The sequence below is a fragment of the Kocuria sp. BT304 genome (genome assembly GCF_003290245.1).
Classification (GTDB): Bacteria; Actinomycetota; Actinomycetes; order Actinomycetales; family Micrococcaceae; genus Kocuria; species Kocuria rhizophila_A.
The window spans coordinates 57,672-173,014 of record NZ_CP030039.1 but is presented as its reverse complement, the minus strand read 5'-3'; the positions used below and the strand labels follow the sequence as shown (position 1 = coordinate 173,014).

Annotated in this window: 96 protein-coding genes, 2 tRNA genes and 1 pseudogene (2 of these 99 cut by a window edge); 53 read left to right on the top strand and 46 right to left on the bottom strand. The window is 69.2% G+C overall.

Features of this window, described 5'->3' with window-relative positions:
- From DNL27_RS00765 to DNL27_RS00755, 3 genes are all read left to right on the top strand, one after another.
- Positions 1-446 carry the final stretch of a peptide MFS transporter gene (locus DNL27_RS00765; protein ID WP_239494399.1) on the top strand. It extends 1,066 nt beyond the left edge of the window, so 446 of the gene's 1,512 nt are visible here — the last part of the coding sequence; its start codon lies off the left edge, out of view; it ends in the stop codon at positions 444-446.
- Between the two features lie 273 nt (positions 447-719).
- A complete protein-coding gene (locus DNL27_RS00760; RefSeq protein WP_012397098.1) occupies positions 720-2,222 on the top strand; it encodes an APC family permease in 1,503 nt (500 codons plus the stop codon).
- Positions 2,223-2,271: 49 nt separating this feature from the next.
- A complete protein-coding gene (locus DNL27_RS00755; RefSeq protein WP_012397097.1) occupies positions 2,272-2,682 on the top strand; it encodes a universal stress protein in 411 nt (136 codons plus the stop codon).
- Between the two features lie 346 nt (positions 2,683-3,028).
- Here the strand turns inward: DNL27_RS00755 and DNL27_RS00750 are convergent, their stop codons facing one another.
- Positions 3,029-3,925 (bottom strand): phosphatase PAP2 family protein, encoded by an 897-nt coding sequence (locus DNL27_RS00750; RefSeq protein WP_239494398.1) that lies wholly within the window; start codon positions 3,923-3,925, stop codon positions 3,029-3,031.
- Between the two features lie 290 nt (positions 3,926-4,215).
- Between DNL27_RS00750 and DNL27_RS00745 the strand changes: the two genes are divergently transcribed.
- The 3 genes from DNL27_RS00745 to DNL27_RS00735 all read left to right on the top strand — a co-directional run bounded on the left by DNL27_RS00745 (position 4,216) and on the right by DNL27_RS00735 (position 9,062).
- Positions 4,216-5,481, top strand: a complete 1,266-nt coding sequence (locus DNL27_RS00745; RefSeq protein ID WP_112234406.1) for an ROK family transcriptional regulator — start codon at positions 4,216-4,218, stop codon at positions 5,479-5,481.
- 283 nt (positions 5,482-5,764) lie between these two features.
- Positions 5,765-7,195, top strand: coding sequence for a sugar porter family MFS transporter (locus DNL27_RS00740; protein ID WP_112234405.1), 1,431 nt, complete (start codon positions 5,765-5,767; stop codon positions 7,193-7,195).
- Positions 7,196-7,400: 205 nt separating this feature from the next.
- The gene (locus DNL27_RS00735) at positions 7,401-9,062 is read left to right on the top strand and encodes a thiamine pyrophosphate-dependent enzyme (RefSeq protein ID WP_012397093.1); all 1,662 of its coding nucleotides are present in this window, start codon (positions 7,401-7,403) and stop codon (positions 9,060-9,062) included.
- Positions 9,063-9,209: 147 nt separating this feature from the next.
- Here DNL27_RS00735 and DNL27_RS00730 read toward each other — a convergent pair whose 3' ends face one another.
- Complete coding sequence (locus DNL27_RS00730) at positions 9,210-10,619, bottom strand: MFS transporter (protein WP_112234404.1); 1,410 nt, start codon at positions 10,617-10,619, stop codon at positions 9,210-9,212.
- A 115-nt stretch (positions 10,620-10,734) separates the two neighbouring features.
- Between DNL27_RS00730 and DNL27_RS00725 the strand changes: the two genes are divergently transcribed.
- Complete coding sequence (locus DNL27_RS00725; protein WP_112234403.1) at positions 10,735-11,736, top strand: zinc-binding dehydrogenase; 1,002 nt, start codon at positions 10,735-10,737, stop codon at positions 11,734-11,736.
- A 27-nt stretch (positions 11,737-11,763) separates the two neighbouring features.
- Here the strand turns inward: DNL27_RS00725 and DNL27_RS00720 are convergent, their stop codons facing one another.
- The gene (locus DNL27_RS00720; RefSeq protein ID WP_105590558.1) at positions 11,764-12,441 is read right to left on the bottom strand and encodes a DedA family protein; all 678 of its coding nucleotides are present in this window, start codon (positions 12,439-12,441) and stop codon (positions 11,764-11,766) included.
- 270 nt (positions 12,442-12,711) lie between these two features.
- Here DNL27_RS00720 and DNL27_RS00715 point away from each other — a divergent pair, with 270 nt between their 5' ends.
- Entirely contained in the window at positions 12,712-13,866 is a 1,155-nt protein-coding gene (locus DNL27_RS00715) for an esterase family protein (RefSeq protein ID WP_112234402.1), read from the top strand.
- A gap of 18 nt (positions 13,867-13,884) precedes the next feature.
- Positions 13,885-14,577 (top strand): hypothetical protein, encoded by a 693-nt coding sequence (locus tag DNL27_RS00710; protein ID WP_112234401.1) that lies wholly within the window; start codon positions 13,885-13,887, stop codon positions 14,575-14,577.
- Positions 14,578-14,586: 9 nt separating this feature from the next.
- On the opposite strand, the gene DNL27_RS00705 is transcribed toward DNL27_RS00710, so the two are convergent.
- From DNL27_RS00705 to DNL27_RS00695, 3 genes are all read right to left on the bottom strand, one after another.
- Positions 14,587-15,837, bottom strand: coding sequence for an MFS transporter (locus tag DNL27_RS00705; protein WP_229578128.1), 1,251 nt, complete (start codon positions 15,835-15,837; stop codon positions 14,587-14,589).
- 415 nt (positions 15,838-16,252) lie between these two features.
- Positions 16,253-16,894 (bottom strand): rhomboid family intramembrane serine protease, encoded by a 642-nt coding sequence (locus DNL27_RS00700; protein ID WP_226905797.1) that lies wholly within the window; start codon positions 16,892-16,894, stop codon positions 16,253-16,255.
- 103 nt (positions 16,895-16,997) lie between these two features.
- Positions 16,998-17,552, bottom strand: a complete 555-nt coding sequence (locus DNL27_RS00695; protein WP_112234399.1) for a peptidylprolyl isomerase — start codon at positions 17,550-17,552, stop codon at positions 16,998-17,000.
- A 158-nt stretch (positions 17,553-17,710) separates the two neighbouring features.
- Here DNL27_RS00695 and DNL27_RS00690 point away from each other — a divergent pair, with 158 nt between their 5' ends.
- A complete protein-coding gene (locus DNL27_RS00690; RefSeq protein ID WP_041297240.1) occupies positions 17,711-18,622 on the top strand; it encodes a hypothetical protein in 912 nt (303 codons plus the stop codon).
- A 101-nt stretch (positions 18,623-18,723) separates the two neighbouring features.
- Here DNL27_RS00690 and DNL27_RS00685 read toward each other — a convergent pair whose 3' ends face one another.
- The 11 genes from DNL27_RS00685 to dnaA form a co-directional block, all read right to left on the bottom strand.
- Positions 18,724-20,019, bottom strand: coding sequence for an Nramp family divalent metal transporter (locus DNL27_RS00685; RefSeq protein WP_012397083.1), 1,296 nt, complete (start codon positions 20,017-20,019; stop codon positions 18,724-18,726).
- A 263-nt stretch (positions 20,020-20,282) separates the two neighbouring features.
- A tRNA-Ala gene (locus DNL27_RS00680) sits at positions 20,283-20,355 on the bottom strand.
- Between the two features lie 52 nt (positions 20,356-20,407).
- Positions 20,408-20,530 carry a DLW-39 family protein gene (locus DNL27_RS12300; protein WP_229566674.1) on the bottom strand — a complete coding sequence of 41 codons (123 nt, stop codon included), beginning with the start codon at positions 20,528-20,530 and terminating at the stop codon, positions 20,408-20,410.
- Between the two features lie 45 nt (positions 20,531-20,575).
- Positions 20,576-20,649: transfer RNA gene (locus DNL27_RS00675), tRNA-Ile, on the bottom strand.
- A 91-nt stretch (positions 20,650-20,740) separates the two neighbouring features.
- On the bottom strand, positions 20,741-21,226 hold the full coding sequence (locus tag DNL27_RS00670; protein WP_041297239.1) for a DUF3566 domain-containing protein: 486 nt from the start codon (positions 21,224-21,226) through the stop codon (positions 20,741-20,743).
- Positions 21,223-23,928 (bottom strand): DNA gyrase subunit A, encoded by a 2,706-nt coding sequence (gene gyrA, locus DNL27_RS00665; RefSeq protein ID WP_041297238.1) that lies wholly within the window; start codon positions 23,926-23,928, stop codon positions 21,223-21,225. Before gyrA ends, DNL27_RS00670 begins: the two co-directional genes overlap by 4 nt.
- A gap of 77 nt (positions 23,929-24,005) precedes the next feature.
- Complete coding sequence (gene gyrB, locus DNL27_RS00660) at positions 24,006-26,066, bottom strand: DNA topoisomerase (ATP-hydrolyzing) subunit B (protein WP_112234398.1); 2,061 nt, start codon at positions 26,064-26,066, stop codon at positions 24,006-24,008.
- A gap of 252 nt (positions 26,067-26,318) precedes the next feature.
- On the bottom strand, positions 26,319-26,912 hold the full coding sequence (locus DNL27_RS00655) for a DUF721 domain-containing protein (RefSeq protein WP_012397078.1): 594 nt from the start codon (positions 26,910-26,912) through the stop codon (positions 26,319-26,321).
- Entirely contained in the window at positions 26,905-28,329 is a 1,425-nt protein-coding gene (gene recF / locus DNL27_RS00650) for a DNA replication/repair protein RecF (protein WP_112234397.1), read from the bottom strand. The genes DNL27_RS00655 and recF overlap by 8 nt, the downstream gene beginning before the upstream one ends.
- A gap of 4 nt (positions 28,330-28,333) precedes the next feature.
- Positions 28,334-29,458: a DNA polymerase III subunit beta gene (gene dnaN / locus DNL27_RS00645; RefSeq protein WP_012397076.1), complete on the bottom strand. Its 1,125-nt coding sequence runs from the start codon at positions 29,456-29,458 to the stop codon at positions 28,334-28,336.
- A 607-nt stretch (positions 29,459-30,065) separates the two neighbouring features.
- Positions 30,066-31,760, bottom strand: a complete 1,695-nt coding sequence (dnaA, locus tag DNL27_RS00640; RefSeq protein ID WP_112234396.1) for a chromosomal replication initiator protein DnaA — start codon at positions 31,758-31,760, stop codon at positions 30,066-30,068.
- A 459-nt stretch (positions 31,761-32,219) separates the two neighbouring features.
- Between dnaA and rpmH the strand changes: the two genes are divergently transcribed.
- From rpmH to DNL27_RS00595, 8 genes are all read left to right on the top strand, one after another.
- The gene (gene rpmH / locus DNL27_RS00635; RefSeq protein ID WP_012399425.1) at positions 32,220-32,357 is read left to right on the top strand and encodes a 50S ribosomal protein L34; all 138 of its coding nucleotides are present in this window, start codon (positions 32,220-32,222) and stop codon (positions 32,355-32,357) included.
- A 28-nt stretch (positions 32,358-32,385) separates the two neighbouring features.
- Positions 32,386-32,727, top strand: coding sequence for a ribonuclease P protein component (gene rnpA / locus DNL27_RS00630; RefSeq protein ID WP_012399424.1), 342 nt, complete (start codon positions 32,386-32,388; stop codon positions 32,725-32,727).
- A 78-nt stretch (positions 32,728-32,805) separates the two neighbouring features.
- Positions 32,806-33,228 (top strand): membrane protein insertion efficiency factor YidD, encoded by a 423-nt coding sequence (yidD, locus tag DNL27_RS00625; protein ID WP_012399423.1) that lies wholly within the window; start codon positions 32,806-32,808, stop codon positions 33,226-33,228.
- Entirely contained in the window at positions 33,225-34,208 is a 984-nt protein-coding gene (gene yidC, locus DNL27_RS00620; protein ID WP_112234395.1) for a membrane protein insertase YidC, read from the top strand. Before yidD ends, yidC begins: the two co-directional genes overlap by 4 nt.
- Positions 34,209-34,221: 13 nt before the next feature.
- On the top strand, positions 34,222-34,776 hold the full coding sequence (locus DNL27_RS00615; protein WP_112234394.1) for a R3H domain-containing nucleic acid-binding protein: 555 nt from the start codon (positions 34,222-34,224) through the stop codon (positions 34,774-34,776).
- A 137-nt stretch (positions 34,777-34,913) separates the two neighbouring features.
- Positions 34,914-35,534 carry a 16S rRNA (guanine(527)-N(7))-methyltransferase RsmG gene (rsmG, locus tag DNL27_RS00610; protein ID WP_112235707.1) on the top strand — a complete coding sequence of 207 codons (621 nt, stop codon included), beginning with the start codon at positions 34,914-34,916 and terminating at the stop codon, positions 35,532-35,534.
- A gap of 262 nt (positions 35,535-35,796) precedes the next feature.
- Entirely contained in the window at positions 35,797-36,651 is an 855-nt protein-coding gene (locus DNL27_RS00605) for a ParA family protein (protein WP_112234393.1), read from the top strand.
- A gap of 1,154 nt (positions 36,652-37,805) precedes the next feature.
- Positions 37,806-39,083 carry a ParB/RepB/Spo0J family partition protein gene (locus tag DNL27_RS00595; protein ID WP_370447116.1) on the top strand — a complete coding sequence of 426 codons (1,278 nt, stop codon included), beginning with the start codon at positions 37,806-37,808 and terminating at the stop codon, positions 39,081-39,083.
- A gap of 201 nt (positions 39,084-39,284) precedes the next feature.
- On the opposite strand, the gene DNL27_RS00590 is transcribed toward DNL27_RS00595, so the two are convergent.
- The 6 genes from DNL27_RS00590 to DNL27_RS00565 form a co-directional block, all read right to left on the bottom strand.
- On the bottom strand, positions 39,285-40,481 hold the full coding sequence (locus DNL27_RS00590; RefSeq protein WP_204360309.1) for a peptidoglycan-binding protein: 1,197 nt from the start codon (positions 40,479-40,481) through the stop codon (positions 39,285-39,287).
- A gap of 157 nt (positions 40,482-40,638) precedes the next feature.
- Positions 40,639-40,974, bottom strand: a complete 336-nt coding sequence (gene trxA, locus DNL27_RS00585) for a thioredoxin (protein ID WP_012399416.1) — start codon at positions 40,972-40,974, stop codon at positions 40,639-40,641.
- 79 nt (positions 40,975-41,053) lie between these two features.
- The gene (trxB, locus tag DNL27_RS00580; protein WP_112234389.1) at positions 41,054-42,082 is read right to left on the bottom strand and encodes a thioredoxin-disulfide reductase; all 1,029 of its coding nucleotides are present in this window, start codon (positions 42,080-42,082) and stop codon (positions 41,054-41,056) included.
- A 337-nt stretch (positions 42,083-42,419) separates the two neighbouring features.
- Positions 42,420-44,228, bottom strand: a complete 1,809-nt coding sequence (locus tag DNL27_RS00575; protein WP_112234388.1) for a hypothetical protein — start codon at positions 44,226-44,228, stop codon at positions 42,420-42,422.
- Between the two features lie 65 nt (positions 44,229-44,293).
- On the bottom strand, positions 44,294-45,949 hold the full coding sequence (murJ, locus tag DNL27_RS00570) for a murein biosynthesis integral membrane protein MurJ (RefSeq protein ID WP_112234387.1): 1,656 nt from the start codon (positions 45,947-45,949) through the stop codon (positions 44,294-44,296).
- Between the two features lie 65 nt (positions 45,950-46,014).
- Complete coding sequence (locus tag DNL27_RS00565) at positions 46,015-46,515, bottom strand: NUDIX hydrolase (protein WP_041297452.1); 501 nt, start codon at positions 46,513-46,515, stop codon at positions 46,015-46,017.
- Between the two features lie 256 nt (positions 46,516-46,771).
- On the opposite strand from DNL27_RS00565, the gene DNL27_RS00560 reads away from it, so the two are divergent.
- The 11 genes from DNL27_RS00560 (at position 46,772) to DNL27_RS00510 (ending at position 56,972) form a co-directional block, all read left to right on the top strand.
- A complete protein-coding gene (locus DNL27_RS00560) occupies positions 46,772-48,196 on the top strand; it encodes a CCA tRNA nucleotidyltransferase (protein WP_172599349.1) in 1,425 nt (474 codons plus the stop codon).
- A 277-nt stretch (positions 48,197-48,473) separates the two neighbouring features.
- On the top strand, positions 48,474-49,733 hold the full coding sequence (locus DNL27_RS00555; RefSeq protein WP_112234386.1) for a glycosyltransferase 87 family protein: 1,260 nt from the start codon (positions 48,474-48,476) through the stop codon (positions 49,731-49,733).
- Between the two features lie 15 nt (positions 49,734-49,748).
- The gene (locus DNL27_RS00550; protein ID WP_112234385.1) at positions 49,749-50,924 is read left to right on the top strand and encodes a hypothetical protein; all 1,176 of its coding nucleotides are present in this window, start codon (positions 49,749-49,751) and stop codon (positions 50,922-50,924) included.
- Positions 50,925-50,973: 49 nt separating this feature from the next.
- Positions 50,974-51,393 carry a TM2 domain-containing protein gene (locus tag DNL27_RS00545; protein WP_204360308.1) on the top strand — a complete coding sequence of 140 codons (420 nt, stop codon included), beginning with the start codon at positions 50,974-50,976 and terminating at the stop codon, positions 51,391-51,393.
- 130 nt (positions 51,394-51,523) lie between these two features.
- A complete protein-coding gene (gene rpsF / locus DNL27_RS00540) occupies positions 51,524-51,829 on the top strand; it encodes a 30S ribosomal protein S6 (RefSeq protein ID WP_012399407.1) in 306 nt (101 codons plus the stop codon).
- Positions 51,830-51,950: 121 nt separating this feature from the next.
- A complete protein-coding gene (locus DNL27_RS00535) occupies positions 51,951-52,562 on the top strand; it encodes a single-stranded DNA-binding protein (protein ID WP_112234383.1) in 612 nt (203 codons plus the stop codon).
- Between the two features lie 66 nt (positions 52,563-52,628).
- Positions 52,629-52,865, top strand: coding sequence for a 30S ribosomal protein S18 (rpsR, locus tag DNL27_RS00530; RefSeq protein ID WP_012399405.1), 237 nt, complete (start codon positions 52,629-52,631; stop codon positions 52,863-52,865).
- 20 nt (positions 52,866-52,885) lie between these two features.
- Positions 52,886-53,335: a 50S ribosomal protein L9 gene (gene rplI / locus DNL27_RS00525; protein WP_112234382.1), complete on the top strand. Its 450-nt coding sequence runs from the start codon at positions 52,886-52,888 to the stop codon at positions 53,333-53,335.
- Between the two features lie 248 nt (positions 53,336-53,583).
- On the top strand, positions 53,584-53,928 hold the full coding sequence (locus tag DNL27_RS00520; protein WP_112234381.1) for a hypothetical protein: 345 nt from the start codon (positions 53,584-53,586) through the stop codon (positions 53,926-53,928).
- A 261-nt stretch (positions 53,929-54,189) separates the two neighbouring features.
- Positions 54,190-55,497 carry a replicative DNA helicase gene (gene dnaB / locus DNL27_RS00515; protein WP_050738142.1) on the top strand — a complete coding sequence of 436 codons (1,308 nt, stop codon included), beginning with the start codon at positions 54,190-54,192 and terminating at the stop codon, positions 55,495-55,497.
- A 125-nt stretch (positions 55,498-55,622) separates the two neighbouring features.
- Complete coding sequence (locus DNL27_RS00510) at positions 55,623-56,972, top strand: threonine/serine exporter ThrE family protein (RefSeq protein ID WP_204360307.1); 1,350 nt, start codon at positions 55,623-55,625, stop codon at positions 56,970-56,972.
- Between the two features lie 88 nt (positions 56,973-57,060).
- Here the strand turns inward: DNL27_RS00510 and DNL27_RS00505 are convergent, their stop codons facing one another.
- Complete coding sequence (locus DNL27_RS00505) at positions 57,061-57,564, bottom strand: FBP domain-containing protein (RefSeq protein WP_064845473.1); 504 nt, start codon at positions 57,562-57,564, stop codon at positions 57,061-57,063.
- A 505-nt stretch (positions 57,565-58,069) separates the two neighbouring features.
- Here DNL27_RS00505 and recQ point away from each other — a divergent pair.
- On the top strand, positions 58,070-59,917 hold the full coding sequence (gene recQ / locus DNL27_RS00500) for a DNA helicase RecQ (protein ID WP_112234379.1): 1,848 nt from the start codon (positions 58,070-58,072) through the stop codon (positions 59,915-59,917).
- A gap of 9 nt (positions 59,918-59,926) precedes the next feature.
- On the opposite strand, the gene DNL27_RS00495 is transcribed toward recQ, so the two are convergent.
- The 3 genes from DNL27_RS00495 to DNL27_RS00485 all read right to left on the bottom strand — a co-directional run bounded on the left by DNL27_RS00495 (position 59,927) and on the right by DNL27_RS00485 (position 63,862).
- Positions 59,927-60,781: an alpha/beta fold hydrolase gene (locus DNL27_RS00495; protein WP_019310398.1), complete on the bottom strand. Its 855-nt coding sequence runs from the start codon at positions 60,779-60,781 to the stop codon at positions 59,927-59,929.
- A 108-nt stretch (positions 60,782-60,889) separates the two neighbouring features.
- Positions 60,890-62,305 carry an aspartate aminotransferase family protein gene (locus DNL27_RS00490; protein WP_112234378.1) on the bottom strand — a complete coding sequence of 472 codons (1,416 nt, stop codon included), beginning with the start codon at positions 62,303-62,305 and terminating at the stop codon, positions 60,890-60,892.
- 60 nt (positions 62,306-62,365) lie between these two features.
- Positions 62,366-63,862 carry a CoA-acylating methylmalonate-semialdehyde dehydrogenase gene (locus DNL27_RS00485; RefSeq protein ID WP_112234377.1) on the bottom strand — a complete coding sequence of 499 codons (1,497 nt, stop codon included), beginning with the start codon at positions 63,860-63,862 and terminating at the stop codon, positions 62,366-62,368.
- Positions 63,863-64,038: 176 nt separating this feature from the next.
- On the opposite strand from DNL27_RS00485, the gene DNL27_RS00480 reads away from it, so the two are divergent.
- Positions 64,039-65,958, top strand: coding sequence for a PucR family transcriptional regulator (locus DNL27_RS00480; RefSeq protein WP_112235706.1), 1,920 nt, complete (start codon positions 64,039-64,041; stop codon positions 65,956-65,958).
- Between the two features lie 24 nt (positions 65,959-65,982).
- Here the strand turns inward: DNL27_RS00480 and DNL27_RS00475 are convergent, their stop codons facing one another.
- The gene (locus DNL27_RS00475; RefSeq protein ID WP_012399394.1) at positions 65,983-66,456 is read right to left on the bottom strand and encodes a MarR family winged helix-turn-helix transcriptional regulator; all 474 of its coding nucleotides are present in this window, start codon (positions 66,454-66,456) and stop codon (positions 65,983-65,985) included.
- Between the two features lie 205 nt (positions 66,457-66,661).
- Between DNL27_RS00475 and DNL27_RS00470 the strand changes: the two genes are divergently transcribed.
- The 3 genes from DNL27_RS00470 (at position 66,662) to DNL27_RS00460 (ending at position 68,769) form a co-directional block, all read left to right on the top strand.
- The gene (locus DNL27_RS00470; RefSeq protein ID WP_039100646.1) at positions 66,662-67,936 is read left to right on the top strand and encodes an MFS transporter; all 1,275 of its coding nucleotides are present in this window, start codon (positions 66,662-66,664) and stop codon (positions 67,934-67,936) included.
- 366 nt (positions 67,937-68,302) lie between these two features.
- Positions 68,303-68,572 (top strand): hypothetical protein, encoded by a 270-nt coding sequence (locus DNL27_RS12095; RefSeq protein WP_162627077.1) that lies wholly within the window; start codon positions 68,303-68,305, stop codon positions 68,570-68,572.
- Positions 68,569-68,769: a helix-turn-helix transcriptional regulator gene (locus DNL27_RS00460; protein ID WP_112234375.1), complete on the top strand. Its 201-nt coding sequence runs from the start codon at positions 68,569-68,571 to the stop codon at positions 68,767-68,769. The genes DNL27_RS12095 and DNL27_RS00460 overlap by 4 nt, the downstream gene beginning before the upstream one ends.
- 26 nt (positions 68,770-68,795) lie before the next feature.
- Here the strand turns inward: DNL27_RS00460 and brxL are convergent, their stop codons facing one another.
- From brxL to DNL27_RS00425, 7 genes are all read right to left on the bottom strand, one after another.
- Positions 68,796-70,853 (bottom strand): protease Lon-related BREX system protein BrxL, encoded by a 2,058-nt coding sequence (gene brxL, locus DNL27_RS00455; RefSeq protein WP_204360306.1) that lies wholly within the window; start codon positions 70,851-70,853, stop codon positions 68,796-68,798.
- Positions 70,850-73,183, bottom strand: coding sequence for a BREX-1 system phosphatase PglZ type B (gene pglZ, locus DNL27_RS00450; RefSeq protein ID WP_112234374.1), 2,334 nt, complete (start codon positions 73,181-73,183; stop codon positions 70,850-70,852). Before pglZ ends, brxL begins: the two co-directional genes overlap by 4 nt.
- The gene (locus DNL27_RS00445) at positions 73,180-76,431 is read right to left on the bottom strand and encodes a hypothetical protein (protein ID WP_112234373.1); all 3,252 of its coding nucleotides are present in this window, start codon (positions 76,429-76,431) and stop codon (positions 73,180-73,182) included. The genes pglZ and DNL27_RS00445 overlap by 4 nt, the downstream gene beginning before the upstream one ends.
- Positions 76,432-76,433: 2 nt before the next feature.
- Positions 76,434-79,892, bottom strand: coding sequence for a BREX system P-loop protein BrxC (gene brxC, locus DNL27_RS00440; protein ID WP_112234372.1), 3,459 nt, complete (start codon positions 79,890-79,892; stop codon positions 76,434-76,436).
- A complete protein-coding gene (locus DNL27_RS00435) occupies positions 79,889-80,446 on the bottom strand; it encodes a BREX protein BrxB domain-containing protein (RefSeq protein ID WP_112234371.1) in 558 nt (185 codons plus the stop codon). The genes brxC and DNL27_RS00435 overlap by 4 nt, the downstream gene beginning before the upstream one ends.
- Positions 80,443-81,198 (bottom strand): hypothetical protein, encoded by a 756-nt coding sequence (locus tag DNL27_RS00430; RefSeq protein WP_112234370.1) that lies wholly within the window; start codon positions 81,196-81,198, stop codon positions 80,443-80,445. The genes DNL27_RS00435 and DNL27_RS00430 overlap by 4 nt, the downstream gene beginning before the upstream one ends.
- Before the next feature lie 127 nt (positions 81,199-81,325).
- Positions 81,326-81,514, bottom strand: coding sequence for a helix-turn-helix domain-containing protein (locus tag DNL27_RS00425; protein ID WP_112234369.1), 189 nt, complete (start codon positions 81,512-81,514; stop codon positions 81,326-81,328).
- 318 nt (positions 81,515-81,832) lie between these two features.
- On the opposite strand from DNL27_RS00425, the gene DNL27_RS00420 reads away from it, so the two are divergent.
- The 7 genes from DNL27_RS00420 to ykgO all read left to right on the top strand — a co-directional run bounded on the left by DNL27_RS00420 (position 81,833) and on the right by ykgO (position 87,929).
- Entirely contained in the window at positions 81,833-82,423 is a 591-nt protein-coding gene (locus tag DNL27_RS00420; protein WP_239494397.1) for a DUF4396 domain-containing protein, read from the top strand.
- Between the two features lie 104 nt (positions 82,424-82,527).
- Positions 82,528-83,154, top strand: a complete 627-nt coding sequence (locus DNL27_RS00415) for a YdhK family protein (RefSeq protein ID WP_112234368.1) — start codon at positions 82,528-82,530, stop codon at positions 83,152-83,154.
- 120 nt (positions 83,155-83,274) lie between these two features.
- Positions 83,275-83,658: a response regulator transcription factor gene (locus tag DNL27_RS00410; protein ID WP_012399388.1), complete on the top strand. Its 384-nt coding sequence runs from the start codon at positions 83,275-83,277 to the stop codon at positions 83,656-83,658.
- A 10-nt stretch (positions 83,659-83,668) separates the two neighbouring features.
- A complete protein-coding gene (locus DNL27_RS00405) occupies positions 83,669-84,763 on the top strand; it encodes a HEAT repeat domain-containing protein (protein WP_239494396.1) in 1,095 nt (364 codons plus the stop codon).
- On the top strand, positions 84,750-86,195 hold the full coding sequence (locus DNL27_RS00400) for a glycosyltransferase (protein ID WP_112234366.1): 1,446 nt from the start codon (positions 84,750-84,752) through the stop codon (positions 86,193-86,195). Before DNL27_RS00405 ends, DNL27_RS00400 begins: the two co-directional genes overlap by 14 nt.
- Positions 86,192-87,781: an ATP-binding protein gene (locus DNL27_RS00395; protein WP_112234365.1), complete on the top strand. Its 1,590-nt coding sequence runs from the start codon at positions 86,192-86,194 to the stop codon at positions 87,779-87,781. Before DNL27_RS00400 ends, DNL27_RS00395 begins: the two co-directional genes overlap by 4 nt.
- A 25-nt stretch (positions 87,782-87,806) precedes the next feature.
- Positions 87,807-87,929, top strand: coding sequence for a type B 50S ribosomal protein L36 (gene ykgO, locus DNL27_RS00390; protein WP_055085155.1), 123 nt, complete (start codon positions 87,807-87,809; stop codon positions 87,927-87,929).
- 47 nt (positions 87,930-87,976) lie between these two features.
- Here the strand turns inward: ykgO and DNL27_RS00385 are convergent, their stop codons facing one another.
- The 6 genes from DNL27_RS00385 to DNL27_RS00360 all read right to left on the bottom strand — a co-directional run bounded on the left by DNL27_RS00385 (position 87,977) and on the right by DNL27_RS00360 (position 95,971).
- Positions 87,977-88,669, bottom strand: coding sequence for a response regulator (locus DNL27_RS00385; protein ID WP_094393273.1), 693 nt, complete (start codon positions 88,667-88,669; stop codon positions 87,977-87,979).
- Complete coding sequence (locus tag DNL27_RS00380) at positions 88,647-91,289, bottom strand: ATP-binding protein (protein WP_083482491.1); 2,643 nt, start codon at positions 91,287-91,289, stop codon at positions 88,647-88,649. The genes DNL27_RS00385 and DNL27_RS00380 overlap by 23 nt, the downstream gene beginning before the upstream one ends.
- A 1-nt stretch (position 91,290) precedes the next feature.
- A complete protein-coding gene (gene kdpC, locus DNL27_RS00375) occupies positions 91,291-91,908 on the bottom strand; it encodes a potassium-transporting ATPase subunit KdpC (RefSeq protein ID WP_055085159.1) in 618 nt (205 codons plus the stop codon).
- Positions 91,909-92,052: 144 nt separating this feature from the next.
- The gene (gene kdpB, locus DNL27_RS00370; RefSeq protein ID WP_112234364.1) at positions 92,053-94,209 is read right to left on the bottom strand and encodes a potassium-transporting ATPase subunit KdpB; all 2,157 of its coding nucleotides are present in this window, start codon (positions 94,207-94,209) and stop codon (positions 92,053-92,055) included.
- Complete coding sequence (kdpA, locus tag DNL27_RS00365) at positions 94,206-95,882, bottom strand: potassium-transporting ATPase subunit KdpA (protein ID WP_112234363.1); 1,677 nt, start codon at positions 95,880-95,882, stop codon at positions 94,206-94,208. The genes kdpB and kdpA overlap by 4 nt, the downstream gene beginning before the upstream one ends.
- On the bottom strand, positions 95,882-95,971 hold the full coding sequence (locus DNL27_RS00360; RefSeq protein WP_065118165.1) for a potassium-transporting ATPase subunit F: 90 nt from the start codon (positions 95,969-95,971) through the stop codon (positions 95,882-95,884). Before DNL27_RS00360 ends, kdpA begins: the two co-directional genes overlap by 1 nt.
- A 494-nt stretch (positions 95,972-96,465) precedes the next feature.
- On the opposite strand from DNL27_RS00360, the gene DNL27_RS00355 reads away from it, so the two are divergent.
- The 4 genes from DNL27_RS00355 (at position 96,466) to DNL27_RS12220 (ending at position 100,375) form a co-directional block, all read left to right on the top strand.
- The gene (locus DNL27_RS00355) at positions 96,466-97,485 is read left to right on the top strand and encodes an NADP-dependent oxidoreductase (RefSeq protein WP_112234362.1); all 1,020 of its coding nucleotides are present in this window, start codon (positions 96,466-96,468) and stop codon (positions 97,483-97,485) included.
- 30 nt (positions 97,486-97,515) lie between these two features.
- Positions 97,516-97,728, top strand: coding sequence for a DUF2945 domain-containing protein (locus DNL27_RS00350; protein WP_055085167.1), 213 nt, complete (start codon positions 97,516-97,518; stop codon positions 97,726-97,728).
- Between the two features lie 136 nt (positions 97,729-97,864).
- Positions 97,865-100,129: a bifunctional anthranilate synthase component I family protein/class IV aminotransferase gene (locus tag DNL27_RS00345; RefSeq protein ID WP_239494395.1), complete on the top strand. Its 2,265-nt coding sequence runs from the start codon at positions 97,865-97,867 to the stop codon at positions 100,127-100,129.
- An 84-nt stretch (positions 100,130-100,213) separates the two neighbouring features.
- The gene (locus tag DNL27_RS12220; RefSeq protein ID WP_204360304.1) at positions 100,214-100,375 is read left to right on the top strand and encodes a hypothetical protein; all 162 of its coding nucleotides are present in this window, start codon (positions 100,214-100,216) and stop codon (positions 100,373-100,375) included.
- Between the two features lie 93 nt (positions 100,376-100,468).
- Here DNL27_RS12220 and DNL27_RS00340 read toward each other — a convergent pair whose 3' ends face one another.
- Positions 100,469-100,705: a hypothetical protein gene (locus tag DNL27_RS00340; protein WP_055085169.1), complete on the bottom strand. Its 237-nt coding sequence runs from the start codon at positions 100,703-100,705 to the stop codon at positions 100,469-100,471.
- Positions 100,706-100,864: 159 nt separating this feature from the next.
- Here DNL27_RS00340 and DNL27_RS00335 point away from each other — a divergent pair, with 159 nt between their 5' ends.
- From DNL27_RS00335 to DNL27_RS12290, 4 genes and pseudogenes are all read left to right on the top strand, one after another.
- The gene (locus DNL27_RS00335; protein ID WP_112234361.1) at positions 100,865-101,854 is read left to right on the top strand and encodes an NAD-dependent dehydratase; all 990 of its coding nucleotides are present in this window, start codon (positions 100,865-100,867) and stop codon (positions 101,852-101,854) included.
- Positions 101,851-102,333, top strand: coding sequence for a hypothetical protein (locus tag DNL27_RS00330; RefSeq protein ID WP_112235701.1), 483 nt, complete (start codon positions 101,851-101,853; stop codon positions 102,331-102,333). Before DNL27_RS00335 ends, DNL27_RS00330 begins: the two co-directional genes overlap by 4 nt.
- Before the next feature lie 347 nt (positions 102,334-102,680).
- A pseudogene (locus DNL27_RS12295) lies at positions 102,681-103,589 on the top strand (YeeE/YedE family protein); the annotation flags it as partial.
- Between the two features lie 312 nt (positions 103,590-103,901).
- Complete coding sequence (locus DNL27_RS12290) at positions 103,902-104,135, top strand: sulfurtransferase TusA family protein (RefSeq protein ID WP_226905974.1); 234 nt, start codon at positions 103,902-103,904, stop codon at positions 104,133-104,135.
- A 178-nt stretch (positions 104,136-104,313) separates the two neighbouring features.
- On the opposite strand, the gene DNL27_RS00320 is transcribed toward DNL27_RS12290, so the two are convergent.
- Positions 104,314-105,879 carry an MFS transporter gene (locus tag DNL27_RS00320; RefSeq protein WP_112234359.1) on the bottom strand — a complete coding sequence of 522 codons (1,566 nt, stop codon included), beginning with the start codon at positions 105,877-105,879 and terminating at the stop codon, positions 104,314-104,316.
- A gap of 148 nt (positions 105,880-106,027) precedes the next feature.
- Between DNL27_RS00320 and DNL27_RS00315 the strand changes: the two genes are divergently transcribed.
- From DNL27_RS00315 to DNL27_RS00305, 3 genes are read left to right on the top strand one after another with little or no spacing between them, the layout of a single operon-like run.
- On the top strand, positions 106,028-107,251 hold the full coding sequence (locus DNL27_RS00315; RefSeq protein WP_112234358.1) for an inorganic phosphate transporter: 1,224 nt from the start codon (positions 106,028-106,030) through the stop codon (positions 107,249-107,251).
- 11 nt (positions 107,252-107,262) lie between these two features.
- Positions 107,263-107,523: a hypothetical protein gene (locus tag DNL27_RS00310; RefSeq protein ID WP_239494394.1), complete on the top strand. Its 261-nt coding sequence runs from the start codon at positions 107,263-107,265 to the stop codon at positions 107,521-107,523.
- Positions 107,520-108,083: a DUF3349 domain-containing protein gene (locus tag DNL27_RS00305; RefSeq protein ID WP_012399372.1), complete on the top strand. Its 564-nt coding sequence runs from the start codon at positions 107,520-107,522 to the stop codon at positions 108,081-108,083. Before DNL27_RS00310 ends, DNL27_RS00305 begins: the two co-directional genes overlap by 4 nt.
- Positions 108,084-108,265: 182 nt before the next feature.
- On the opposite strand, the gene DNL27_RS00300 is transcribed toward DNL27_RS00305, so the two are convergent.
- The gene (locus tag DNL27_RS00300; RefSeq protein WP_112234356.1) at positions 108,266-111,520 is read right to left on the bottom strand and encodes a DEAD/DEAH box helicase; all 3,255 of its coding nucleotides are present in this window, start codon (positions 111,518-111,520) and stop codon (positions 108,266-108,268) included.
- Positions 111,521-111,586: 66 nt separating this feature from the next.
- Positions 111,587-114,025, bottom strand: coding sequence for a DUF262 domain-containing protein (locus DNL27_RS00295; protein ID WP_112234355.1), 2,439 nt, complete (start codon positions 114,023-114,025; stop codon positions 111,587-111,589).
- A gap of 93 nt (positions 114,026-114,118) precedes the next feature.
- Here DNL27_RS00295 and DNL27_RS00290 point away from each other — a divergent pair, with 93 nt between their 5' ends.
- On the top strand, positions 114,119-114,997 hold the full coding sequence (locus DNL27_RS00290; RefSeq protein WP_112234354.1) for an alpha/beta fold hydrolase: 879 nt from the start codon (positions 114,119-114,121) through the stop codon (positions 114,995-114,997).
- A gap of 124 nt (positions 114,998-115,121) precedes the next feature.
- On the opposite strand, the gene fmdA is transcribed toward DNL27_RS00290, so the two are convergent.
- Positions 115,122-115,343 carry the 3' end of a formamidase gene (gene fmdA, locus DNL27_RS00285; protein ID WP_112234353.1) on the bottom strand. It continues 1,035 nt past the right edge of the window, so the window shows 222 of its 1,257 coding nt (coding positions 1,036-1,257); its start codon lies off the right edge, out of view; the stop codon is at positions 115,122-115,124.

The window sequence follows — 115,343 nt, the reverse complement described above, 5'->3', positions numbered from 1 at the left end:
TCATCCTGATGGGCATGGTCTTCGCCGCGGTGTGGACCAAGCTGGGCACCCGTCAGCCGAGCACCCCGGTGAAGTTCGGCATCGCCCTGCTGCTGATCGGTGTGGCGTTCCTGCTGTTCATCACCCAGGCCCACACGGAGTCCGTGTTCGTCGGCTGGATCGTCCTGGTGCTGTTCTTCGCCACCCTGGGCGAGCTGTTCCTCTCCCCCGTGGGCCTCTCCCTGGCCACCAAGCTGGCCCCGCGCCGGTACCCGGTGCAGATGGTCGCGCTGTACAACCTGTCCATCGCCCTGGGCACCGCGCTGTCCGGCTCGCTCGCGGAGTTCTACTCCCGCGAGAACGAGGTCGGGTACTTCGGCACCATGGGCGCGATCACCATCGCGCTCGGCGTCGTGATGCTTCTGGTGGCCAAGCCCATCCTGAAGCTCATGCGCGGCATCCGCTGAGCCCACCGCCGCTGCGCAGAGCGCCTCGCACCCCCGGGTGCGGGGCACTCTGCCCGTACCGCGGCACCGACCGGACCCGTGGGCAGCAGGCGCGCGGGCGGCGTCGTCCCCGGATCCCGTCCCACGGCGGACGACGACGCCGCGCGGCCCGCAGGTGCCGCACGCGCCCCGCTCATCGCCTATGGTGTCCTGTACGCATGAGCCGCGAGTCACAGTCCTGCGAGGGCTGCCTGTCCACGCGCGGCCGGACGAGGTCGAACCGCGGAGGACGACATGAGTGACGCAAACACACCGCACGGTGCCACACCGGTGGCGAAGGGCCGGGACACGTCCGCGGCCACCACCGGCGGGGGCACGGACCCCTCGGGAGGTGACCACGAGCTCAAGCGCGTGATGGGCCCGGGGCTGCTGCTGCTGTTCATCGTGGGGGACATCCTCGGCACCGGTGTGTACGCCCTGACCGGCAACATCGCCGGCGAGATCGGCGGCGCCGCGTGGGCGCCCATCCTCGTGGCGTTCGTGGTGGCCACCATCACCGCGTTCTCCTACCTGGAGCTCGTGACCAAGTACCCCGGCGCGTCCGGCGCGGCACTGTACACGCACAAGGCCTTCGGCATCCACTTCCTCACCTTCCTGGTGACCTTCGCGGTGCTGTGCTCCGGCCTGACCTCCGCCTCCACCGCCTCCACCACCGTGGCCGCGAACTTCGCCAAGGGCTTCCACCTGGACCTGAGCCCCTTCGGCGTGACCATGGTGGCCGTGGGCTTCATGGCGCTGCTGGCACTGATCAACCTGCGCGGGGTGTCCGAGTCCGTGAAGCTCAACGTGGTGCTCACGTGCATCGAGCTCACCGGCCTGCTGATCGTGATCCTGGTGGGCTTGTGGGCGGCGTTCCAGGGCAACGCGGACTTCAGCCGCACCATGATCTTCGAGACCTCCGAGGACAAGAACATGTTCCTCGCGCTCTCCTCCGTGACCTCCCTGGCGTTCTTCTCCTTCGTGGGCTTCGAGGACTCCGTCAACATGGTCGAGGAGACCAAGGACCCCACCCGCAACTTCCCCCGCGTGATGCTGTTCGGGCTGTGCATCACCGGCGTGATCTACGTGGTGGTCTCCCTCTTCACCGTGGCCATCGTGCCCATCGGCGAGCTCGGCGAGTCCACCACCCCGCTGCTGGACGTGGTGAAGATCGGTGCGCCCAACATCCCCATCGACACCATCTACCCGTTCCTCACCATCTTCGCCGTGGCCAACACCGCGCTGATCAACATGCTCATGGCCTCCCGTCTGCTCTACGGCATGGCCAAGCAGGGCGTGATCCCCGGCGTGCTGTCCAAGGTGCTGCCGGGCCGCCGCACCCCCTGGACGGCCATCCTCTTCACCACCGCCCTGGGCATGGTGCTGATCGTGATCGTCAACAACGCCATGGGCAAGAGCACCGCGTCCGCCCTGGGCGGCACCACCGCCCTGCTGCTGCTCGGCGTGTTCACGGTGGTCAACATCGCGGCCATCATCCTGCGGCGGGACCGCACCCAGGAGGGCCACGACTACTTCCACGCACCGCGCGTGCTGCCCTACCTGGGCGCCATCACGTGCGCGTTCCTGCTGGGCCCGTGGGCGCAGGACACCATCGAGTACCAGATCGCCCTGGTGCTGATCGCCCTCGGCGTGGTGCTGTGGGTGCTGAACTTCCTCTACGCACGACTGTTCACCGGCCGGCGCACGCGGTTCCAGCACCCGGAGGACATCGCCCACCTCGAGGACGTGGACCGCTGAGGTCCACCCCGCCGCCCCACCACCGCCCCTTCACGGACCTGGAGAAGTCATGAACATCGTCGTCGGTTACCTGCCCACGCCCGCTGGCCGCGCCGCGCTGCGCGCCGCCATGGACGAGGCGGCACTGCGCTCCGCCGGCCTCGTGGTGGTCCAGGGCCACCACACCAGGCGCTGGGGCCGCCACACCGGCCCCGAGGAGACCGAGACCGCCGTGCGCGAGGACCGCGCCGCCCTCGACGCGAGCGGTGTCCCGTACGAGCTCGTTCCCGTCGCGGACGACGCCGATCCCGCGGACACCATCCTCGACGTCACCGACCGCGAGCACACCCAGCTGCTGGTCATCGGCACGCGCAGGCGCACCCCGGTGGGCAAGCTCATCATGGCTCCCACCACCCAGCGCCTGCTGCTCGAGGCCGGCTGCCCGGTGCTGTGCGTCAAGGAGGGCTACGAGTCCGCCTGATCCGGGCACGGCGCGGGGTCGTCACCGAGCCCGCTGAGCACCCGGGCGCGTTGACCCCGGACGGCGTCGGAACCGGATGCCGTGGGCACCGAACACCGTGCGCCAGGCGCCCGTCCTGCGGGGGCGGAGGTTCCTGCGAAGTGACGCAGGGTGGCGCCCCGTGTGACGGCATAGGGGTGGACCGTCCGCAGGGTGTGTTCCGCTCCGCTCCACGACGACCGCCCTGCTCCACGGCGAACGACCCGACCCACGCCGACGACGAGCCGGACCTTTCACGGTCCGGCTCGTCGTTTCCGCGAGGGCGAGAAGGCGCGGCGGGTGGGCCCCGCCGGGTTTCGCCCGCGGGTCAGGCTGCGCGGTCCGCCCGGTGCTCCTCGCGGGAGGATCCGGTGCGCTGCGCGGAGCGTGCGGCGCCACCGTGCGATCCGCTGGAGTCCGCCGCGTCCGCACGGGAGGCCTGAACGGTGTCCGTGTGCTGCGCAGGAGCCGGGGCCGTGGAACCGGTGCGTCGGGCGGCCGGGGCGGCCACGGAGACCCCCGCCTGCTGCCAGCCGAATCCGAAGGCCAGGGCCGGCACCACGATGTTCGCGAGCGGCGCGCCCGCCATCACCCCGGCCCACGCCACCGGCAGGGCAGCGAGGACGTCCAGGGGGTAGTGGGCGCCGGAGTACATGCGGGCCGCGCCCACCAGCGCCACACCCACGGTCCCCCACAGGAGGATGCTGTGCCGGGACCGCGCCGTGGCGGCCACGAGGGCGAGACCCAGGACGATGGACACCAGTGCTCCGGTGTGCGACGACGGGAACGACGTGCTGCCGGTGACCACGCTGAGGGGGTCACCCGTGAGTGCGGGCCGGGGGCGTTCCACGGCCACCTTCACGAGCCCCACGGCACCCCAGCCGGCCAGGGCGGTGATCCCGAAGCCCGTGGCGTCCAGGGGGCGGCGCTGGATGACGGCGAGCCAGCCGATGACGGCCGCGATGATGAGAACGACAGCGCCGTTGGACAGCGCGAACTGCACGATCGTGGCAATGGTGTCCAGAAGGACGTTGCGATGCTGGGAGAGCCCCTCGAGCAACGCGGTCTCCCCGTCGGTCACCTGCGGTGAGAGCACCAGCAGACGTCCTATTGTCGCCGTCATCAGCACCACGACCAGAGGAACGGCTACGCGGTGACGCAACTGCGGCAAGTGCCACGGGGACCCGCCCGGCGAGGGGGAAGTGTACTGCGCCGGATTGGTCATGCCTCCCATGGTGACACGAGACACCGGACGATTCCTGGTGTCGGCGTGTCATGACCGCCGTGGCGTGGTAGGGCGTCGTGTTTCACGTGAAACGACATTTGCAAATCAACGCTATTCGTATGCATGACTGGATAGCTATATGTAGAGACAAAAGGTTTCGCCGTCGCAGCCGCCCGGTGCACGCGCCCATGGGCGCCTCCCGGACGGCGGGCAATGCCCTCATCCCGTCTGCACTGCTCGAACGATGACTACACTCAAGCACCACAAAGCATTCGAGAAGGGAAGAGACGATGGAGTACTCGCCCCCGGACCCCGCAACCTCCCCCCGGACCCCCGGGGAGACCGCCGCACCCGGTGCCGCGGCGTCGTCGTCCGCCTCCACCCCGGCCGGGGGTGCCGACCGTGCGAGCGCGCCCGGGTCCCAGGCGGCCCTGCGGCTGGCCAACCGGCGGCGCGTGGTGGACGCCGTGCGCGGTCTGGGCGCCGTGACCCAGGCGAGGATCGCGCGGGAGACGGCCCTGGCTCCGTCGACCGTGTCCTCGATCGTCAAGGAGCTCACCGCGTGCGATCTGCTGACCGTGGAACCGGACCACGGCGGGCGGCGGGGACAGCGGGTGCGTTTCAGCGCGAGCGCCGGCCACCTCCTGGGGGTGGACGTGGGTCACCGTCACGTCGCGGTGGCTCTCGCGGACCTCAACCTGGAGATCCTCGCCCAGCGGCGCGCGGAGCTCTCCCCGCGGCACGGCGCCCGGGAGGTGCTGGATACCGTGCGGGGCATGGCCGACGAGCTGCGGGATGAGCTCGGGATCCCGGCGGAGCGGGTGCTGCGCGCCGGAATCGGCCTGCCCGCCCCGGTGGACGCGCAGGGTCGGGGACTCGACTCAGCGGTGATCCTGCCCCACTGGTCCGGGCTCGACGTGCGGGAACTCGCCGCCCACGTGCTGGGATGCCCCGTGGTGGTGGAGAACGACGCGAACGCCGGCGCGGTGAGCGAGCACGCCCTCGGCGCGGGCCGCGGCGCCCGCGACATGGCCTACCTCAAGGTCTCCCACGGCGTGGGCGCCGGGCTGGTCCTGGGTGGCACCCTGTACCGCGGAGCCACCGGGGCGGCCGGGGAGATCGGGCACATCACCCTGGACGAGCGCGCCGGGCTGTGCCGCTGCGGCAACCGCGGCTGCCTGGAGACGTTCGTGTCCTCCGCCGCGGTGCTCGAGCTCGTGCGTCCGTCCGGGCAGCCCGTGGAGAGCGTCTCGGACGTCGTGGACGCGGCCCTCGCCGGGGACCCCGGGTGCTCCAGGGTGGTCTCGGACACCGGCCGGGTGATCGGCGTGGTGGTCGCGCAGCTGTGCAACCTGCTCAACCCCGAGCTCGTGGTGCTCGGCGGCGACCTCGCCCGCGCGGGAGAGCTGCTGCTCGAGCCCCTGCGCACGGCCGTGGACCGGTACACGCTCCACGGCAGCTCCCCGGTGCGGGTGGTGCCCTCCGAGCTCGGACCCCGGGCGCACCTCACGGGGGCGCTGCTGCTGGCCCGCGAGGACACTCCCCTGCCGGTGTGACCGCGCGGTGCCGGAACCTCGCGCGGGACGGACGGACCGACGAGGGCACTCGGGGTGCCGGGGCGACACGATCCGCGTTGTGTTCGACTCATGGACATTCTGTGACCGGGGTCCTAGTCTTGGGTCACTGTCCTTCCCCGACAGCCGCCTCATCCGCACCCGGTGGGCCGCGCCTCCCGTCCCCTCGGGACCGCCCGCCGGCACCGTGCCTCGGATTCATGGCGAGTTCTCGGGTGCGGGACCCACTGAGCGTTGAATTTCGGGACAGCAAGGGAGCTGTGGGATGAGCCAAGCGGCACAAACACACCCGGCGGAGCACCACCGGACGAACACCGGTGCGGTAGTCCGCATCACCACCGTGGCCGCGTTCGGCGGTCTCCTCTTCGGATACGACTCCGCCGTGATCAACGGCGCCGTCTCCTCCATCCAGTCCAGGTTCGAGGTGGGCCCCGGCCCGCTCGGCTTCGCCGTGGCCGCCGCCCTGCTGGGTGCCGCGGTGGGCGCGTTCTTCGGATCGCGCGTGGCGGACCGGCTGGGGCGGATCCCCCTGATGAAGGTCGCGGCGTTGCTGTTCCTGGTCTCCGCGATCGGCTGCGGTCTCACCCAGACCATCGACTGGCTCATCGTGTGGCGTGTGGTGGGCGGCATCGGCGTGGGCGTGGCCTCCGTGATCGCCCCCGCCTACATCGCCGAGGTCTCTCCCGCGCACCTGCGCGGTCGCCTCGGGTCCCTGCAGCAGATGGGCATCGTGCTCGGCATCTTCCTGTCCCTGCTGGTGGACGCGCTGCTCGCCACGTGGGCCGGCGGTGCCTCCCAGGAGCTGTGGCTGGGCCTCGCGGCCTGGCGGTGGATGTTCCTGGTCATGGCCGTGCCCGCCCTGCTCTACGGCATCGGCTCGTTCATGATCCCCGAGTCCCCCCGCTTCCTGATCTCTGCGGGCCACGAGGACCAGGCCCGTTCCGTGCTCACCCGCATCTACGGGGACGTGGCCCTCGACGGCCGCGTGGAGAAGATCCGCCACACCGTGAACAACGAGCGCAAGCCCCGCTTCTCGGACCTGCGCGGCTCCGTGGGCGGGCTCAAGCCCATCGTGTGGGTGGGCATCGGCCTCGCCGCCCTGCAGCAGTTCGTGGGCATCAACGTGATCTTCTACTACTCCAACGTGCTGTGGGAGTCCGTGGGATTCAAGGAGTCCGACTCCTTCACCATCTCGGTGGCCACCTCCGTGGTCAACGTGCTGGTGACCATCGTGGCCATCTTCCTGGTGGACCGGATCGGGCGCCGCCCGCTGCTGCTGGTGGGCTCCGCCGGCATGGCGCTGTCCCTCGGCGTCATGGCCGTGGTGTTCGCCACCGCCAGCAAGGTGATGGTGGACGGGCAGCTCACCCCGGACCTCGGCCCGGTGGCCGGCCCGGTGGCGCTGATCGCCGCCAACCTGTTCGTGGTGTTCTTCGGCGTCTCGTGGGGTCCGCTCATGTGGGTGCTGCTGGGCGAGATGTTCCCCAACCACATCCGCGGTGCGGCCCTGGCCGTGGCGGGCGCGGTGCAGTGGATCGCCAACTGGGCCGTGACGGTCTCCTTCCCGTCCATGTCCAACTACTCGCTGGGCCTCACGTACGGCGTCTACGCGTTCTTCGCGCTGGTGTCCCTGATCTTCACCATCAAGATGGTGCGGGAGACCAACAACGTGGAGCTCGAGGACATGACCGACTGAGTCCCTCCCCGTGCCGCAGCGCGCCCCGGACCGCCCTCGAGCGGTCCGGGGCGCGCTGCGTTGCGGGACCCGGTCATGTCGCATGCTGGACGCAATGTCCACCCCGAGCCTACGGTCGGGTATTTTCGGCAGGACACGCGCGGGTGCGTCCGGGTTCCGGGCCGGGCGGCGCACCCTTCTTTCGACGGCGAAAAGAGAACCTGCCATGACCCAGCACACCGCCACCGCAGCGTCGGGCCGCAAGTCGGCCGGCCACGTGATCGTCGACTCCCTCGCCGCGCACGGCGTTGAGCGGGCCTACGTGGTCCCCGGGGAGAGCTACCTGGACGTCCTGGACGGCCTCCACGACTCTTCGATCGAGACCGTGGTGTGCCGTCAGGAGGGCGGGGCCGCCTACATGGCGGAGGCGGACGGGAAGATGAACCAGGTTCCGGGCGTGGCCATGGTCACGCGCGGTCCCGGGGCTGCCAACGCCCACGTGGGGCTGCACACCGCGTGGCAGGACTCCACCCCCATGGTGCTGTTCGTGGGGCTCATCCCCTTCGAGCACCGTGAGAAGGAGGCGTTCCAGGAGTTCGACCCGCACCAGTGGTTTGCCTCCGGGGCCAAGCGGGTGATGGTCCTGGACCACGCGGAGCGCGCATCCGAGTACGTGGCCGAGGCCATGTTCGCGGCGCGCTCGGGCCGCCCCGGCCCCGTGGTGGTGGGCCTGCCGGAGGACATCATCACCCGGGAGATCGAGCCCACGCTGCACCCCGAGATCCCCGTGGCCGGCGGCGGCATGACCGTGGACGACTGGAAGGCCCTCAAGGCGGCGCTCAAGGCGTCCACGAAGCCGCTGTTCGTGTTCGGCGGCAACGACTGGAGCGTGGCCGGCGCACAGCGCTTCACCCAGTGGCTCGAGGAGCACCACATCCCTGCCGCCGCGGAGTGGCGCTGCGAGGGCACCGTGCCCTTCGGGTCCCCCTCCTACGTGGGGCCCATCGGCTACGGGCGCCCCAAGCCCACCGTGGATCTGCTGGAGGAGACGGACCTGCTGGTGTTCGTGGGCACGGTTCCCGGGGACGTGATCACCAATGGCTTCCTGGTGCGCCAGGACTGGTCCAAGAAGAACTTCATCGTGACCATGGACCCCTCCATGCGCGGCCGCTCGGGTGCCGTGACCTACCAGATCGTGGCCAAGCCGGACGTGTTCGTGCGGGACCTGGTGCGCATGACCCTCCCGGTGAAGGACACCTGGCGGGACTGGTGCCGCCGGATGCGCCGCCAGCAGGAGGAGTTCTCTGCCCCGCAGCCCCTGCCCGAGCAGGATGGTCCCGCCACCATGGACACCATGATGGCGGAGCTCGTGAAGGCCCTGCCCGAGGACGCGATGGTCACGTTCGGCGCGGGTGAGCACACCAACTGGGCGCACCGCTACTTCCCCACCAACGGCTACGCCTCGATGATCTCGGCGCGCAACGGCTCCATGGGGTACTCGGTGCCCTCGGCCGTGGCGGCGTCCCTGAACTTCCCGGGCCGCCGGGTGATCTCGATCGCCGGTGACGGCGAGTTCCTGATGAACGGGCAGGAGCTGGCCACGGCCGCGCAGTACGGCGCCACGCCCCTGGTGATCGTGATGGACAACCAGGAGTACGGCACCATCCGCACCCACCAGGAGCGCCAGTACCCGGGCCACGTGTCCGGCACGCAGCTGAAGAACCCGGACTTCGCGGGCATGGCGCGTGCGTTCCACGGCTTCGGGGTGCGCGTGGAGCGGGAGTCTGAGATTCCCGGGGCCCTCGAGGAGGCGTTAAGCGCCATCGACGAGGACCACACGTTCGCCCTCGTCCACCTGGTGGTGCAGCAGCGCCAGAAGGCATACTGAGCCGCGTATAAACACTGGTCAAAGCGCACTCCTAGAGCGGACGACGCCGCGGTGCCCCTCCCCGGGGGCGGTCACCGCGGCGTCGTCGCACCCGGAGGGCCTCGCCGCGCCTGCCCGGCCGGTGCCCACTGCGGCGAGCGCCGACCGTCACCCGAGCGGGTGGGCCTCCTGGTCCCGGTGCATGCGCCCGGCGAGCACCGCCAGCACCCCCAGGGCGGGCGTGAGCACGGCGACGCCCCAGAAGATCGCCGCGGGCGGGACCACCTGGGCCACCGGGCCCGCGACGGCCATCGAGATGGGCATGAGCAGCAGCGACACGAAGAAGTCCAGCGAGGAGATCCGGCCCAGCATGTGCCCGGGCACGCGGCGCTGCAGCAGCGTGCCCCAGATGACCTGGCCCGCGCCGCCCGTTGCGCCGAAGACGCACAGGGCCGCGGCCATGACCCACCACGAGCCGGTCATCCCCACCAGACCGAAGGGCAGGGTGCCGAAGCCCCACAGCCAGATCATGGTGGTGAGGTACTTCCGTGGCATCCGCAGGGACGCCATCACGCTGGAGCCCACGGCGGTGGAGATCCCGTACAGCCCGAGCATGGCGCCGTAGTCGGCCACCGTGCCGCCCAGCCGGTCCACCACCAGGAACGGGACGAGCACCTCCAGGGGTCCGATGAACATGAAGATCGCGCTCATGGCCCACAGCAGGGTCCACAGCAGCCACGGGGTGCGCACGCAGTAGCGGAAGCCGTCGAGCATCTGGGCCAGCATCGAGCCCGGACCTGCGGCGTGGCCGGACGCCGCGGCGTCGTCGTGCGCCGCCTCCTTGTGCCCCGCACTGTCGAATCCTGCGGCGTGGTGCCCCGCAGCGTCGTGCCCCGCCACGTCGTGGTGGTCAACGACGTCGTCGTGGTCAGCGGCGTCGTGCCCAGCAGTGGCGAATCCGGCGGCGTCGTGCCCCGCGGGGCGACCCTCCGGCAGCCGCAGGCGCAGCATGAACGCGAGCGCCACGGCGTGGCACACCGCGATGGCCAGGACGGAGGCGCCGGGCAGCGCGAGCCCCGTGAGGGCGCCACCCACCGCGGGGCCGGCGGCGAGCTGCAGCAGGGGCCGGGCCGTGCCCTCCACCCCGTTGGCCGCGAGCAGCTGGTGCGGCGGCAGGATCCTCGGCAGGGCCGCGGAGTACGCGGGGTAGAAGAAGCCCACCGCGCCGGAGAAGGCGAAGGCCGCGGCACCCAGGTGCCACAGGGCGAGCGTGCCCGTCCAGGTCAGCACCGCGATGCTCAGGGCGGTGACGAAGTTGACCACCTCCACGCACCGCAGGATCACGGGCAGCCGGAAGCGGTCCGCGGCCACCCCGCCGATCAGCACGAAGACCACCATGCCCACCGCGCCCGCCGCGGTGACGAGCGAGAGGTCCACCGCAGAACCGCCCAGGGCCATGACCCGGGCCACCATCGCCACGGCCCACAGCCCGGAGCCGAACACACTCATGCCCATCGCCAGCGCCAGCACCGTGTAGGTGCGCGAGGAGAACGGCTCGAGGGCGCGGGGGAGCTTCACCGCCCCAGGCTACCGGCCCGGTGCACGGGCTCGTGCGAGCGGGCACGTGTGAGCGGGCTCGCACCATGGCGTACGGTGAAGGCCCAGCCCCGGTCCCGCCCCCGAAGGAGTGTGCATGCGCGCCACCCATGTCCCCACCAGCGGAAACGTGCTCGTGAAGCAGTGGCCCGATCCCCGCGCCTCGCAGGACGGCCAGTTCGTGGTCCGGGTGGTGGCCGCGTCCGTGTGCGGCTCGGACCTGCACTCGGTGCTGCACGGCACCCTGCACGAGCGGGCTCCCGAGCTCGCGGGCTACCCGGGGCACGAGGGCGTGGGTGTGGTCACGGAGTCCCGGTCGCCCAGGTTCCCCGTGGGCACGGCGGTGCTGTGCCTGCCCCCGGGTGAGCTCGGCGGCACCTTCGCGGAGCTCATGCTCCTGGACGAGGAGCACGCAGTGGCGCTGCCGCCCGAGGTGGATCCAGAGGACCTCACCCAGATGCGCCGCTACATGATGGCGCAGCAGATGGGCACGTGCCTCTACGCCATGAACCTCTACTGGCCCACCGAGGTGCCGGCCCGGCGCGCGGGCACGTGCGTGGTCATGGGCGCGGGCTCCGCGGGCCTCTTCTTCCTGCAGGACGCCCTCGCGCGCGGCTTCGAGCGGGTGGTGGTCTCCGACAGGGAGGAGTCCCGCCTGGCCATCGCGCGCGAGCTGGGGGCCGTCACGGTCCGGGTGCCGGAGGAGAGCCTGGCCGAGGTGGTCTCGGAGCTCACGGACGGCGCGGGTGCGGACCTCGTGATCGAGGCCGTGGGATCGGACACCCTGCGCGCGGAGGCCGTGAACATCGTGGCCCACCGCGGCATCGTGGGCTGGTTCGGACTCTACGAGAGCTTCGACCCCGCCCCGGTGCCCGTCTACGAGGTCTTCCGCAAGTGCGTGCGGCTGCAGGGTTCCGTGGCCGCCCAGTCCGAGCCCGGGCTCATCTCGTTCCACGAGGCCGTGCGGCGCATCCACGCCGGGGAGGTCGAGGTCGACTACTGCCTCGGCCCCGTGCACACGCTCGAGGAGACCCTGGACGTCCTGCGGCGCGCGGAGCGCGGCGGGGACGGTGAGGTGAAGTTCACGATCGTCCCGTGACCCGCCCGGGGGACGACGACGCCGGGCTCAGTCCCGCGCGTCCGCGGCGTCGTCCTCGGGACCCCTGTTCCGCATGCTGGTGACCACCTGGATCGCCACGGGGATCAGGGAGAGGAGCACGATCAGGATGGCGATCAGGTCCACGTGGTCGCGGATCAGCGGGATGCCGCCCAGCAGGGAACCCGCGACCACCATGATGGTCACCCACAGGAAGCCGCCCAGCACGTTCCAGCCCACGAACGCGCGGTACGGGTGCTTGGCGGTGCCCGCCACGAGCGGCACGTAGGTGCGCACGATCGGCACGAAGCGCGCGAGCACGATCGAGCGGCCGCCGTAGCGGCGGAAGAACTCCTCGGTCTGCGTGAGGTACTTGGTCTTCAGGAACCGGGCGTCGTCCGAGAAGAAGCGGCGCCCGAACCGGTGCCCCAGGTAGTACCCCACCTGGTCCCCGGCCACCGCGGCGAGGAACGGCACCAGGATCATGAGCCACAGCGGGATGTGCAGGGGCTCGTGCAGCAGCCCGCCCGTGAACAGCAGGGAGTCGCCGGGCAGGAATGGGAACAGCAGACCCGACTCGATGAACACGATCACGCTCATCCCGGCAAGCGCCCACGGGCCCAGTTGTTCGAGCAGCTGGGCGGGGTCCCCCAGCGGGATCAGCTGCGGGGCGAGGATCCCGGCCGTGTGCATCACTTCAGGCGTCATGGTGTCCCAGTATGCCTGGCCCGCGCCGGCGCCGCGGCATCCCGTGCGCGCACGACGCCGCCCTCCCGCCCCTCTCGAGCCCCGCCGCGGCCGCCGGGCGGGCCCACCCGGCGGGTGGCCGTGAAAGCCCTGGAGATCCCCCGCGAACTCGCCGGGCGCGCACGGCGAACCGGTGGACCGGAGGGGTTTTCCCTATGCTGTGTTCCTACGGTGACCGGTGCACCCCCGGCACCCCGTCCATGGACCTTCACGGGAAACGAGCACTCTGCAATGGCGTTCTTCGAGCTCACCGGGTGGCCCGTCTTCTTCGCGTTCACCGCGGCGGCGGTCCTTCTGCTGGCGTACACGGTGCTGGTGCTGCCGCGGCGCCGCCGCCCCGGCGTGGGCAAGTACGTGCTGCAGCTGGTGTGCGTGGTGCTGGTGGTGGTGCTGACCCTGATCAGCGTGTTCCTCAAGATGAACATGGACAACCAGTGGTACTCGAGCTGGGGGGACCTGTTCTCCAACGGCGGCGGGGCCGTGAACGCCTCCAGCTTCGGGGCGGCCCCCGCTGCGGCGAAGGCCCTCAAGGACCTCCCCCACCAGCCCTTCTCCGCCGCCCAGACCGATCCCGCCAGGAACAAGAGCTTCGGCTCGCAGGTGGACCCGGGCAGCACGTCTGGGCAGTGGGTGCAGTTCACCCTGCCCGGCAAGGAGTCCGGGATCACCCAGGAGGCCACCGCGTGGCTGCCGCCCTCCTACACGCAGGACCCGCAGCGCGCGTACCCCGTGATCACCGCGTTCACGGGCTTCCCCGGTGACGTGCGGACCTACACCAAGGCCATGGACATCGGCCAGCACATCCGTTCCGCGGTGTCCGAGGGGACCATGCGTGAGGCGATCGTGGTGATCGCGGACGTCTACCCGGGCAACAACGACACCGAGTGCGTGGACAGCAACCACGGACTCTGGGAGACCTACGTGAGCCGGGACGTGGTGTCATGGATCCGCTCGAACCTGAGGGTCTCCGACGACCGTGACTCCTGGAGCACCTACGGGTACAGCGCCGGGGGGTGGTGCTCCACCATGTTCACGGTGCGCCACCCGGACGTGTGGTCCAGGAGCGTGAACCTGGCCGGGTACTTCACCCCCATGTACAGCCCCGGGCAGCAGTGGAAGACCAGGGATCCCGCGTCCTACAACCTCGCGCGGGTGGTCGAGCGGGAGAAGCCCGACGTGGACATCTGGTTCTTCTCCGGTGGTGAGGACACCATCTCCCTCAAGGCCATCCGCGCCTTCGCGCCCTCGGTGTCCGGGCCCACGGGTCTGTCCTCCAACATCTCCGAGAGCGGCGGGCACCGCGTGGCCCTCTGGGCGGCCCAGCTGGACGCCTCCCTCGCGTGGCTCGGCCACACGTCACCCGCGTTCGCACCGGTCCCGGCCTGAGCCCCGGGCGCGCACCGCATGAACGGTCTGGCATATTCAGGGGCGGTCCTCGCCACCGCCGTGGGCGGCTTCGACCCCGCCCCCATGATCATCATGGCGGCCGCCCTGGGCGCCGGGCTGCGGCACCGCCACATCATGGGTGCCTCCGCGCTGCTGCTGGCCGGCACGGCGGCGTGGGGCACTGCCCTCACGCTGCTCGTGGGGCCCCGGCTGCAGAGCGTGGGCTGGTGGGCTCTGGTGCGCCACGGCGCCGTGGCCGCGTGGATCGAGCTCGCACTCGGCCTGGTGGTGGGCGGCTACGCCGTGTGGCGGGCCGTCGCACGACGCCGCTCGCGCGGGCGCGACCCCGAGGAGAAGCCCCCCGCCACCAACCCCTGGGCGCTGTACGTGACGGCCCTGGTGTTCGTGGCGATCGTGGTGCTCGACCTCCCGTTCGACGTGCACGTGGCGGCCGCCGCCACCCAGCCCCTCGTGAGTGCCGTGCTCGGCTGGATCGCGTGGGCGCTGATCAGCCAGCTCCCCCTCACCCTGCTGGTGCTGCTGACCGTGGCCGGGCGCCAGGAGCGCTTCTCCCGTGTCATGCGCAGGGCGTGGACCGCCGTGGCCCCGTGGGTGAACCTGCTCGTCACCGCCCTGCTGGGGCTCGCCGCCCTGGTGATGCTCGTGGACGCGGGGGCGTTCCTGGGGCTGGGCCGCTTCCTGATCGGCTGAGCGCCCCGCTCAGACCGCCGTCTGGGAGGCCGTCACGGGGTGTCCGGCGGCCAGGCGGCGTCGTCGGTCCGCCCGCTGCCGTCGGACGCCCGCGAGCGCGAGCAGCCCGCCCGCAATCGACAGGGCGCAGGCCACGACCGCCGGGGACCGGTACCCGAAGCCCGCGGAGATCACCGCACCTCCCAGCAGCGCGCCGATCGAGTTGGCCACGTTGAACGCGGCGTGGTTCAGGGACGCCCCCATGAGCTGCGCGGAGCCCGCGGCGGTGATGAGCCAGCTCTGGATGCTGGGCATGATGAACGAGTTGACCAGGGACATCACGAAGCCGGCCACGAAGATGCCCACGGGGGAGCCTCCCAGTGCGCCCATCAGCAGCAGTGCCAGCGCGAGGGCGGGGAACCCCACGGCCATGGTGCGCCGTGCGCTGCGGTCCGCGCTGATCCCGCCGAGCACGTTGCCCACGGTCATGCCGATGCCCACCACCGCCAGCAGCCACGGGATGGCCGCCGCGGGAAGGCCCGCGAGCTCGCGGCCCATCTGGGAGAGGTACGTGTAGATGGCGAAGAACCCGCCGAAGCCCACGGCGGCGACACCCATCACGATCCACACCTGCGGCAGGGCGAAGGCCCGCAGCTCACCGCGCCGGCTCGCGCCCGCCACGGGCTCCTGACGCGGGACGGTGGCCCACAGACCCAGCACCGTGAGGGCGAAGACCACGGCCACCGCCCCGTAGGCGGTGCGCCACCCATACGCCTGACCGATGGCCGTCATCACCGGCACACCCACCACGTTGGCCACCGTGAGACCGGACAGCGCCAGGGCGACTCCCTTGGCCTGGTTGCCGGGGCCCATCACGGTGGCGGCCACGAGGGACGCCAGGCCGAAGTAGGCGCCGTGGGGCACACCTGCCAGGAAGCGCAGCACCAGCAGCGACTCGAAGGAGGGGACCAGCGCGGAGGCCAGGTTGCCCGCGAGCAGCGCCGCGGCCATCACCAGGAGCATCACGGTGCGGGAGGACCGCGCCGCCACGAAGGAGATCACGGGGGCACCCACCACCACACCCACGGCGTACGCGCTCACCAGCTGACCGGCGCGCGCGATGCCGGTCTCCGGGGAGCGGCCGTAGAGCTGCGGCAGGAGGTCCTGGGCGATCTGCGGGAGCAGCCCCATCGAGGCGAACTCGGTGCAGCCGATGCCGAACCCGCCCAGGGCCAGGGCGAGCAGTGCGAGTCGACGGCGGGCGGGAGTCAGCTGGGTCATGACCACGCTGCCTTTCGTGGATCCGGGGAGTGTGGACGGCACGGGAGGCCCGTGCGTCCCGAACGGCTCGGCGCACGCGTCGGCGGGTACGGCAGTGAGCGGGTGGTGTGCGCGGGACGGTTCAGGAAACACATCCGCGATAGTGCACAGAACACTGGAACACCCCACCCCGCCGGATTATTCGCGTCCCGCCGGGGCTGTGCGGGAGATCACCGGGCGCTTCTCCCCACCCGGTGCACGAGAGTTTTCCACAGGTGTGGACGAACGTGTGAATATCTCGTCCCACATGTGTGCTCCGGGCCGCTCGGGCCCGCCGGAGCACTGTCCACAGCAAGGTTCACAGCTGTGGAATTACAACTTTGTAAGTTGTTAACAGGTGTGGACAACCGCTGTGGAGAACTCGGATGACCGGGGTTCATGCTCGTTCGCGCAGCCCTGGCAGCATCAGCACGCCCAGCAGCGCCCCCGCCACCAGGCCGCCCACGTGGGCCTGCCATGCCACACCCGCCACCAGGAACCCGAACACCAGGTTGATCCCGATCAGCACCGCAATGGGCGTCACGCTGCCGCGGAAGTGGCGGATGAACACGAACATGGCCCCGAAGAGCCCGAAGATCCCCCCGGACGCGCCGATGACCAGCACCCCGGGGTCACCCCACAGCGCCACGCCCACGGAACCTCCCAGCACGGATCCGAGGAACAGGGCCGTCATCCGCCACGGGCCCAGCAGCGGTTCGAGCATGCGGCCGAAGAGGTACAGCGTGTACATGTTCAGCAGCAGGTGCACGGGCGAGGGCATGGCGTGCACGAAGCCACTGGTCAGCATGCGCCAGGGCTGGGTCTGTGTGAGGGCCGGCGCATAGCCCAGCAGCGAGGAGAGGTCGTAGGGCGTGAACAGCCACGTGGCCCATTGCAGCGCCCACCCCGCCCCGCAGAGCCCGATGATGCTCCATGTGACCGGCCAGTGGCCGCGGGCCCGGACCGGGCGGGGCGGAACATCGCCCGGGGGAGGTTCCGGCATGCTCCCCGGGTAGGGGTTCTCGGGCTCATTGCTCATGTCTGCTCCGGCATGTCTACTGGTAGGAGGCACCATGCCCCCCGGATAGACGTGGAGCCCACCCGGTAACCGGGTGGGCTCCACGCTGTGCGGTGTGAAGGACTCAGACGGCTTCCACGTCGATGGAGGTGATCACGCAGTCCTCCACGGGGCGGTCCTGCCCGCCGGTGCGGACCTCGTTGAGCTCGTCCACGACCTTCTTGGAGGCGTCGTCCGCGACCTCGCCGAAGATGGTGTGCTTGCCCTGCAGCCACGTGGTGGGCGCGGTGGTGATGAAGAACTGCGAGCCGTTGGTGCCGCGGCCGTTGCGGGTGCCGGCGTTGGCCATGGCCAGCATGTAGGGGGCGTTGAAGTTGAGCTCCGGGTGGATCTCGTCGTCGAAGTTGTACCCGGGGCCGCCGATGCCCTGACCCAGGGGATCGCCGCCCTGGATCATGAAGTCCTTGATGATGCGGTGGAACACCACGTCCTTGTAGAGCGGGCCGTCCTGCTTCTCACCGGTGCGGGGGTCGGCCCACTCCTGGGTGCCGTCCGAGAGGCCCACGAAGTTCTTGACCGTCTTGGGGGCGTGGTTGCCGAAGAGCTCCACCACGATGTCCCCGTGGTTGGTGTGGATGGTGGCCTTGTGCGTGGCGATAGCGGAAGTCATGGCTGCCATTCTGGCACGCGCGCCGCGGCGCCGTCAGGACGGGCCGGAGCCGTTCAGCGCACAGTGAAAAGCCCCGCGTGCTTCCCGTTCACCGGGAGTCTCCCAGCTCACAGAACGTATGCTGGGGGTGGAGATGTACGCGATCACCACCGTAGGAGGGAGACATCATGAGCTTGTTCAAGAGCAAGGCCCAGAAGCAGGTCAAGGCCGCCAACAAGGCCGCCGAGTCCAAGGTCGTCCACGCAGGAGACTGGCTGTCCACCGAGATCGGTGAGCTCGGTGAGAAGCTGCAGCAGGGTGTGCAGGCCGGCGCCTCCGCCCTCGCCAGCGGCGTCGAGGCCACCGGCCCGTACGTGCAGGAGGGGCTGGGCAAGGCCCAGAGCCTCGGCGAGGACGCCAAGAAGCGCAGCGAGAAGGCCAAGGCCGCCGGTGTCGCCGCCGCGGCTCCCCTCGCCGCCAAGGCCGCGAAGAAGACCGAGCACGGCCGCGCCGCCGCCCAGGAGAAGTACTCCGGGGCCGTCGCCGCCCTGGCCGGCAAGGTCGCGGACGCTGACACCTCGGACCAGTTCGACGCCCTCGTGGCCAAGCTGACCGGTGACAAGAAGACCGTCAAGCGCATCCAGAAGGCCGCCAAGAACTCGGCCAAGGAGTACGCCAAGCAGCAGAAGAAGGCCCAGGGCGGCCACAAGGGCCTGCTGGTCCTCGGTCTGCTCGTGGCCGGTGGTGTGGCGGGCGTGGCCGCGTGGCGTGCCTCCCGCCCCGTGCAGGATCCCTGGAAGACCCCCGCCACCGCGTCCCCGCGCGTGTCGGCCTCCCCCGTCAACACCAACTCCACCGTGGCCGCCGGCACCGGTGTGAAGGTGGACGACATCAAGGATCCCACCTCTTCCGTGCACAAGGAGGGCACCGCCTCCCAGGCGGCCCACCGCGCCACGGAGAGCGTGAAGTCGGTGGCCGAGGACGCCAAGCAGACCGTCAACGAGGTCAAGGAGCAGATCAAGGGCTCCAAGACCGACGACACCAAGCTGGGCTCCCCGGACAACGCCTCCAAGCACAACCCGGGTGACACCAAGCACTGAGGTTCCGTGAGGCTCCCCCGCGGAGCCCCGTGACCACCACGACGCCGCGTCCCTCTCAGGAGGGGCGCGGCGTCGTCGTCGGTGGGCAGGGCCCGGGCGGGTCAGGAGAAGATGCCCGCCACCGTGTCGTAGGTCTGGTAGACGCCCAGGATGATGAACAGCACGGCGCACACCACCAGCACCGCGTTGGTGAACATCCCGTTGCGCCACCGCTTGGGGGTGCGCGAGGTGTTCAGCAGCCCCAGGAGGGTCACGGCGAGGAACGGCATGAACAGGGCCCCGAGCACGCCGTAGAGCAGGATCAGGAACACGGGCTTGTCCAGCAGCAGCAGGAGCATGGGCGGGAACGTGAGCCACAGCAGGTAGAACTTGAAGTACTTGCCGCCGTTCACGGTGTCCGGGTGGCCGCTGGGCTTCTTGCGGACGTTGCCCCAGTAGTCGGCGAACATCAGGGACACCCCGGACCACACGCCCACCACGGACGAGAACGAGGCCGCCCAGAAGCCCACCAGGAAGGTCACGCCGATCACGTCCCCGTAGCGCTCGCGCAGCACCTTGTCCAGGTCCAGCAGGCCCTTGTCCCCGGCGCTGATGGCGTAGCCGGCCGAGTAGAGTACCTCGGCGCCCACCACGAGCATGGCGAGCACGAAGATGCCCGTCACGGTGTAGGCCACGGCGTTGTCCAGCTGCATCACGCGCATCCAGCGGGGCTGGTGCCAGCCCTTCTCCCGCAGCCAGTAGCCGTAAGCGGCCAGGGTGATGGTGCCGCCCACGCCGCCGGCCAGGGCCAGTGTGTAGACCACGCCGCCCTGCGGGATCACGGGGATCAGCCCGGTGATCATCTGCGGGATGTTGGGCAGGGTGATCACGGCCAGGCCCACCATCACCAGGAACATGATGCCCACCATGGCCGCGGTGAGCTTCTCCACCACGGCGTAGCGTCCGGCCCACACGATTGCGAAGCCGATCAGGCCCATGATGATCGCCCAGGCCCACAGGGGCAGGAACGGGAACAGCGCCGCGAGGGGCAGCGCGGAGGAGGACATGGCCGTGGCCCCGTACACGAAGCCCCAGATGAGGATGTACGGGCCGAAGTACCACGAGGTCCACCGGCCCAGAGAGCGCCAGCCCTCGAAGATGGTGCGGCCACTGGCCAGCGAGTACCGCCCGGCGCCCTCCACCAGCACGATCTTCATGATGGTGCCCGCCACCACCGCCCACAGCAGGGTGTAGCCGTAGCGAGAACCGGCGGTGAGCGTGGCCACCATGTCCGCGGCCCCCACACCCGTGGCCGCCACCACGAGACCCGGGCCGATCAGCTTCCACCGTTCGATCCTCTCGAGCGGTTCATGGGGGTCCACCGACGCCAGGGGCTGCAGGGGGGTCTTGTCGCGCATTCGGGTACTCCGCACCTCGGGATATGGGGGACGTCACAGCCAGTGGTGACCAGTGTGTCACGGAGCCCGGCGCGGACCGCGACGGTGGCGGACCGTGGCGCCCCGCGGCGTCGTCACCGGTTACCGGCCAGGGACCTCGGCACTGGGAGGTCGTGGCACCGGGAGGTCGCGGCACCGGCGAGGACCTCGAGCGGGAGCGGCCGCAACGCTCCGGGAACGCGAAAACCCCCGGCCACGTGAGGTGACCGGGGGTTGGGCTGCCGTGGAGCCTAGGAGATTCGAACTCCTGACATCTGCCTTGCAAAGGCAGCGCTCTACCAACTGAGCTAAGGCCCCGTATTCGGTTGTGGCGCCCTCCACCGGTGGCGGGAGCGCCGTGCCGCGGATCTCAGTCCACGGGGTCCACTGCCGAATTCCAGGCGTCCCGCTTAGCCTCGGACTCGCGCCAGGACTTGAAGGCCGCCACGGACAGGCCGGCCACGGCGATCAGTGCCGCAATGCGTGACTTCACGGGAGCCTCCGGACGAGTGACGACTCGCGGTGGGAATTCGATGGGTGGGCGTACCAGGAATTGAACCTGGGACCTCTTCGTTATCAGCGAAGCGCTCTAACCGTCTGAGCTATACGCCCTCAGCGTGACCGCCACAGAGCATTCTCTGGCTGGCCACGCCAAGACTTTACCGGAGGTTGATCCCCGCACCAAATCTGGGCGGGGCCGCACTCAGTCGTCGGTGAGGGTGACCCCGATGCCGCCGATCAGCGACGCCGCGATGTTGTAGAGGATCGCACCCAGCACGGACAGCGCGGACAGCAGGATCACGTTGACCACGGAGATCAGGGTGGCGAACAGGGCCACGTTGCCGAGCGAGAGGAACTGCTTGATGTCGGTGCCCTCGGCGCTGCCGCCGAGCATCGACAGCAGCTCGTTGATGCCCTCGAACAGCCCGGTGAGGTTCAGCACGAGCCACAGCACCAGCGAGGCCACCACGGTGATGATGCCGAGCGCCACGGACAGCAGGAACGCCAGCTTCAGCACAGACCACGTGTCCACCTTGGACACCACCAGGCGGGCGCGGCGCACCTTGGCCCGGGGGGCGGGTCGCACGAGGCCCTTGCCGGAGCTCTTCCCGTTCTGCTGGGACGGCGACTTCCTGGGGGCAGAAGTCTTCGCGGGTTGACCCGCTTTCGAGGCCGAGCTCGCGCTCATGCGTCACCTCCGTTGTCGTTGTCCTCCAACGCTACTGCATCGTTTTGCGCATCGGACGCAGGGCCGTCCTGCTCCTCGGCCTCGGGCACGGACCCGTCCGCCGCCACGTCCGTCTCGGCCACGACGACGCCGCCCGGCCCGGTGGCGTCCGCAGCGTCCTCCTCGGCCACTTCCTTCTCGATCTCCCGCTCGGCGTTGCGGGCCACGCCCACGATGGTGTCGTTGGGCCCCGGCTTGGCGAAGATCACGCCCATGGTGTCGCGGCCGCGGGCCGGCACCTCGCTCACGGTGGAGCGCACCACCTTGCCGCTCTCCATGACCACGAGCACCTCGTCGTTCTCGCCCACGATCAGACCGCCCACGAGACCCCCGCGGACCTCGGCGAGCTTGGCCACCTTGATGCCCAGGCCGCCGCGGCCCTGCACCCGGTACTCCTGCACCGCGGTGCGCTTGGCGTAGCCGCCCTCGGTCACCACGAACACGTGGGAGTCGTCGCTGACCACGTTGGCCGAGAGCAGCTCGTCACCGGAGCGGAACTTCATGCCCGTGACACCGGACGTCGCGCGGCCCATGGGGCGCAGGGCGTCGTCGTCCGCGGTGAAGCGCAGGGACTGGCCGTGGCGCGAGATCAGCATGATGTCGTCGTCGGTGTCCACGAGCATGGCCGAGACCAGCTCGTCGTCGTCGCGCAGGTTGATGGCGATCACCCCGGCGGAGCGGTTGGTGTCGTAGTCCGTGAGGCGGGACTTCTTCACCAGGCCGTTGCGCGTGGCCAGCACCAGGTAGGGGGCGTCCTGGTAGGAGTGCAGCTCCATGACCTTGGCGATCCGCTCCTCCGGCTGGAACTCCATGAGGTTGGCCACGTGCTGGCCCTTGGCGTCCCGCCCGGCCTCCACGAACTCGTAGGCCTTGACGCGGTAGACCCGGCCCAGGGTGGTGAAGAACAGGATCCAGTTGTGGGTGTTCGTCACGAAGAAGTGCTCCACGACGTCGTCCCCGCGCAGCTGGGCACCCTTGATGCCGCGACCGCCGCGGTGCTGGGCGCGGTACTCGTCCGCGCGGGTGCGCTTGACGTAGCCGTCGCGGGTGATGGTGACCACCACCTGCTGCTGCGGGATGAGGTCCTCCATGGACACGTCCCCGTCGAAGCCGTAGAGGACCTCGGTGCGGCGGTCGTCCCCGTAGCGCTCCACGATCTCCGCGAGCTCCTCCGAGATGATCCCGCGCTGGCGAGCCTCGGACGCGATGATCTCCTCGTACTCGGCGATCAGCCGCTGCAGCTCCGCGTGCCGGTCCTGGATCTTCTGACGCTCCAGGGCGGCCAGGCGGCGCAGCTGCATGTTGAGGATCGCCTGGGCCTGGGCCTCGTCGATGCCCAGCAGCTCCATGAGCCCGTTGCGGGCCTCTTCCACGGTGGGGGAGCGGCGGATCAGGGCGATGACCTCGTCCAGCGCGTCCAGGGCCTTGAGCAGACCCAGCAGGATGTGCGCCTCCTCCTGCGCCTGCTTCAGGCGGTACCGGGTGCGCCGCACGATGACGTCCATCTGGTGGCTCACCCAGTGGTGCACGAACGCGTCCAGGGACAGCGTGCGCGGCACACCGTCCACGAGCGCGAGCATGTTCGCGGAGAAGTTCTCCTGCAGCTGCGTGTGCTTGTAGAGGTTGTTGAGCACCACCTTGGGCACGGCGTCCCGCTTGAGCACGATCACCAGGCGCTGGCCGGTGCGCCCCGAGGTCTCGTCGCGCATGTCCGCGATGCCCTGGACCTTCCCGTCCTTGACGAGGTCCGCGATCTTGATGGCCAGGTTGTCCGGGTTGACCTGGTACGGCAGCTCGGTGACCACCAGGCACGTGCGGTTGTGGATCTCCTCCACACTGACCACCGCGCGCTGCGTGATGGAGCCGCGGCCCGTGCGGTAGGCCTGCTCGATGCCTTTGTGGCCCAGGATCTGCGCGCCCGAGGGGAAGTCCGGGCCCTTGACCCGCTTGATGAGCTCCTCCAGCAGGGTCTCGCGGTCCACGTCCGGGTTCTGCAGGTACCACTGGACGCCGTCCGCCACCTCGCGCAGGTTGTGCGGCGGGATGTTCGTGGCCATGCCCACCGCGATGCCCGCGGAGCCGTTGACCAGCAGGTTCGGGAACCGGGACGGCAGCACCGTGGGCTCCTGCTGCTTGCCGTCGTAGTTGTCCTGGAAGTCCACGGTGTCCTCGTGGATGTCCCGGACCATCTCCATGGCCAGCGGCGCCATCTTGGTCTCGGTGTACCGGGGCGCGGCGGCGCCGTCGTTGCCCGGGGAGCCGAAGTTGCCCTGGCCCAGCGCGAGCGGGTAGCGCATGGTCCAGTTCTGGATCAGACGCACCAGGGCGTCGTAGATCGCGGAGTCGCCGTGGGGGTGGTAGTTGCCCATCACGTCGCCGACCACGCGCGCGCACTTGTTGAACGAGCGCTCCGGGCGGTAGCCGCCGTCGTACATGGTGTAGAGCACGCGGCGGTGCACGGGCTTGAGACCGTCCCGCACGTCCGGCAGCGCACGACCCACGATCACGGCCATCGCGTAGTCCAGGTAGGAGCGCTGCATCTCCGTCTGCAGGTCGATCTGCTCCACGCGGTCGGAGGTCACCTCGACGTCCTCGACCACCACGCCCTCGGGGGTGTTCTCCGGGTCCACGGGGCCGTTGCCGTCCTGGGTCTCGTCACTCATGCGTTGCTGTCCGTTCCTTGTGAGCTCTCACGGTCCACTGTTCATGCCGGCTGGGGAATATCCGGCGGGTGACATGCCTAGATGTCGAGGAACCGAATGTCCTTGGCGTTCTGCTGGATGAATTCCCGGCGGGACTCGACGTCCTCGCCCATGAGCACCGAGAAGATCTGGTCCGCGGCCGCGGCGTCGTCCATGGTGACCTGCAGCAGCGTGCGGTGCTCCGGGTCCATGGTGGTCTCCCACAGCTCGGTGTAGTCCATCTCGCCCAGGCCCTTGTAGCGCTGGATGCCGTTGTCCTTGGGCAGCCGGCGGTTCCCCGCGAGCCCCTTGGCCAGGGCGGCGTCCCGCTCCGCGTCCGAGAACACGTAGTCGTGCGGCGCGTTGGACCACTTGATGCGGTACAGCGGCGGCTGCGCGAGGTACACGTAGCCGTGCTCGATCAGCGGGCGCATGAAGCGGAACAGCAGGGTGAGCAGCAGCGTGGTGATGTGCTGGCCGTCCACGTCCGCGTCCGCCATGAGCACGATCTTGTGGTACCGGGCCTTGTCGATGTCGAAGTCGTCCCCGATGCCCGCGCCGAACGCGGTGATCATGGACTGCACCTCGGCGTTGGACAGCGCACGGTCCAGGCGGGCGCGCTCCACGTTGAGGATCTTGCCGCGCAGCGGCAGGATCGCCTGGTGGGCGGGGTCACGGCCCTGCACCGCGGAGCCACCGGCGGAGTCGCCCTCCACGATGTAGATCTCCGAGAGCGTGGGGTCCTTGGAGGAGCAGTCCTTGAGCTTGCCGGGCATCCCGCCGGACTCCAGCAGACCCTTGCGGCGCGTGGTCTCACGGGCCTTGCGGGCCGCGAGCCGGGCCTGGGACGCGTAGATGGCCTTGCGGATGATGTCCTTGGCCGGGTTCGGGTTGCGCTCCAGCCAGGCCCCGAACAGCTCGAACATCTCGCGCTGCACGAAGGTCTTCGCCTCCGAGTTGCCCAGCTTGGTCTTGGTCTGGCCCTCGAACTGCGGCTCGGAGAGCTTGATGGAGATCACCGCGGTGAGACCCTCGCGGACGTCCTCGCCCGTGAGGTTGTCGTCCTTGTCCCGCAGCAGCTTGTTCTCCCGCGCGTAGCGGTTGATCAGCGTGGTCAGCGCGGTGCGGAAACCCTCCTCGTGGGTGCCGCCCTCGTGCGTGTTGATGGTGTTGGCGTACGTGTGCACGGACTCGTTGAACGCCGTGGTCCACTGCATGGCCAGTTCCAGGGACATCTTCTTGTCCGGGTCGTCGACCTCCAGGGAGATCACGTCCTGGTGGATCAGGTCCGCCTTCTTGGAGGAGTTCAGGAACGTCACGTAGTCCAGCAGGCCGTCCTCGTAGCAGTAGACCACCTGCCGCGCGCCGGCCGCTGCGGCGTCGTCGCCCCCGGCCGTGCCGCCGTCCTGGCCCTCGAGCGGACCGGAGGCGTCCGAGGGGGTATCCCCGGCGATCTCCTCGCCGGTCTCGTCCGAGGCACGCTCGTCCGTGAGGGTGATGCGCAGACCCTTGTTCAGGAACGCCATCTGCTGGAAGCGCGCGCGCAGGGTCTCGAAGTCGAAGTCCACGGTCTCGAAGATCTCGGCGTCCGGGTAGAAGACCTGCGTGGTGCCGGTCTCCTCCGTGGCCTCGCCCTTGACCAGCTCACCCTGCGGGCGGCCGCCGTTCGCGAAGCTCATCCGCCACACGTGGCCCTGGCGCCGCACCTCGGTGTCCACCTGCCGGGACAGGGCGTTGACCACGGAGATGCCCACGCCGTGCAGACCACCGGAGACCGCGTAGCCGCCGCCCCCGAACTTGCCGCCCGCGTGCAGGATGGTCATCACCACCTCCACGGTGGGCTTGCCCTCGGTGGGGTGCATGTCCACGGGGATCCCGCGGCCGTTGTCGGACACTCGCACGCCGCCGTCCGCCTGCAGCGTCACCTCGATGTGGTCGCAGTAGCCGGCCAGGGCCTCGTCCACGGAGTTGTCGACCACCTCGTAGACCAGGTGGTGCAGACCCCGGGGCCCGGTGGAGCCGATGTACATCCCCGGGCGCTTCCTGACCGCCTCGAGGCCTTCCAGGACGGTGATGTCGCTCGCGCCGTACTCGTGCTGTGGGGAGTCCTCTGTAGCCACGGGGTTTCCGGTCCTCCTGCGTAATCGGTGACGCTCGCCGCCCGGCCCACATGAGTACAGCCGATGAGACGGCTCGCGGCTCATCGGCTGGCGGGGCGAAGAGATCTGTGGCTTCCCATTCTAGCGGATGTTCCCACGGATCAAGCGCTCAACGGCCCCCAGACGCTCCGGGACCCCGCGGGGCTGGGTGAGGCCATTTCCGGGGTGCGGTGCGGCTCGCGCGATTCTGGCGGGTTTTCGGCGGCCCGCGCCCTATCCGTACGTGTCCCGCGGTCCCCGCCCCTGCACCGCCCACCGGCCGCGCTTCCAGCTGGGACCCACCGGCCCCTGGATCTCGAGCCGCGTGACGATGCCCTCGCCCAGCTTGTCCGCGAAGCTGCGCAGGATCTCGGACTGGATCAGCCGCAGCTGGGTGGCGTACGCCGTGGAGTCGCAGCGCACGCGCACCACGGTGTCCTCGAAGTGCTCGGGCCACGTGTGCTCGGCGTTGCGCGGGCCCACGAGGGAGGCCCAGTCCGCGAGCACGGTGCTCACGTTCACGGGGGTCTTCCACCCCCGGTGGGTCATGAGCGTGTCCACCACGGAGGACAGCGGCCGCGGATCGCGCGCCGAGCGTCCCGGGCCCGAGAAACCGCCCAGCTGCCGGGGGTCCGTGCCGTACCGGTTGCGGCTGCGCAGCGCCGGGGAGCCCGTGCCCTCCTCCATGGCCAGGCCGAAGGCGCGCATGTTCTTGGCCGCGGCCGCCTGGGACAGCGGCATGTCACCTCGGTCCCGCGCCGCCTTGCGTGCCCGCTGCAGGGCCACCGCCGCAGCGTCCACCACGTCCCGGGGGACGGTGTCACTCATCGCCGGGCTCTCGTTCCTCGGGGCGGCGCAGGTCGGACTGCTGCGTCCGTGCGTCCTGCTGGCCGGGCCGCTGCCGTTCGGGCTGCTGCTCTTGGGAGCGCTGCGTCTCCAGGCGGCGCCCGTCCGGTGCCGTGCTGCCCGGTGCCTCCGACGCGTGCTCCGGTGACCCCGCCGGGGCGGGTGGTTCGCGCGGCAGGTCCGCGTGCGGCGTCGTCACCTCGCTCGGGGCGGCCGCCGGGGACGACGACGCCGCGGCGCCCCGCACGCGCACCGCCCCCGGTTCCACATCCACCACCGTGTGGGAGTGCTCCAGCAGCGCCGCCGGGAGGTCCTCGTCCACGGCGGCGGTGACCAGCACCTGCTCCGCCTGCCGCACGAGCTCCGCGAGCCGGCGCCGGCGCCGGGCGTCCAGCTCTGCGAAGACGTCGTCCAGGATGAGCACGGGGGCCGCACCGGGCGAGGGGTCGTCGGCGAGGTGGACGTACCACGAGCCCAGGCGCAGGGCGAGAGCGGTGGACCAGGTCTCCCCGTGGGAGGCGTAGCCCTTGGCAGGCGTGTCGCCCAGGCGGATCACGAGGTCGTCCCGGTGCGGTCCCACCAGGGTGATGCCCCGTTCGCGCTCCTGGCGCTCCATACGCTCGAACGCCTGCATCATGAGCTCGTGCAGGTCCGCCACGGAGAAGTGCTGCAGGGCCTGCTGCTGCGCACCGGGGGCAACCGACGAGCTCTCGTACTCGAGCGTGACGTGCTTGGGACCCTCGGTGAGCTGCTGGTACGCGCGGTCCACCTCCGGTTCGAGCGCCTTGAGCAGCTGGAGCCGCGCGGCCATCACGGCGGCACCGGCGCGGGCCAGCTGGTCGTTCCACACGGCCAGGGTGGCGCGGTCGGAGTCGGAGAGACCGCGTGAGCGCCGCGTGGACTTCAGCAGGGCGTTGCGCTGCTTGAGGGCACGCTCGTAGTCCGAGCGCGCGGCCGAGAGCACCGGGCGCATCGCGGTGGCGAGGTCGTCCAGGAACCGCCGCCGGTGGGAGGGGTCCCCCTTGACCAGGGTGAGGTCCTCCGGCGAGAACAGCACGGTGTGCAGGATCCCCAGGGACTCGCGCGCGCGGACGGGCGCCGCCCGGTTGATCCGCACCCTGTTGGCCCGGGTGGCGTTGAGCTCGTGCTCCAGGACCGTGCGCTGGCCACCGCGGTTCACCCGCAGCCGCACGATGGCCCGTTCCGCACCGGTGGCGATCAGCGGGGTGTTGCCCGAAACCCGGTGGGAACCGAGGGTCGCGGCCCAGTCGACGGCCTCCACGATGTTGGTCTTGCCCACCCCGTTGGGCCCCACGAAGACCGTGAGCCCCGGGGTGAGCGCGAGGTCCAGGCCCGCGTAGGTCCGGAAGTCCAGCAGCGAGAGGTGGTCTACGAACACACGATCACTGGTTGGGCAGGCGGACCGGCATGAGCAGGTACTTGTACTCCACGGTGTCCTCGCCGTCGAGCTCCTCCTGCGCGGAGAGCACCGCGGGCTTCGGCGGGGCGGTGAAAGAGAAGCGCACGAAGGGCGAGTCGAAGGCGTGCAACCCCTCGGAGAGGTACGTGGGGTTGAACGCCACGGTGATCTCGTCCCCGTTGAGCTGGGCGTCCAGTACCTCGGAGGCCTGGGCGTCCTCACCGGTCCCGGCGTCGAGCGCCACCTGGCCGTCGCTGAAGGCCAGGCGCACCGGCGTGTTGCGCTCGGCCACGAGGGACACACGCCGCACGGCTTCGACGAGCTCGGAGGTGCGCACCACCGCGGTGATCGGCGTGTTCTCGGGGAACAGTGAGCGGATCTTGGGGTACTCGCCGTCGATCAGCAGGCTCGTGGTGCGCCGCCCGCCCGACTCGAAGCCCACCAGTTCGGTGTTCGGGGCTAGCGCCATGTTCACGTCCCCGGAGGATCCCAGGGTCTTGGCGATGTCGTTGAGGGTCTTGGCCTTGATCAGCGCCGCGGTGGAGATGGTGGGATCGGTGGGCCGCCAGGTGAGCTCCCGCATGGCCAGGCGATAGCGGTCCGTGGCGAGCAGGGTCATCTTCTCGCCCTCGATCTCCATGCGGATGCCGGTGAGGATCGGCAGGGTGTCGTCCTTGGACGCGGCGATGTTCACCTGTGCCACGGCGTGGGCGAACTCGTCCCCGGCGACCACTCCGGAGAGCTCGGGAAGACCGGGTAGCTGGGGGTAGTCGTCCACGGGCATGGCCGCGAGGTTGAACTTGGAGGAGCGGCACGTGAGCGTGACCTTGCCGCCCTCGGCCTCGAGCTGCACCGGTGCGGACGGCAGGGAGCGGCAGATGTCCGCGAGCAGCCGGCCCGAGACCAGGGTGGTGCCCTCCTCCACGACATCCGCGCTGATGGTCAGGCGTGCTGAGATCTCGTAGTCGAAGCTCGCGATGGAGAGGGATCCGTTCTCGGCCTTGATCAGCAGACCCGAGAGCACGGGCACGGGGGGTCGCGGGGACAGCGAACGAGCAGTCCAGGTGACTGCTTCAGCGAGTACGTCGCGCTCGACCGAGAACTTCACGGGGGTGCCCCTCTTCTGGCTGTGGACGGGAGTGTCTGCCTGCATCGTATCCGGCCGGGAGGACGCCGCCCCAACGGTGCCGTGGGCGTGTGCAGCGTGGCTGCACCGCGTACCTCGGAGATTCTTGTAATTACAGAGATCGCGGTGTGGTGCTCGGGGTCGGACGGTCGGGATTTTTGTTGTTCGGCGGAGCTTCTCTTAAGGGTCAGAAGTGTTAATAACCCCTGTGGAACTTGTGGATAACTGCCTGCATCCCAGTTCCCGAGCGAGTCCGGGGTGTTGACGCGCTGTGGAGGATTCGATGCCGGTCTGTGAGCGTGGAGTGCGTAACTTCCGCGTGATTCCGGGGATTCCACAGCTTCGCCCACCGCTGCGCGGCAGTTGTCCACGGATCCGGACGCGCTGTCCACAGATTTTTCCACATCGCAGGATTTCCGCTCGTGCACACGGTGTCCACAGGGCCTTTTCCGCCTGTGGATCCGGGGGCGTCTCTCCCGTCGGCGCGTGGTTGCGGCCTGTGGATGAATCACAGGAAAGGGGCCCCGGACGCGGTGTCCGGGACCCCTCAGCGGTGGTTCCCCGTGGCGGGCGCCCTGCGGCGCCCGGCTCAGCCCTCGCGCGACTGCTGCTTGATCCGGTTGGTCAGCTCCGTGACCTGGTCGAAGATCTGACGGCGCTCGGCCATCAGGGTGCGGATCTTGCGGTCCGCGTGCATCACCGTGGTGTGGTCGCGGCCGCCCAGCTCCTGCCCGATCTTGGGCAGCGACATGTCCGTGAGCTCGCGCAGCAGGTACATGGCGATCTGGCGAGCCGTCACGAGGGTGCGCGTGCGGGACTTGGACTTCAGCTCGTCCAGCGTGATGTTGAAGAACGCCGCGGTCTGGCCGAGGATCGACGCCGCGGTGATCTCCTGCCCGCCGTCGTCCGTGATCAGGTCCTTGAGCACCAGCTCGGCCAGCGGGAGATCCACGGGCTGCTTGTTCAGGGACGCGAACGCCGTGACGCGGATCAGCGCGCCCTCGAGCTCGCGGATGTTCGTGGAGATGTGCGAGGCGATGTACTCCATCACGTCGTCCGGGGCGTCCATCCCCTCGCTGATGGCCTTCTTACGCAGGATCGCGATGCGCGTCTCCAGCTCGGGCGGCTGGACGTCCGTGATCAGACCCCACTCGAACCGGGACCGCATGCGCTCCGCGAAGCCCGTGAGCTGCTTGGGCGGCATGTCCGAGGTGATCACGATCTGCTTCTCGTGGTTGTGCAGCGCGTTGAAGGTGTGGAAGAACTCCTCCTGCGTGTGCTCCTTGCCCGCGAGGAACTGGATGTCGTCGATCAGCAGCAGGTCCACGTTGCGGTAGATGCCCTTGAAGGACGAGCCCTCGTCGTCCCGGATGGAGTTGATGAAGTCGTTGGTGAACTCCTCGGAGTTCACGTACCGCACCCGCATCTTGGGGTAGAGGCGCTTGGCGTAGTGCCCAATTGCGTGCAGCAGGTGGGTCTTGCCCAGCCCCGAGTCCCCGTAAATGAACAGCGGGTTATATGCCTTGGCCGGCGTCTCGGCCACGGCGAAGGCTGCGGCATGGGCGAAGCGGTTGGACTGGCCGATCACGAAGGAGTCGAAGACGTACTTGGGGTTCAACCGGGCGGAGCTGTCCCACTCGGAGTCGGCCGGGCTGGTGTCGGAGCCGCTGCCCGTGCTCAGGACCTCGCGGGGCTCGTGTGCCGGGGCGGGCCGTTCCTGGTCCCGGCGCGGGGGCATGGTCCTCATCTGCTCGTCCGTGCGCATCCGGTCCTCGCCCGCGGCGGGACGCACGAAGCGCTCACCCGGATCGGCGGCCTGCTCCTGCGGAGTCAGGAAGGACCCGGGTGCCCGCTCCGCCTCGATCTCCGTGAGGGAGGGTCGTGAGGCGCCGGTGCGGGCGTCGTGGGACCGCTGCGCTCCTGAACCCTCGGTCCGGGAGGGGGCGGGGTGCGGTGCGGCGGCGTCCTCGTGCCGGGGGGATGCGGCGGGACCGCTCGTGGAGCGGGGGATCTCGAGCTCCGGGTCCACCACGAAGGCCACGAGGGTCTCCGTGCCGAACACGCGGTGCACGGTCTCGTCCAGCACGTCGGACATGGGCCGGTGCTGCAGATACTCACGGGTCACCTCACTGGGGACGGCCACCAGCAGCGTGGTGCCCATGAGCCCCCGGGGCTCGCACACGGCGATGTTCCCCCGGGCCCTGCCGCTCACACGCGGGTTCTCGTTCATGGCGCGGACGCACTCTGCCCACTGTTCGAGCAAAGCCTGGTTGTCCTGCTGCATGAGCGACTCCTGACGTGATGGACTGGGACGGCCCAGTTTTCCACAGAGTTGTTCACAGCGGTGGATAAATCATGAGGGGGCGGCCGTGGGGATCAGCCTAGAACATGGATCGGGGCAGTTCATAGCCCGGATTCGCGGGCCCGGAGAACTACAAAGATGTAGTTCCGGGCTGGGGATAACCGTCCTCCCGGCGGGGTGCAGAACCCGTTTTCCACACCGCTGTGGAGGTCCGTCTGCACAGATGTGGAGAGACCGCGAACCCCTGGTGGGCCGTTGCGGGGAGGGCTCGCGGACGGGCACGGGATTTGACCCCCGGGGGCGGATCGACTACTGTGAATTAGTCTTGTGCGTGTTGGGCCGTGATTTCTGCGTGCCTGCACGCCCCCTGAAACCTACCGCGTGCGCCCCCTGCGACATCCTGCAGTTGGCTCACCGTTGTCCAACCTCGTGGAGTGACTAATGCCCAAGCGGACTTTCCAGCCCAACAACCGCCGTCGCGCCCGCAAGCACGGCTTCCGTGCTCGCATGCGCACCCGTGCCGGCCGCGCCATCATCGGCGCCCGCCGCAGCAAGGGCCGCGCCAGCCTCTCGGCCTGAGCCCTCCCCACCCCGCGAGGTTCGCATCGTGCTGCCCACCAGGCACCGGATGCGGACCTCTGCGCACTTCTCGACCACTGTACGTTCCGGCGCCCGTGGGGGCCGCCGGAACGTCGTCGTATCCGTGCGCCTGAGCACGGGCGCACCCAGCCGCGTGGGGTTCGTGGTCTCCAAGGCCGTGGGCAACGCGGTGACCCGCAACAAGGTCAAGCGCAGGCTCCGAGAGCTGAGCGCCGAGACGGTTCGCGAACGGCCGGAGGGCATGGACCTGGTGGTCCGCGCGCTGCCTCCCGCCGCCACCGCGCCGTGGGACGAACTGGCGCGGGACTACCGGTCCGCCGTCGCCACCGCCGTGCGCCGCTGCGCGTGAGTTTCCCAGCAAGCCCCGGGCACCATGCCGTAACCTGCCGGGTAGTCGATCGAGAAGGAGGTGCGCGTGGCGTCACGGGTGACTCCTGAACAGCTCCTTGCGCGCGCACCGCACGAGTACGACACCTCCGGGGGGCTGCTGAGCGCCGTCAAGAAGGCGCCGCAGAACCTGTGCATCGCGCTCCTCAAGCTCTACCGCACCATCGTGTCCCCGCTGTACGGGGACGTGTGCCGCTACTTCCCCTCCTGCTCCGCCTACGCGCTGGAAGCCTTCACGGTCCACGGGGCGGTGCGCGGTCTGGGGCTGAGCGTCCGGCGGCTGCTGCGGTGCCATCCGTGGGCGGCCGGGGGGATCGACAGGGTCCCTGCGGGGGGCCGGGAGTTCTCCTCCGCGGTCGAGACCCCCAAGATCGTTCTGCTCAACCACCCGAACCTCGTGCGCGAGTACACGCACGACTGCCAGGACCGCCAGCACGCGGCTCAAGGAGCTGAGGCTCGATGAACTTCTTCGACATGATTCTGCTGCCCTTCAAATGGATCGTCTCCGCGGTCCTGTGGGCGTTCCACGAACTGTTCACCCTGATCGGGCTGGACCCCACCTCCGGTTTCACCTGGGTGCTGTGCATCGTGGGCCTGACCCTGGTGATGCGCACGCTGACCATCCCGCTGTTCCTCAAGCAGATCAAGTCCATGCGGGGGATGCAGGAGCTGCAGCCGGAGCTCGCCAAGCTGCAGGCCAAGTACAAGGGCAAGAAGGACCAGCTCTCCCGCCAGGCCATGGCCGAGGAGCAGATGGCGCTGTACAAGGAGCACGGGTCCAACCCGTTCGCGGCGTGCCTGCCCATCATCGTGCAGATGCCCATCTTCTTCGCGCTGTTCCAGGTGCTGCGCTCGGTGCCGCAGGCGGCGGCCAACAACGAGGCCATCCACCTGCTCACGCCGCAGATGGTGCACCAGTTCAACGAGTCCACCATCTTCGGTGCTCCCCTGTTCTCCACGCTGATGCAACCGGGCACGGGCAACCACGCGGCCACCGTGGTCCTCGCGCTCGTGATGATCGTGGCCATGAGCGCCACGCAGTTCATCACCCAGAAGCAGCTGACCTCCCGCAACATGAGCGACTCCGCCAAGGAGTCGCCCATGTACCGCCAGCAGCAGATGATGCTCTACCTGTTCCCGCTGATCTTCGCGATCGGCGGCATCAACTTCCCGCTGGGCGTGCTCGTGTACTGGACCGTGTCCAACCTCTGGTCCATGGGCCAGCAGTGGTGGGTCATCCGCAACAACCCCACCAAGGGCTCGCAGGCCGAGCGGGAGCTCAACGAGCGTCGTGCGGCCAGGGGTCTGCCTCCCGTGGGCATGTCCAAGAAGGAGCACGAGGACAAGCTCGAGGAGCAGCGGGTGCGGGCGGCCGCGGGGCAGCGCAACCAGCCCGTGTCCAAGAAGCGCCAGAAGCAGCAGACCAAGAAGAACAACGGCTGAGAGGTCGCCTGCCATGAACGAGACGGACCACACCCGGGAGACCACCCCGCAGGACGCCCAGGCGCAGGCGGGCGAGGTCGACGCCCAGGAGTCCTCGCTCTCCCCCCTCGAGGAGGAGGGCGAGATCGCCGCGGACTACATCGAGGAGCTCCTCGACACCGCGGACATCGACGGTGACATCGACATCGAGGTGCGGGATGGCCGCACCTACGTGTCCGTGGTCGCCGAGGACGACGACGCCGAGCTGCAGGCTCTCGTGGGCCGCGACGGCGAGACGGTCGACGCCCTGCAGGAGCTCGCCCGGCTGGCGGTGCTCAGCGCCACCCAGCGGCGCAGCCGGCTGATCCTGGACGTCGCCGGACACCGCGACGAGCGTGCCTCCCAGCTCCACACCATGGCCGACGACGCCGCGGCCCGGGTCCGCGCGGACGGCCAGCCCGTCCACCTGCCCCCGCTGTCCGCCTACGAGCGCAAGATCGTGCACGACGCCGTGGCCGAGGCCGGTCTGACGTCCGAGTCCGAGGGTGACGGAGCGGACCGCCACATCGTCATCTCGGCGGGCGCGTGAGCTCGGCGGACCGCGCCCACGGCCGTCGGGCGTCCAGCGGCAGCGGGCAGACTGATCGCTCGGTACCCTCCGCGGAGGAACGGACCGACGGGACCTCCGAGCACCGCGCGGCCCCGGAGCCCCAGCCCGCGCCCGCCCTGGGTGAGCTGGAGGGTGCCGCGCGCACCATCTTCGGCGAGCGGCTGGAGCTCGCGCAGCGCTACACGGAGTACCTGGCCTCCTCGGGCATCGTGCGCGGCCTGATCGGGCCCCGGGAGGCGCCCCGGTTGTGGGAACGCCACGTGCTCAACTGCGCCGTGGTGCAGGAGCTCATCGCTCCGGACGCCCGGGTGGTGGACGTGGGTTCGGGTGCGGGTCTGCCCGGGCTCTGCCTGGCGATCGCCCGGCCGGATCTGCACCTCACCCTCGTGGAACCTCTCGAGCGCCGTGTCGTGTGGCTCGACGAGGTGGTTGCGGACCTCGGACTGGACAACGTCACGGTTCTGCGGGCTCGCGCGGAACAGGCGAAGAAGGACGTCGGACCGGTGGACGTGGTGACCGCGCGTGCCGTCTCCGCACTTGTCGGTCTCGTGGACATCACCCTCCCCCTGCTCAAGGGCTCGGGGGAGCTCCTCGCGCTCAAGGGGAGGTCCGCCCAGGAGGAGATGGACAGGGCGTCCAAGAAGTTCGGTCGCTTCGGGGTGCGTTCCTCCGAGGTGGTCACCGCTGGGGCGTCCCTGCTGGCCGAGCCCACCACGGTGGTCCGCCTGGTCCTCTGAGGCCCACCGGGCGATGGGTGTGGATGCCGATAAGCTACGGGGAGCACCGCATCAGCCAGGGAAGGAACCGTCGATGACCACTCCGGAGCACGCCGACAAGGCCGTGACGCGCGGACACGACTTCGGGCTCCCTCCCGACCCCGCGAATCAGCCGGAAAAGGTTGTCCCGGATCGCGGGAAGCACGTTTCACGTGAAACAGAGGGCCACGCTGGTCTCGCAGCACAAGACGCGGTGGCTGATACCGCCCTGGGGAGGAAACTCGTGGAAGAGAACAAACGCCGGGCCAAGCTGAAGAACGTGCAGCTGGATCCGCCGACCGCCACCCGCTACATCACCATCAGCAATCAAAAGGGCGGGGTGGGCAAGACCAGCACCTCAGTCAACCTCGCGGTTGCCCTGGCCAAGCAGGGGCAGAACGTCCTGGTGGTGGACAACGATCCTCAGGGCAACGCCTCCACGGCCCTGGGCATCCCCCACGGTTCGGACGCCGACTCCGTCTACGACGTGCTCATCGACGAGGTGCCCGTGGCCGACGTGGTCAAGGAGTCCCCGGAGATGGAGAACCTCTGGGTCCTGCCGGCCACCATCGACCTGGCCGGTGCCGAGATCGAGCTCGTTTCCGTGGTGGCCCGTGAGCAGAGGTTGCAGCGCGCGCTGGCCGACTACGCCACGGCGCGTGAAGATCAGGGGCTCCCCCGACTGGACTACGTGTTCATCGACTGCCCGCCTAGCCTGGGGCTGCTGACCATTAACGCATTCGTGGCCGCTACCGAGGTGCTGATCCCCATTCAGTGCGAGTACTACGCCCTGGAGGGTTTGAGCCAGCTGCTCAACAACATCTCCATGATCCAGAAGCACCTGAATCCCAAGCTCACGGTGTCCTCCATCCTGCTGACCATGTACGACGGGCGCACCAACCTGGCCTCCCAGGTGGCCGACGAGGTGCGTCAGCACTTCCCCGACGAGGTCATGGAAACCATGATTCCGCGCTCCGTGCGCATCTCCGAGGCGCCCAGCTACCAGCAGAGCGTGATCACGTACGATCCCAGCTCTACGGGCGCACTGTCCTACCTTGAGGCCGCGGCCGAACTCGCCACGCGGGAACCGCGCTCGTAGTGCTTTGAGGCGCGGCGTGGGACATCATCATCGCTGTAGGGCTGTAGGGCTGTAGGGCTGTAGGGCTGTAGGGCTGTAGGGCTGTAGGGCTGTAGGGCTGTAGGGCGCGAAATGATGTACATACGGCGCGGCGCCTGGTCCACCAGTTGGCAAACAAGGCGGTTCGCTGCGGCTGACGGGCGGTCTGTCGTCTTGCGAGTGAGTTCCCGCCCCGAAGTAACCCTTACTCGGCAACGGCCGCTGTGTGGACCTACGGGCCTGACCCCGCTCTCTTTCCGGCCATGTTTCACGTGAAACATTCCTGGTCCTCACGGTAAGCAAAGCCTGCCCGGGAGCCCCCGCTCCCTAGCCCGTGCGTGGCATATGTTCGGAGACCATTCCTATGTCACCACAGGTTCCTCCGGAACTCCATCCTGCGGGGGATGACCAGCGACCCCATCGGCGAGCCCCGATGGAGCGGGCACCGCGTCTGTCTTCTCGCGACCGACTACGATGGGGTGGAACATCCGTAGGGAAAGGACATGACAGTGGCTGAACGTCGACGGGGCCTGGGACGAGGACTTGGCGCCCTCATCCCCAGTGGGGACACTTCCGAGGAGCAGTCGGACAGGGCATCGTCGCCGCGCGCGGGCGATGCGGCCTCCGCGCCGTCGAACGCACCGCAAGATCGTGCTGAGGCGGCGACGGCAACGTCCAGCTCATCACGGAGCAACGGCATCAAGATGAAAACCCCGGCAAAGAAGTCCGCGACATCTGCTAAGACCGCGTCGTCCGCGTCTCGGACCGCACCCAATGCTGGCAGCAAGGCAGCGCAGCCGTCTTCAACCAGGTCGCAAAACGCCGATAACGCCGCAGCCACCTCTGCGGGACAGCGAACCAGCGCCTCCAAGGGCTCCCGGGTTGACGATGTTTCACGTGAAACATCGCGAGCCGCATCGAACGCGGGTCGCCCAGCTGACGTGAAGACAAAGAAGCGCCGCGACATGGTGCAGGCTCTTCGGAGCACGACGTCGGTGAGCCGTCCCGTCGACATGTTCTTCCTGCCGTCCGAGCAGGAAGCGCAGCCACACGATCGCAATGATGGGTCCAATGGCCGTACTCAGAGGCCGGCGCCTGGGGTCGCGCAGAAAAGAGTCGCTCAGCCCCGGGAGCAGCTGGCAGACGAGTCTCAGGGTGCCGGGCGCAAGCAGGCTCGCGCAACGAGAACGTCGGATATGGCACATTCCGCTGACCATGGTGCACCATCCGGCGCAGAACGCGTAGCGTCACGTCCCAGTACTGAACCAGCTCCTACAAAGAGTCAGGCGCGTGACGATGTTTCACGTGAAACATCATCTCCTACGGTGTCCTCGCATCAAGCTCAGCCGGCCACGTCCGAGCACGAGGCACCTGCGGCGACCTCCGTTCAGTCAGATGCGGCCGGTACGGCGGTGGAGGATCATCGAACGAGTTCCTCCGACGTCGACGGTACGAGCGGGGAGGGGAAAGTTTCGGCTGAAAACCCGGATGCACAGAAGGCCGGGGTTCGATCGGCCTCGGGCAGCCAGAAGAAGACCGCCGCGAACCGCGGCGGGGATGACGACCATGCAGCTGAGGAGCTCCGCGAGGTTCCCGGCGCCGTGTTTGCGGAGCTGTCGGTCGCAGACATCCACCCCAACCGCAAGCAGCCACGTCAGGTGTTCGACGAGGACGAACTGGCGGAACTCGCCTTCTCCGTCAAGGAGCTCGGTGTTCTGCAGCCCGTCGTCGTGCGCCCCAGCCGTGACGAGGGCCCGGAGCGGTACGAACTCGTCATGGGTGAGCGGCGCTGGCGTGCCGTCCAGGCTGCCGGGCTGGACACTATCCCTGCCATCATCCGGGAGACGCCGGACAACGACCTCCTGCGCGACGCCCTGCTGGAGAACCTGCACCGGGCACAGCTCAACCCCCTGGAAGAGGCGGCGGCCTACCAGCAGCTCATGCAGGAGTTCGGGGCCACCCAGGAGCAGCTGTCGGAGCGAATCGGACGCTCACGGCCGCAGATCTCGAACACCCTTCGTCTGCTGCGACTGCCGGCTCTCGTGCAGCGACGGGTGGCGGCCGGGGTGCTCAGTTCGGGCCACGCGCGGGCGCTGCTGGCTCTGACTGACCCCGCAGACATGGAGCGGCTCGCGCAGCGCATCGTGGCGGAGGGGCTGTCCGTGCGCGCCACGGAGGAGGCCGTGGCGCTCTCCGACGGCCTCAAGCGGTCGAAGGGGCGTCGCAAGGCGCCGTCCACCCGCCACGATGACCGGCTGGGCTACATCGCCGATGCTTTCTCGGACAAGCTGGACACCAGCGTGAAGATCCAGTTGGGCGCCCGCAAGGGCAAGATGACCATTGAGTTCGCCTCCGTGGAGGATCTGAACCGCATCATCGACGTCCTGGACCCCAAGATGGACACCGAGAGCTGATCGGGCCGATGACCTCGTCGACGGGTCTGGGGATTTCCTGCATCCCGGGGTAGCCCCTCGCCCGGGACGGGGTCGCAGGTCAGCGCTCCACCGGCCGATACGGCAGAACGCCCCGATGTTTCACGTAAAACATCGGGGCGTTCTCATATCATCACGGTGCCAGGGAGGGCTTCATGAGACCCGGTTCTCACCCAGGGGCCGTCAGGAGTGGTTCTCCCTGTAGTAGGCCTGGATGTCGGCGAGACTCATCGTGCCCGTGGCCGTTGACTCCGGAGTGCGGACGAGCATGCGCTGCAGTCCGCACAGCAGGGCCTCCGCGAGCCGAGCCCTGTAGGTCGAATCGTGCAGCTTGGCCGCCTCGGCCTCGTGCGAGAGGTAACCCAGGTCGACCCAGGCGGCCGCCGCGCCGGTGGTGCGCAGGCCGCTCCACTGACGGGCGTGGCTTCCGAGGTCCTGGGCCCCGGTACGGGCCACCAGCTCTCGCAGGACCATGTCGGAGGCCGCGTGCCCAATGGGGGCGTAGGACTGACCCGTGACAGGATCCCCCCAGTAGAACGTCGCCACGCCCTGGGCCTGGGGGGAGGTGTTCCAGTCACACTGCAGGCACAGCACCAAAGCCCCGGGGTGTGCCGTGATGGCGTCGGCGTAGCTGGACAGGAAGAGGCGGTCAGCCGCTTGCCCGTGCTGCCCTGCTGCCTCTGCGTCGGGGCCCGCGAGCACAGCGTCCACCAGGACGGGGACCGCCCCCACGGTCGAGAGCAGGTCGTGGGCCCGCAGGGCGACGTCCCGGGTGATCGCGTCCTGCTCGGGACCGAAGCTGTCCGGCGCCCCGTGGGGCTCGGTGGGTGAGGTGCCCGAGGACGGCACGAGGATCACCTCGCGTCCGCGCAGCGCCTCGTGGAGGGACTGCAGCCGCCGGTGGTCGCGCAGGGAGAAGGCCTTGGACGTGGTGATCTTCTTGCTGACCCGCGCGAGTCCGGTGAGGGTGTCCAGACCCACCACGCCGTCCTCCGGAACACCCAGGCTGCTCTGCAGCTCCTTGACGGCGTACTCCGTCTGCCTGGCGAAGGTGCCGTCCAGGTGTCCGTAGTAGAAACCCAACAGGGACAGGTTGTTCTGCAGCTCCTCGACGTCGTCCCCGCGCATGGGGGTGTCCCGCTGGTGCGAGAGGGGCCGGTCGCCCAGGGCGTACTGAGCGTCGTTGAGGGCGGCCTCGGTGTCCGGCCCCACCACGCCGTCCACGATGAGTCCCTTGCGCTGCTGGAACCCGCGCACCGCACCGTCCACGCGGTGGTCGAACACGGTCGGGTCCGTGGCCGCGTCGGGCGACAGGGCGGCGTCGTCCGCTCCCGCGCGGACGAGACGCTCCCTGAGCCCCGCGACACGTCGATCGGTCATACCGTGGCGGAGGGCGGCTCCGGGAGTGGGGTGCGGCACGTGGATCTCCCTGTGGTCGATGGGCCCGCACGGGCGGGTGTTCGGTCTGCAGTGCATCGTCTCAGAGAAAACCCGGGCCCGCGTACCGGAGGTACGGTGCGGGCCCGGGCAGGGGGTGTCACGCGGAGGGGGTGAGGTACTCCGCGAACTCCTTCTCCAGGGCGGACTTGGGCTTCGCGCCGATCGAGGTCTTGGCCACCTCGCCGTTGGCGAAGAGGTAGACCGCGGGGATGGACGTGATGCCGTACTGCGAGGCGATGGCGGGGTTGTCGTCCACGTTGACCTTGACCACGTCCACCTGCTCGGCGTGCTCGGCGGCCAGGGCGTCGAGCACGGGGCCCAGCTGCCGGCACGGGCCGCACCACTCGGCCCAGAAGTCCACGATGGTGGGCTTGGAGTTCTCCAGCACCTCGGCCTGGAAGGTGGCGTCGGTGACGTCCTTTGCTGCGCTCATGACTGTGTCCTTTCGTCGGTGCCGCACGGCACGGGCCCTCGGCCGGTGCCGTGCGTGCGGGGAGTGTTGGGGGCGGGGGTCAGCTGTCTAGGGCGGCGAGGTAGTGCTCCACGTCCACTGCGGCCACGCACCCGGAGCCTGCCGCCGTGATGGCCTGGCGGTAGGTGGGGTCCACGACATCCCCGGCGGCGAACACGCCGGGCAGGGACGTGGTGGAGGAGCGGCCGTCCACGGCGATGGTGTTGTCCACCGTGAGCTCCAGCTGGTCCTTGACGAGGCCCACGCGCGGGTCGGAGCCGATGGCCACGAACAGGCCGGTCACCGCCAGCTCGGAGCTCTCTCCGGTCACGGTGTCCTCCAGGGCCAGGGACTCCACCTTGTTCTCGCCGCGGATACCCGTGACCCGGGTGTTCCACAGGATCTCAATCTTGGGATCGTCCAGGGCCCGCTGCTTCATGATGTCCGAGGCGCGGAACTGGTCCCGGCGGTGGATCAGAGTGACCTTGTCCGCGAATTTGGTCAGGAAGGTCGCCTCCTCGATCGCGGAGTCGCCGCCGCCCACCACCGCGATGTCCTGGCCCTTGAAGAAGAAGCCGTCGCACGTGGCGCACCACGAGACGCCGTGGCCTGAGAGCCGCTCCTCATCCTCGAGGCCCAGCTTGCGGTACTCGGAACCGGTGGAGATGATCACCGCGCGCGCCCGCAGCACCGTGCCGTCCTCGAGGGTGACGGTCTTGACCTCGCCCTCGAGCTCCACGGAGACGACGTCCTCGTAGCGGATGTCCGCGCCGAACCGCTCGGCCTGCTGCTGCATGTTGTCCATGAGCTCCGGGCCCATGATGCCGTCGATGAAACCGGGGTAGTTCTCCACCTCGGTGGTGTTCATGAGCTCGCCGCCCGCGGTCACGGAGCCGGCCAGCACCACGGGCTTGAGGTTCGCGCGCGCCGTGTAGATCGCGGCGGTGTACCCCGCGGGGCCGGAACCCACGATGACGACGTCGTGCACGGCGTCGTCCCCCGAGCGCTCCGCCGGGGTGGTGGCGGACTGCGGGACGCCCGTGACGCCGAGGTTCACAGCATTCGAGAAGATGCCGGACTGATTGCTCACTGGTAGGAAGCCTTTCCACGAGTCTCCGCGTGTGCGGAGGTCAACTACACGTCAGAACGTGGGGAGCACGTTCAGATATTCCGGTGTCCGGGGGCACCCGGGCAGGGCCCACCGCACGGAGAACGACGACGCCCGCGCCCTCTGCGCGGTGGGCTCGCCACGTCCGGTGCTCGCCGTTCCACGAGGCCCGACGGACGGGCGCGCCGGTGGTAGGGCGGACACGCAGCCGTCCGGCGAGCCGGGGAGGCCGGTGCGAGAGGCCTGTGTGACGTTCGGCCGGTGGCCCGGCAGGCTGTGCGGAGGCCGCGGCCCGACGGGCGGGCGGGGCGGCGGGCGCTCAGCGGAGTCCGATCTCGCCGATCCGCAGCCCGAACGGGTACCCGCCGATGGGGCTGGTGAGCCGCGGCAGCTCGGTCCACTTGACGAGCACGTAGCGGTGCGGGGTGCTGCGTGCGGCGTCCGAGAGGGGCACGCGGGTCTCGGGGCCCGCGAAGGAGCCCTTCCCCACTTCCTGCGCGCCCTCGAAGCTGGGCTCGTCCGCCACGTACACCGTGAACTGCCCGCCGCTGCCGTTGGCCTGCTGGATGGTGAGCTCCTGCGCGGTGGCGGGCTCCTTCAGCTGGGCGGCTAGGCCCACATACTCCGCGAGGCTGCCGAACCGGGCGTCCGAGAAGCCGTAGCTCAGCCAGAAGGTGGCGGGGTTGCCGTCCGTGGCCTGATTCAAGGTGGCGTCCGTGTCCGCCATGAAGTTGGGGTCTGCGGTCACACGCTTGACGGAGTCGATCGCGGGGGCGGCGGAGGCGCTCGGGGCCGCAGACGAGCCCGGTGTGCCCTGCGGGTCGCCCGGTGCCGCGTTCTGCTGGGCGGGGCCCTGCTGGGAAAACTGCCCCGTGAGGGCACCCAGGCCGCGGAAGCCCATCACGATGGCCGCGATCAGCACGATGGCCAGGAGCAGGAGGAGCAGCCACCGCAGGGGTCCCTTGCGGGACTCGTCGGCGGGGGCCGCGGGGTGGGCGCCCGCAGGACCGTCCGGGCCGTCCGCGGGGCTGGCGGGGTCCGCGTCCGTGGGGTTCGTCGCGGAGGTGTCGGCACCCGTCACGGAATCCGCGGGGGCCGCGGCATCAGTGCGATCCGCGGGATCCGCATCGCCGTGGTGCCGGGGTCCGTTCCCCGCGTCCGCTCCTACGGCACCGGCGGCGACCGCCGCATCCGATCCGCCGGCCGCCACGTGCATCGCGGAGGTGGGTTCACCGGCCTCGCCCTGCTCGGCCGCCTCCGCTCCGTCCGCCGTGTTCGGGGAGCCGGAACCGGTGGGGGTCCGAGCACCCGGGCCCGCGGCGTCGTGCTCGGCACCAACGGTGCCCGACCCCGGGGAGTGGCGTGCGGCGTCGTCGTCAGGGGACGGGGACGTGCGCGAGGCGCCGTGACGCTCGTCCAGGCGGTCCGGCTTGCCCTCGGTGCGCTGGTAGCTGTCGTAGCGGTTGTCGCCGTCGTAGGTGGGGTCGATCGCGCCGGCGGCCACGGTGGCCCCGGCAGAACCGCCGCGGGAGGCCGCGCGGTCGAACAGTGTGGAGCGCACGGCACCGGGGCGCACCTTCCGGGCGAGGCCCAGCTTGTTGCGCACGGAGGGGGCGGCGGGGGCGGAGTCGTAGTCGTCGTAGTCCGAGGCCTCCCAGCGGGTCACGGCGGGCTCGGTCGGGGGCTGGCCCTCCTCGCGCGGCGCCACGCTCAGCTGCGGCTGGGTGGGATCGGGCTCCTGGTAGATGTACGAGGCGGAGGACGCGGTGCGCGGGTTGCCGAAGATGTCGTCCGAGAGGGAGTAGTCGTCCGCGTTCTCGTCCGCGAAGAGCAGGGCGTCGAGCAGGTCCGGGGCCGGTGCGTAGGAGGTGATGAGGTAGGTAGCCTCCTCGGTCTGGCCCATGTCCAGCACCTGGAAGCCGCTGTGGCCCGCGCCGGCGGCCAGCGCGCGGGCGTTCTCCACCACCGTGGCCTCGTGGGCGGCGGCGGGCACCAGGATGGAGACACGACGCCGCAGGATCTGGTCCTCACCCTGCAGCACGTGGTCGTCGTCCGCGGTGCTCAGCAAGGAGGCGCTGACCTTGTAGCGGCCACCCAGGATGGCTCCGAGCGCGATGGGCTGGGACACGGTGGCTCCCTCTGCTTCGGGCGCCGCGGCGGTCGCACGGACGCGAGAACGAAATTTCCGGCAGTCTACCGGCCGAGCCTGGCCCTCAGCGGGGCCACCAGACCGGTGAACTCCTGCACCCGGAACACCTTCAGGGCCACCGCGTAGCTCAGCGCCATGGCGGCCCCGCCCACGGCGATGCTGATGAGCGCGGAGAGCTGACCGCCCCACGGGAACCCGTCCGTGGCGTACCCGCCCATGAGCCACAGCACCGCGGCGCCCACGGCACCGGAGACCAGCGACGCCGCCAGGATGCGGGCGTGCGAGCCCACGATGCGGGACAGCCCGTAGTCCCCGATCCGCCGTTTCAGGGCGTAGTGGTAGACCACGGTGGCCAGGATGTTCTGCACCGCGTAGCACGCGGCGATCGCGAAGACCATCTGCTCGGGCGGGAGGAGGCGGGCGATGAGTACCGCGCCGAGCACCGTGAACACGGACACCGCGAGCTGCACCATGAACGGGGTGCGGGCGTCCTCCTGCGCGTAGAACGCCCGGCCCAGCATGAACGCGGTGGACATGAACGGCGCGCCGATGGCGATCACGGTGATCACCTGGCCGATCACGGCGCCCGCCGCTGGCACGCCGCCCGAGAACAGCATCCCCAGCGGCCCCGCGTAGACGATGAGCGCGATCATGCAGAACACCGTGGCCACCCCCGTGACCCGCAGGCTCGAGGACAGGGAGGCCACGAGGGACTCACGGTCCTTCTCCGCCGCCGCGGCCGCCATGCGGTTGAACAGCACGGTGGCGATGGACAGCCCGATCACCCCGTGGGGCAGGGCGTAGAGCATCGTGGCCTGGTCCAGCACGGCCGTGCCCGCGATGGGCGCCGGACCGCCCGGGCCCGCGGGAGCGTCGGAGCGCGCACCCGTGGGGATGGCGGCGGTGCGGTACAGGGCCATGAACGCGAGGTTGGCGATCACACCCGTGGCCAGGGTCCACCCGCCCAGGCGCCCCGCCGTGGACAGTCCGATGCCGCGCCAGCCGAAGCGCGGGCGGATGCGCAGCCCCAGCCGGGCGAGGGGCCAGAACAGCACGAACGCCTGCGCGGCCACGCCCACCGTGGCCATGCCCACGAGCCAGAAGGTCTGCGCGGACGTCCAGTTCTCCAGCGAGTGCGGGTGGGTGCGGAACGGGCCGAACTGGTAGATGAACATCAGCAGTGCCGCGATCGCGATCACGTTGTTGAGCACCGGAGCCCACATGTACGCGCCGAACGCGCCCTTGGCGTTGAGCACCTGGCCCACCACGGTGTAGAGGCCGTAGAAGAAGATCTGCGGGAAGGTGATCACCGCGAACATCGTGCCCATGGCCAGCTGCGCGTCGGACCAGCCCGGACCCATGAGCCGCATGATGGGCCCCACGCACAGCAGCACCGCACCGGTGATCACCAGCAGCGCGATCACCGCGAGCGTGATGAGCCGGGAGATGTAGTCCGCGCCCTCGTCCTCGGCCTTCGAGGCCTTGATGATCTGCGGGACCAGTACCGCGTTGAACACGCCGCCGGCGATCAGCACGTAGATCAGGTTGGGCAGCGTGTTGGCCAGCTGGAACACGTCCGCCATGGTGGCCGCGGAGCCGATGGCCACCGTGATGAGGAAGGTCTTGACGAAACCCAGGATCCGGGACACCAGCGTCCCGGAGGCCATGACGGCGCTGGCGCGCGCCCCGGACTTCTGCATCGAACAAGGCCTCCTGCACGAGGGGTGGGACCGCCCGCGGCGCGGAACGGTTCGAACGGGACACCCTACAACTGGTGGATGATGTATTCCCGGGCGATGTCGGCGATGCGCCGTTCATTGGGGAAGGACAGCTTGCGGCCGAGGTCGTCGATCCCGGACCACGCGACGTCTACGGCCTCGTGGTCGGGATCGTTCTCCGTGGTCAGGTGCCCGCCGGTGGCCTCCAGCAGGAAGTGGTGGACGGTCTTGTGCACGCGGTGCCCGGAGACGGTGAACCAGTAGTCGATGCTGCCCAGCGGGGAGAGCACCCGGCCCATGATCCCGGTTTCCTCCTCGATCTCCCGCACGGCGGCTTCCTGATTGGTCTCCTCGCCCTCGGGATGACCCTTGGGCAGGCACCATTCGAGCCTCCCGCCGCGGTTGATGCGAGCGATGATGGCCACCGGATGCGTGGGGTCGGACAGATTGACCACGATCCCACCGGCCGAGACCTCTTCCACCGTGGGCAGCGCGGAGACCGGTTGGTTCGGCCGCCTCTTGGGCGCGCTGGGTACGGGGAAAGCCATGCCGTCTACCTTAGCCACATTCCCCTGGCACTCCCTGACGGGGTGGGGCGTCCGGGCGGCGGTACCGTGCGGGCGCACCCCGGCGCGCCCGCCACGCCGGACCCGGTGCGCCACACCGACCCCGCCGGCGCGCAGCCCCCGGTCCCCGAGCTCTCGCGGCGCTCGCGGGGAGGGCCGCAGGACACGACGACGACGCCGCACGCCGCCTTCCCCGGGCCCGTCCCGTGGGTGCGGTGATGCGATAATGGCTCGCATCATGACGCAGCTGCTGGACACCTCCTCCCTCCATCCCGTCTCCCTCGAACTGGGCCGGCTCTTCGAGCGCGCCGGGCACGAGCTGTCCCTCGTGGGAGGGCCGGTCCGGGACCTGCTGCTCGGGCGCGAGGCCCTGGACCTGGACTTCACCACGGACGCGAGCCCGGACCAGACGCTCGCGGTCATCCGCGACTGGGCGGACGCGCACTGGGAGATCGGGCGGGACTTCGGGACCATCGGGATGCGCAAGGCGGGGATGCAGCTGGAGGTCACCACCTACCGCGCGGAGGCCTACGACCCCGGGTCCCGCAAGCCCACCGTGGCGTTCGGGGACGACCTCACGGAGGACCTGCGGCGCCGCGACTTCACCGTCAACGCCATGGCCCTGCGGCTGCCGGGCCTGGAGCTCGTGGATCCGTTCGGGGGTATCAGGGACCTGCACGCCGGTGTGCTGCGCACCCCGGGGACCCCGGAGGACTCCTTCACGGACGACCCCCTGCGCATGATGCGTGCCGCGCGGTTCACGTCCCAGCTGGGGCTGACCGTGGCGGAGCCCGTGCGGGAGGCCATGACGGCCATGGCCCAGCGGATCGAGATCGTCTCCGCCGAGCGCGTGCGGGAGGAGCTGGTCAAGCTGGTCTGCGGTGCCCACCCGCGGCGGGGCATCGAGCTCATGGTGGACACCGGGCTCGCGCAGATCGTGCTCCCTGAAGTCCCGGCGCTGCAGCTGGAGACGGACGAGGCGCACCACCACAAGGACGTCTACCAGCATTCCCTCACGGTCATGGAACAGGCCGCAGAGAAGGAGACGGGCCCGGACGGCCCGGTCCCCGCCCCGGACTTCGTGCTGCGCTTCGCCGCCCTGATGCACGACGTGGGCAAGCCCGCCACCCGGCGCTTCGAGCCGTCCGGGGCGGTGAGCTTCCGGCACCACGAGGTGGTGGGCGCCAAGCTCACCCGCAAGCGCATGAAGGCGCTGCGCTTCGACAACGACACCGTCAAGAAGGTCACGCGGCTCGTCGAGCTGCATATGCGCTTCTACGGATATGGCGAGGCGGACTGGACCGACTCCGCGGTGCGCCGCTACGTGCGGGACGCCGGGGACGAGCTCGAGCGCCTGCACCGGCTGACCCGTTCGGACGTGACCACGCGCAACCGCCGCAAGGCCTCCCGCCTGGCGGGGCACTACGACGAGCTCGAACGGCGCATCGCCCAGCTCGCCGAGCAGGAGCAGCTCCAGGCCGTGCGGCCCGAGCTGGACGGTCAGCAGATCATGGAGATCCTGGGCATCCCGCCGGGACCCCAGGTGGGGCGGGCCTACGCCTTCCTGCTGGAGATGCGGCTGGACGAGGGCGCCGTGGGGGAGGACGTCGCCCGGGAGCGGCTGCTGCGGTGGGCGCGGGAGAAGGGGATCATCGACTCCTGACCCCGGGTTCCACCGGCCGACGACCGCCACCCCGGAGTGCCCGGCGGCGGGTGGTGCGTCGGCGACCGGGCGGGCGGACGCCTGAACCGTGGTGACGCGGCGGGCCCGGACCCGGTGCGCCCGCGAAGGGGCGGCCCGGACCCGGTGTGCTCGCGGCGGGGCGGCCGAGCGGCCCGGGCCGTGGACGCGTCGCGCTCGTGACGCGCCATGACGCCCTCCGTGCGCGCACCCGTGGAACACTGGTGCTCGATTCCCGTCCACGTCCCAGGAGACCCGCATGAGCCTCGAAGGTGCGCGCAACAGAGCCGGAGGCAGCGCCGGTCTGATGCTGCTGGGCGTCGGGCTCTACACGGTGATGATGGCCTACCTGATCCGGATCCCGTGCCACGTGCCGGACTGGAACATGGCGCAGCAGGTGCCGCAGCTGTGCGCCACCGTGATCGACTCCGGGGACCTCGGGGTGCACTCCTCGGACGTCGCGGGAGGGTTCTTCACGGGCGGGCCCACCGGGGACCAGCCCGTGCTGGTGGGCATGATCACCACCATCATCGGGTGGTTCGCCTCCAACCTGTCCGCGCTCATGGGGCTGGACGTGGGCAAGGGCTTCTACCTGGACCTCTCCGTGGTGCTGCTGGCCCTGGTGTGGCTCGCCATCGTGGGCGTGGTGTCCTCGCTGAGCGGCAACCGGCGCGCGGACGCGCTGGTGATGGCGCTGTCACCGGTGATCGTGCTGGTGGGGTTCCAGAGCTGGGACCTGTGGGCTGTGCTGTTCATGATGCTGGCGCTGCTCGGCTACGTGCGGGGCAATCCCGCGGTCGCGGGCATCATGGTGGGCTTCGGGGCGTCCGTGGCGTTCTTCCCCGTGGTGGTGCTGGTGGCCATTCTGATCATGGCGGCGCGGCACCGCTTCCTCAAGGACATCGTCTCGGCGCTGCTGTGGGCGGTGTTCGCGTGGGCGGTGATCAACGGCACCTACATGATCACCGCGTGGGACCGGTGGCTCGCGCAGTTCAACGACATGCTCCGTTCGGGCACGTCCAAGCCCTCCCTGTGGAACGTGTGGAGCTCCACCGTGGAACCGCGCACCGGGGTGTCGCTGGGCGCGGGGGACGGTGGCCAGTTCGTGCTGCTGAGCATGGTCCTGGCCCTGGTGTTCGTGCTGCTGATCTCGCTGCTGAGCAAGCGGGAGCCCTCCGTGGTGCAGGTGACGTTCCTGCTGCTCGCGCTCTACATCCTGCTGGCCAAGGAGTACTCGCTGGGCTACGTGGTGTGGCTCGTGCCGCTCGTGATCCTGTGCCGCCGCAACTGGGTGGAGTTCGCCCTGTGGCAGGTGGTGGAGATGCTCTACTGGGCCACCGTGGTGCTGCCCGCCTCGGCGTGGCCCACGCTGCCGTGGATCCAGGAGTTCGGGTGGAACGCGCAGGACCTGCTGGCCGTGGTGCGCTACCTGTTCCTCGTCTACCTGGTGGTGGCCGTGGTCGTGGACATGTTCCGGGGCCGCAAGGCCGCCGCTCTGGGCGCCTCGGCCGTCCAGTGACGGGCTGAGTGAACCGTGGCGCCTCCCCCAGCGCGCGATCCGCGGATCGTCCACCGTCTCGACCTGCCCCCGATGCGCGCCCTGCGGCTGCCCCTCGCCCTGGTGCTCGCGTTCGTGGTGGTGGCCGTGACGGCGTGGTCCACCGCAGCCAACTACGTGCTCGTGGCGCGGGATCCCGCGGCTCCCGTGGACACCTACCTGCGGTACCTGGAGGGGGGAAGCTCCCGTCAGGTGATGGCGCCCCTGCGCGTGGCGGGGGATCCCGAGCTGCACCAGATCCTGGGAAACTCGGCCTACCGGGCGGCTGCGGACCGGCCTGTCCACCACGAGGTCGTGGACACCCGCGTGTCCAGGGACCGCGCACGCGTGGACGTGGAGGTGGCCCTCGGGGACGGCTCCACGGTGCGGCGCGGGTACACCGTGCACCGTGTCACCGCCTGGGGGCCGTTCAACGACTCGTGGCAGCTGCGCGAGCGGGACAACGCCACCGTGGCGGTCCGGCTGCCCGCGGCCGTGGACGCACTGTCCGTCAACGGCCAGAAGGTGCGCCCGGAGGAGGCCAGCACCATCGGCACGGAGGGGGCCGCACCCGGTTCGCCCGAGCGCACGTGGCGCTTCGAGGGGCTCCCCGGCCGGTACGACGTCGCCCTGCCGGAGGACTCGTACCTCATGGCCAGCCAACATGCGTCAGCGTTCATATCATTGGACGCGCCGAGACCTGCGAGCAAACGGGTCACGTTCACGCCCTCCCCGCGGCTGTGGCGGGCCGTGGACCGCGCTGTGCAGGAGGCCGTGGGTCGGTGCCGCAACGTGCTGCGCTTCGACGCGGCCGAGTGCCCGCTGCCCCGGGAACTGGAGCGGGAGGCGTCGTCCTCCACCGGGAGTTCCGTGAGCGGCGGGTCAGCGGCGAGCGGGAAGCTGCCTCCGGGGGTGTCGAACGTGCAGTGGGAGCTGAAGGCGCGCCCGGCGCTGCTGCTCGACCAGGATGCGAACGATCCGCTGGCGTTCCACGCCGCGCAGTTCCGCAGGGCCGAGGCCACCGTCACGTGGCTGCAGAACGGGCAGAGGCTCAGCCGCCCCGTGTTCTTCGACATCGAGGCCACGGCGCGGACCACGGGCGAGCACGCGAACGTCGACGTGCGGCTGCGCCCAGCGCAGAGCCACCGGACGGCAGGTGCCCGGCCCTCCTAGAATCGAGATGGCTGCATCACGGCAGCCGGGGAGAGAACAGGAGGTCGACATGGCCGAGGAACCCGAGTACTACCGGGCGCAGCCCCTGCCGCCGCGGGACGGCGCAGTCGGGGGCCATCGGCAGGGAGCACCGTTCGGCCCGGCCGGCGGCGCCACCCAGTGGGGTCAGCAGGGCCCCTCCGGCGGTGTGGTCAACGTGAACGTGGTGGGCGGCAAGTCCACGCTGCTGGCCTACGTGCTGTGGTTCTTCCTGGGGCAGCTGGGGATCCACAAGTTCTACCTCGCGCAACCCTTCCAGGGTCTGATCTACCTGACCCTGGGTGTCATCGGGTGGCTGACCACCGGGATCCTCATCGGCTGGTTCCTGCTGTTCCCGCTGTGGCTGCTGCTGCTGATCGACATCTTCGTGATCCCGCTGCGCGTGGCCACGCTCAACGCCCGGCTGTCCCGCCGCGTGAGTGGCTACTGAGCCCCCGCTGTAGTAAAGTGGGCAAGTCTGTGTGCCGTGCGTCGAACGTGTGCCGGCACCGACAAACGCACAGAACCTCCTGCTGCGGAAGGACCGCAGCCGCTTAGCCCGAAGGAGGTGGGTTCTTTACATGCGTGAATACGAACTGATGGTCATCCTCAACCCCGAGGTGGAGGAGCGCGCCGTCGAGCCGACCCTCAAGAAGTTCCTCGAGGTCGTCACCAAGGAGAACGGCACCGTCGACAAGCTCGACATCTGGGGCCGTCGTCGCCTGGCCTACGAGATCCAGAAGAAGTCCGAGGGCATCTACGCCGTGGTGAACTTCACCGCCGAGCCGCAGACCGCCAAGGAACTGGACCGCGTGCTGAGCCTCAACGAGGCCGTGATGCGTACCAAGATCATCCGCCCGGAAGAGCAGAAGATCCACGGCAAGTGAGGTGACGTGCCGTCCATCCGGACTGCACACCACATGCTCCCGCGAGGGTCCTACGGGCCCCGTGAGATGCTTGTCAACCCACTGAGTCTCGCATCCAGCGTCCACACATCCGGAGGTTCACATGGCTGGCGACACCGTCATCACCGTGATCGGAAATCTGACCGCAGACCCCGAGCTGCGCTTCACGCCGTCCGGAGCCGCGGTGGCCAACTTCACCGTTGCGTCCACCCCGCGCGCCTTCGACCGGCAGAGCAACGAGTGGAAGGACCAGGAAACCCTCTTCATGCGTTGCTCGGTGTGGCGTGAGGCCGCCGAGAACGTCGCCGAGTCCCTCACCAAGGGCACTCGCGTGATCGTGCAGGGCCGCCTCAAGGCACGCTCGTACGAGACCAAAGAAGGGGAGCGCCGCACCAGCACCGAGCTGGAAGTGGACGAGATCGGCCCCTCCATGAAGTACGCGACCGCCAAGATCAACCGGAACTCGCGCGGCGGAGGCAACTCCTACGGCGGGAACCAGGGCTTCGGTGGAGGCCAGGGCGGCGGCCAGGGAGGATTCAACGACTCCCAGGGCGGCGGCTTCAATCAGGGTGGCAACCAGGGCGGCGGGTTCAACGGGAACCAGGGCAGCCGTGGTGGCCAGCAGCGACCGCAGCAGGCAGGAGACCCCTGGGGTCAGTCCTCCGGCGGGAACTACGACTGGGGTGCCGACTCCGAGGACGAGCCCCCCTTCTAAACACAACCAATCAACCCCATCCCGCAGGCCCGCCTGCGGGCTCCGCACCAGAAAAGGAGCACCACGATGGCCAAGGCTGAGATCCGCAAGCCGAAACCGAAGCAGAACCCGCTCAAGGCGGCCGACGTCACCGAGATCGACTACAAGGACGTCGCTCTGCTGCGCAAGTTCATCTCCGATCGCGGCAAGATCCGCGCTCGCCGCGTGACCGGCGTGTCCGTCCAGGAGCAGCGCAAGATCGCCCAGGCGATCAAGAACGCTCGCGAAGTGGCACTGCTGCCCTACTCCGGCGCCGGCCGCTGATCAGAGAGGACTGAGAATTCATGGCAAAGATCATTTTGACCCAGGAAGTCTCCGGGCTCGGTTCCGCAGGCGACGTGGTGGACGTGAAGAACGGCTACGCCCGTAACTTCCTGTTCCCCCGCGGCTTCGCCACCCCGTGGAGCCGTGGCGCCGAGAAGCAGATCGAATCCATCAAGCAGGCTCGTGCGGCCCGTGAGCTGTCCTCCCTCGAGGACGCCCAGGCTCTCGCCGCCAAGCTGACCTCCACCACGCTGACCGTTCCGGTCACGGCCGGTGCTGAGGGTCGTCTGTTCGGCACGGTACGTGCCGGCGACATCGCTTCCGCGGTGGAGAACGCCGGTCTGGGTTCCATCGACAAGCGTCGCGTGGACCTGACCCAGCACATCAAGACCACTGGCGTGTACCAGGCCGTGGTCCACCTGCACGAGGACGTCAACGCGAACGTCGAGTTCGAGGTCGTCCCCGCCTGATCACCGTGCCCCACCACCGCAGCGCGGTGCGTGGAGCGTCCACCGGGTGCCCGTGACCGCGGGCGAGACGGCGGCGTGCACGGCGGATGGTCGGACGATTCGTGGGAACCCCGTGGAACCGATGTTCCACGGGGTTCTTGCACACCCACGCCACGTTCATCCTGTCGAGCCCCGGGGCTGGCCTCCGGGGCTCGTCCACACCCGGGGCCGCCCAGTGACTCCGCAGCGCGTCGTGGGAGGATCGGACCATGATCTCCGCGAGCACGAGCCGGCCGGGCACCGGTCGAGGGACCTCAGCACGATCCACCACTGGCCGACGGCTCTTCTGGGCGGGGCTGGGGTGCGTGGTGCTCACCGTGGGGTGCTTCCTCGGGGCGTTCCTGGCGGGCAACTCGTTCAGCGCCCAGGCCGCGATGGGGGTGCTGCTGGCGGGACTCGTGCTGAGCGTGATCGCCTCCCTGGTGGCCGCCGTGATCGGGGTGGCCGGGGTCGTGGCGTTCCCGGCACTGCGAGGGCGCTACATCCTGGTGCTGGTCCTGGCGATCCTGTGCTCGCCGCTCCTCTGGCTCGTGGCCCTGGCCCTGCTGAGCTGAGCAGCCCACAGGATCCGTTGGTTGTCCACAGCTCTGTCCACACACTGTGCACAGTGCTGCGTGGCGTGTTCCACACGTTGCCCACAGGGTTTTCCACAGGCGTGACGAGTGTCGTGGGCCGTTGCCGGGACCTGCGGTGAGGGTCGGAGGGTGGTGCCAGAATGGGACCGGTGCCCCGGGGATCGGGGTGCCTCCCCTGACAGAAAGTGAGTGAGGGTGTCGGACTACACCTCCGGGTCCCGCGAGGACTACGGCCGCACCATGCCGCACGACAACCAGGCCGAGCAGTCGGTGCTGGGCGGGATGATGCTCTCCAAGGACGCCATCGCGGACGTGGTGGAAGTGCTGCGGGGCGTGGACTTCTACAAGCCCGCGCACGAGAACATCTACGACGCCGTCGTCTCCCTCTACGGGCGCGGGGAGCCCGCGGACGCCATCACCGTGGGGGACGAGCTCACCAAGAATGGGGAGATCGAGCGGATCGGCGGGATCGCCTACCTCCACTCGCTGATCGCCTCGGTGCCCACGGCGGCCAACGCCGGCTTCTACGCGGAGATCGTGCGTGAGCGCGCTGTGCTGCGGCGGCTCGTGGAGGCCGGCACCAAGATCGTGCAGCTGGGCTACGCGCAGGACGGTGAAGTGGATGACATCGTCAACGAGGCCCAGGGCGAGATCTACCAGGTGGCCGAACGCCGCACCGCGGAGGACTACGTCCCGCTCAAGGACGTCATGGAAGCCACCGTGGACGAGATCGAGGCCGCGGGCAGCCGCTCGGGCATGCAGGGTGTTCCCACGGGGTTCCTGGAACTGGACGAGCTGACCCACGGGTTCCAGGGCGGGCAGATGATCGTGATCGCCGCGCGCCCCGCCATGGGCAAGTCCACGCTCGCCCTCGACATCGCCCGTTCGGCCTCCATCAAGCACGGGATGACCTCGGTGATCTTCTCCCTGGAGATGAGCCGCAACGAGATCGCCATGCGCCTGCTCTCCGCGGAGGGCACCCTCAACATGCAGGACCTCCGGGCGGGCACCCTGCAGGACGACCAGTGGGCGAAGATCGCGCAGATCATGGGCAAGATGAATGAGGCGCCCCTGTTCATCGACGACTCCCCGAACATGTCTCTCATGGAGATCCGCGCCAAGTGCCGCCGGCTCAAGCAGAAGCACGACCTCAAGCTCGTGGTCCTGGACTACCTGCAGCTCATGAGCTCCGGCAAGAAGGTGGAGTCCCGCCAGCAGGAGGTCTCCGAGTTCTCCCGTGCCCTCAAGCTGCTCGCCAAGGAGCTGGACGTGCCCGTGGTGGCGCTGTCCCAGCTGAACCGAGGCGCGGAGCAGCGCCAGGACAAGAAGCCGCAGGTGAGTGATCTGCGTGAATCGGGGTCAATCGAGCAGGATGCGGACATGGTCATCCTGCTGCACCGCGAGGACGTCTACGACAAGGAGTCGCCGCGCGCGGGTGAGGCGGACGTGATCGTGGCCAAGCACCGCAACGGTCCCACGAAGACCATCGTGGTGGCGTTCCAGGGCCACTACTCACGGTTCGCGAACATGGCGCTGGAGGGGTTCTAAAGTCTTCAGCTCCCCGTCTTGTGCTGCGCTGTGGGCGAGCCGAGCTGCGCCTTGCGTCCAACCTCCCACCCCCTGGGATCGCACCCACCTCGCTCGTAACCGGCCCGTCCCACTACGCTTTGTTGGTGCTCACCACTGAACAGGCTGCTTACAAACTCGCCTTCCAGATTGCGGACGCCCTGATCCGCAGCGGGGCCGGGTCCGCCAACACCACCAAGTCCGTGCTGTCGATCTTTCGCAAGACGGACCTGCGGGACGTCACGGTGAGCGTGGGCCTGGGGCAGGTGACCATCAGCCACCAGAATGCGCCGGACGAGGCGCCGAGCACTCGCGTGTTCGAGTCCCAGCCCGGGACCCTGGACATCGAGCTGCGCACGGACACCGGCCAGGTGCTGGAGGACTTCGTGCTCGGACGCATCTCCGCGGAGGAGGGCATCCAGCGCATGGACGAGATCCTCGCGGAGTCACGGCACATCGGCCACCGTCTGACGATGACCGGTTTCGCGATGTTCGGTGTCGGGTTCGCCCTCATCCTGGGCGGAAGCTGGCCCACCGCCATCACGGCCGCGATCGTCTCCGCGATCGTGTACGGCGTCTACGCCCTCGTGCAGCGGATCAAGGCCCCGGAGGTCTTCAGCCTCGCGGCCGGGGGGTTGATGGCGGTGCTGGGGGCGACCGTGGCGGGGGTCCTCTTCGACATCACCCAGACGGCCGTGTGCGTCGTGGCCGCGCTGGCCGCGTGGCTCGCGGGGATCGCCGCGTACGGTGCGGTGCACGACGTCATCACCGGGTGGTACGTCTCCGCCTCCGGGCGCATCTTCGAGGCCATCACGAGCACTGCCGGTCTGGTGGCCGGTGTGACCATCGGGATCCACGCCATGCGGCCGCTCGTGGGGGACTCCGTGGACTACATCGAGACGCTGCAGATGGACGACTCCCGCTGGGCCCTCACCGTCCTCGGTGCCGCCGTGGTCTCCGCCGGTTTCGCGCTCGCCTCGGGTGGTCGTGGGTGGAAGCTGGCGTCCCTCGGACTCTTCGGCGGTCTGGTGCAGCTGGGCGTCCTGGCCATCACCTCTCTGGGCATCAGCTCCTTCGGTGCCATTCTGATCGCCTCGATCGTCGCGGGCATCCTGAGCGTCACCCTCACCCGCGCCCTGAACCTGGCCTCGAACGCCACGCTCATGGTCGTCCTGCTCCCGCTGTTCCCGGGAATGCTCGTCTACCAGGGTGTCCTGGGCGTGATCTTCGGCCTCGAAGACGCCGGGGAGAACGTCCTCGAGGCTGCCATCACCGCGTTCTGCCTGTGCATGGGCGGCATGCTCGGGCAGTACGTGGCGTCCGAGATCCTCTGGGCCGGGCGGCGTCGCCAGTTCGTGCGTCACCACCCGGGCCAGAAGTTCCGCCGCGAGATGGCGAACGAGGAGAACTTCAGCGACATCATGGTTCCCATCTTCTCCAAGCCCTTCACCAGCTGACGCGGGCACAGATCAAGCTGGGGCGGTCCGCGCTGCGCGCTTGGCGGCGAGGTGGGTCCTGCCCGCGTCCGCCCCGCCGCGGAGGCCGCTACTTCCCCATGGCCTCGGCCACGCGCTCCACGAGCCCGCGCATGTTGGCGAGCGCGCGATCGGCGCGCTCCTCCGGGCTCATGGTCTCCTCCATCTGCCGGATGCCCTCGGGCTTGCGGCGCCCCAGCGTGTAGTCGCTGCACGCCAGGTTCGAGCACACGTAGGTGCCCACGGAGTTGTAGCGGTCCTTCGCGGTCTTGGAACGCTGGATCGACACCAGTGAGACGCCGCTGGCCGGGTGCAACGTCAGGCAGATCTGACACATACGTGCGCCACCGCTCGCCTTCTGCGCGCTCTTCTCGAGCACCAGCCCGCGCAGCCCGTGCTCGGTCTCGACGACGACGTAGCCCGCCCGCGGTGACTTCGGGTCGTACCAGCCCAGGAAGATCTGGGACTCCCAGTCCCCGTGGAGCACGTCCTGCGGGATGTTGATGCGCTGCGCAGCGCCCTTGGAGCAGTTGACGAAGCTCTTGCGGATCTCGGTTTCTGTATGCGTATTCATGTTCTTTGGTCTTTCGAGGATGGTCTCCCCCTGCCTGCCACGTGTGGGTCAGGACGGCGCGCGGGCACCCGGGTGCCAAGGAGTGCGGTGGGTGCGGGCGGCGTCGTCGTGCCGCGTGCTGCGGGAGGGCGACGGCGTTCGGCGCGCTCGTGGAGCGCGGTCGCCTCGGGGAGGTGGAAAGGGGTGGGTGAAAGCGCACGACGGGGTGGTCTTCACCCGCCGCGTCCGGTCAGCGCTGTCTAGTGCCGGCGTTGAAGAAGCCGGCAACCCCCTGACGCACGAAAGCCTCGTCCCTCCACGGCTGTGGATCTCGAAAACGTACGGGGACAGTTTAGATCCACCGACGGGTTCCCCACCACCGCTGGCCGACATCCCGCGAGCCACCATCACCCATTGCGGTTCCATGGGCCGGGCCTGCCCCCGACGATCATTCACCGCTGAGACGTCCTGCACACCTGGACTCCCCGCGCCCTGAGCTCCAGTGCTCAGCACCTACCCTGGAGGCATGACTTCCACCGCCACTGCCACCACACCCCTGGGCGTTCTGCAGGAGGTCTTCGGGTACGACGCCTTCCGCGGTGAGCAGGCGGAGATCATCGACCAGGTGGTGGGTGGCGGGGACGCCGTGGTGCTGATGCCCACCGGCGGCGGCAAGTCCCTGTGCTACCAGATCCCCGCGCTGCTGCGGGAGGGCACGGGTGTGGTGGTCTCTCCGCTGATCGCGCTCATGGCGGACCAGGTGGCCGCGCTCGAAGCCGTGGGCATCCGCGCGGCCTTCCTCAACTCCACCCTGGAGCCCTACGAGGCCCAGGAGGTCGAACGGCAGCTCGGCGCCGGCGAGATCGACCTGCTCTACATGGCCCCCGAACGGCTCATCCTGTCGCGCACCATCGCCCTGCTGAAGCGCTCGCCGATCGCCCTGTTCGCGATCGACGAGGCGCACTGCGTCTCCCAGTGGGGGCATGACTTCCGCCCCGACTACATGGGGCTGTCCGTGCTTGCGGACGCCTTCCCGGACGTCCCCCGCATCGCACTCACCGCGACCGCCACGCGGGCCACCCACCAGGAGATCACCGAGCGGCTGCGCATGGAGAACGCGCGGCACTTCGTCTCTAACTTCGACCGCCCCAACATCCAGTACCGGATAGAGCCGAAGGACCGTGCCAAGGACCAGCTGCTGCGGCTCATCCAGTCGGAGCACCCGGGGGAGGCGGGCATCGTCTACTGCATGTCCCGCAAGAGCGTGGAGTCCACTGCCGCGTGGCTCAGCGCCCGCGGGGTCGACGCCATGCCCTACCACGCGGGTCTCGACGCCGCGGTGCGCCACGAGACCCAGGTGCGGTTCCTTCGGGAGGAGGGGATCGTCGTCGTCGCCACGATCGCGTTCGGCATGGGGATCGACAAGCCGGACGTGCGCTTCGTGGCCCACCTGGACCTGCCCAAGAGCATCGAGGGGTACTACCAGGAGACCGGCCGTGCCGGGCGCGACGGCATGCCCGCCACGGCATGGATGGCGTACGGCCTGGGGGACGTGGTCAATCAGCGGCGCATGATCGACCAGGGGGACGGATCTGACCTGCACAAACGCAATGCGCGCTCGCACCTGGACGCCATGCTCGCCCTGTGCGAGACCACGGACTGCCGCCGCGTACAGCTGCTGCGGTACTTCGGCCAGGATTCCGAGCCGTGCGGCAACTGCGACACGTGCCTGAACCCGCCCAAGGTCTGGGACGCCACCGTGCCCGCCCAGAAACTTCTGTCCACCCTCATCAGGCTGCAGCGCGAACGCGGTGAGCAGTTCGGCTCCGGCAAGGTCTTCGACATCCTGCTGGGTCGCAACAACGAGCGCACGGAGGCGTCGCGCCACCAGGAGCTGAGCGTGTGGGGGATCGGGCAGGACCTCTCCGAGCGGGAGTGGCGGTCCGTGCTGCGGCAGCTGCTGGCCCGCCGCGTGGTGGAAGCCGTGGGTGACTTCGGTGTGCTGGTTCCCGGGCCGGAGGCGGGTCCCGTGCTGCGCGGCGAGGGCACCCTGGAGCTGGCGGTGGACAGGGCGCCGACGGCGCGCGCGAACGGACGCGCCCGCAGCAACGGGGGCAGCGGGCGCTCGCGGGCCGCAGACACCCTCGCGGCGGCGGACAAGGACGTCTTCGAGACGCTGCGCGAGTGGCGGACCTCCGTGGCCAAGGAGAAGCAGATCCCGCCCTACATGGTGTTCTCGGACGCCACCCTGGTGGGGATCGTGGAGGCCGCACCGGCATCCACGGCGCAGCTCAGCGGGGTCAGCGGCGTGGGCGCCAAGAAGCTCGAGGAGTACGGGGATGCGGTCCTGGAGGTGCTGAGCTCCGCGGGGTGAGAGGGGCGGTTATGCGGCGGCGGAACCCGTCGACGTCACGCGCTTCGTGATCGCCTCCACCACGGCCGCGGCCTCGAGGTCAGGGAGCCAGTGGCCGGCGTCGAGCTCCACGAACTCGTAGGGCGCGTGCACGTAGACCGCCGTCTCCTCGGCGGCGGTGCGACCCAGGGCCGGATCGCGGTTGCCCCACACGAATGTGGTCGGCACGGTGATGATGCCCTGCGTGGCATGTACGCCCGAGACACCGTCCTTGCGGAACATCGCCCGGTACCAGTCGATGGGACCCCGCAGGTCCTCTGCGGTGGCGAAGTGCCGGCCGTAGCGCTCGGCGGTCTCCTCGGGGATCCCGGCCTTGCGGGTCAGGCCGCCGATCCTCCCCGCGAGGAGCCGTTCCGGGAGCGCGGGGATCTGGAACATGCCGATGTACCAGGACTTCTTGAGCTGGTCCGGTGTCTTCAGGGCGTGGCCCAGCGCGGTGGGGTGCGGCGTGGAGAGCACCGTGAGGGATGTGACGCGCTCCGGGGACCGCTGGGCGATGTCCCATGCGAGCACGCCGCCCCAGTCGTGGCCCACGAGGTGGAACTGCTCGGCTCCCGCCGCGTCCGCGAGTGCGAGGGCATCGGCGGAGAGTTCCGCCCGGCGGTAGTCCTCGACCCTGCGGGGGCGCGCGCCGCGGGAGTAGCCGCGCTGCTCCAGGGCCAGGGTGCGCAACCCCCGGGCGTTGAGCATGGCCGCCACCTGGTCCCAGCAGTGGGCGTCCTGCGGGAATCCGTGCAGCAGGATCACGACCGGTCCGTCCTCCGGGCCCTGGTCGAGAACGTCGAACCGCAGTCCTTGGCGGGTGAAGTTCTGGATGCGTGTCATGGGCCCACAGTAGTGCGGGGTGGGTGGGCCTCGGCGAGACGACGTCGCGGGACCGCACCGGGCGGCCCCGCGATGTCGTCGTGCGTGGAGTCCGTGGAAGGACGCTGGTCAGTCCGTGACGTGCCGGTCCGTGAGCTCCAGCGCCTGGTCGAGGATGTCCAGGCCGCGGTGCAGGACGTCGTCCGGGGTGTTCAGTGGCGGGACCACGTGCACGCGGTTGTAGTTGTTGAAGGGCAGCATGCCGAGGCGCTTGCACTCGGCGACGAGCTCGTTCATCTCGGGGCTGGTCCCCCCATAGGCGGCCATCGGCTCCTTGGTCCCGCGGTTCTTCACGAGTTCCACGGCCCAGAAGGCGCCGAGCCCGCGCACGTCCCCCACGCAGGGGTGGCGCTGTTTGATCTGCTCGAGCCGGGGCCCGATGACCTCCCGGCCGATCCGCTCCGCGTTCTCGACCATCTGCTCGTCCCGCATGGCGGTGATGGTGGCCACGGCGGCCGCGCACGCGAGCGGGTGCCCGGAGTAGGTGAGCCCGCCCTGGTACGGGTACTCGGCGAACGTCCCGTAGACCTCGTCCGAGATCACCACGCCGCCCAGCGGCACGTACCCGGAGTTCACCCCCTTGGCGAAGGTGATGAGGTCCGGGGTGACGTCCCAGTGCTCGAATGCAAACCATTTCCCGGTGCGGCCGAAGCCGGCCATGACCTCGTCGGCGATCATGAGCAGCCCGTACTTGCGGGTCAGCTCCCGCACCCCGGCCAGGTAGCCGGGCGGCGGGGCGTAGATCCCCGCGGTGCCGGGCACGGTCTCCAGGATGATCGCGGCGATGTTCTTGGCGCCCTCCAGCTGGATGACCTGCTCCAGGTGCTCCAGGGCGCGCTCGGACTCCTGCTGCTCGTCCTGCGCGTGGAAGTAGCTGCGGTAGAGGTAGGGCGGCAGGAAGCGGGCCACGCCGGCGCTGGAGCGGTCCGCGTCGAAGCGCCGGGTGTCACCCGTGACGTTCACGGCGAGGTCCGTTCCACCGTGGTAGGAGCGGTACGCGGAGAGCACCTTGTGCCTGCCCGTGTGGATGCGGGCCATGCGGATGGCGTGCTCCACGGCGTCCGCGCCGCCGTTGGTGAAGAACACGTGGTCCAGGCCCGCGGGGGCGAGCTCGCAGATGAGCCGGGCGGCCTCGGAGCGGGCGTCGTTCGCGTGGGAGGGCGCGATGGTGGCGATCTTCGCGGCCTGCTCCTGGATGGCTGCGACCACGGCCGGGTGGGAGTGGCCGATGTTCGTGTTGACCATCTGCGAGGAGAAGTCGATGAGCTTGCGCCCCTCGCCGTCCCACAGGTGGGAGCCCTCGGCCCTGACGACCGTCATGGGCGTGATCTTCTGCTGCGCGCTCCACGAGTGGAACACGTGCTCGCGGTCCACGCGGTAGGCCTCGCGGCCCTGGTCGAGCAGCTCGTCGCTGATCTTCGGGTCCCGGGTGGCGGGCTCGAGCGCCGGGCGGGCGGGGGTGGCAACGGTGTCGGTCATGATCATCTCTTTCCGGTGCGCGCCGTGGCAGCGCGGAGGGATGGGACGGTGCGGGTGGCGCCGGGCTCAGCCGTTCTGCGGGAACCCCAGGTTGATGCCGCCGTGGGAGGGGTCCAGCCAGCGGGTGGTGACCACCTTGCCGCGCGTGAAGAAGTTGACCCCCTCGGTGCCGTGGGCGTGGGAGTCCCCGAACAGCGAGTTCTTCCACCCGCCGAAGGAGTAGTAGGCCATGGGCACGGGGATCGGCACGTTCACGCCGATCATCCCCACGCTCACCTCGTTCTGGTAGCGCCGGGCCGCGCCGCCGTCGTTGGTGAAGATGGCGGTGCCGTTGCCGTAGGGGTTGCTGTTGACCAGCTCGATGGCCTCGTCGTAAGTGTCCACGCGGACCACGCACAGCACGGGCCCGAAGATCTCCTCCGTGTACACGGACATCTGCGGGGTGACGTGGTCGAAGAGGGTGGGGCCCAGGAAGAAGCCGGAGCCCTCGGCGTCGTAGCTGCCCTGGCGACCGTCCACCACCACGGTGGCCCCGGCCTGCTCGCCGGCGTCCACGAACCCGGCCACGCGGTCCCGGTGGGCCGCGGTGACCAGGGGGCCCATGTCCGCGCCGCGGCGGCCGTCACCGGTGCGCAGGGTGCGGGCGCGCCCGGCGATCTTCGCCACAAGCTCGTCCGCGATGTCCCCCACGGCCACGAGCACCGAGATGGCCATGCAGCGCTCGCCGGCGGAGCCGAAGCCCGCGTTGATGGCGTTGTCCGCGGCCACGTCCAGGTCCGCGTCCGGCAGCACCACCATGTGGTTCTTCGCGCCGCCCAGCGCCTGGACGCGCTTGCCGGTGGCCGTGGCGGTCTCGTACACGTACTGGGCAATGGGGGTGGAGCCCACGAAGGATACGGAGGCGATGTCCGGGTGCTCCAGCAGCCGGTCCACCGCGGGCTTGCCGCCGTGGAGCACGTTGAACACGCCGTCCGGCAGCCCGGCCTCCTTCCACAGCTCGGCCTCCCAGTTCGCGGCGGAGGGGTCCTTCTCCGAGGGCTTGAGCACCACGGTGTTGCCGGTGGCGATCGCGATGGGGAAGAACCACATGGGCACCATGGCCGGGAAGTTGAACGGGGAGATGATCGCCACCGGGCCCAGCGGCTGGCGCACGGAGTGGACGTCCACCTCGGTGGAGGCGTTCTCGGTGTAGCCGCCCTTGAGCAGGTGGGGCATGGCGCACGCGAACTCCACGACCTCCAGCCCGCGCGTGACTTCGCCCAGCGCATCGTCCAGCACCTTGCCGTGCTCGGCGGTGATCAGCGCGGCGAGCTCCTCCTTCCGCGCGTTGAGCAGCTCGCGGTAACGGAAGAGGATCTGCATGCGCTTGGTCAGCGAGGTGTCCCGCCACGCGGGGAACGCCGCCTTCGCCGCCGCCACGGCCTCGTCCGCGGTGGCCGCCGTGCCCATGTGCACGCGGCCGGTGACCTCGCCCGTGGCCGGGTTGGTCACGTCCGCGGTGTCGCGGTCCTCCGGGGCTCCGGCGGTGTACTCGTTGTTGATCCAGTGGCGGATGGTCTCCACGGGCTGTCCTTCCCTCGCGGTCTGCTGTCCGGCCCCGCGGCGCCCGACAGGGCACCGGCGCGGGGCGTCTGTCTCCATCCTCGGAGCGCAGAGGGGTGGGCCACCAGAGACGATCTGTCACCCTGTGGCCTGGAGTTCTTGACAGGGTGTTGCCCTCCGCGGCCTAGGCTGTGGCCATGGCACGCACCTCCCGCCCCGGCGTTCCGGGCCCGCCCCCGGACGACGACGCCGCCCCCGCCTCCGGCGCGCAGCCCGCCTCCTCGACCGCGGGCCTGGGCTTCACCGGCCGTTCCGCGGTCGATGACGCCGCGACCCCTGCTGACCAGGCCGCCCTCCGTCCCGGAGCGCCTCGCCACGCCCCCGCCCGCGACTTGCACCGCGCCGCCCCCGCCCGCGACTTGCACCGCGCCGCCCCCGCCCCGGGTGCGCCGTCCGCCTCCACCGGCTCCGATCCGGCCGCCCTCACGGTCGGCGGCGTCGCCGCCCTGGAACCGTTCCGCCGTGGCAACCCCCAGCTGCTCTCCGAACGCGCCGCGGCCGCCACGGGCCAGCCGGTGCGGTGGGTGCACGTGATCGAGACGAGCGACGCCACCGGGCTCCTGGAGGGCGGGGAGTTCGTGCTCTCCACGGTGCGGATCCTGGACGCCGCGCTCGCCGAGGGCCGCGGGGACGAGGCCGCCGCCGCGTTCCTCGACGGGATCGAGAAGGCCGGGGCAGTGGCGCTCGCGATCGAGGTGCTCTCCGGGCGGGAGCCCGTGGTGCGGGTGCTGCGCGCGGCGGCCGCCCACCGGGAGCTGCCCGTGTACCTGTTGAGCCGTCAGGTACGGTTCGTGGCCGTCACGCAGGAGGCACACCGCCGGATCGCCGCACGTCAGCTCGAGCAGCTGGAGACGGACCGCCGCATCCACGAGGTCTTCACCCAGCTGACCCTGGAGGCCGCTCCGGTCCAGCGGATCGTGGCGGAAGCCGGGCGGCTGCTGGGCGCCGAGGTCGTGTGGTGGCGGCGTGCGGCGTCGTCGTCACCGGGGGACAACGGGGGGACCGTGCCCGTGGTGGTCGCGGGGGAGATGGTCGGGTGGCTGTCCGCCGAGCCGCAGGGTGCCGGGCCCGCGCTGCGCGCCACCGTGCTGGAGCGGGCGGCGCAGGCGGTGGCGCTCACGCTGCTGTCCGAGCGCAGCCGCCGGGACGAGAAGCGCCAGGCGGAGACCGCCCTGCTGCACGAGCTGCGACGCCCGTGGAACGTGGACGAGGACTCCGCGCAGCGGCGCGCGCACGAGCTCGGGATCGGCGTGCTGCGCCACGGGGTGCTGAGCGAGGCGGCCCCGGCCGCGTGGCTGCCGGTGGTCGTGCGCTGGGAGCGCCCGGGCGCGGACCCGCTGGGGGAGCACCAGGGCGGTGGTGCCGTGCTCGACGCGCTCGCGTGGGCGCTGGGCCGGGAGGGCACGGCGGCGCTCGCTGGCCGTCTCGGCGCTGCCTCCGTGGCCGTGCTGGTGCCGCTGGCCGCGCGCATCCCGCAGGACGCCGTGGTGGAACGTGTGCTTGCGGTGGCGGAGCAGCGCCTGGGGGGAGCGTGGCGGGTGCTCGCGGGGGTTTCCGATTTCGAGTCGGGGATGATCGGCGCGGCCGCCCGACTGGACGAGGCAGGCATGATCGCGGAGGCCGCGGTGTCCCTGCTCGCACGGGACGGTTCTGTCGATGTCGGCTCCTCGCCGGACGGGACCGCGGTGGACCGTCCGGCACAGGACGACGCCGCCCGGTCCGGCACCCCACGACGGCGGTGCTTCCGAGCGCGGGACGTGCGGCTGCGCGGGCTGCTCGCGATGCTGCGGGGTGACGAGCGCGTGCAGATGTTCGCGCGGGCGGAGCTCGGGAGCATCCTGGACGCCGAGCGCCGCGAGGACCGTGAGCTGCTGACACAGTTCCTGGCGTGCGGGGGGAACAAGAGCCTGCTGGCCCAGCGGATCCACCTCTCCCGCCCGGCGCTCTACGGGCGGCTGGCCCGGCTGGAACGCAGGCTGGGGGTGTCGCTGGACGATCCGGAGTCGCGCACGTCCCTGCACGTGGCGCTGCTGATCGCGGAGGTGGAGGGGTGCTGAGGACGGCCCGGGCGGCGTCGTGCGCTAGGACTCGGTGGGGTAGTCGCGCGGCCAGCTGTGGCCGAGGCTCGCCTCCACGCTCTCGTTGAAGCGGCGGGTGAGGTGGGCCAGGGTGGCGACGTCCTCCGCGGACCAGTCCCGCGTGAAGCGCTCGAAGGACTCCCGGCGGGCGTGGAACTCCTCCTCGAGGCGGCGCAGGCCCTCCTCGGTGGGGCGGTGCTTGCGGGCCACGCCGCCCTCGGGGTCCTTGATGCGCTCAATCAGCCCGCTCTTCATGGCGGCGGCCACCTGGCGGTGGACGGTGGAGATGTCCAGGCCGAAGGACTGCGCGAGCTCGGCGACGCTCATGGGGCCGCCGGCCTGCAGGCGGGCGAGGAGCACGGTGGAGCTGCGGTCCAGCGCCTCGGTGCGTGACTGCGGGGGCGCGCCCTGGAGGGCGTATCGGGAGAGCAGCATGTGCTCGTAGACCAGCTCGCTCACGGAATCCTCGCTCTGCACGGGTCCATCCTTTCATCTCTCGTTCGTGGGCGGTCTGCGCGCGGGGTGCGTGGGCCGCGGGGTGGGGGCGGCGTCGTCGTCATGGCGGGGGCGGGCGCGGAGGCGGGGGTCACGAGCGTATGGAGCGCAGCTCCTGGGATTGCATTGTACAAATCCCTGAGTAGTATTTTGCACTATACAAATCCGAGACCCCAAGGAGGCGCCCGTGTCCGTCGACACCCAGGAGCACGTACCCACCGGCCAGCTGCCCGTGGTCGTGGAGCACAGCAGGTCCGGCCCGGCGCACTCCGCGGGGCCCGAGCGGCTGGTCACGCCCACGTTCGTGGTGGCGTGGGTGGTCAACTTCCTGCAGTACCTGACCTTCTACATGCTGGTCACCACCATGGCACTGTACGCAGTGAAGAGCTTCGCGGCGTCGGACGCGGTGGGCGGCTTCGCGTCCAGCGCGTTCGTGGTGGGTGCCACCCTGGCGCGGCTGGTCTCGGGCTACCTGGTGGACGCGCTGGGGCGGCGCCGGATGCTGCTGATCGCCCTGGTGGTCGTGGCGGTGGCGTGCGCGCTGTACCTGCCCGCGGGATCGCTGCCGGTGCTGATCGCGGTGCGCATGGTCCACGGCTTCGGCTACGCGTTCGCGAGCACCGCCGTGATGACGATTGCACAGTCCGTGATCCCGGACTCCCGCCGCGGCGAGGGCACCGGGTACTTCGCACTGGGCACCACGCTGGCGACGGCGATCGGGCCCGCCCTGGGGCTGTTCCTGGTGGGCTCGCTGGACTACACGTGGCTGTTCTGGACCACGCTGGTCACTGCGGTGCTCGGCCTGGTGCTGGGCATCTTCCTGCGGGAGCCGCTGGCGCACCAGGAGGCGAAGGCGGAGCGCTCAAAGTTCTCCCTGAGCGACATCGCGCACCCGTCCGTGCTGCCCATCGGCTCCTTCATGCTGGTGGTGGGCGTCTGCTACGCGGGCGTGATCACCTACCTCAACGCCTACGCCGAGGACCGCGGAGTCACCACCGGCGCGGCCCTGTTCTTCGTGGCGTACGCCGTGGCCATGCTGATCATGCGCCTGGTGCTGGGCAAGGTGCAGGACCAGCGCGGGGACAACGTGGTGGTCTACCTGGGCCTCATCTGCTTCGCGGTGGCCCTGGGCATCCTGGCCGTGGCCAGCCAGGACTGGCAGGTGGTCGTGGCCGGCGCCATGACTGGCCTGGGCTACGGCACGCTCATGCCCGCCGCGCAGGCCATCGCCGTGAGCGCGGTGCCCGCCCACAAGCTGGGCACCGGCATCTCCACCCTGCTGCTGCTCATGGACGTGGGCGTGGGCATCGGCCCCGTGGTCCTGGGCCTGTTGCTCTCCGCCACCGGGTTCGGCACCATGTACACGGTGCTGGCGGTGCTGGTGGTCGTGGCGGCGCTGCTCTACCACGCGGTGCACGGCCGGCACCCGCACGCGAAGCGGGGGCGGCTCGCGGTGGACTGAGGTTCATTCTTTCTCGGGGCCCGCGGTTTTCACCACGCGCCCCTTGCCTTCCCGGGACTGCTCGGGGGTGACGACGGCGCGTGGCCTGGTGGGCGCGCGCCGTCGCCTCTGCGCTGGGGTACAGGGATCTTGCCGAACGGCGTAAAGCCTGCTTGACTGCTGTCAAGCAGGCTTTACGCCGTTCACCAGGAGGACGACATGATCCCCACGACCCAGGCGACTGGCAGAGCGCCCGCCGGTGCCTATGCGCGCATGCTCGCCACGGCGCTCGTCGGCGTAGCTGCCGTCGGCGGGATTGCCTCCCTCACCCGTCCGGAGAATCCATGGCTGGCCTTCGCCGTCTTTGCGGGGTGCACCCTGTCGCCCATGGCGATGCTCGGATGGTTCATGTTCGTCTCCCGGTACGCCGTGACGGTGGAACCACACGCGGAGGATGGTGTGGAGCACCGATGGTACGAACAGGCGGCCTACGGCGCCTTCCACGACATCCTCACGATGGGCGGCGTCGCCCTGCTGGTCCTGTCCATGTCCCGGGTGGAGGTCACGGGACCCACCGTCCTGCTGTGGGTGCTGGTCCTGGCGGCCGCGGACGTGGCGGTCCGGTACCAGGTGCTCAAGCACCGCACAGTCCAGTGAAGAACCACATTGCGGAGGAACGCCAGAAACGGGAGTGGTCCCAGGCTGCGCTCGCGGAACGGCTGGGGGTCTCGCGTCAGACGGTGATCTCCATCGAACGCGGCCGCTTCGACCCGAGTCTCCCGCTGGCGTTCCGGCTAGCGAAGGTTTTCGGGTGTCGGATCGAGGAACTGTTTGTGCCGGGGGAGGAGTTGTAACCAAGCCCGTTGTGGCAACAGTCCCGTTATTCGTCGAGCGCTTTCACGAGGGCGTCCTGCGCGTCACTGTAGAAAACGAACGAGACCTTCGTGGCGACCTCGTCGCTGACGTCGAGTAGTTGGCGGCGGGCTGACACCGGCAGCAATAGCGCCGTCGCGCCCTTATCCATAGCGTGTTCAGCGAGCTGTGCAGCGTTGGGGATCGTCTCTACACCGCCACCGAGGGATAAGTTGCCAACAGCAATCATGCCGCCCCGGACAGACCGCTGGAGCATCGCTGAGGCCAACGCGAGGAGGATTGGCAGACCAAGACCGGCACCGGTCTTGGCTGCATCGAATGCGCGGACTTGAGCAGTGAGATTATGCTCGCCCGGATTGCGGTCACCGACCAGCGAGCTCGCTTGAGCGATAAGATTTTGTTCTGCGACTTTAAAGCTTTCCCGGAGCGCGGCAGGTGCGGCCTGATTGAGGAGTCCACGACCACCAGAGCCGGGCGTGTCCGCCGCCTCGATTCGGTAGAGTCCCGGGCCGACGTCGCCGCCGCCCTCGGAGATCGCCCACACCTGACCGGGGGGCAGCGGATCGAGGCCGATCGAGTCGGGGCTCGCGAGTTCGGGGGTCGAGACGAACTGCTCGACTCCCTCGCCGAGGCGGTAGCCGAACTGGGTGTTACGGAACTCTGCTGCGCCGATGCGACGCTGCTGTTCCTTGACGCGACGGCGGCACTCCAGGGCGATGCGCACCGCCCATTCGAGGTCGTCGTCGGAGATCGCGGCTTCGGCGTCGGGATACAGGAGCTTGAGTAGACCACCTACCGTCTTGTTGACCGCCGACAGGTCTCGGCCCGACAGTGCATCGGAGTAGTTGACCCGCCCCTGGATCGAGGTAAGGCGCGACTGGTCACGAAGGCGCGACCAGCACTCGGAAAGGAAGTCACTCACGAGTCCGAAGTGGTGAGTGAAGTAGGTCGGGTTGAGCTTCGGAACATCCCAGCCGGGCAGGTATGCGTGGATGCGGTCCATGAACGCCGTATCGTCGCGCATCTCCGGGGGCAGCGGAGAGAGCAGGTGGCCGATCCGCTGCTGGTGGGCGACATCCACGTCGAAGTTCCCGACCAACATGATCGAACCGTCAGCACGGATGGACTCACGGCCGCGGGAGAACTCGCCCGACTCCATGTAGCCCTTCATGATGTTGACGCCGTCCTTTTGGTCGAAGGAGACGCCGGAGACTTCGTCGAAACAGACGACGTCGTACTGCGCGACGAGGCCGCGTTGTCCAGTGGCGTTGTTGACGAACATCCGGGCAACGGTGGCCTTGCCGCCGGAGATCAGGTGCGCGTAGGGCGAGACCTGCTGGAACAGATGGGACTTGCCGGTGCCACGAGGCCCTAGTTCGACCATGTTGAAGTTCCGCTGGACGAACGGGACCATGCGCAGCAGGAGCACGTCTTGCTCGCGCTCGGTGAGGTGCGCAGGTTCGAAGCCCACTGACCGAAGCAGGAGGTGCTTCCACTGCTCTGTGGTGAACCGTGAGCGGCCTTCGGCCAGACGCGAGAGCGAATCGCGGGTTGAGAGCTGGATGGGGCGAAGCGACCCGATAGCGAAGGGCTTGCCGTTGTTCTCACCAGCGATCGCGGCATCGTAGAACAGGTCAACCTCGGCGTAGAAGCCACCGGTCAGCATGCGCTCGTTCTCGCGAACAACGGCATCGTCGATGCGCACGTCTCGGAGTCCAAGGCTCGGCAACTCGGCAACGTAGGCGTTCGACTTCGCATCGAGTCGGGCCTTGACGAGATCGATGAGCTTGACGGTCATGCGTTCACGCGCGCGCGACTTGAAGAGTTCCTCTTCACCTGCCCGTACTGTGCGGTCGGCGAGCAGCCGCCGTACGACCTGGAGCCCTTCTTCGATCTCCTCCGGGTCGGTCGTGGCGCAGTAGCGCCCGATAAGGAACTCGCCGACGTAGGTCGGAACGGGATATGCGCCCTTGAATTGCTGGGCGAGATCCTTGCGAACGACGTACCCGTCGAAGGCTGACGCTGCGGTCGTGTCGATCTCGTCGAGCGTGATTGCCTCGGTCATTCGACGCCTCCTACCGTGGTTTGTGCTTGTGCTAGAACTCCACCGCTCGGGTCGAGTAGTACGACCCATGCGTTCGCCCCAGCAGGGGCCTGTTCCTCGTCGACGAGCACCTTGACCTCGCCCGGCTCGGTGGGCGACTTCGGGCCACCGACGGCGCTCGATGCGTCGGCTGGGCGAACCCGAACTTCGGCAACCACTTCGGCTTCTGCGGGGCCGTAGTCGATGCGGCAGCGCTGTCCGGTCCACCGAACAGCTTCAATCTGGGCGGGCGCGACGGCCGAATCGCCGCGCGTCACGGTGGCGACCGGGATTACGCACTCCTGGAGACTCAGCCCGCCGTGCTCATACAGGCAGCCCGACTCGAATGCAGCAGCTCCCGGTGCACTGACCATGTCGACGGATGAGTCCCAAGTCCAGGGCAGGATCGGGAAGTCCGGGCGCGCCGCGGCGGCCTTCAACCGTGCCACGCGCGGCTTGCGGGCCGCATCACCTTCCGTGACTTGTATCGGGAGGTTGACCTTCTGCGCTGCTCCGCCGGGCAAGAGGAAGCCGTGATCGGTGACCACGACAACCTTCCGCCACCCTGCGTCGATTAGTGCACGAACACGCTCGGCGATGAGGTCGAGGTGATGGTCGATGAGGTCCGCCATCTGGTGCCCGTGCGAGTGGCCCAACGAGTCGATCATGTTCGTCTGCGTCCAGGCCGTTCCGGCCGGGTCGCCGACCTGAGCGGTGTCCCAGTCGAGGAACTGCACCTCCGCACCAGCGAGGGACGACCGCAGCACTGCACCCTTCACAGATCGCCCCTGATCGTCGGCCGCGTCGAAAGCAGCGCCGCCGGTGATGCTGATCTTGATTGGCGCCACCGCCGGCTGGCCGGTTGGCGTGACGCTGGGGAAAGCCGCCTGGCGCGGCTCCACGACCGCCGCCAGCCCCGACAGACGGCGAGCAACACGGGTGGCCAGGTCGTAACGCAGTGCATCGACGTAGACCACGCACGTTCCGGCAGCTACGTCGAGGCCCGTCTCGCCGCGGTAGGCGCCAACTGCGGCCTTCTGGAATGCTCGTGCCGACTGATCAACCCACGGGTCGTAAATCGCACCGAGCGCGTGAGCGACAGCGGACCTATCCTGTGCGGTCTTGGCCGTCGCGATCGTCCGTAGCGCGAGGTCGTCGATCACGTGGCCTTCGTCGCTGTACCAGGCAATCTGAGTCTTGAGGTCTGTTGCTGTCGGAGCGGTTGCGACGCGGTCTGCCAGTTCGGCGAGGTGGCCGACGGCCTTCGCAAGAGGTGCCTGGCCAAGAGCAGCCCAGACGTTGTCTTCGCGCGACGTGTGCGCGGCAGCGAGTTCCTGAACGCGACCACGCGGGTCGGGATGAGTGCCCAATGCATCAAGCGCGGACCTAATGGCGTCCTCCTGGTCGCGGTTCCACGAAGGCCACGAATCAGGGTGTGGGTCGGTGTCCCCAAAGAGCGGCACCACAGAGGGCCGCACCTGGTCGAGCAAGGCAGGAAGGTTCGGATAGCGGCTTGGGTTCTCCGCGAACCGTTGCCAGACAGCTCCCCACTCGCCCGTTCGGCCGCCGAGCTTGCTGGCTGCGGTGAGCGCGCCGTCCTTCTCAGGGCCAAAGCCGTAAACGGACTTGCAGGAGGCGACAAGGGCCTGCCACTGAGCACCTTCGAGCGAAGCCCTCACGTTGTCCGGCTCGTTCATCCATTCGAGGAGGGTGCGAACTGTGTCATCGAGCACGAGGTGGTGCAGGCGAGACGAATCGAGACGCCCCATACGTTTAAGATCGTCGACGTCCTCGAAGAGGAACTTGTGTAGTACCTGAGCGAGGGCCGCCTTCGTCGCACTGTCGCTCGCGATGTCGAGCCCCGCACCCTGCTTCGACGCAAGGAACGAGTGCGGCGTCCATGGCGTCTGGCCGTGGGCGGAGGGCCACCAGTTCGAGCGGATCGCAACCTCGGCCAACGGCGCGAGCGAGTCATCGAGAGCCGCTGCCTCAGCCACGGAGCCTCGACTGACACCAGGCAGGTAGATCACCCACGGATTGCGCTCGTCTCGTTCGGCAAGATGAGCTGGCAGCTCCGCTGACTCGGGCGAGGCAAGAACGGCCCGAAGCCAAAGCGCCGGACCTTGTGCGGCTGCGGAAGCGTACTCACCGAGCACGAGAATGGGCACTGCCTCCTGGAGGCTGCGAATCACCGGCTCCCACGTGCGCTCAGGGTCGGCCCACAGAACAGCCGCTGGGGCCGAGTTCACCCCAGCGTTGAAGACAGCAGCGTCACGGAGAGCTTTGGCGACAACGGCACGGACGAGCGTCATTCGGCAGCCTCCGCTCCGCGCCGGGCGGCACGGCGCTCCTCAAGCGTCGGGTGCAGGTCATTGAGCCGCTCCGAACCATCGGGATTCGTTCCACGGTCCTTCCCCCAATGCACGTTCACCTTGGACCGGAGCACGCCAGCGGTCACGAACGGTCGGATGTTCAAGCGAACGCCGTCATCAGTGTCAGGGTCCCACCCGATGGGTTGCTCAGCCATTTCCTTCCACCGGACGTATACATCGTAGGGCGGCTCGCCGCCAAGAATCAGTTGGAGTCTGCGCTGAAGTTCCTCGGCAGCGGCGAGTCGCGCATCGGCACCGGGACGTTCTGCGCGCGCCTCATACTTCTGGCGATCAATCCAGGCACCGAGGGAGGTGAAGGTCAGTTTCTCCAGAGTTTGACGGTCAAGCTTGTGGTAGTTCACGATCGCCGAGAACCCGTCCTTTCGGCCATCCCAGATGTGCCACAGGAAAGGCCTGTTATCGAAGACCTTGACGTGCTGGGCGAAGAACGAGTCGCGGAGCCAATCCTCCAAGCGGCCGTTCTTCGTACCGGCCTCCGTGACAAGCGTTCGCTCAAGAGTGCTTGACCACCCCTGTCCGTATGCACGGGCCAGGAGCCCCCGCAAGCGCGTCGCAAGGTCTGGCTCATTGGGGAGAGACTGCAGCGCAGCGATGCCATCTTGATCCGCAACGCCATCGAGGTCATCAGTCCCCTGAGACGGCCATCGGTAGCCAAGCAGGCGTGCAACGGCGACCTGCAACGGCTCAGTGGCTCCTTTGGGGTGTCCGCCGAAAAGCCACTGCGTTGGGCTTTCCGACTCTCCTACCGGAAGCCCTTGAGGGAACATTGCTTCGGATTCGACGCGCCACTCTTCAGCGTTGAAAGGAAGTTGGAGGAGGGTCTGGGGCGAGGTCAACTTCCATGTCGGGCTAATCTTGGCCAGTTCAGACTTCAAGCGCCCAGAAGCCGCAAAGGCAATCAATGGCAGCAAGTCTCTTTGCTGACTGGGAACAATCGCAAAACAACTAGAGTCGTACATCTCGCCCAGATAGATGTCTGTTCTCGCTCCGATCTGGCTTACAAGTACACCTTTGTTCCCCCAGAGAGGCTTCCCGCGACGCCAGTTCTGTGCCGCGTGATTCAGGTGTTTCACCGAGTCTGCAAGTTCAGCCATCGCACCCGCCTCTTTCTCCCAGAGCACGATCTTCTGGCGCCCAGTGAAGAACTCGTCTCCGCTAGGCGAACTGGCCAAGAACTCCCACCGGTCCCCGAGTTCGGCGACTTCCCAGAAGAGATTCTCGAAGCGGTTCCCGTCACCCGCTGACAAGCCGTTACGAGCGTCGGCGAAATCGCGCACCGTGGAGTTCGGCCTCTTCGCGCGGGGGTTGTGATCTTGCCCAACCAGTGCGATCCGGCTGTCAACCGACGCCAACCAACCAGCTTGCGACTGGGAAATGATCGTAGCCGTCCTCAGAGCTGCCGCCTTCTCGGGCAACGCAGTCTCGGACACGTTCAACGTCGCGACTGACACGGTGCTCGTCCTAGCGCGGGAACCAACCATCAGTACGGGGTTCACCCTCAGCGGAGTCGAGAAGCTGTTCATCCCCAGCAGTGCGAGAGCGCTCACCGCGTGCTCCCGCAGAAGATGCTGCCGGAACCGGCGTCCCGCTCGGATGTGCATCCATTCGCTTGGAAGAACCACCGCGTATGTACCGCCGGGGGCAAGAAAGCCCTCCACCCGCCGCAGCATCACCAGCGCAAGTTCACGCTTTGCCTCGTCGAAGTGGGCTTTGACGAACAACTCTAAGAGTTCGGATTGCTTCTCCAGGCCCAGAAACGGCGGGTTCGTGGCGACCAGCGTGTAGACCCCACCGAGGAGCGCTGCAGCGTTGACCACGTCTTCTGCGGCATGGCCAAGAACCGACTCTGACGTTTGCTCAGCCGACAACGCTTGCCGCAACGCATCGCGAGTTCGAGACCAGTCAACTCCGACGCTTAAGTCCCTCCCGAAAAGTGCGTCATCTGACGAAGTTGGCCGGGGGTCAATCAACGAGCCCAACGTATCTGCTTCCTGGAACCTGCTGTGCAGCCGCCCAAGGAGCGCACGAAGCTCCGTGTCAGCGCCGGCAAGGGCCTCCCACTCCTCGCGCTTGCCCCGGATCGGTACACCAGAGCAGGCGATTTGGGGAGCAGGTAACTCACGGAACCCACCCTGCTTCCAGGCCTCAAGGGCCACGTTGAAAGTGGCGATCTGAGTGCAACGTGGGTCGAGTTCGAGACCGTGGAGGTTGTCGCGGAGGACGGCATCTTGTGCCTCAGCCGGAGTGAGGCCCTCCTCCTCGGCACGCATGCGCCAGATCATCCCGAACATTGCGACAAGGAAGTGGCCGGAGCCGCAGCAGGGGTCCATCACCGTCACGTCGGCAGCTCGCTCGGGCCAGTCGCTGAACGAACCGGCGGCAGGCGTGCCGTCCTCATTGCGGCGGAGATACTCCCAGCCTTCAAGGAGCGCGGACCCCGGGTGACGTGCGGCCCACCATGCTCCGAGCGAGTTCTCCAACAGGAATCGAACCATATAGTTCTCGGTGAACAGCTGCGTGACGGGCGAGAGGTCGGCCCCGCCGATTTTGACGCCAGACTCGTTGACGCGTTTCTTCTCGGCCGTCTGCCAAAACTGATACACCCATCCGAGCGCGTCCTCCGTCGTGAAGACCTCGGAAGGGATGTCGAGGAGGAGACGCTCCAGTGCGTCGCGGTGTTCGGCTGCGAACCGGACTTGTACCGCGGGGTCGGTGAGGCGGAACGCGCCGGGCAGAATCTCCGAGGCGAACCGCGCGGCAACGGCCCAGGCGTCCGGCTCGCCGAGGTCCGAGGCGAGGTCGCTGCAATCCTCCAGAGATAGCGAGATCTCACTGTACTCCGGGTGCCGGAGTAGGCCGTTGACTTCGAGGAATCGTGCGAAGAGTAACCGGTGCCACTGCTCGTAGGCGACGTCGTGTACCAGGTTGGTGAGCACCGCACCCGCGCGTGCGGTGTCATCGCCGAGCTGCCGTGCTTTATCGCGGAGCGCGAGCCGGAGTTTGTTCTGCTCGCCATTCAAGTAGCTCGGACGGCTCGGCTCGGCAACCGCCAGAGCGCGCAGAGCATCCTCGGCAGCGCGTTGTGCAGCCTCGCGGGCGCGCTGCGTCTGGGCGTCGAGAAAACGTCGTTGGTCGGAGTTGAGGACCTTGGTCGTTACCGTCGTCATGGTCAGCCCTTCACCACCACGGTGTCGTTACCGCTGTTCAGGGCGTCGAGAAGCTGCACCCGCAGGGCCTCTATGTAGCGCTCTACCTCGTCGGCGCCGCTCAGGCTCGCCGCCGAAACCCGCACCGTGGTCATCTTGGCCGCAGGTGTCGTGAGCTGAATAGCGGCTTCCAGCGCCCGTGAAGCCCGCTGCGGGATGGCGTCGAGTTCAGCGGTCCATCCCTGAAGCGGCCGCGCCTGCGCCGCCACCAGGACGGCGGCCGAATCTGCGAGGTTGGGCTCCACCTCGGTGCCGAGGTGGTGCTCCGTGAGAAGAGCCTCGCGCTGCGCATCGTCGAGAGCCATCCAGGCTGGCTGCTGTTCGAGGTCTGCCACAGCCGTCGCTCGGGCGTCGCGCAACGCCACTGCTGCTTCGTGGATAGCATTGCGCAGTGCCTCGGCAAGTTCCTTCACGATCGGGGCGACTGGATCGGCCTCGGCAAGGAGATCGCGGCTCGCGGCCAGTGCGCCGAGCCGCTCACGGGCCGCCGACGCGGGCTCCAGCCCAGTGGCCGAGGATGCAAGCGAACGCGCTAGCTCGAGCGAAGGCGTGCGACTCTTGAGCCTGCGTTCCAGGTCTCCGAGTTGGTCGTTGAAGCTCGTGAGGTCACTCTTCGCTGCCAGCAGGGCGTGCACGCGGTCGTTTCCCGACGTGCTCACGATCACCTGGATGCTGCCTGGCACTGTGATGTCAGGGAGCGGAGCAGGCCCACTCACGCCTTTCGCGCGGTCGACAAGCGACTGGACGGCCTGTTCGACGGCCGAGACGAGTCCGTCGTTGTCCGTCGAGAAGCCGAGGTTGCTCAGCACCTGGCGTGCCTGGATTTTCTCGGTAGGCTTGAGCACCGTGACCTCGCGACGGAGTTGCACGTTGCCAAGGCGGGTCTGCTTGAGTACATCGGCCGTGGTCGCGTCGCTCCCGTTGAGCGTCGCACGGATCACTCCGGTGTCGAGGAGCACGCCGAGGGAGGCCATGAGCGCGTCGCGCGGCCAGCCGAGCGGCTTCGATGTCACGGCCTTCTCGACATCACTCGCGGACGTGCCCGCCGGGCCGACGTGGCTGAGAACTTCCTTGACGACGCTGTGCTGCTCTGGGTCGGCGTCGTGCTGGACGGCCTTGAGCGCGTCGGCCGCCGATCCACTCCGCACGCGCGCGATGACCTGGGGCCACCGGTTGTCGTCTGCTTCGGAGAACCGTGGGAACAGGCGGGTCGCGGCGGACTGTGCGCCGGCCTCGATGCGTTCGCGCAGTGAGATACCGTTCGGGGCCGTGCCGCCCCCGAGGAGCACGTTCGACTTGGAGATCACATCACGAACATGGGCATTTACCTGGTCCGTCGCTCGGTTGAGGCGGGTTTGCATCGCGCTTCGGGCCTGCTTACCCTCGTCGTCCTGCGGGATTCCCTGCTGGTCGATTACACGCTGCGCGGCAAGCTTGTTACGGACTGCAGCTACGAACGCGGGAGCCTGGAGTCGGGGAAGGTGGACGAGCACAATCGGCGACTCGATGCCGAGGCTGCGCGCGGCCTCGTCGAACTGCTTCGCGGTTATTCCTTCGTCCCACTCGGAGCGGAGCCACACCGGGATCGCATCGGACTCCGGCGGAAGCGAGGCGTCGGCGTGCAGCGCAAGCCTGCGGGACTCCTTGGCACGGCCCTGCTGGATCGAAGCGGGTAGCGACCGGCCGACCTCAGTGAGCAACAGCGAATCACGATCGGTGCTTACCTCACTGTCCGTGACTTGAGCGTGGTGCCTGCGGAAGGCCTCGTCCCACTCGCGGCCCGCCTTGGTCTGAAGGCGGAACTCCTCGCCATCCTGCTGAATGACGCCCTCTTCGGCGAGCGCTTCGAGCACCGCAGGAACCTGCTGCCGAAGCTGGTCACCGTCGTGGGCGAGATCCTCGACGAGGAGGTCGACGAGATGGTCTGCCGTCGCGCGGACGCCGATGTCGCCGTGACCCGACGTAGGGAGCAGACCGATGAGGTGGATGAGGCCGAGGATGCGGCCGCGCAAGGGGTCCTTCTGCCCCTGCTCGTGAATAAGCGTCTGCGTCTCCTTAAGAAGAAGGCCCGCGCCGTTGAGGTCTTCGTTCTTCTGCGAGTACAGGAAGTCGGCGCCGACCACAGTGCCCACCGGCTCGGGAGCGACCTTGCGGTTCGCCTCATGCACGATGCGGAGTTGGGAACGCAGCTGACCAGCGCGGCCGGCATCGGCCTGGCGGAGCACACTTTCCCAGAAACGACGGCGCAACGGGAGCAACGGGTAGTCGTCGGCGAGGTCCTTGTCGTCCGCCGCGGTGTGCTGAATCCTGCTACCGATGAGCTGTCGAGAAATCTGCCCTGCGACCGAGGACAGCGTGCTGTCAAGATCAGGCTTCTTCGCGGGCTCCTTGCTCAGAAGCACACGTCGGACAACGGCGTCGACGTCCTGGTTCTTGAGCACGACCTTGACGGTGAAGCGGTCCTGAATCTTCTGGAGTGTCGAATCAGCCGTCAGTTCCTGCTGGCCCGTGGCGACGAGCAGCACCCGACCGTTCAGTTCGCGCGACACGGACTCGACGAGGTTCTGCACCTCCATCGCTCGGCCGCCGTCGCCGCTTATGTACTGCTGCACTTCGTCGAGGACGATCAGCGACGGCGGAATTTGGCCGCCGCCGACGTGCTCAAGGATCTTCTTGAGCAGCGCGATCGTCTCGTCTGTGGAGAACGAGCGAGTGTCCGGTGGGAACTGGTTGCGCAACGCGGCGCGCACGTCCCGGGCTGACGACGCGAACGCGGGGTCGACCGCGAGGATCGCGTTCGCGAGCCGCGTGCTGAGATTGTATTCGCCCAGTTCCTCGACGAGGTCGCCTCCGTTCACCGTAACGTGGTCGCTAACGGCATCGAGGTGACCGTTGCCCGCGAGCCACAGTGCGACTTGGGCGGGCGCGACGCGCGTGGGCAGCCCTGCGGCCCCGAGGACGATGGAGAGGAACACCGAGTTGAGGGTGTCGCCGCTGCGGTCGAGTGCGCCCGCTGCCGCCCACGATGCGGCACCGTCGCGTCGGCCGAGTGTTGTCAGCTCCGTCAATTGGTCCTGGATGCCCTGGGGGATGTTCGTCAGACCGCGCGCGGTCGCGCCGTTCGGGAACTTCGTGTCGGCCCACAGATGCTGGAGGACACGGACGAGGTGGGACTTACCGCTGCCGTAGAAGCCCGATACCCACACGGCCGGCTGGGTCGTCCGATTCCGATGCCCGGTGTAGGAGTCGAGGATGCGCTGGAGGCCATGCTCGTACTCACCCTCGCATACGAAGCTCTCCAGCTCGTACTTCAGGACATCCCACTGGTTGGAGTCCTCGGGCCGGTCGACGTTGGTGACACCATCGTTCGGAATCTCAAAGCTCAGCGGAGGCCGGATGAACAGGTCGTTGTTGGTCGTCACGCGATGTCCTTCTGCGGGTCAATGACGCGTGCGCGGTAGTTAAACCCATCGCGCGCGTCGAGCAAGCGGAATGAATGAGTTTCCGGGTCGTGAAGCCCGGGGAAGAAGACGAGTAGGCGGCCAGTCACGGCGGAATCGATGGACTTGATCACGCTCGATGCCCGCAGGAACGGGAAGATCGCGCCAATGCCGACAAGGGCCACGACGGCATTCTCAGGTGCTCCTTCGAGAGCCCCTCGGATGCGCGCGACCAGTGTCTTCTCAAACTGGTCCAGGATCGACTGAGTAAGGTCGCTCGGTTCCTCATAGAAGGCCTGCGCGTGTCGGTGAGCGGACAGCCAGCGCCCGAAGTCGTCGGTGACGTCGAGAACGACCCACACGCGACCCGCCTGAGTGGTCGCCAACTCGATGCTCGGCAGAGCGTGCCGCATCTGGCGTTCCAGGTCAGGCGGGTAGACGAGCATCCAGACGCGCTCACCACCCGAGATGTTGTCCTTCCATGCCAGGGACAACTCGGCCTTATAAGCGTCGATGAGATCGGAGACGCGGCTCATGCGCGACCTCCGAAGGCAGGGAACGATACGTCAACGACATTGCCCGCCACGAGTAGATCGAGGAGTCCCTGCGTGTGCGCGTCGCGCAATGCCTCCAAGGAGCGCCCAGGTGCGAGGCCGAGGATCTGCGACCATGGATTGTCAAGTACGCCGAGGCCTCGCCCGCCGGCGAGGTGCCCCAGGTACGCCGCATACGCGATGGCCGCCGGCTGTGCTTCAACGTCGATGCGCACTTTCTTGGCCCGACCCGTGAGATGACCGGTCTGGGTCCAACAGGCTCCGGTGTTGCGGCCGGTCTTACCGAGTGTCGACTCCGACATCTCGTTGCCGAACTGCGCGGCGACCGCGGCGGTGAGGTCCGCCGATGTCACGCCCGAACCCGCAGGCAAGTCCGCGATCGCAGTAAACGACGCGCGAAGAACCTCGTCGCGGATGACCGCCAACAGTGCCGCAAGGAGTGGGCGTGATGATGGGTCGATGTCCCAGAAATACCGCAAGGCCGTGAACTCCGCTCGCCCCGGGTCAAGGAAGTACAGCTCACGCAGATGACGGAACGAACGCTGCCGCCCGGCCAGAGTTGGCCGCCCGAGGACGTTGCCTTCGATCACTGCTTGGCGATACTGCTCGGCAGGCGCGTCGGACGGCACCTCACGGAGAAGCTCCACCAGATGGGGAACGCCAATCGTATGACTGGCGGTCGTCCGCAACGTGCCAAGCGTAAAGTCGCTCTCAGCAACACGAGACCTCGTCATTTCTCGGTTGTCCTCCTTCCCGACACGCACATCGCGTCACCTATCCGGAGCGAGGCGTTACGAATCTGGCGCACGACGGACTTCATCGCGGGTTCCATCTCAGCAGGAACCTCTGACATTCGAGCCTTCACGGGGTGTCGTCCTCAGGGGCGCCGTCTCGTCGAGCCCAGTCGTCGATCACGCTGGCTTGGAACTTCCAGAGACACCCGACCTTGTGGGCGGGCATAGCCTTCTCTGCGATCCAGGTGTAGAGGGTGTTGTGGGCGGCCCCGGGGTGGGTGGCGGTGCCCTCTGCGGACAGCCACGGCTCAGCCAAGTTGGTCCTCCCTCGCTCTGTGGCCCAGACAGGCCAACACTCTCGATGATACCGGTGAAGGTTTGGCTTGAATTGGGTTCCTCCAGGCGTACCCGGAGACTGGGGCAGGGGTGCTCAATCGTGGGTCATGAGCGGGTTCTGTTTTTTTCGTGGATGGGTTGTTGATGAACTTCTATCCTGCCGGGTACAACTCGCTCGTCTCACCGCGCACCCGGTGCCTTGGACTTGAGGTAAGGCGATATGGAGCGGTCGCAGCCCGGGGGGAGGGCGCGTTCTGACTTCTGACCTTATACCCCTGCGGGGTATATAGTCGATGGCATGAACACGCCCGCCACCGACCACGCAGACCCCCACGCGAACCACGCCCCCTCCAGCCACGCAGGCCACGACATGTCCAACATGGCCGCCAGCGCCACCCTCCACTGCCTCACCGGCTGCTCCATCGGCGAGATCCTCGGCCTGATCCTGGCCACCGTGTTCGGGTGGGGCAACGTCACCAGCACCGCCGTGGCCATCGCCCTGGCCTTCGTGTTCGGCTATGCCCTGTCCTCCCTGCCCCTGCTGCGCTCCGGCATTGGCGTGGGTCAGGCCCTGCGTCTCGTGCTCGCCGCGGACACCGTCTCCATCCTCACCATGGAGGTCGTGGACAACCTCGTCATGTGGCTGGTCCCCGGCGCCATGGACGCCGGCCTGCTGGACGCCCTGTTCTGGGGTTCCATGGCTGTGTCCCTCGTGATCGCATACTTCGCGGCGTACCCGGTGAACCAGGCTCTGCTGCGCCGCGGCAAGGGCCACGCCATCACCCACCACGCCTCCGGTGGTGGCCCCATGGACAACCGTCCCCTGGCGTACGGCATCAGCGCGTTCATGCTGGGCGGCTTCGTCGCCTCCCTCGGCACCCTCTTGTAGAGAACCACCACAGCGGGGCCCCGCTGCCACCGCGCATTCCCACCAGAAACCCGCCCTTACCGGGGTCCAGCAACCCGGGCGGGCCCCCAGAAAGGATCCGTCTCATGCGTCGACTTCCCCTCACCCTCGCCGGTCTCACCATCCTGGTGACCGCCACCGCATGCTCCGCCGGTTCCGATTCCGCGGACCACTCCGCCCACGAGGGCCACGAGACCAGCGCGACCTCCAGCGCGACGAGCCAGGCGACGTCGTCCTCCGCGAGCGGCACGCCCAGTGCGAGCCAGGGCGGGCACGAGCACATGCACGCCATGGACGGCGGCCCCGCCCCGGAGGGCATCGCCGCCGCGGAGAAGCCCACCTACCCCGTGGGCACACAGGTCACGCTGACCACCGACCACATGGAGGGCATGGAGGGCGCCCCGGCCACCGTGGTGGGCGCCTACAAGACCGTGGCCTACGCCGTGAACTACACCCCCACGGACGGCGGACCCGAGGTCACCAACCACAAGTGGGTCGTCCAGGAGGAACTCCAGGGCGCCGGTTCCGAGCGCCTCGCGGACGGCACCGAGGTCACCATCGAGGCGGACCACATGGAGGGCATGAAGGGCGCCACGGGCACCGTTGCCTCCTCCACCACCCAGACCGTCTACATGGTGGACTACGAGGCGGACGGTATGACCATGACCAACCACAAGTGGGTCGTGGAGAAGGAGATGAAGCCCCGCGGCTGATTCCACCGCGCGAAGTGTCACCTCCCACCAACCTGCATGTATTCGAATACTCTTGGCCTCATCTCCTCCGCTGCCGCGGACCCGGAGCGTGTCCATCCCCCAGACACACGGAGCGCCCTCGTGAGCCCTGAACACCCGTCCGTCCTCGTTGCGGACGACGACCCCGACATCCGCGACCTCGTGGTCTTCAAACTGCAGCAGGCGGGATACGAGGTCCGGGCGGTGGAGGACGGCACCGCTGCGCTGGGCGCGCTGGAGGACGCCATCCCGGACCTCGTGGTGCTGGACGTCATGATGCCCGGTCTCAGCGGCCTGGACGTGCTGCGGCAGATCCGCGCCACGGAGCGGCTGAGCAGCGTCAAGGTGCTCCTGCTGACCGCCCGCGCCCGTGACACGGACGTGGACGACGGGTACAGCACCGGCGCGGACGAGTACGTCACCAAACCCTTCAGCCCCCGCGAGCTGCTGCACCGCGTGAACAGTCTCCTCGGCCGGGGCCGGTGACCCCGCGGTGGTGACCCCCACGGTGGTCTCCGCGCAGCTGCTGTCCTGGGCGCTGTGGGTTCTGGTGTGGGCCGCGGTCCTGCTCCTCGCGACCGTCCTGGGATCGCGTGCCGGCCGGCAGTGGCGTGAGCGCCGGGATGCGAAGCTGCTCGGTGAGCTGCGCCCCGCAATGCTCGAGGTCGCATCTGGTGAGGACGACGACGCCTCCGCCCTGCGCCGCCTGACCGCGGTGCCCCGGCGCCGCGTGCCGGTGGTGGACCGCGCCGTCTCCGCGATGCTCTCCAAGGTCAGGGGGGAACCCGCCCGTGCCCTGGCCCGGGTGCTCGAAGCCCACGGGCGCGCCCAGTGGGCCCTCGCGGGGCTCTCCTCCCACAGTGCAGTGCGCCGCGCCCACGCCGCCTGGACCCTCGGCCTGATGCGCGCCCGCGAGTCCGCGCCCCGCCTGGTCCCCCTGCTCCAGGACCGTTCCGCGGACGTGGTGGTCGCCGCCGCCCGTGCCCTGGCGCCGCTCGGCGACGGTTCCGCGGCGCGCGCCGTGCTGCGCGCGGTGGCCCCGCGGCGTCGTCCCCGCGGACTGCCCAGCTGGGTGGCCGTGGAGTCCCTGTGCGCCTTCGACGACGACGCGGCACCCGTGATCGCGGACGCCACCCTGCACCCGGACCCCGCCGTGCGCCACGTGGCGGCAACCGTGATCGGAGTGCGCCCCGTGCCGGGTGCCGCTCCCGTCGTGCGTGATTGCCTGGCGCAGGAGACCGATCCCCGTGCCCTCGCCGCCTTCGTCGACGCCCTGGGATGGGTGGGGGGAGCGCAGGACCTCGCCGTCCTGTCCGAGTTCGCCCGCCACCGGGATGAGAGCGTGGCGCTCGCCGCCGTGGAGTCCCTCGAACGGCTGGGCCTGCCCGCCTCCGTGGCGGCCCTGGCCCCCCTGGTCGAGGACACCCGGCCCCGGCTGGCGGAGCGGGCCGCGGTGGCACTCACCGAACTGGGCCCTGCCGGGCGGGAGAGGCTGCTGGGCGCCCTGGACGGCGAGACCCCCGCCGTGCACCCCGCCCACTACGCGCTGCAGCTGAGCGCCATGAGAGGGGCCGGCCGTGGAGTGGCTTGAGCTGCTGCGCGGCGCCGTGGCCGGGATCCTGGCGTTCATCGCGGTGCCGGTGCTGATCTACTTCCTGCTGATCAACACGTCCTACCTGGTGATGATCGTCCTGGCGGCGGTGGACTTCGTGGCCCAGCGCCGCCGGATCCCGTTCGCGGGGCGGGAGGAGCTGATGCACTCCCGCACCATGCCCGGCATCAGCGTGGTGGCACCCATGCACAACGAGGAGGTCGGCATCCGCGTGGCCGTGGAGTCCTTTCTGTCGCTGCAGCACCCGCGCCACGAGGTGATCGTGGTGGACGACGGCAGCACCGACAACGGTTTCGAGGTGCTGCGCCGGGCCTTCGACCTGGTGCCGGTGTCCCGGCAGATGCCCGAGGACGTTCCGGTGCGGGAGGCACCGACCAGCATCCACGTTCCACGGGACGGGCGGACCCGGCTGACCGTGGTGCACAAGCGCAACTCGGGCCGCTCCGACTCCACCAATGTGGGCGTCAACCTGGCCCGCGAGGACCTGGTGCTGTTCGTGGACTCGGACTCCATCCTGGACCCCGGGGCGCTGCTGGCGGTGTCCCGGCCCTTCATCGAGGACCCGATCTCCACGGTGGCGGCCGGGGGAGTGATCCGCGCCGTCAACGGGTGCCGCGTGAAGGGCGGGCGCGTGCTGGAGGTCCGGATGCCCGGCAACCCCCTGGCGGACATCCAGGTGATGGAGTACCTGCGGGCCTTCCACCTGGGGCGCGCAGGCTGGTCCCGGATCAACGCCCTGCTGCTCATCAGCGGCGCGTTCGGTGTCTTCCGCCGGGATGCTCTCGTGACGGTGGGAGGCCTGGACGCCAGCAGCATCGGTGAGGACTTCGAACTGGTCATGCGCTTGCACCGCACGTTCCGCAAACAGCGTCGGCCCTACCGCGTCACCTTCCTCACGGAGCCCATCTGCTGGACAGAGGTCCCCAGCACCCTGCCCGTGCTGCGCAGGCAGCGCGCCCGCTGGCACCGGGGTCTGTGGGAGACCCTGTGGGCCTACCGGGACATGCTCGGCAACCCCCGCTACGGCCGGCTGGGTCTCGTGGCGGTTCCGTACTACTGGCTCTTCGAGCTGATCGCCCCGCTGCTGGAACTCGCCGGGCTGGTGCTGATCGCCCTGGGCTTCGCGCTGGGACTCGTGTCCTGGCAGTACTTCCTGTTGTTCATGCTCGTGGCCTACGCGTACGCGATCATCGTGACCCTCGCGGCCGTGACGATCGAGGAGCTGAGCTACCACAAGTACCCCCGCTGGCGGGACCTGGGCATCACGCTGGGCGCGGTGGTCCTGGAGAACCTGGGCTACCGCCAGCTCACGGCGTGGTGGCGCATGGAGGGCTGGGTGGCCTCCCTGCTGGGGCGCCGCCAGCAGTGGGGCACCATGACCCGTTCGGGTTTCACGGAGGTGGACGGATGAGCGCCCGCTTCCCGGCCCTGGCCCGCGTGCGGGACGGTGTCCGCCACCGCGGGGTGCGCGCCATCCTCCTGCAGGTGCTCGCCCTGTTGTGCCTCGCACTGCTCTTCACCGGCGCCACCGCGCTGTGGGGCCTGCACACGGTGCAGCTGAACGTGGCCACCACGCGCACCACCATCACCCCCCTGGTGGATGCCACCCACCAGGTGGAGGCCACGCTGCTGCGTGCCCAGACGGCCGCGCGCGGCTACTCGGTCAGCGGAGACCGGGCCTTCGCGCAGGAGTACGCTGAGGCCACGGCGGACCTCACTGCGGCCCAGGACGTCCTGGGCGAGGTGGCGGCCGGACGGGTGCCGCAGCTGCGGTCCCTGAACGAGTCCGTGGACACGTGGCTCGGCCTCACTCGGGAACCGGGGAGGGACACCCCGCGGAGATCCATGGACCTCTCCCGCACGGCACCCGCCATGGACCGGGCCCTCGGCACACTGGAAGACGTCAGGGCGGAGGTCTCCAGCCTGCGGGAGCAGCGCAGAGCGGACCTGAACCGGTCCATGACCCTGGCCGCGGCCGCCGTGGTGACTGCCGCGGTGCTGTCGATCGCGGTGACGCTCCTCGCCCTGCGCCGTGCGGACCGCGCCCTAGGGGCACCGCTGCTCGCGCTGCAGCGCACGGTGGCGAGGCAGCGCGCGGGCGACCACGACGCCGTCGCGGACACCTCCCACGGCGCTGTGGAGGTGGTGGATCTCGCCGCGTCCTTCAACGCCTTCACCCGCGAGGCCCGGGACGTGGTGAAGCAACGGGAGCGCACGCTGGAGCAGCTCACGGAGCTGGACCGTCAGAAGTCCGTGTTCGTCTCCACCACCAACCACGAGCTGCGAACCCCGCTCACGTCCATCAGTGGCTATGTGGAGATGCTCCAGGACGGGGACTTCGGCGGCGTCGGCCCGGAACAGGCCCGCGTGCTGGAAGTGGTGCGGCGCAACACGGAGCGGCTGCGGCTGCTGATCGAGGACCTGCTGCTGATCAACAAGCTGGACCAGGACCACGAGAACCGCTCGGCGCGCCACCGTGTGCTGGACCTCGCAGAGTGCGTGTCCGGGGTGGTCACCAATCTCGTTCCCCAGGCCGCGGCGGGCGAAGTGACCGTCCACGCGGACACGGACGGTTCGTGGCCCGTGTTCGGGGACCGCGACCGTCTGGAGCGGGCCGTCACCAACGTGGTGGGCAACGCCATCAAGTTCACCCCGCCCCACGGCGCCGTCACGCTGACGCTGGAACACACGCCCGGCGGCACGGGAGTCCGCCTGACGTGCACGGACACCGGGATGGGCATTCCCGAGAAAGAGGTGGGGTCCCTCTTCATGAGCTTCACCCGGGCCTCCAACGCCACGGCCCAGCAGGTGCCCGGAACGGGACTGGGGCTCGTGATCATGCGCACCATCGTGGAGCAGCACGGGGGGTCCGTGGCCCTGGAGTCGGCGGAGGGGGAAGGCACCACCGTCACGCTGGATCTCCCCCTGGCGACCCAGCAGGGCGAACCGGTGCAGCGGGCCGTGGACGCCGACGCTCCGTGCTATTCTCCTGAATGAGAATTATTCGCAAAAAGGAGGCTCCGTGAAGGTCCGCAACTCGCTCCGCTCCCTCAAGAAGGTCCCCGGCTCGCAGGTGGTCCGCCGCCGGGGCAAGACCTACGTGATCAACAAGAAGAACCCGCGCATGAAGGCTCGTCAGGGCTGACGCGCGCGGGCGCGTCCGGGAGACCGGATCTCAGCGCCCGCGTGCTCTCACCCCTCCACCCCCACCAGCCGGTACCCCATGCCCTGCTCCGTGAGGATGTGCCGGGGCTTGGCCGGGTCCGCCTCCAGCTTCTTGCGCAGCTGGGAGATGTAGAGCCGCAGGTACCCGCTGTCCTGCACGTGCTCGGTGCCCCACACGTGGGTGAGCAGGGTCTGGCGGGTCACCAGCTTGCCCGCGTTGCGCAGCAGCACCTCCACGACCTGCCACTCGGTGGGCGTGAGCCGGATCTGCTTGACCCCGCCCGCCACCGCGCGGGTCACGCTGTGGGCCGCGAGGTCCACGGTCACGTCCCCGAGCCGCGCGGTCGCCACGGTCTTCTCCTGCGGGATCCTACGGGTCAGCGCGCGGATGCGGGCCAGCAGCTCGTCGATCGCGAACGGCTTGGTGATGTAGTCGTCCGCGCCGGTGTCCAGCGCCTGCACCTTGTCCGCCGCGCCCGTGCGCCCCGAGACCACCAGGATGGGCGCCTGGGACCACCCCCGGATCCCCTGGATCACCTCGATCCCGTCCAGCTGCGGCATCCCCAGGTCCAGCAGGAACATGTCCGGCTGCTCGTCCACCGCCGCGCTCACGGCCTCTGCGCCGTTCGCCGCCGTGACCACCCGGTAGCCCTTGGCTCCCAGGATGATCCGCAGCGCCCGCAGGATCTGCGGGTCGTCATCCGCGATGAGGATCTTCACCCGGCACCCCTTCCCGTCCACGCGCCCGGGGCGACGACGACGCCGTCCCCGCCCCGGACGAAACCGTCACCTCGGCCGCCGAGCCGGCCTGCGGCGTCGTCGCCCGGGCGGCACCCGCCTCCGACCGATCCGCCCCGGCGCGCTCCGTGAGCAGCGGCAGCGAAACCACCATGGTGAGCCCGCCACCCGGTGTGTCCTCCGGGGTGAGTGTGCCGTGCATGGCCTCCACAAAACCTCGGGACAGCGCGAGCCCGAGCCCCAGACCGGTGGTGTTGTCCGTGTCCCCGAGGCGCTGGAACGGTACGAACATCTCGTCGTGGCGCTCGGGGGCGATCCCCGGGCCGTGGTCGATCACGCGGATCTCCAGGCGGTCCGCGAACGTGCTGGTGGTGACCGAGACCGGAACGCCCTCGGGCGTGTGCCGCTCGGCGTTGGCCAGCAGGTTCACGAGTGCGCGCTGCAGCAGCACCGGGTCCGCGAGCACCGTGGCACCGTGGTGGGCCAGGTCCAGGCGCACCTCGGAGGGCCCCAGCTGCAGCTCGTCCAGAGCGGAGGCCACCGAGTCCGCCGGGTCCGTGGGTGTGGTCCCCAGGGACAGCACCCCGGCCTGCACCCGGCTCACGTCCAGCAGGTCGTTGACCAGGGTGGCCAGTGCGGCGAGGCTCTCGTCCGCGGTGTCCATGAGCTCCTGCCGGTCCTCGGGCGTGAGCGAGTCCCCGGCCGCGCGCAGCCCGCCCACCGCCGCCGTGGCGGAGGCCAGCGGTCGCCGCAGGTCGTGGCTCAGCGCGGACAGCAGCGCCCCGCGCACCCGGTCCGACGCCGCAATGGGCTCGATCTCCTCAGCCACCGCCTGCAGCCGCTGCCGCTCCAGGGCCGCCCCCATCTGCACGGCGACGACGCTCAGCAGCCGCCGCTCGGACGAGGCCAGGTGCCCGCCGTGCAGCTCGAGCGTGCCCCCGCCGTCCAGGGGCATGACCGTGGGCTCGTCCCCGGGCTCCACGTCCCCCGCGCTCGCGACCACCGTGTCTCCCGCCATGATGCGCACCCCCGGAACGCGGAACACCTCGTGCGCACGGTCCACGAGCGCCTGCACGGCGTCCTCGCCGCGCAGCACGCTGCCCGCGATGCTCTGGATCAGTTCGGACTCCGCGGCCGCCCGGCGGGCGGCGCGGGTGTAGCGGGCCGCGCGGTCCACCACGAAGCTCACGAGCGCGGCGATCACCGTGTAGAGGATCAGCGCCAGCAGGTGCAGGGGATCCGCGATGGTGATGGTGTGGATGGGGTCGATGAAGAAGTAGTCCAGCGTGAGCCCGGAGAGCACCGCCGCGAACAGCGCGGGCCAGATCCCGCCCACGAGGGCCACGACCACCACGAGCAGCTGGTACGCGAGCACGTCGCTCGTGATGGCGTCCGGGGAGCGCACCCCGGCCAGCGCCACGGTGAGCACCGGACCGCCCAGCAGCGCCACCAGGAAGCCGAGCACGCGGCGTCGTGCGGAGAGCGCCCCACCCAGCGGGGGGAGCGTGAACTGCCCGCCCGCCTGCGCGTGGGCGACCATGTGCACGTCGATCTCCCCGGACTCCTTGGTGACCGTGGCCCCGATCCCCGGACCCGTGAAGGCCGCGGCGAGCCGGCTCCGACGGCTGATGCCCAGCACCAGCTGCGTGGCGTTGACCGACCGGGCGAACTCCACGAGCGCCGCGGGGACGTCGTCCCCCGCCACCTGGTGGTAGGTCCCGCCGAGCTTCTCCACGAGCGCCCGCTGCTGCGCGAGCGCGGCCGGGTTCTCCGTGCGCACGCCGTCCTGCGCGATCACGTGCACGGCCAGCAGGTCACCGCCCGCCGAGCGCGCCGCCACCCGGGCGCCGCGGCGCAGCAGGGTCTCACCCTCCGGCCCGCCCGTCAGGGCGACGACCACGCGCTCGCGGGCCTCCCACTTGCCGTTGATGTCGTGCTCGCGGCGGTAGTGCATGAGGGCCTGGTCCACCTCGTCCGCGAGCCACAGCAGCGCGAGCTCGCGCAGCGCGGTGAGGTTGCCCAGGCGGAAGTAGTTGGACAGCGCCGCGTCCACGCGCTCGGCGGGGTACACGAGCCCCTCCGAGAGCCGGTCCCGCAGCACCTGGGGCGCCAGGTCCACCACCTCGATCTGGTGGGCGCCGCGCAGGAACCGGTCCGGCACGGTCTCCCGCTGGGGCGCGCCGGTGATCCGCTCCACCACGTCGTTGAGGGACTCGATGTGCTGGATGTTCACGGTGGAGATCACGTCGATCCCCGCGGCGAGCAGCTGCTGGACGTCCTCCCAGCGCTTCTCGTGCTCGGAGCCGGGGGCGTTGGTGTGGGCGAGCTCGTCCACCAGGGCGATGTCCGGGGCGCGCTCCAGCACCGCGGCCACGTCCATCTCCTCGAGTTCCATGTCCCGGTAGCGGGTGCGCAGCCGGGGGACCTGCGGCAGGCCCTCGGTCATGGCGGCGGTGGCCGCGCGCCCGTGGGTCTCCACGATCCCGATCACCACGTCCCGGCCCTCGGCGAGCAGCCGCCTGCCCTCCGCGAGCATCCGGTAGGTCTTGCCCACGCCGGGAGCGGCGCCGAGCAGCACCCTCAGCCGCCCCGGTGCGGTCATGTCAGCGCCTCGTCTCGTCCAGTGCCAGGTTGAGCTCGGCCACGTTCACCACGCGGTCACCCACGTAGCCCAGGTCGGGGTTCTTGGTGTGCTGGCCCACGAGCTCTCGCACCTGTTCTACCGGAAGACCCCGCTCCCGGGCCACGCGCTCGACCTGGATGTCCGCGTAGCGCGCGCTGATGTGGGGGTCCAGCCCGGAGGAGGAGGCGGTCAGGGCGTCCGCGGGGACCTCGGAGTCGGGCACGCCGTTGAGCTCCGCGATGGCCTGCTTGCGCTGGGTGATGGCCTCCACCAGGTTCCCGTTCTCAGGGCCCCAGTTGGTGCCGGAGGACGACGCCGCGTCGTACCCTGCGTCCCCGGCCGCCGAGGGGCGGGGCTGGAAGTACTGCGGCAGGGGCTTGCCGTCCGCGTCCGTGAAGGACTGCCCGATCAGTGAGGACCCCCGGACCTCACCGTTGCCGTCCGTCATCATGGACCCGTGGCTCTGCTCGGGGAACGCGAGGTACCCGAGCCCGGTGACCACCGCGGTGTAGCCCACGCCCAGCAGCAGGGTGAGCACGATCAGGGTGCGGACGGCCACCGACATGGTGCGCCCGGAGGAGTGTGCGGCAATGCTCATGACGATCGCTTCTTTCTCGACGACTCGAAAACTCTGTGGTGCGGGGTGGGATGTTGCGGTGCGGTGGTGCGGTGGTGCGGTGGTGCGGTGGTGCCCCGCCCGCCGACGGCTCGCGAGGTGGCGGGCGGCGCGTTCGGGGGCGGGTCAGAAGCCCGGGATCAGCCGGACCACCAGGTCGATCAGCCAGATCCCCAGGAAGGGTGTGATGATCCCGCCCAGCCCGTAGACCGCGAGGTTGCGCCCCAGGGTCTTGGACGCGTTCATGGGCCGGTACTTCACGCCGCGCAGGGCCAGCGGGACCAGGAACACGATCACGATCGCGTTGAAGATCACCGCCGAGAGCACCGCGGAGGCCGGTGAGTGCAGGCCCATCACGTTGAGCACCGCGAGCCCCGGGAACACCCCGATGAAGATCGCGGGGATGATCGCGAAGTACTTGGCGATGTCGTTGGCGATCGAGAACGTGGTGAGCGCGCCGCGGGTGATGAGCAGCTGCTTGCCGATCGCCACGATGTCGATGAGCTTGGTGGGGTCCGAGTCCAGGTCCACCATGTTCCCGGCCTCCTTGGCCGCGGAGGTGCCGGTGTTCATGGCCACGCCCACGTCCGCCTGGGCCAGCGCGGGGGCGTCGTTGGTGCCGTCCCCGGTCATGGCCACGAGGTTCCCGCCCTCCTGCTCCGTGCGGATGTAGGCGAGCTTCTGTTCCGGGGTGGCCTCGGCGAGGTAGTCGTCCACGCCGGCCTCCTGCGCGATGGCCGCGGCGGTCAGGGGGTTGTCACCCGTGACCATCACGGTGCGGATGCCCATGGCCCGCAGCTGCGCGAAGCGCTCGGTGAGCCCCTCCTTGACCACGTCCTTGAGGTGCACCACGCCGAGCACGCGCGCCGCGCCGTCGGCCCTCTTGTGCGCCACCACCAGCGGGGTGCCACCCGAGCGGGAAATCTCGGTGACGCGCTCCTGGAGCTCACCCCGGGCGGCGTCGTCCGGCTGCGCGCCGTCCTCCGCGAGCCAGGCGACGATTGCGGAGCCCGCGCCCTTGCGGATCTGCGAGCCGCCCGGCAGGTCCAGCCCGGACATGCGCGTCTGCGCCGTGAAGGGCACGACGTCGCCCGCGGCCTCCTGCTCGAGGCTCGCCCCGCGCTCGCGGGCCAGGTCCACGATCGAGGAGCCCTCGGGCGTGGGGTCCGCCAGGGACGAGAGCGCCGCGGCGTGCACGAGCTCCTCCTCGGCCACCCCGGTGAGCGGGACGAACGCGGTGGCGCGGCGGTTGCCGTACGTGATGGTGCCGGTCTTGTCGAGCAGCAGGGTGGTCACGTCACCGGCGGCCTCCACAGCGCGCCCGGACATGGCCAGCACGTTGCGCTGCACCAGCCGGTCCATGCCCGCGATGCCGATCGCGGAGAGCAGCGCGCCGATGGTCGTGGGGATCAGGCACACGAGCAGCGCGATCAGCACCGTCACGCTCGCGGGGCTCGCGGGGTAGGAGGCGATCGGGTTCAGGGTTAGTGTGACCACCACGAACACGATGGACAGGGACGCCAGCAGGATGTTCAGGGCGATCTCGTTGGGGGTGCGCTGGCGGGCGGCGCCCTCCACCAGGGAGATCATCCGGTCCACGAACGTCTCACCGGGCTTGGAGGTGATCCGCACGACGATCCGGTCCGAGAGCACGCGCGTGCCGCCGGTCACCGCGGAGCGGTCCCCGCCAGACTCGCGCACCACGGGGGCGGACTCGCCGGTGATCGCGGACTCGTCCACGCTCGCGATGCCCCACACGATGTCCCCGTCCCCGGGGATCAGCTCGCCCGCGGAGACCACCACCACGTCACCCAGGGTGAGGTCCGCCGAGGACGCCTCCTCGGTGGCCGCGCGCTGGGCACCCGGGTCCGCGGCGTCGTCGTAGTCCCGCACGCGGTGCGCGGTGGTGCTGGTGCGCGTCTGGCGCAGAGACTCCGCCTGGGCCTTGCCGCGGCCCTCCGCGATGGACTCCGCGAGGTTCGCGAAGACAACGGTGAGCCACAGCCACACGGCGATCGCCCACGTGAACGCGCCGGGCACGGCGGTGCCGCCGGAGTCCTGCGCGCCGCCGGTGAACAGCTCCGCCACGGCGAACACCGTGGTGACCACGGCACCCACCCACACGATGAACATCACGGGGTTGTGCCACTGGGTGCGGGGGTCGAGCTTGCGCACGGCGCCGGGCAGGGCCTCGCGCAGCTGCTGCCACGTGAGCGTCTTGCGGGGTGCGGCCGTCCGGGCCGCGGGGGCCTCGGGGCGTGCTTCGGTGACGGTGGTGCTCATGACTGCATCAGACCTTCTGCCAGGGGACCCAGCGTGAGAACGGGGAAGAACACGAGGGCGGTCACCAGGACCGCGGTGCCTGCGGTGAGCCCCACGAACAGGGGCCGGTGCGTGGGCAGGGTGCCCGCAGTGGCGGGGACCTTCTCCTGCGCCGCGAGGGAACCGGCCAGGGCCAGCACCAGGGCGATCGGGATGAACCGGCCGAACAGCATGGCCACGCCGATCGCGGCGGTGAGCCAGGGGGTGTCCGCGGTGAGGCCCGCGAAGGCCGAGCCGTTGTTGTTGGCGCCGGACGCGAACGCGTACAGCACCTCGGAGAGCCCGTGCGGGGCGGTGTTGGTCAGCGACTCGTTCTCGATGCTGTCCCGCAGGGCGGGGATCCCGAAGCTCAGGCCCACCCCGGCGAGCACCAGCACGGGCATCACCAGGATGTAGAGGCTTGCGAGCTTCATCTCGCGGGGGCCGATCTTCTTGCCCAGGTACTCGGGGGTGCGCCCCACCAGCAGCCCGGCCACGAACACGGCGATCACCGCGATCACGAGCATCCCGTACAGCCCGGAGCCCACACCGCCGGGGGCCACCTCACCCAGGAGCATGTTGAGCATGGGGACCATCCCGCCCAGGGCGGTGTAGGAGTCGTGCATCGAGTTCACCGCACCCGTGGAGGTCAGCGTGGTGGTGGCCGCGAAGATCACGGACTGGGGGATGCCGAAGCGGGCTTCCTTGCCCTCCATGGGACCACCCGCGAGCTCGGGCGCGGTGCCCTGCCCGGCGGACTCGAACGCGGCGAGTGCGAACACCGAGGCCAGGTACAGCACGCCCATGACCGCGAGGATCGCGTAGCCCTGGCGGTTGTCGCCCACCAGTCGCCCGAACGTGCGGGGCAGGGCGAACGGGATCACCAGGATCAGGAAGCACTCGAAGAGGCTGGTCCACCCGGTGGGGTTCTCGAAGGGGTGGGAGGCGTTGGCGTTGTAGAAGCCGCCGCCGTTGGTGCCCAGCTCCTTGATGACCTCCTGGGAGGCCACGGGCCCGCCCGGGATGGACTGGGTGCCGCCGGCCACGGTGGTGACGTCCGTGAAGCCGTCGAAGTTCTGCACCACACCGCCTGCGATCAGCGCCAGCGCGCCCAGCACCGACAGCGGCAGCAGCACGCGCACGGTGGTGCGGGTGAGGTCCACCCAGAAGTTGCCGATGGTGCCGCTGCGCCGGTACGCGAAGCCGCGCACCAGGGCCACGGACACCGCGATGCCCGTGGCGGCGGAGACGAAGTTCTGCACCGCCAGGCCCGCGAACTGCACGGTGTACGCGAGGTTCTCACCCGAGTACGCCTGCCAGTTGGTGTTGGTCACGAAGGAGATGGCCGTGTTGAACGCGACCCCCGGCTCCGGGTTGTCCGCGCCCGTGGAGAACGGCAGCCACTGCTGGGTGCGCTGCAGCAGGTACAGCAGCAGCACGCCCGCCAGGGAGAAGTACAGCACCGAGCGCAGGTACGCCTGCCAGGACTGCTCCTGGTCCGCGGCCACGCCGGTCAGCCTGTAGAGGACCCGCTCCGGGGCCCAGTGCGTGCGGGTCTGGAAGACCCACGCCATGTAGTCGCCCAGGGGCCGGTAGGCCAGCGCGAGGGCCAGCACCAGGGTGCCCAGGGACGCGAGGAAGGGAACCCACTCCATCAGAAGCTCTCCGGGTTCACCAGGGCGAAGACCAGGTACGCGATCGCCGCGACGCCCAGGACGAACGCGATGCCGCTGAGCACGATCACAGCTTGTCCACCGCCTTGCCCACCATCACCACGACCATGAACAGGGCGACCACGCCCAGGACGTACACCACATCAAGCACTGCTGGCTCCGATCGGAGATCACCGGCCGCAGGATCACGGCCGCCGCACCCTCCCTGGGTGCAGAACCTCAGTAGACGCCCGCCCCCGTCGCCGGGGGGAGGCCCCCTCACGGAACCCATACGCGCCCCCTGCGGATCCTCACGGTTTCCTCGCACCCAACCGCTTGGAGCGTTGCTGGGCGCTGTGGTGCGCGCTGGACGGGCGGCGTCGTCGCCCGGGGGCAGTGCCGCGGGGATGGACGGTGACGCCGCCCGCTCGCGTCCCGGGAGCCGTCACCGCGGGCGCGGTGCGCACGGGACAGGCACCGCCAGATGTGCGTCAGAAGCCATCAATCGGTTATTCCCGATTTCCTACCCGTCCGCTCCACGCGAATCCTTGCTGCGGCAAGCGTCTGGGCGTGCCACGATGCAGACATGGCTACCAACGATTCCACCAGCACCCAGATCCAGCTCGTCTCCCGCCCGGAGGGGTGGCCCGAGCCCGAGAACTTCCGCACCGAGACCGTGGAGCTGCCCGAGCTGCAGGACGGCCAGGTGCGCGTGCGCAACGAGTTCATCTCCGTGGACCCCTACATGCGCGGCCGCATGCGGGACGAGAAGAGCTACGTGCCGCCGTTCGCGCTGAACGAGACCATGACCGGCGGCGCCGTGGGCCGCGTGGTCGAGTCCCGCTCCGAGAAGCTGCCCGAGGGCACCCCCGTGCTGCACCAGTACGGTTGGCGGGACCTCGCACAGGGCGCCGCGGACGAGTTCACCGCCATCCAGGAGCTCCCGGACACCCCGCTGTCCGTGTACCTGGGCATCCTGGGGATGACGGGCATGACCGCCTACACCGGACTCACCCGCATTGCCGGGCTCAAGGAGGGCGACCGCGTGTTCGTCTCCGGTGCGGCCGGTGCCGTGGGCTCCGCGGCCGGTCAGATCGCCAAGCAGCTGGGCGCCTCCTACGTGATCGGTTCCGCCGGTTCGGACGAGAAGGCGAAGCTGCTCACCGAGAAGTACGGCTTCGACGCGGTGCTCAACTACAAGGACGCCCCCATCCGTGAGCAGCTCGCGAAGGCCGTGGGCGAGGACGGCGTGGACGTCTACTACGACAACGTGGGCGGCGACCACCTCGAGGCGGCCCTCGACGTGCTGAACCGGCACGGCCGGGTGGCGGTGTGCGGCGCGATCAGCCAGTACAACTCCACCGAGCGCCCCTGCGGTCCGGACAACATGGGCAACATCATCAAAAACTCGCTCATGCTCGAAGGCTTCACCATGGGTGACCACTGGGACGTCACCGAGGAGTACACCTCCCGGATGACCGAGTGGTTCACCTCCGGAAAGATCGCCTACGACGAGACCGTGGTGGAGGGCCTGGACCACGCCGTGGACGCCTTCATCGACATGATGAAGGGCGCGAACACCGGCAAGATGGTCGTGAAGATCTGATCACCGCGCACCACTGAGGAGAGGCACACCATGGCGTTCAGCACGGGCGACCGCGTTCAGTGGAACACCCCGCAGGGGCCCACCCAGGGGACGGTCCGGTCCACGCACACGGACGAGTTCGAGTTCAAGGGCCAGACGTTCAAGGCCACGGACGACGATCCGGTGCACGTGGTCGAGTCGGAGAAGACCGGCTCGCAGGCCGCGCACCACGCCTCCGCCCTGGAGGCCGCCTCCGAGGACTGAGCGCGCGGGTGCGGCCCGGGACGGCGACGCCGCTGCCACCCGCCCCTGCCTCGTCGAACCCGCCGCCCCGCGCACCCGCGAGGGGCGGCGGGTTCGTATCATGGGCTCGGCCAGCCCCCGCCTTCGAGAGGAACCCGTGCCCCGCACCGCCCTGCCGCACCGCGTGAGTCCCGTGCAGATGCTGCGTGCGCTGCGCGACGAGCCCGGGCTTGCGGCACTGCTCGAGGACTGGATGCACGGGGACGCGGTGGTCGGCATCCGGCCCACGCGCGTGCTGGGTGCGGACGAGGACCCGTTCGTCGCACTGGGTTCCGGGGACGACGTCGCCGCGCGCACTGCGGAGGGTGCCGCACCGCCCAGCGCGGGCGGGGGCCGGCGCGGTGTCGCCGCCCCGGCCCGCGCCTCCGCCGAACGCACCGTTGAAAACCCCGCCCGGTTCGGCGGCGGGTGGATCGGCTACCTCGGCTACCAGCTCTCGCGCCGCCTCGAGTCGCTCCCGCCCGCACCTCCGCACTCGGGCGGTCTGCCGGAGCACCACCTGGCGCGCTACGACCACGTCCTGGTGCACGACAGCGCTGCGGACCGCTGGTTCTGTGAGTCCCTGCCCGGTGCGGACCCTGCCCGGGCGGCCGAGACGATCGCGGTGGTGGAACGGGCGCTCGGGGCCGGCCCGGCGTCATCGTCCGGGGCGTCCGCGCCGCGCTCGTACCGGTGCGGGCCGTTCGAGGCCGCCGTGACCGGCGCGGCCCACGCCGAGGCCGTGCGGCGCGCGCTGGCGCACATCCGGGACGGGGACATCTTCCAGGCGAACATCTGCCGAGAGCTCACGGCGGCATTCGACGGTGACCCACTGGACCTGTTCTGCACCGGGTACGAGCGGCTGCGGCCGCGTTTCGCCGGGTTCTTGCGCGTGCCGGGCGGCGCGGTGGCCAGCTTCTCACCCGAGCTCTACCTGCGTCGGACGGGCACCGCCGTGCTCACGTCCCCGATCAAGGGCACCGCGCCCGCGGACTCGGACCCCCGCGAGCTGCACGCCTCCGCCAAGAACCGCGCGGAGAACGTGATGATCGTGGACCTCATGCGCAACGACCTCTCCCGCGCGTGCGTCCCCGGCTCCGTCCTGAGCCCCGCCGTGCCGCGCGTGGAGCCGCACACGGGCGTCCACCACCTGGTCGCGGACGTCCACGGCACGCTGCGCCCGGAGCTCGACGACGCCGCCCTCCTGCGCTCCACGTTCCCGCCCGGTTCGTGCACGGGGGCGCCGAAAGTCAGGGCCACCGAGATCATCAACGCACTGGAGACCACCGCGCGGGGCGTCTACACCGGTGGGATCGGGTACGCGAGTCCCGTGGCGGGGCTGGCCATGAACGTGGCCATCCGTACGTTCGAGTTCTCGGGCGCCACGGTGCGCCTGGGTGTGGGTGGCGGGATCGTCGCCGACTCGGACCCGGACGGGGAGGCGTTCGAGACCCTCGTGAAGGCCGCCCCGCTGCTGGATGCGGTCGGCGCCCGCTTCGGGCCCGAGCTGTCCCGGGAGTGGTGTGAGCACGCGGAGTCCTCGGAGGTGGCGACCCCGGCGTGCGTGGGAGGCGGTGGGGCGCCGTCGCGCGCGGCAGCCTCGCTGCGGGACGCGCCCGTGATCCGCTCGACCCCCGACCCCTCCCTGGGGGTCTTCACCACGATGCTCGTCCGCGAGGGGCGTCCCGAGCAGCTGGTGGAGCACCTGGCAAGGCTCGGGAGCAGCGTGCGGGCGTGCTTCTCCCATGAGCTGCCGGGCGCGCTCGCAGAGCAGCTCCTCCAGCGTGCCGCCGGATTGGATGGCCCGCACCGGCTGCGGGTCACGGCAGTTCCGGACGCTGGGAGTCTGTGTCTCGAGATGACCCACGCCCCGCTGAACCCTCCCGGCGCGGCCCCTCCCGTGGATCCGTGGGTGCTGCACCCGGTGGTGGTGCCCGGCGGGTGGGGCCGCCACAAGTGGGCGGACCGCCGCGCCCTGGACACGACACCCGGTCCGTGGTCCCCGGTGTGCGATCCGCTGCTGGTGGACGAGGACGGCACGGTGCTGGAGACCGGGCGGGCCAACGTGTTCGTGGTGCGCGACGGCGTGGTCACCACACCGCCCGTGGACGGCCGGATCCTGCCCGGGGTGATGCGCGCCCGGGTGCTCCCGACCCTGCGGGCCGCCGGGTACGAGGTCCGTGAACAAGACATCACTCTCACGGACATCGCTGGGGCGTCGGAGGTGTTTGTGACCAACGCCCTGCGGGGTGCCCGGCCCGTGGGGGAGATCCACGGTGTGGGTGCGTGGGCCCCTGGGCCCGTGACGGTGTGGGTGCAGCGCGCGCTCGCGGACGCCCCGTGGCGAACGGGAGGCATCGCCCCCATTGACACGACCCGGTGAGGTGAGGATGCTCGGGGCACGGCGCCGTCGTCCGGGCCGCGGAGCTCGGGGCGGCGCACCACGCAACCGCGAAGGAGCGCAGCCATGGGCAAGAACCCGCAGGACGAGAACACCGAGTCGGTCAGCCAGGTGGACACCGACGAGCAGCGCCAGAAGGCCGCCGAGCAGGCGAACACCCAGGAGCAGCGGGAGTTCTTCGAGGAGCAGGCCGGCACGGAGGAGCAGTCCCAGGGCTACGGGCACTGAGCACCGCACCGGGCAGCCGCTGACAGGCGAACCGCCCCGCACCACGAAGGTGCGGGGCGGTTCTTCTGCGCCGAGTGGCTGCGGAGTCGGTGGCTACTTCTTCTTGTTCTCGAGGGTCTGCTCGTACTGGGCGAGAGCCAGGCCCACGCTCATGAAGGTGGGCGCCCAGTGGCCCACGAAGATGCCCCAGCGGTCCGACTGGGCCTTGGAGTCGTCGCTCTTGAGACGCGAGATTCCCCACGACACGAAGGACAAGGCGATCGAGCCCATGCCTGCGGTGTAGGCGTACTCGGAGCGGATACCGGCGTCGTGCAGGGTCTTCATGATCATGGTGTGATCTCCATTCAGGCCCGGAGGGCCGACGAGGTGATGCGAGGCTTGGGATTTCTCAGCGTAGCCCGTTCCCGGAGCGGTGATAAGTGGGGTGACGACATTTTGTTCGACACCCTGCGGTGTGGTCCGCGCGGAGCCGCGTGGCAGGGTGGGGGCATGACTGGGACGAAATCACGACGCGTTCTGCTGGCCGGTTGCGGGGACGTGGGAACCGCGCTGGGCCTGCGACTGGTGGAGCGGGGGTGGGCGGCCACGGGTGTGCGCCGCCACGCGGACCGGCTGCCCGCGCCGCTCACCGGCCTTACGCTGGACCTCACCGAGCCCGGGGACACGCTGCTTCCTGCGGTCGACGCGGTGGTGGTCACCCTCACGTCGGACGGCCACGACGTCGCCGGCTACGAGCACACCTACCTGGGCGGCCTGCGTGGGCTGCGGCGCGCGCTCGGGGAGCAGGAGCCGCTCGTGGTCCTGGTGTCCTCCACGGGCGTGCTGGGCGGTGGCGACGGCGAACGCGTCACCGAGGACACCCCGCCCGATCCGCAGCGGCCCACCGCCCACGTGCTGCTCGCGGCGGAGGAGCTGGCGGCGGAGCTGTTCCCTGACCGCGTGATCGTGCGGCCCGCGGGCATCTACGGGCCGGGACGCACGTCCATGGTCGAGCGCGTGCGCCGCGGGGCGCCCCTGGCCCACCGGCGGGTGACCAACCGCATCCACCGGGACGACCTCGTGACGGTCCTGGCCACGCTGCTGGAGCGCGGCACCGTGGCGGGCGAGCGGGCGTTGACCACCGGTGGGGGCGGTGCTGCAGAGAGTGAGCGAACGGACGTCCCGCAGAACGGGACGGTCGCGGGGGGAGGCGGCGCGGCGGCGTCGTCGGCTGCTTCCCGGCTCCCGCGGCTGCTGCACGCCGTGGACCACGACGCCGCCCTGCTGGGTGACGTGGCCGCGCACCTCGCGCACCGGCTGGGCGTGCCCGTGCCCCCGGACGACTCCGGGCCGGGGGAGGGGCCGCTCGGGAAGATCGTGGACGGGGAGCTGGTGCACGGCCTGGTGCCCCGCGAGGAATGGCGGTACCCCACGTACCGGGAGGGGTACGACGCGCTGCTGGCGGACGGCTCCGCGGACTCGTGGGTGGGGCGAGGATGAGCGAGGACGTCCACTGGTTCCTGCCGATCAACCCCGCATCGCACGCGGAGCACATGCCCGCGGACTGGCGCACCCGTGAGGACGCGACCGAGGTGTGGGAGGCCATCGGGCGCTCGCAGCCCATCGACCGCTGGTGCCTGCCCACGGGCTTCCGCACCATGAAGTCCGGGGACGTGATCTGGGCGTACCTGTCCAAACGGCAGGAACTGTGCGCGGTGGGGAGGGTCCGGCGGACGGCGTTCGAGGTGGGCGGTGTGGAGGCCGACCCCCCGGAGGTCCGTGATGGCGACACCGGCGGCTGGTACGTCTACGTGGACTGGGACGAGCCCCGCACGGCGGAGCTGTGCCGCCGTCCGATCCCTAGATCGGTGTTCGGGCAGGTGCCGATGTCGGTGGGGCGGGTGGGGGAGGCGCTCAAGGCGGTGTTGAGCAGGGGCCTCTCATCATGGCCGACAAAACCTCAGTTTTGCTCCGGGTGATCGGCTTGAGTCATCTCCCCCGATCAGCTGGGTGGCACAGTTGTTGGCACACGCCCCGGACCACGCGGGCGCGGTGGACCCGCCGGTGCCTCTGACCCCAAAAGGCGTGTCCGCGGGGATCACGACGCCGTTGTGGTCGCCGGGAGCCTGCTCGGGGGTGGTGCGGGGGTGGACTGCATACCTCAGTCTGGAACATCGACTCGGGCAGCAAACTTGGGCCCACTGTTGCGCCGTGTGACACCTCCCTGGACCTCGGCGCCCGAGCGTAGTTCAGTAGTGGTCCTTCCCTCGTCAACCATTTCCGACACGTGCGCTCTCCCGGGCGCACAGGAACCAGGTACACACTCATGATCCTTTCCGGACTCGTCCTCGGTGCCGTGCTCGGCATCGTGATGCAGCGCGGACGCTTCTGCGTGACGGGCATGCTGCGGGACATCTTCCTGCAGCGCTCGTGGCGCACGTTCACGGCTCTGCTCGTGGTGATCACGGTGCACGCCGTGGGGCTCGCGGCGCTCACCACCCTCGGGGTGATCTCCCCCGACTACCCCTCGTTCATGCCGTTGGCCGTGGTCGTGGGCGGGTTCATGTTCGGGGTGGGCATCATCCTGGCCGGTGGCTGCGCCTCCGGCACGTGGTACCGCTCGGGTGAGGGGCTGGTGGGCTCCTGGATTGCGCTGGCCATGTACGCGCTGTCCGCGTCCGCCATGAAGACCGGCGTGCTCAAGGGCTTCAACTCCGGTATGAAGCAGTGGGACACCGGGCTCACCACCATCCCCGGTGCCCTGGGCGTCTCCCCGTGGCTGTTCGTGATCGTCCTGGCCGCGGTCACCGGTGTGATGGTGCGCCACTTCCTCAACCGCGAGAAGAACACCGTGAAGCCCGCACGGCTGAACAGTCGTCCCGCATGGAAGAAGCCCCTGCACGTCTACACCGCCGGTGCGCTCGTGGGTCTGATCGGCGTCATCGCGTGGCCGCTGTCCGCCGCGACCGGCCGCAATGACGGGTTGGGCATCACCACCCCCACCGCCAACCTGCTGAACTTCCTGGTCACCGGAGCGGACGGGAAGCTGGACTGGGGCGTGATGCTCGTGCTCGGCATCCTGGTCGGCTCGTTCATCGCCGCCAAGTCCACGGGTGAGTTCCGCGTGCGCGTCCCGGACGCCACCACCACGGTGCGCTCCATCGCGGGCGGCCTGCTCATGGGTGTGGGCGCGGCCCTGGCCGGTGGCTGCACCGTGGGCAACGGCATGGTCCAGACCAGCCTGTTCACGTTCCAGGGCTGGATCGCGCTGCTGTTCATCGCCCTGGGCGTGGCCGTGGCCACGAAGATCTGGCTCAAGCCCACCGTCACGCAGCCCGCCACCGGCGAAGACGGCACCTACTCCACCGTCCAGAGCCTGGACCACACGGTGGACGCCACCGCACCGGACGACAACTCGATCGACGCCGCCCCCACCGCGGGCGCTCCCCGCACCTCGGGTGGGAACGTGTTCTCGGGCTTCGCCGCGGCACCCACCGCGCTCATGGTCAAGGACCCGGCAGGTGCACCGTCGAAGAAGCTCACGGGCCTGGGCGACGGCTACTACGCCCTGGACTCGCTCGGTGCCGTGTGCCCGTTCCCGCTGATCGAGGCCAAGGACGTCATGCAGACCCTGCAGACCGGCGACCACCTGGTGATCGACTTCGACTGCACCCAGGCCACCGAGGCCATCCCGCAGTGGGCAGCCACGGACGGCCACGAGGTCACCGACTTCGTGGAGAAGGGCGACGCCAGCTGGCAGATCACCCTCAAGAAGGGCTGACCCGGCAGGCATCCCGGTTCACGGCACCGCCGCGCCACCTCTGCGTTTCATGGACCCCACCCGCCAGGGGGCCCAGGCAGGGGGGGCGGCGGCGGCGTCGTACCACCGGAACGGTGCGGAGCGCGGGCCCACCGGGGGGGTGAGCGCTCCGGCGGCGTCGTGGTGTGGGCGCCGTGACTCAGGCGCGGGAGTCCTGCCGGGCGCGGTGGCGCATGTCCCGCAGGGCCACGGCCAGGGCGACGAGCACCACGAGCACCACAACGCCCAGTCCCGCCGCGATGCCCACGGACCAGCCCTGGCCGGCGATCACTCCGTACGCCACCGCGGTGATCATGGCGATGCCCACGGCGGTGCCCACGCGCTGGCCGGTCTGCATCACACCACCGGCGCTGCCCGCGTACTCGAGCGGCACCTCCGCGAGCGTGAGTGTCTGGTTGGGGCTCACCACGGCGCCCTGGCCGAAACCCACGAAGCCCAGGGTGAGCACGAGCCACCACTCGCTGATGTGCCATGAGTCGTGCAGCAGGATCACCGCCATGCTCAGCAGCAGGCCCACGACCACGCTGAGCATGCCGAGCACCACGATCTTGCGGCCCATCCGGTTCACGCGGCTGCCGGCAAGGTTGGAGGCCACCGCGCTCGCGAGGGCGTTGAGCAGGCCCACGCAACCGGCGGCCAGCGCGGTGTGGCCGAGCCCCTTCTGCATGTAGAGGGTGACAAGCACCCACACGCTCGTGATGCCCAGGAAGTACAGCGAGATCAGCAGGGTGCCGTTGAGGAAGCTGCTGACCCTGAAGATGTTCAGGTCCACCATGGGCTGGTGCCCGGAGGCCTTGAAGCGCTTCTCCCACGCGATCCACAGGGCCAGGAACATGGCGGCGACCGCGAGCAGGGCCCACACCCACGGGCTCGTGCCGGGGGAGCCGGCCTCGATGAACGGAAGCAGGGTGGCGAGCAGCGCGATGCCCAGGAGCACCGCACCCGTGGGGTCCATCTCCCGCAGGGCGTGGCGGATGGTGGTGCCCTCGGGCCCGCGCAGCAGCGGGCGGGGGAACCACAGGAACGCGAGCACAAGCGCGACGACGCCCACGGGGACGTTCACCACGAACAGCCACCGCCACCCCTCGGACGCGCCGCCCGTCTGGATCAGCAGACCTCCCAGGACCGGGCCGATGGCCACGGAGACACCCACGGCGCTGCCCAGCATGCCGAACGCCTTCCCGCGCTCCGCTCCCTTGAAGTACTGCTGGATCATGGCCACGCCCTGAGGGTTGAGCAGCCCGGAGCCCACCCCCTGCACGAAGCGCGCCACGATCAGCATGGTGGGATCCGGGGCCAGGCCCGCGGCGATCGAGGACAGCGTGAAGATGGCCACCCCGAGCATCCACAGGAACCCGCGCCCGAACACGTCCCCGGCGCGGCCACCCGCCACCAGCACCACCCCGAAGGTCAGTGCGTAGCCGGAGAGGATCCACTGCAGCTGGGACTCGGAGGCGCCCAGCCCCTCCTGGATGGAGGGCAACCCCACGTTGATGATGCTCACAGCCACCAGGGACATGAAGATGGCCACGAGCAGCACCGCCAGGATCCGCCACCGCCGCGGATCCGTGCCGTGGGCGTAGCCCCGGTGGGTCTGGGGATCCGGGCGCGGGCTGAGGATGGGCAGCTCGCCGGTTCCCGTGGCGGGGGAGCGCTCGTGCCAGGTCTCGCCGGAGCTCGGATCGCGGTGGGAGTCTGAGGTCATGGAGAAAGTATGCACGTGCTGTCCGGCGCGGCGTTCCAGGGCCGGTCGGGTGTGTGCGTTCGCATGCGGTGGTTATCGGGTGCATGCCCCCCGGGCCGTCCTGGGGCCGGGTTTGGTCTGCGACGCCCGGTGCGGTCATCCTGGTCAGATGACAGTTGAACTGGTGATCCTGGGCCTGGTGGTCGTGACCGCTCTGGCCTTCGACTTCACCAACGGATTCCACGACACCGGCAACGCGATGGCCACCTCCATCGCCACCGGGGCGCTCAAGCCCCGCACCGCGGTGGCCCTGTCCGCGGTGCTGAACCTGGTGGGCGCGTTCCTGTCGGTGGAAGTGGCCACCACGGTCACCAGGGACGTGCTGCTCATCCAGACCAAGGACGGCGGACTCGTCTCCGGGCTGGACCCCACCATTGCCCTGACCCTCATCTTCTCCGGGCTGATCGGGGGCATCCTCTGGAACCTTGCCACGTGGCTGTTCGGGCTGCCCTCCAGCTCCTCTCACGCGCTGTTCGGCGGGCTGATCGGGGCCGGGCTCGCCTCCCTGGGCGTGGCCGGCGTGAACTGGGCCGGTGTGGTCCAGAAGATCCTTGTCCCGGCCGCGCTGGCGCCGTTCATCGCCGGGTGCGTGGCCGCCGTGGGCACCGCCCTGGTCTACCTCATCGGCCGCGCGGCGTCCCAGGCGCACCGGGACCGGGGGTTCCGCTGGGGACAGGTGGGAACGGCGTCGCTGGTGTCCCTGGCCCACGGCACCGGTGACGCGCAGAAGACCATGGGCGTGATTGCCCTGGCGCTGATCGCCCACGGCAGCCTCAGCGTCCAGGGGATCGAGAGCAGCGGGCTGCCGGTGTGGATCATCGTGAGCTGCGCGGTGGCCATCGCCCTGGGCACGTACCTGGGCGGCTGGCGCGTGATCCGCACGCTCGGCAAGGGCCTTGTGGAGATCGAACCGCCGCAGGGCATGGCGGCCGAGGCGTCCTCGGCGGCCATCATCCTGACCTCCAGCCACTTCGGCATGGCGCTGTCCACCACGCACGTGGCCACCGGTTCCATCCTGGGTTCGGGCGTGGGCAAGCCCGGCGCGCGCGTGCGGTGGGGTGTGGCCGGGCGCATGGTCGTGGGGTGGCTGCTCACCCTGCCCGCCGCGGCCGTGGTGGGTGCGGTGTGCTTCATCATCGCTCGGGCCGTGGGCGGGCTGTCCGGCGCCGTGGTGATCTTCCTGCTGCTGGTGGTGGCCTCCGCCGTGATCTTCGCGCGGTCCCGGCACCAGAAGGTGGACCGCCACAACGTGAACGCGGACTGGGACGAGGACACGCACTCCGTGGTCCCCGCCGACTCCGACCGCGCCGACGCCCAGGAGGTGGCCCGCTGATGATTGTCGAGATGTCCCGATCTGTCCTCGCCGTGCTGCTCGCCGGGCTGTGCTTCGGGGCGGGACTGCCCGCGCTGTTCACGGTGGGCATCACCCTGTGGAGCCGGGCCACCCCCGAGCCCGACCCGGACGGCGTTGCCCGCCGCAAACCGCTGGCGCTCGCCGGGGCGGTACTCTGCTTTGCGATCGTGCTCGCTGCCGTGGTGATCGGGGTCCTGTGGATCACCCGCAAGAGCTTGGACCACTACCTAGGGATCTCGGTGTTCGGATGATGACCTTTGATGCGGCACTCGACCACATTCGCGCCGCCTACCCCCACGGTGTTCCCCCGGAGCAGCACGTGGCGCTCGCGGAGCTGCTGGCCCGCACGGTGGGCCCCCACCGCACCGAGCGGCTGCTCGAGACCCTGGACATCCCGGCGGGAGACCTCCTGGGGCCCGCCGCGGCCTCCGCGGAACAGCTGGGCGACGTCGCCGCGGAGCTCGCGCGCGCCGGGTGGCCTCTCGCGGGTGCGAGCCAGGACGAGCCGCCCCGCCAGCCCGGCTACGTGGCCCGGGTGATGAACTGGCTGCGCGCCGACTACCCCAACGGGGTGCCCGCCCAGGACTACCTGCCCGTGCTCGCGGTGCTGCGCCCGCAGCTCAACGACGAGGACATGGCCGCGATTGCGGACCAGCTCGCCCACGACGCCCGCGAGCAGGGGGTGGCGCCCTCCGAGGCGGACGCCCGCGCCGCCATCCAGCGCGCCACCGAGGACGAGCCCAAGCCCGAGGAACTCGCACGCATCCGCGCGATGCTCGAGGCCCACGGCTGGCCGTTCGAGGGGGAGTAGGGGCGGCTCCGCGGGTGGGGACCGAGCCGAACTGCGGAGGGCGGGTTCTACCCTGCGGCGGTGCCCCGCAACAGGCGCCTGACGCGTCAGGGGAAGTTCTGCCACCGACAGCGCGCCTTTCGGTGGCAGAAGCTCTCCTCGGACGCGGTGGCCTTGGCCCTCCTCCGGGACCGTTCAGATGCTCACTTCAGGGCATCGGACAGGTCCGAGAAGTATCGGTGACCGGACCACTCTGAACGGTCACCAATGACGTACAGCCGGCGCCTGGCGCGGCTGGCCGCGACGTTCACCAGATTCACGGTTGACGCCGCCCAGGCCTTGGCCCCCGGGCTTGCGGGATCTCCTCCCAGAACCAGGATGACGACATCCGCCTCTCGGCCCTGAGCCGTGTGGATCGTGCCCGCCTGCAGACCGGGATACTTCTTGCGGTCCACGAGCTGCCGCAGATGGTTCGACACATCACGGAACGGGGATATGGCAATCACTCGTGACGGGTCCACGCCTTTCTCGTCCAGATACTCAAGCGCCTTCTCCAGCCGCTTGACCTGCCCCATCTGCAGGTGTGTTCCGGGGGTGGTCGCGGGCTCATCCGCCCAGTAGCTCCACGCGACTGCCGGCCCCGTCCCCGTGTCCTCGAAGGGGTCGACGGCTGCGTCCTTGGCGCGGGGCTTTGGAACCCCGTTCACCATGATCCCGTTGTAGGCAATGCGGTTGCACAGGGAGAACATGGGGTCGTCGCAGCGCCGGTGCACCTTGAGCGGGGCGCTGACCCACACGTCCTGCTCGCCCTGCGGAAGAACGGTGCCGTAGGGAGAGATTCGGTCGGCAAGGGTCTGAACGGAGGCGCGGGGCGGTATCCACGTCGCAGAGACGCCGTACGCCGCAGCGATGTCTCGCCGCGATTTCGGGGGAATCGTGACCACCGGCTGCAGCTGCAGGGGATCGCCGACCGCGAGAACGCGCTGTGCGCGCCAGATGGCTCCCACCGCGAACTGGGGACATGCCTGTCCTGCCTCGTCGATGAGGAGCCACCCGAATGCTTCGGGGCCTACGTCACCGAACATTCGCCCCAGCGACGCAAAGGTTGATGACACCAGCGGCACCACCAGGAAGAACAGCTGCCATGCGGTGCGCAGTTTCTCCCGCTCCAGTTTCCGCGGGTGGTCTCCCGCCACCACTTCGCAAGCTGCTCTCAGTCCCTGTCTCATGGTGGTGGCAGTGGCGGCCATGAAGTCCTGGTGCAGCTCCAGGGCAGCGAGGAAGAGATCGGAACGCGCCTTGCTGAGATCGTGGTCGAGCCACGGGGCGTGCAACTCCCGGTCCTCGACGGACGCGTGGGCATCCGGGTGGTGCTTGCCGTATCTCGTGCGGTCCTGGGCGCACTGGGCCTCGAGGGAACGCCTGCGCGACGTCTTCATTGCCAGATCCCGTTCAGCTGTCTCCGCCTCCTGCCGGACACTGGCCAGATGGCGCTGGACGCGGTCGATTTCGGCCACGTGGGACGCGGACCGTTGCCGGGCGGTCTCCAGTGCCGTGCTCAGCGGGCTCAGGTGCGTTCGCCACTCACGTGGCGCGGCGCCCAGGGTGAAGATGGTTTCCAGGATGCCTGGCTTCTCGCCCATGTGCTGCTGGTAGGCGGCGGCCGCGGTGTCCAGCTCGTTCTGCAGGTCACCGGCTCTCAGGACCTGCGCGCGATGGATCTCGCGCGCCCGGCCTTCTTCCGCCCGGAGAGTGCGCAGGTGTTCTTCCCGGCGGGCGATCTTACGCACCAGTAACTGGACTTCTTCCCGTCGTCCTTCAGCGGCCTGGCGCTGCCCCATCAGGTTCTCCACGCGCTCCAGCGCACGCTGGAACACTGCTTGGGCTTCTCCCCAGGTGCGCTTCGGCCGGGTGCCCTCGGCCCAGTGCTTGAGAATGGTGTCGAGACCCTCCCTCTCCACCCGGGGCGAGGTCCTCCCGCCGCTGTGGGACGGAGCGCCGTCGGACCCGGTGGACCGGTCCCGCGACGCTTTTTCGTCGAACCAGAGAGCGCTCTGGAAAGCCATGCGGTTGGACTTCTTGCCCAGTCTGGCTGCCACCAGTCCCCAGCCTGGAGTGTCCGCCTCGTCGGCTGCTGATTTTCCGGCGGCCGCCCGCAGAGTCGCCGTCGCAATGTCCTTGAAGTAGTCGGCAGACTTCTCCCACGGCGAAGAAATCGCATCCGCAGAAGGGATTTCGACCGCCACGTTCTCCACAGCGGCGTTGTTCGCCGATGCCACGACCATCTCGAACCCCGTGAGCTCGGGAATGAGCTGCGGCACCGATCTGCTGTACCCGGACGCCGACGTCCAGCGGTGCATTGATCCGGTGAAGGCACGGGACGGATCGTTGAGAGCTGCGAGTCGGCGGGCTCGTTCCACCACGTTGCCCGCCAGCACATCCCGTAGCATCGTGGTCTTGCCGGTGCCCGGCGGGCCGTTGACGCCCATGACGCCGAGGTTCTGGCGCAGGTCGTTAAGGGCGCGGTTCACCGCGAACTGCTGGCTCAGGGCAAGCGGGTGCTCGGGGTTCGAAGGCCAGCGGCCCAAGGGCAGCTGGCCCACACGGGTCCGGGCATCGACTGCCTCGGGGTGCTGGATGACATCCACTCGTCCAGCGGACGTCTCCTTCCCGTCCTCGGTCAGGTACTCAAGTAGGGCGGTTCCGCTGCGTCCCGCTGCCGCTGCCTGCCGTACGGTGCCCAGATCCTGCAGGTAGAAGCTGTTGAGGAAGTCCATGTCGCTGACGCTGTCGTGCGGGCGTACGGCGACCACTCGACTTTCGATGACGATCTGGTGGGTGGCGAGATCCTCGCGGCCCTGGACGCCGGCGCCGGCGTGTGCGGCCCGCAGAATGTCGTTCAGATACGGCTCGCCCAGCCGGGGAACCTCGTGCGAGTTCTCCTGCTCCAGACGACGGCCCCCCAGCTCGTCGAGGGCTTCCACGAAGGATTCCTGCGCCGCCTCAAAACCGGACATCCACGACGGATCCCGCGGGCCCGGGTGGAGGAGGCGGCCCACCGCCCAGAGACAGGACGAGAGCGTGGCGGTGTCCCCGATCAGCTTTCCGTCGTGGCCCACCAGAACCCCCGCGCAGGCGCTCCGACCGCCGGGGCGCTCGTCGTAGGCGTCCGGATCGTCCGCGAACACCCAGTGCATGACCTCGTAGGTGTCCTCCACCTTGTAAACACCGAGATAGACCGTATGCCGCCACTCCCGCGGGGTATTTCCCATAGGTCGAGGCTCGGGCAGTGAATCCCACGGGAGGGGCGCATCGGATGTCCAGGCCACGACCTGCCGGTCCTCGGGCCGTGTTGACCGGGGCGTCAGTTTGGGGAGCGGCTGCGGACTGAACAGCTCCAGCATCCACCAGTAGTCCAGAATGCGCTGCTGCGCGGGACTCATCTGAGACATCGCCATTTCCCCATCCTGCCTCAGCCGGTGGCCACTTCTGGGGCGCGCCTCGGAAGGAGACGGTCCGAGATCTCAGGTGCTGGGACTCGTTTCCCGCAGGCGCCCCACCCACAGGGACAGGGTGCCCCCCACGGCTGCCTCGGCCAGGGCATCCGGATCCACGTGCTCCGTCTCGTCCACCTTGGAGGAGATGAGGGCAATGGTTTCCTCCGCAGTCGCGGCGGCGCGTCGTTCCGGATCGGCGCAGAACTTCCGCACGCTGGTCCCCAGGGTCTTGAGTGGCTGCTCGTCCCGAAACGGGTGGAAGGACTGCATGAACTCCTCCACCGTTTCCTGCACCAGGGGGTCGTCCGTGGCCATGCCCTCGAGCTCAACGAGGCGGGGCAGGAACTTCACGATTTCCAGGTAGGGGAAGTTCTCGCCCTCGGCAGTTTCTGCGGTTTCCTGTCCCCGCTCCGCGGTCTCGTCCGAACGCAGGGTGATGATCAGCTCTTCGGGGTCCAGCTCCAGGTGGGAAAAAACCCTGCGCATCAGGGAGACCTTTGTCCAGGTGCTCGACGATGCGTTCCAGCCGATGCTGTCGTCCAGGCGGTACACGCCGTTCTCGTCCGGGTCGTAGGCCGCGCCTACGCGGAACCAGTCGGAGGTCCGGGCCCACTGGAGGAACTCGTCCCGGTGCTCAACCAGAAGGATCGTGAATACCCGGGCCGTCAGGTCCCGCCAGTTGGCCACCGTGGCGTGGTGCTCGTTCCACGTGAAGGACACAGCAGCCCTGCCCGTGAAGTTGGTGTCCGTTCCCAGTGCTTCCGTGGGCAGCTGCGGTCGGGCCGGTTCGAAGTCGCTCTCGGGATAGATCCAGTAGGTGAGCGCATCTGCGCAGAGACGGCGGGTCCGTGCCGCCAGCTGGTCCTCGCCCCAGTGTTCGGCGCTGCGCATCTCCAGGTTCAACCGGAACGGGGACTCCATGAATCCGTGCTTCATGGTGCGTTTCGTGGAGTACGAAGAGTTCGAGTAGGAGGAGTTGTACCCGGTCACGGTCAGGTTGCCGAGCCGGTTCAACCACTGCTCGTGGATGCGCTGGGCCTCATCACCCAGTTCGTCGTGCCATGCCTGCGTGAGCGTCTGCGGCATGACGTGCTCAATGGTGAGAGACCCGTCCTCAATGCCGTTGGCGATGTCTCTGGTGTCGTTGGAATCCAGGTTCTCCAAGCACTCGAACAGGTACTTCCGACGCTCGCCCTTGAAGTTGTACAGGTTCTTCACCTCAAGACTGCTGATGAACTCAGCGTCATCGGGGAAGGCTCCGGAGCCGGAGCGCTTCCGCAGCGAGTACCCCAGGACTTCGGCGAAGGAACGGTTTTCGGGGCGGATGCGCTTCACGTCCCTGTAGACCGTGGCAAACACCTTGTTCAGCGCATTCGTCGGAACTTCTGCAATGTAGCGACGGAAAATATACGACTCCACGGTGCGGATGCACTCGGCAAGATCGAGGTCCGTGATCTCGCCGGTCTCCCGCGACTCGAAGAGGGGCATGAGCAGGGGGAGCACGACATCGGTCTTCAAGAGGTTGAGCCGGCGAAGACGCAGGTCGATCTTTGAGCTTCCGGTGGTGGCGGTGCGGATCTGGCGGTAGTAGGTGGAGTACTTCCGGACCCCGTCCAGCAGCTCAGCGCCTCGAAGCCCCGTCTCGGTGATGTACTTCTTGAAGGACTCGTAAACCTGGTCCTGGCGGGGGATGCGCGAGGTGCGAGTCACCAGGTACCAGCGCAGGAATGCCCCGGTGTCATAGCCGACGTTGACCTCAATACGGTTCCAGTAGTCGGTGTAGACGCGTTCCTGCTCGTGGACGTCCAGGCCCATCAGAACCAGGTTCCGCACCTTGTCCGCTTCGCTCAGAGCCAGCCCCGTGGAGTTGAGCGATTCGAAGATGCGCTGTGCATCGTCGTGCTGCTCCAGGTCCAGATGCATGACCTCGAGGCGCTCTACCGCGGCCCACAGGTCGTCCCCATCGATGGGCAGTCGGGGGATCTGATCCTTGAAGAAACGGTAGTTGGCGGTCACCGAGGACGTGTCGATGTGATCCGAGTCAGACCTGAACAGCAAGGCGTAGGCGTCCGCATCATGCTTGACGGGCTTGAGCTTGAACCGGGGTGTGTCCTGCTGCTCGTTGAGCAGCAGGAAGCTGGTGCGAATCCTGTGGGCGAGTCCTGGATCGCGCGACTCGAGGGTGCCCTCGTCCAGGAGGTCCGCAAGGGCCAGCATGAGCAGACTGACCGTGGTGAGTCGTTGCTGACCGTCGATCACCACCCACCGCCATGAACCCTCCGGCTGGCCCACCACGGCCCCGAAGAAATGCTTGGGCCGGCCTTGCTGGATGACGTTGACGAGGTCTTCCAGCAGCTGCTGGCACTGTTTCAGCCCCCAGTCGTAGTTGCGCTGGTACACGGGGATCACCAGCTGCCGCTCCTGCATCCCGTACACCTTGAGAACTTCAGTCACCTGTCCGCGCATGGGGCAAGTTTACGAGTCGCGGGAGCAGGCGCTTGGGGCGCCTCCCAGGGGCCTGAAGCGCCCGGCGGTCCCCGGGGCGCGCACAATGGCCCCATGTTCGAGAACTTCGAGACCCACCGCATCCCGGTCCCCGGGGCCACCATCCACGTGCGGACCGCCGGGCGGGGCGAGCCGCTCCTGCTGCTGCACGGCTTCCCGCAGACCCACGCCATGTGGCACCGCCTGGGTCCTGCCCTCGCGCGGGACCACCGCATGGTCGTCGCGGACCTGCGCGGCTACGGAGAATCCACCGCGGCCAGTGAGGACTTCAGCTTCCGGGCCATGGCCGCGGACATGGTGGCCGTGATGCGCCACCTGGGCCACGAGTCCTTCCACGTGGTGGCCCACGACCGCGGCGCCCGCACCGCCCACCGCATGACTCTGGACGCCCCGGACGCCGTGCGCTCCGTGGCGCTGCTGGACATCCTCCCCACCCCCACCGTGTGGGAGCTCATGGACGACTGGCTGGCCATCCGGTACTACCACTGGCTGTTCCTGGCCCAGCCAGCACCCATGCCGCAGGGGCTCATCAGCGCCGAGCCCCTCACGTTCCTGCACGCGGCCCTCGGGGGACTCAGTGGCACTCCCGGTTCCCTGGACACATTCGACCCCGAGGCGCTCGCCGCCTACGAGGCCGCCGCCCAGAACCCGTCGGTGGTGGCCGCGTGGTGCGCGGACTACGCCGCGGCCGCCGGGGTGGACCGGGAGCACGATGACGCCGACCGCGGCACCTCCCGCGACCTCCCCGCCCTGCTGCTCTGGGGCAGCAACGGCGTGGTGGGTGCCCAGACGGATCCGCTGGAGGCGTGGCGGCCGTGGTTGCCGCGCATCACCGGCCGGGCGGTTCCCACCGGGCACTTCATGGTGGAGGAGCGCCCGGACGAGGTGCTGGCGGAGATCCAGGAGCACCTGGCGGCCGCTGCACAAAACTGAGGGGGTCTCCCGTTAGACATGCGAGTGCACTTCCACCGGCGGGAAACTTCGGTTCCCGTGGCGGAAGTGCACTCACCTGCGAGAGGCGACCCAGCGGCGTCGTCCGCGCGGGGCCGTGGCGGGATCAGCCCGGGTTCATCGCCCGCGGCGCGCCCATGCCCGGGTCCACCTGCATGGGGCCGCTGGCGGAGGGACGGATGTCCACGTCGAAGATCTCCGTGGGCAGGTACACCGTGGCGCACGAATTGGGGATGTCCACCACCCCGGAGAAGCGGCCCTCGATGGGCGCGGCGCCCAGCAGCAGGTACGCCTGCTCCTTGGACCAGCCGAACTTGGCGAGGTAGTC

Bases quoted from the DNA above. Each gene is read 5' to 3' on its own strand.
- DNL27_RS00760 (WP_012397098.1), top strand. From the start codon at position 720: ATGAGTGACGCAAACACACCGCACGGTGCCACACCGGTGGCGAAGGGC.
- DNL27_RS00755 (WP_012397097.1), top strand. From the start codon at position 2,272: ATGAACATCGTCGTCGGTTACCTGCCCACGCCCGCTGGCCGCGCCGCG.
- DNL27_RS00750 (WP_239494398.1), bottom strand. From the start codon at position 3,925: ATGACCAATCCGGCGCAGTACACTTCCCCCTCGCCGGGCGGGTCCCCG.
- DNL27_RS00745 (WP_112234406.1), top strand. From the start codon at position 4,216: ATGGAGTACTCGCCCCCGGACCCCGCAACCTCCCCCCGGACCCCCGGG.
- DNL27_RS00740 (WP_112234405.1), top strand. From the start codon at position 5,765: ATGAGCCAAGCGGCACAAACACACCCGGCGGAGCACCACCGGACGAAC.
- DNL27_RS00735 (WP_012397093.1), top strand. From the start codon at position 7,401: ATGACCCAGCACACCGCCACCGCAGCGTCGGGCCGCAAGTCGGCCGGC.
- DNL27_RS00725 (WP_112234403.1), top strand. From the start codon at position 10,735: ATGCGCGCCACCCATGTCCCCACCAGCGGAAACGTGCTCGTGAAGCAG.
- DNL27_RS00720 (WP_105590558.1), bottom strand. From the start codon at position 12,441: ATGACGCCTGAAGTGATGCACACGGCCGGGATCCTCGCCCCGCAGCTG.
- DNL27_RS00715 (WP_112234402.1), top strand. From the start codon at position 12,712: ATGGCGTTCTTCGAGCTCACCGGGTGGCCCGTCTTCTTCGCGTTCACC.
- DNL27_RS00710 (WP_112234401.1), top strand. From the start codon at position 13,885: ATGAACGGTCTGGCATATTCAGGGGCGGTCCTCGCCACCGCCGTGGGC.
- DNL27_RS00705 (WP_229578128.1), bottom strand. From the start codon at position 15,837: ATGACCCAGCTGACTCCCGCCCGCCGTCGACTCGCACTGCTCGCCCTG.
- DNL27_RS00700 (WP_226905797.1), bottom strand. From the start codon at position 16,894: ATGAGCAATGAGCCCGAGAACCCCTACCCGGGGAGCATGCCGGAACCT.
- DNL27_RS00695 (WP_112234399.1), bottom strand. From the start codon at position 17,552: ATGGCAGCCATGACTTCCGCTATCGCCACGCACAAGGCCACCATCCAC.
- DNL27_RS00690 (WP_041297240.1), top strand. From the start codon at position 17,711: ATGAGCTTGTTCAAGAGCAAGGCCCAGAAGCAGGTCAAGGCCGCCAAC.
- DNL27_RS00685 (WP_012397083.1), bottom strand. From the start codon at position 20,019: ATGCGCGACAAGACCCCCCTGCAGCCCCTGGCGTCGGTGGACCCCCAT.
- DNL27_RS00670 (WP_041297239.1), bottom strand. From the start codon at position 21,226: ATGAGCGCGAGCTCGGCCTCGAAAGCGGGTCAACCCGCGAAGACTTCT.
- gyrA (WP_041297238.1), bottom strand. From the start codon at position 23,928: ATGAGTGACGAGACCCAGGACGGCAACGGCCCCGTGGACCCGGAGAAC.
- DNL27_RS00655 (WP_012397078.1), bottom strand. From the start codon at position 26,912: ATGAGTGACACCGTCCCCCGGGACGTGGTGGACGCTGCGGCGGTGGCC.
- dnaA (WP_112234396.1), bottom strand. From the start codon at position 31,760: ATGCAGCAGGACAACCAGGCTTTGCTCGAACAGTGGGCAGAGTGCGTC.
- rpmH (WP_012399425.1), top strand. From the start codon at position 32,220: ATGCCCAAGCGGACTTTCCAGCCCAACAACCGCCGTCGCGCCCGCAAG.
- yidC (WP_112234395.1), top strand. From the start codon at position 33,225: ATGAACTTCTTCGACATGATTCTGCTGCCCTTCAAATGGATCGTCTCC.
- DNL27_RS00615 (WP_112234394.1), top strand. From the start codon at position 34,222: ATGAACGAGACGGACCACACCCGGGAGACCACCCCGCAGGACGCCCAG.
- DNL27_RS00590 (WP_204360309.1), bottom strand. From the start codon at position 40,481: ATGACCGATCGACGTGTCGCGGGGCTCAGGGAGCGTCTCGTCCGCGCG.
- trxA (WP_012399416.1), bottom strand. From the start codon at position 40,974: ATGAGCGCAGCAAAGGACGTCACCGACGCCACCTTCCAGGCCGAGGTG.
- murJ (WP_112234387.1), bottom strand. From the start codon at position 45,949: ATGCAGAAGTCCGGGGCGCGCGCCAGCGCCGTCATGGCCTCCGGGACG.
- DNL27_RS00565 (WP_041297452.1), bottom strand. From the start codon at position 46,515: ATGGCTTTCCCCGTACCCAGCGCGCCCAAGAGGCGGCCGAACCAACCG.
- DNL27_RS00560 (WP_172599349.1), top strand. From the start codon at position 46,772: ATGACGCAGCTGCTGGACACCTCCTCCCTCCATCCCGTCTCCCTCGAA.
- DNL27_RS00555 (WP_112234386.1), top strand. From the start codon at position 48,474: ATGAGCCTCGAAGGTGCGCGCAACAGAGCCGGAGGCAGCGCCGGTCTG.
- DNL27_RS00545 (WP_204360308.1), top strand. From the start codon at position 50,974: ATGGCCGAGGAACCCGAGTACTACCGGGCGCAGCCCCTGCCGCCGCGG.
- rpsF (WP_012399407.1), top strand. From the start codon at position 51,524: ATGCGTGAATACGAACTGATGGTCATCCTCAACCCCGAGGTGGAGGAG.
- DNL27_RS00535 (WP_112234383.1), top strand. From the start codon at position 51,951: ATGGCTGGCGACACCGTCATCACCGTGATCGGAAATCTGACCGCAGAC.
- rpsR (WP_012399405.1), top strand. From the start codon at position 52,629: ATGGCCAAGGCTGAGATCCGCAAGCCGAAACCGAAGCAGAACCCGCTC.
- rplI (WP_112234382.1), top strand. From the start codon at position 52,886: ATGGCAAAGATCATTTTGACCCAGGAAGTCTCCGGGCTCGGTTCCGCA.
- DNL27_RS00520 (WP_112234381.1), top strand. From the start codon at position 53,584: ATGATCTCCGCGAGCACGAGCCGGCCGGGCACCGGTCGAGGGACCTCA.
- dnaB (WP_050738142.1), top strand. From the start codon at position 54,190: ATGCCGCACGACAACCAGGCCGAGCAGTCGGTGCTGGGCGGGATGATG.
- DNL27_RS00505 (WP_064845473.1), bottom strand. From the start codon at position 57,564: ATGAATACGCATACAGAAACCGAGATCCGCAAGAGCTTCGTCAACTGC.
- recQ (WP_112234379.1), top strand. From the start codon at position 58,070: ATGACTTCCACCGCCACTGCCACCACACCCCTGGGCGTTCTGCAGGAG.
- DNL27_RS00495 (WP_019310398.1), bottom strand. From the start codon at position 60,781: ATGACACGCATCCAGAACTTCACCCGCCAAGGACTGCGGTTCGACGTT.
- DNL27_RS00490 (WP_112234378.1), bottom strand. From the start codon at position 62,305: ATGATCATGACCGACACCGTTGCCACCCCCGCCCGCCCGGCGCTCGAG.
- DNL27_RS00480 (WP_112235706.1), top strand. From the start codon at position 64,039: ATGGCACGCACCTCCCGCCCCGGCGTTCCGGGCCCGCCCCCGGACGAC.
- DNL27_RS12095 (WP_162627077.1), top strand. From the start codon at position 68,303: ATGGCGATGCTCGGATGGTTCATGTTCGTCTCCCGGTACGCCGTGACG.
- brxL (WP_204360306.1), bottom strand. From the start codon at position 70,853: ATGACCGAGGCAATCACGCTCGACGAGATCGACACGACCGCAGCGTCA.
- pglZ (WP_112234374.1), bottom strand. From the start codon at position 73,183: ATGACGCTCGTCCGTGCCGTTGTCGCCAAAGCTCTCCGTGACGCTGCT.
- DNL27_RS00445 (WP_112234373.1), bottom strand. From the start codon at position 76,431: ATGACGACGGTAACGACCAAGGTCCTCAACTCCGACCAACGACGTTTT.
- DNL27_RS00435 (WP_112234371.1), bottom strand. From the start codon at position 80,446: ATGAGCCGCGTCTCCGATCTCATCGACGCTTATAAGGCCGAGTTGTCC.
- DNL27_RS00430 (WP_112234370.1), bottom strand. From the start codon at position 81,198: ATGACGAGGTCTCGTGTTGCTGAGAGCGACTTTACGCTTGGCACGTTG.
- DNL27_RS00420 (WP_239494397.1), top strand. From the start codon at position 81,833: ATGAACACGCCCGCCACCGACCACGCAGACCCCCACGCGAACCACGCC.
- DNL27_RS00415 (WP_112234368.1), top strand. From the start codon at position 82,528: ATGCGTCGACTTCCCCTCACCCTCGCCGGTCTCACCATCCTGGTGACC.
- DNL27_RS00395 (WP_112234365.1), top strand. From the start codon at position 86,192: ATGAGCGCCCGCTTCCCGGCCCTGGCCCGCGTGCGGGACGGTGTCCGC.
- DNL27_RS00380 (WP_083482491.1), bottom strand. From the start codon at position 91,289: ATGACCGCACCGGGGCGGCTGAGGGTGCTGCTCGGCGCCGCTCCCGGC.
- kdpC (WP_055085159.1), bottom strand. From the start codon at position 91,908: ATGAGCATTGCCGCACACTCCTCCGGGCGCACCATGTCGGTGGCCGTC.
- kdpB (WP_112234364.1), bottom strand. From the start codon at position 94,209: ATGAGCACCACCGTCACCGAAGCACGCCCCGAGGCCCCCGCGGCCCGG.
- kdpA (WP_112234363.1), bottom strand. From the start codon at position 95,882: ATGGAGTGGGTTCCCTTCCTCGCGTCCCTGGGCACCCTGGTGCTGGCC.
- DNL27_RS00355 (WP_112234362.1), top strand. From the start codon at position 96,466: ATGGCTACCAACGATTCCACCAGCACCCAGATCCAGCTCGTCTCCCGC.
- DNL27_RS00350 (WP_055085167.1), top strand. From the start codon at position 97,516: ATGGCGTTCAGCACGGGCGACCGCGTTCAGTGGAACACCCCGCAGGGG.
- DNL27_RS12220 (WP_204360304.1), top strand. From the start codon at position 100,214: ATGGGCAAGAACCCGCAGGACGAGAACACCGAGTCGGTCAGCCAGGTG.
- DNL27_RS00340 (WP_055085169.1), bottom strand. From the start codon at position 100,705: ATGATCATGAAGACCCTGCACGACGCCGGTATCCGCTCCGAGTACGCC.
- DNL27_RS00335 (WP_112234361.1), top strand. From the start codon at position 100,865: ATGACTGGGACGAAATCACGACGCGTTCTGCTGGCCGGTTGCGGGGAC.
- DNL27_RS00330 (WP_112235701.1), top strand. From the start codon at position 101,851: ATGAGCGAGGACGTCCACTGGTTCCTGCCGATCAACCCCGCATCGCAC.
- DNL27_RS00320 (WP_112234359.1), bottom strand. From the start codon at position 105,879: ATGACCTCAGACTCCCACCGCGATCCGAGCTCCGGCGAGACCTGGCAC.
- DNL27_RS00315 (WP_112234358.1), top strand. From the start codon at position 106,028: ATGACAGTTGAACTGGTGATCCTGGGCCTGGTGGTCGTGACCGCTCTG.
- DNL27_RS00310 (WP_239494394.1), top strand. From the start codon at position 107,263: ATGTCCCGATCTGTCCTCGCCGTGCTGCTCGCCGGGCTGTGCTTCGGG.
- DNL27_RS00305 (WP_012399372.1), top strand. From the start codon at position 107,520: ATGATGACCTTTGATGCGGCACTCGACCACATTCGCGCCGCCTACCCC.
- DNL27_RS00300 (WP_112234356.1), bottom strand. From the start codon at position 111,520: ATGGCGATGTCTCAGATGAGTCCCGCGCAGCAGCGCATTCTGGACTAC.
- DNL27_RS00295 (WP_112234355.1), bottom strand. From the start codon at position 114,025: ATGCGCGGACAGGTGACTGAAGTTCTCAAGGTGTACGGGATGCAGGAG.
- DNL27_RS00290 (WP_112234354.1), top strand. From the start codon at position 114,119: ATGTTCGAGAACTTCGAGACCCACCGCATCCCGGTCCCCGGGGCCACC.